This window comes from Agromyces sp. GL_144, assembly GCF_057834305.1.
The window spans coordinates 2,056,299-2,171,016 of record NZ_CM174399.1 but is presented as its reverse complement, the minus strand read 5'-3'; the positions used below and the strand labels follow the sequence as shown (position 1 = coordinate 2,171,016).

102 protein-coding genes and 2 tRNA genes (2 of these 104 only partly in view) are annotated in these 114,718 nt (G+C 70.3%); 32 read left to right on the top strand and 72 right to left on the bottom strand.

The genetic code is table 11. The annotated features are described in order from the left end of the window. Both AC3IPY_RS09795 and serB read left to right on the top strand, forming a co-directional pair. On the top strand, positions 1-319 hold the 3' portion of the coding sequence (locus AC3IPY_RS09795; protein WP_489184108.1) for a glucose-1-phosphate adenylyltransferase. 932 nt of this gene lie to the left of the window's left edge; only the last 319 of its 1,251 coding nucleotides appear in the window; its start codon lies off the left edge, out of view; it ends in the stop codon at positions 317-319. Further along, positions 316-978: a phosphoserine phosphatase SerB gene (gene serB, locus AC3IPY_RS09790; RefSeq protein ID WP_489184107.1), complete on the top strand. Its 663-nt coding sequence runs from the start codon at positions 316-318 to the stop codon at positions 976-978. Before AC3IPY_RS09795 ends, serB begins: the two co-directional genes overlap by 4 nt. A 15-nt stretch (positions 979-993) precedes the next feature. Here serB and AC3IPY_RS09785 read toward each other — a convergent pair whose 3' ends face one another. Beyond that, positions 994-1,704 (bottom strand): beta-ketoacyl-ACP reductase, encoded by a 711-nt coding sequence (locus tag AC3IPY_RS09785; protein WP_489184106.1) that lies wholly within the window; start codon positions 1,702-1,704, stop codon positions 994-996. A gap of 158 nt (positions 1,705-1,862) precedes the next feature. Here AC3IPY_RS09785 and AC3IPY_RS09780 point away from each other — a divergent pair, with 158 nt between their 5' ends. From AC3IPY_RS09780 to AC3IPY_RS09770, 3 genes are read left to right on the top strand one after another with little or no spacing between them, the layout of a single operon-like run. Beyond that, positions 1,863-2,270 (top strand): DUF3099 domain-containing protein, encoded by a 408-nt coding sequence (locus AC3IPY_RS09780; protein ID WP_489184105.1) that lies wholly within the window; start codon positions 1,863-1,865, stop codon positions 2,268-2,270. Then, positions 2,267-2,509, top strand: coding sequence for a hypothetical protein (locus AC3IPY_RS09775; RefSeq protein WP_489184104.1), 243 nt, complete (start codon positions 2,267-2,269; stop codon positions 2,507-2,509). The genes AC3IPY_RS09780 and AC3IPY_RS09775 overlap by 4 nt, the downstream gene beginning before the upstream one ends. Next, positions 2,506-3,366, top strand: coding sequence for an SURF1 family cytochrome oxidase biogenesis protein (locus AC3IPY_RS09770; RefSeq protein WP_489184103.1), 861 nt, complete (start codon positions 2,506-2,508; stop codon positions 3,364-3,366). Before AC3IPY_RS09775 ends, AC3IPY_RS09770 begins: the two co-directional genes overlap by 4 nt. A 17-nt stretch (positions 3,367-3,383) precedes the next feature. Here AC3IPY_RS09770 and AC3IPY_RS09765 read toward each other — a convergent pair whose 3' ends face one another. Beyond that, positions 3,384-4,982 (bottom strand): ABC-F family ATP-binding cassette domain-containing protein, encoded by a 1,599-nt coding sequence (locus tag AC3IPY_RS09765; RefSeq protein WP_489184102.1) that lies wholly within the window; start codon positions 4,980-4,982, stop codon positions 3,384-3,386. Positions 4,983-5,161: 179 nt separating this feature from the next. Between AC3IPY_RS09765 and AC3IPY_RS09760 the strand changes: the two genes are divergently transcribed. Further along, positions 5,162-6,274, top strand: coding sequence for a winged helix DNA-binding domain-containing protein (locus tag AC3IPY_RS09760; protein WP_489184101.1), 1,113 nt, complete (start codon positions 5,162-5,164; stop codon positions 6,272-6,274). 76 nt (positions 6,275-6,350) lie between these two features. On the opposite strand, the gene AC3IPY_RS09755 is transcribed toward AC3IPY_RS09760, so the two are convergent. Beyond that, on the bottom strand, positions 6,351-6,914 hold the full coding sequence (locus AC3IPY_RS09755) for a YceI family protein (RefSeq protein ID WP_489184100.1): 564 nt from the start codon (positions 6,912-6,914) through the stop codon (positions 6,351-6,353). 108 nt (positions 6,915-7,022) lie between these two features. Next, positions 7,023-8,198, bottom strand: coding sequence for a glycoside hydrolase family 3 N-terminal domain-containing protein (locus AC3IPY_RS09750; RefSeq protein ID WP_489184099.1), 1,176 nt, complete (start codon positions 8,196-8,198; stop codon positions 7,023-7,025). A 79-nt stretch (positions 8,199-8,277) separates the two neighbouring features. Between AC3IPY_RS09750 and AC3IPY_RS09745 the strand changes: the two genes are divergently transcribed. From AC3IPY_RS09745 to AC3IPY_RS09720, 6 genes are all read left to right on the top strand, one after another. After that, positions 8,278-9,435: an aggregation-promoting factor C-terminal-like domain-containing protein gene (locus tag AC3IPY_RS09745; protein WP_489184098.1), complete on the top strand. Its 1,158-nt coding sequence runs from the start codon at positions 8,278-8,280 to the stop codon at positions 9,433-9,435. A gap of 7 nt (positions 9,436-9,442) precedes the next feature. Beyond that, positions 9,443-10,324 (top strand): oxygenase MpaB family protein, encoded by an 882-nt coding sequence (locus AC3IPY_RS09740; protein ID WP_489184097.1) that lies wholly within the window; start codon positions 9,443-9,445, stop codon positions 10,322-10,324. Further along, positions 10,324-10,818: an Lrp/AsnC family transcriptional regulator gene (locus AC3IPY_RS09735; RefSeq protein WP_489184096.1), complete on the top strand. Its 495-nt coding sequence runs from the start codon at positions 10,324-10,326 to the stop codon at positions 10,816-10,818. The genes AC3IPY_RS09740 and AC3IPY_RS09735 overlap by 1 nt, the downstream gene beginning before the upstream one ends. Positions 10,819-10,925: 107 nt before the next feature. Beyond that, entirely contained in the window at positions 10,926-12,083 is a 1,158-nt protein-coding gene (gene pdhA, locus AC3IPY_RS09730) for a pyruvate dehydrogenase (acetyl-transferring) E1 component subunit alpha (RefSeq protein ID WP_489184095.1), read from the top strand. Then, the gene (locus tag AC3IPY_RS09725; RefSeq protein ID WP_489184094.1) at positions 12,080-13,108 is read left to right on the top strand and encodes an alpha-ketoacid dehydrogenase subunit beta; all 1,029 of its coding nucleotides are present in this window, start codon (positions 12,080-12,082) and stop codon (positions 13,106-13,108) included. The genes pdhA and AC3IPY_RS09725 overlap by 4 nt, the downstream gene beginning before the upstream one ends. Next, positions 13,105-14,580, top strand: a complete 1,476-nt coding sequence (locus tag AC3IPY_RS09720) for a dihydrolipoamide acetyltransferase family protein (protein ID WP_489184093.1) — start codon at positions 13,105-13,107, stop codon at positions 14,578-14,580. The genes AC3IPY_RS09725 and AC3IPY_RS09720 overlap by 4 nt, the downstream gene beginning before the upstream one ends. 110 nt (positions 14,581-14,690) lie before the next feature. Here the strand turns inward: AC3IPY_RS09720 and AC3IPY_RS09715 are convergent, their stop codons facing one another. From AC3IPY_RS09715 to AC3IPY_RS09705, 3 genes are all read right to left on the bottom strand, one after another. After that, positions 14,691-15,230: a hypothetical protein gene (locus AC3IPY_RS09715; RefSeq protein WP_489184092.1), complete on the bottom strand. Its 540-nt coding sequence runs from the start codon at positions 15,228-15,230 to the stop codon at positions 14,691-14,693. 99 nt (positions 15,231-15,329) lie between these two features. Then, a complete protein-coding gene (locus AC3IPY_RS09710; RefSeq protein WP_489184091.1) occupies positions 15,330-15,950 on the bottom strand; it encodes a TMEM175 family protein in 621 nt (206 codons plus the stop codon). 178 nt (positions 15,951-16,128) lie between these two features. Beyond that, positions 16,129-17,037, bottom strand: a complete 909-nt coding sequence (locus AC3IPY_RS09705) for an alpha/beta fold hydrolase (protein WP_489184090.1) — start codon at positions 17,035-17,037, stop codon at positions 16,129-16,131. 68 nt (positions 17,038-17,105) lie between these two features. On the opposite strand from AC3IPY_RS09705, the gene AC3IPY_RS09700 reads away from it, so the two are divergent. Then, positions 17,106-17,582, top strand: a complete 477-nt coding sequence (locus AC3IPY_RS09700; RefSeq protein ID WP_489184089.1) for a MarR family winged helix-turn-helix transcriptional regulator — start codon at positions 17,106-17,108, stop codon at positions 17,580-17,582. A gap of 234 nt (positions 17,583-17,816) precedes the next feature. Here AC3IPY_RS09700 and AC3IPY_RS09695 read toward each other — a convergent pair. The 10 genes from AC3IPY_RS09695 to rplU form a co-directional block, all read right to left on the bottom strand. After that, positions 17,817-17,889: transfer RNA gene (locus AC3IPY_RS09695), tRNA-Ala, on the bottom strand. 90 nt (positions 17,890-17,979) lie between these two features. After that, positions 17,980-18,348: a ribosome silencing factor gene (rsfS, locus tag AC3IPY_RS09690; protein ID WP_489184088.1), complete on the bottom strand. Its 369-nt coding sequence runs from the start codon at positions 18,346-18,348 to the stop codon at positions 17,980-17,982. Positions 18,349-18,392: 44 nt separating this feature from the next. After that, complete coding sequence (locus AC3IPY_RS09685) at positions 18,393-19,643, bottom strand: hypothetical protein (protein ID WP_489184087.1); 1,251 nt, start codon at positions 19,641-19,643, stop codon at positions 18,393-18,395. Beyond that, positions 19,640-20,203, bottom strand: a complete 564-nt coding sequence (gene nadD / locus AC3IPY_RS09680) for a nicotinate-nucleotide adenylyltransferase (protein ID WP_232057466.1) — start codon at positions 20,201-20,203, stop codon at positions 19,640-19,642. The genes AC3IPY_RS09685 and nadD overlap by 4 nt, the downstream gene beginning before the upstream one ends. A gap of 53 nt (positions 20,204-20,256) precedes the next feature. Then, positions 20,257-20,484: a hypothetical protein gene (locus AC3IPY_RS09675; protein ID WP_489184086.1), complete on the bottom strand. Its 228-nt coding sequence runs from the start codon at positions 20,482-20,484 to the stop codon at positions 20,257-20,259. A gap of 51 nt (positions 20,485-20,535) precedes the next feature. After that, a complete protein-coding gene (locus AC3IPY_RS09670; protein ID WP_489184085.1) occupies positions 20,536-21,804 on the bottom strand; it encodes a glutamate-5-semialdehyde dehydrogenase in 1,269 nt (422 codons plus the stop codon). A 9-nt stretch (positions 21,805-21,813) separates the two neighbouring features. Continuing rightward, positions 21,814-22,632 carry a glutamate 5-kinase gene (proB, locus tag AC3IPY_RS09665; RefSeq protein WP_489184084.1) on the bottom strand — a complete coding sequence of 273 codons (819 nt, stop codon included), beginning with the start codon at positions 22,630-22,632 and terminating at the stop codon, positions 21,814-21,816. Beyond that, complete coding sequence (gene obgE / locus AC3IPY_RS09660; protein WP_489184083.1) at positions 22,629-24,191, bottom strand: GTPase ObgE; 1,563 nt, start codon at positions 24,189-24,191, stop codon at positions 22,629-22,631. Before obgE ends, proB begins: the two co-directional genes overlap by 4 nt. Positions 24,192-24,263: 72 nt before the next feature. Further along, on the bottom strand, positions 24,264-24,521 hold the full coding sequence (gene rpmA, locus AC3IPY_RS09655) for a 50S ribosomal protein L27 (RefSeq protein ID WP_156997855.1): 258 nt from the start codon (positions 24,519-24,521) through the stop codon (positions 24,264-24,266). Between the two features lie 28 nt (positions 24,522-24,549). Beyond that, positions 24,550-24,858 (bottom strand): 50S ribosomal protein L21, encoded by a 309-nt coding sequence (gene rplU / locus AC3IPY_RS09650; protein ID WP_156997854.1) that lies wholly within the window; start codon positions 24,856-24,858, stop codon positions 24,550-24,552. Positions 24,859-25,109: 251 nt separating this feature from the next. Between rplU and AC3IPY_RS09645 the strand changes: the two genes are divergently transcribed. After that, positions 25,110-25,400, top strand: coding sequence for a DUF4031 domain-containing protein (locus tag AC3IPY_RS09645; protein WP_489184082.1), 291 nt, complete (start codon positions 25,110-25,112; stop codon positions 25,398-25,400). A 28-nt stretch (positions 25,401-25,428) separates the two neighbouring features. Here AC3IPY_RS09645 and AC3IPY_RS09640 read toward each other — a convergent pair whose 3' ends face one another. Then, positions 25,429-28,203 carry an Rne/Rng family ribonuclease gene (locus AC3IPY_RS09640; RefSeq protein ID WP_489184081.1) on the bottom strand — a complete coding sequence of 925 codons (2,775 nt, stop codon included), beginning with the start codon at positions 28,201-28,203 and terminating at the stop codon, positions 25,429-25,431. A gap of 275 nt (positions 28,204-28,478) precedes the next feature. On the opposite strand from AC3IPY_RS09640, the gene AC3IPY_RS09635 reads away from it, so the two are divergent. Further along, a complete protein-coding gene (locus tag AC3IPY_RS09635; RefSeq protein ID WP_489184080.1) occupies positions 28,479-29,105 on the top strand; it encodes a vitamin K epoxide reductase family protein in 627 nt (208 codons plus the stop codon). 98 nt (positions 29,106-29,203) lie between these two features. On the opposite strand, the gene ndk is transcribed toward AC3IPY_RS09635, so the two are convergent. The 5 genes from ndk to AC3IPY_RS09610 form a co-directional block, all read right to left on the bottom strand. Then, a complete protein-coding gene (ndk, locus tag AC3IPY_RS09630) occupies positions 29,204-29,626 on the bottom strand; it encodes a nucleoside-diphosphate kinase (protein ID WP_157413817.1) in 423 nt (140 codons plus the stop codon). Continuing rightward, positions 29,623-30,060, bottom strand: coding sequence for a DUF4233 domain-containing protein (locus AC3IPY_RS09625; RefSeq protein ID WP_489184079.1), 438 nt, complete (start codon positions 30,058-30,060; stop codon positions 29,623-29,625). The genes ndk and AC3IPY_RS09625 overlap by 4 nt, the downstream gene beginning before the upstream one ends. Further along, positions 30,057-31,454, bottom strand: coding sequence for a bifunctional folylpolyglutamate synthase/dihydrofolate synthase (locus AC3IPY_RS09620; protein WP_489184078.1), 1,398 nt, complete (start codon positions 31,452-31,454; stop codon positions 30,057-30,059). The genes AC3IPY_RS09625 and AC3IPY_RS09620 overlap by 4 nt, the downstream gene beginning before the upstream one ends. Next, on the bottom strand, positions 31,451-34,759 hold the full coding sequence (gene ileS / locus AC3IPY_RS09615; protein ID WP_489184077.1) for an isoleucine--tRNA ligase: 3,309 nt from the start codon (positions 34,757-34,759) through the stop codon (positions 31,451-31,453). The genes AC3IPY_RS09620 and ileS overlap by 4 nt, the downstream gene beginning before the upstream one ends. A gap of 255 nt (positions 34,760-35,014) precedes the next feature. Then, the gene (locus tag AC3IPY_RS09610; RefSeq protein WP_489184076.1) at positions 35,015-35,671 is read right to left on the bottom strand and encodes a TetR/AcrR family transcriptional regulator; all 657 of its coding nucleotides are present in this window, start codon (positions 35,669-35,671) and stop codon (positions 35,015-35,017) included. Between the two features lie 73 nt (positions 35,672-35,744). Here AC3IPY_RS09610 and AC3IPY_RS09605 point away from each other — a divergent pair, with 73 nt between their 5' ends. The 7 genes from AC3IPY_RS09605 (at position 35,745) to AC3IPY_RS09575 (ending at position 44,252) form a co-directional block, all read left to right on the top strand. Then, entirely contained in the window at positions 35,745-37,394 is a 1,650-nt protein-coding gene (locus AC3IPY_RS09605; RefSeq protein WP_489188246.1) for an ABC transporter substrate-binding protein, read from the top strand. A 4-nt stretch (positions 37,395-37,398) separates the two neighbouring features. Next, positions 37,399-38,352 carry an ABC transporter permease gene (locus AC3IPY_RS09600; RefSeq protein WP_489188244.1) on the top strand — a complete coding sequence of 318 codons (954 nt, stop codon included), beginning with the start codon at positions 37,399-37,401 and terminating at the stop codon, positions 38,350-38,352. Next, entirely contained in the window at positions 38,349-39,203 is an 855-nt protein-coding gene (locus AC3IPY_RS09595; protein ID WP_489188242.1) for an ABC transporter permease, read from the top strand. The genes AC3IPY_RS09600 and AC3IPY_RS09595 overlap by 4 nt, the downstream gene beginning before the upstream one ends. Continuing rightward, on the top strand, positions 39,200-40,918 hold the full coding sequence (locus AC3IPY_RS09590) for a dipeptide ABC transporter ATP-binding protein (protein ID WP_489188241.1): 1,719 nt from the start codon (positions 39,200-39,202) through the stop codon (positions 40,916-40,918). Before AC3IPY_RS09595 ends, AC3IPY_RS09590 begins: the two co-directional genes overlap by 4 nt. A 66-nt stretch (positions 40,919-40,984) precedes the next feature. Beyond that, positions 40,985-43,567 carry a valine--tRNA ligase gene (valS, locus tag AC3IPY_RS09585; RefSeq protein WP_489188239.1) on the top strand — a complete coding sequence of 861 codons (2,583 nt, stop codon included), beginning with the start codon at positions 40,985-40,987 and terminating at the stop codon, positions 43,565-43,567. 8 nt (positions 43,568-43,575) lie between these two features. Next, the gene (locus AC3IPY_RS09580) at positions 43,576-44,022 is read left to right on the top strand and encodes a GNAT family N-acetyltransferase (RefSeq protein ID WP_489188238.1); all 447 of its coding nucleotides are present in this window, start codon (positions 43,576-43,578) and stop codon (positions 44,020-44,022) included. Then, complete coding sequence (locus tag AC3IPY_RS09575; RefSeq protein WP_489188236.1) at positions 44,022-44,252, top strand: hypothetical protein; 231 nt, start codon at positions 44,022-44,024, stop codon at positions 44,250-44,252. The genes AC3IPY_RS09580 and AC3IPY_RS09575 overlap by 1 nt, the downstream gene beginning before the upstream one ends. 18 nt (positions 44,253-44,270) lie before the next feature. Here the strand turns inward: AC3IPY_RS09575 and AC3IPY_RS09570 are convergent, their stop codons facing one another. Beyond that, positions 44,271-45,101, bottom strand: coding sequence for a methyltransferase domain-containing protein (locus AC3IPY_RS09570; RefSeq protein WP_489188234.1), 831 nt, complete (start codon positions 45,099-45,101; stop codon positions 44,271-44,273). A gap of 30 nt (positions 45,102-45,131) precedes the next feature. On the opposite strand from AC3IPY_RS09570, the gene AC3IPY_RS09565 reads away from it, so the two are divergent. Beyond that, positions 45,132-47,171 (top strand): M3 family metallopeptidase, encoded by a 2,040-nt coding sequence (locus AC3IPY_RS09565; protein ID WP_489188232.1) that lies wholly within the window; start codon positions 45,132-45,134, stop codon positions 47,169-47,171. A gap of 73 nt (positions 47,172-47,244) precedes the next feature. Here the strand turns inward: AC3IPY_RS09565 and AC3IPY_RS09560 are convergent, their stop codons facing one another. Genes AC3IPY_RS09560 through sufB form a run of 5 tightly spaced genes read right to left on the bottom strand, consistent with a single transcriptional unit; the run spans position 47,245 to position 51,341 of the window. Beyond that, positions 47,245-47,574, bottom strand: a complete 330-nt coding sequence (locus AC3IPY_RS09560; RefSeq protein WP_055857683.1) for a metal-sulfur cluster assembly factor — start codon at positions 47,572-47,574, stop codon at positions 47,245-47,247. 18 nt (positions 47,575-47,592) lie between these two features. Beyond that, positions 47,593-48,360: a Fe-S cluster assembly ATPase SufC gene (gene sufC / locus AC3IPY_RS09555; protein WP_489188230.1), complete on the bottom strand. Its 768-nt coding sequence runs from the start codon at positions 48,358-48,360 to the stop codon at positions 47,593-47,595. A 50-nt stretch (positions 48,361-48,410) separates the two neighbouring features. After that, a complete protein-coding gene (locus AC3IPY_RS09550) occupies positions 48,411-48,737 on the bottom strand; it encodes a non-heme iron oxygenase ferredoxin subunit (RefSeq protein ID WP_489188228.1) in 327 nt (108 codons plus the stop codon). A 1-nt stretch (position 48,738) separates the two neighbouring features. Then, positions 48,739-49,908, bottom strand: a complete 1,170-nt coding sequence (locus AC3IPY_RS09545; RefSeq protein WP_489188226.1) for a SufB/SufD family protein — start codon at positions 49,906-49,908, stop codon at positions 48,739-48,741. Between the two features lie 14 nt (positions 49,909-49,922). Continuing rightward, positions 49,923-51,341, bottom strand: a complete 1,419-nt coding sequence (gene sufB / locus AC3IPY_RS09540) for a Fe-S cluster assembly protein SufB (RefSeq protein ID WP_489188224.1) — start codon at positions 51,339-51,341, stop codon at positions 49,923-49,925. 250 nt (positions 51,342-51,591) lie between these two features. On the opposite strand from sufB, the gene AC3IPY_RS09535 reads away from it, so the two are divergent. Then, positions 51,592-52,533, top strand: a complete 942-nt coding sequence (locus AC3IPY_RS09535; RefSeq protein ID WP_489188222.1) for a COX15/CtaA family protein — start codon at positions 51,592-51,594, stop codon at positions 52,531-52,533. Then, complete coding sequence (locus AC3IPY_RS09530; RefSeq protein WP_489188220.1) at positions 52,533-53,126, top strand: gamma carbonic anhydrase family protein; 594 nt, start codon at positions 52,533-52,535, stop codon at positions 53,124-53,126. The genes AC3IPY_RS09535 and AC3IPY_RS09530 overlap by 1 nt, the downstream gene beginning before the upstream one ends. A gap of 97 nt (positions 53,127-53,223) precedes the next feature. Here the strand turns inward: AC3IPY_RS09530 and AC3IPY_RS09525 are convergent, their stop codons facing one another. Together AC3IPY_RS09525 and AC3IPY_RS09520 are read right to left on the bottom strand one after the other, a co-directional pair. Next, on the bottom strand, positions 53,224-54,144 hold the full coding sequence (locus AC3IPY_RS09525; RefSeq protein ID WP_489188219.1) for a heme o synthase: 921 nt from the start codon (positions 54,142-54,144) through the stop codon (positions 53,224-53,226). Beyond that, the gene (locus AC3IPY_RS09520) at positions 54,128-54,439 is read right to left on the bottom strand and encodes a hypothetical protein (RefSeq protein ID WP_489188218.1); all 312 of its coding nucleotides are present in this window, start codon (positions 54,437-54,439) and stop codon (positions 54,128-54,130) included. The genes AC3IPY_RS09525 and AC3IPY_RS09520 overlap by 17 nt, the downstream gene beginning before the upstream one ends. A 32-nt stretch (positions 54,440-54,471) precedes the next feature. Between AC3IPY_RS09520 and tkt the strand changes: the two genes are divergently transcribed. Genes tkt through pgl form a run of 6 tightly spaced genes read left to right on the top strand, consistent with a single transcriptional unit; the run spans position 54,472 to position 62,584 of the window. Further along, positions 54,472-56,565 carry a transketolase gene (gene tkt, locus AC3IPY_RS09515; protein ID WP_489188216.1) on the top strand — a complete coding sequence of 698 codons (2,094 nt, stop codon included), beginning with the start codon at positions 54,472-54,474 and terminating at the stop codon, positions 56,563-56,565. A gap of 27 nt (positions 56,566-56,592) precedes the next feature. After that, complete coding sequence (gene tal, locus AC3IPY_RS09510) at positions 56,593-57,705, top strand: transaldolase (RefSeq protein WP_489188214.1); 1,113 nt, start codon at positions 56,593-56,595, stop codon at positions 57,703-57,705. Next, positions 57,702-59,306 carry a glucose-6-phosphate isomerase gene (locus AC3IPY_RS09505; RefSeq protein ID WP_489188212.1) on the top strand — a complete coding sequence of 535 codons (1,605 nt, stop codon included), beginning with the start codon at positions 57,702-57,704 and terminating at the stop codon, positions 59,304-59,306. Before tal ends, AC3IPY_RS09505 begins: the two co-directional genes overlap by 4 nt. 16 nt (positions 59,307-59,322) lie before the next feature. Further along, positions 59,323-60,864 carry a glucose-6-phosphate dehydrogenase gene (gene zwf, locus AC3IPY_RS09500; RefSeq protein ID WP_489188211.1) on the top strand — a complete coding sequence of 514 codons (1,542 nt, stop codon included), beginning with the start codon at positions 59,323-59,325 and terminating at the stop codon, positions 60,862-60,864. Beyond that, entirely contained in the window at positions 60,861-61,820 is a 960-nt protein-coding gene (locus AC3IPY_RS09495; protein WP_489188210.1) for a glucose-6-phosphate dehydrogenase assembly protein OpcA, read from the top strand. The genes zwf and AC3IPY_RS09495 overlap by 4 nt, the downstream gene beginning before the upstream one ends. Continuing rightward, positions 61,817-62,584: a 6-phosphogluconolactonase gene (gene pgl, locus AC3IPY_RS09490; RefSeq protein WP_489188209.1), complete on the top strand. Its 768-nt coding sequence runs from the start codon at positions 61,817-61,819 to the stop codon at positions 62,582-62,584. Before AC3IPY_RS09495 ends, pgl begins: the two co-directional genes overlap by 4 nt. A gap of 84 nt (positions 62,585-62,668) precedes the next feature. On the opposite strand, the gene AC3IPY_RS09485 is transcribed toward pgl, so the two are convergent. The 16 genes from AC3IPY_RS09485 to AC3IPY_RS09410 all read right to left on the bottom strand — a co-directional run bounded on the left by AC3IPY_RS09485 (position 62,669) and on the right by AC3IPY_RS09410 (position 83,949). Beyond that, entirely contained in the window at positions 62,669-63,034 is a 366-nt protein-coding gene (locus tag AC3IPY_RS09485; RefSeq protein WP_489188208.1) for an RNA polymerase-binding protein RbpA, read from the bottom strand. Between the two features lie 13 nt (positions 63,035-63,047). Then, a complete protein-coding gene (secG, locus tag AC3IPY_RS09480) occupies positions 63,048-63,299 on the bottom strand; it encodes a preprotein translocase subunit SecG (protein ID WP_156997822.1) in 252 nt (83 codons plus the stop codon). A 106-nt stretch (positions 63,300-63,405) separates the two neighbouring features. Continuing rightward, positions 63,406-64,194, bottom strand: coding sequence for a triose-phosphate isomerase (gene tpiA, locus AC3IPY_RS09475; RefSeq protein ID WP_489188207.1), 789 nt, complete (start codon positions 64,192-64,194; stop codon positions 63,406-63,408). Further along, positions 64,185-65,399 (bottom strand): phosphoglycerate kinase, encoded by a 1,215-nt coding sequence (locus AC3IPY_RS09470; RefSeq protein WP_489188205.1) that lies wholly within the window; start codon positions 65,397-65,399, stop codon positions 64,185-64,187. Before AC3IPY_RS09470 ends, tpiA begins: the two co-directional genes overlap by 10 nt. Positions 65,400-65,410: 11 nt before the next feature. Next, positions 65,411-66,415 carry a type I glyceraldehyde-3-phosphate dehydrogenase gene (gene gap / locus AC3IPY_RS09465; protein ID WP_489188204.1) on the bottom strand — a complete coding sequence of 335 codons (1,005 nt, stop codon included), beginning with the start codon at positions 66,413-66,415 and terminating at the stop codon, positions 65,411-65,413. 95 nt (positions 66,416-66,510) lie between these two features. Further along, complete coding sequence (locus tag AC3IPY_RS09460; RefSeq protein ID WP_489188203.1) at positions 66,511-67,137, bottom strand: superoxide dismutase; 627 nt, start codon at positions 67,135-67,137, stop codon at positions 66,511-66,513. 188 nt (positions 67,138-67,325) lie between these two features. Next, positions 67,326-68,306 carry a DNA-binding protein WhiA gene (gene whiA / locus AC3IPY_RS09455; RefSeq protein WP_489188202.1) on the bottom strand — a complete coding sequence of 327 codons (981 nt, stop codon included), beginning with the start codon at positions 68,304-68,306 and terminating at the stop codon, positions 67,326-67,328. A gap of 67 nt (positions 68,307-68,373) precedes the next feature. After that, entirely contained in the window at positions 68,374-69,249 is an 876-nt protein-coding gene (gene rapZ, locus AC3IPY_RS09450) for an RNase adapter RapZ (protein WP_489188201.1), read from the bottom strand. Positions 69,250-69,308: 59 nt separating this feature from the next. Beyond that, positions 69,309-71,183 (bottom strand): excinuclease ABC subunit UvrC, encoded by a 1,875-nt coding sequence (gene uvrC, locus AC3IPY_RS09445; RefSeq protein WP_489188200.1) that lies wholly within the window; start codon positions 71,181-71,183, stop codon positions 69,309-69,311. A gap of 5 nt (positions 71,184-71,188) precedes the next feature. Continuing rightward, complete coding sequence (gene uvrA / locus AC3IPY_RS09440) at positions 71,189-74,080, bottom strand: excinuclease ABC subunit UvrA (RefSeq protein ID WP_489188198.1); 2,892 nt, start codon at positions 74,078-74,080, stop codon at positions 71,189-71,191. 112 nt (positions 74,081-74,192) lie between these two features. Next, positions 74,193-76,259: an excinuclease ABC subunit UvrB gene (uvrB, locus tag AC3IPY_RS09435; protein WP_489188196.1), complete on the bottom strand. Its 2,067-nt coding sequence runs from the start codon at positions 76,257-76,259 to the stop codon at positions 74,193-74,195. A gap of 81 nt (positions 76,260-76,340) precedes the next feature. Further along, positions 76,341-76,970, bottom strand: a complete 630-nt coding sequence (gene coaE / locus AC3IPY_RS09430) for a dephospho-CoA kinase (protein ID WP_489188194.1) — start codon at positions 76,968-76,970, stop codon at positions 76,341-76,343. Positions 76,971-77,131: 161 nt separating this feature from the next. Continuing rightward, the gene (gene rpsA / locus AC3IPY_RS09425) at positions 77,132-78,583 is read right to left on the bottom strand and encodes a 30S ribosomal protein S1 (RefSeq protein ID WP_489188193.1); all 1,452 of its coding nucleotides are present in this window, start codon (positions 78,581-78,583) and stop codon (positions 77,132-77,134) included. Between the two features lie 196 nt (positions 78,584-78,779). Beyond that, positions 78,780-80,444 carry a DUF885 domain-containing protein gene (locus AC3IPY_RS09420; protein ID WP_489188192.1) on the bottom strand — a complete coding sequence of 555 codons (1,665 nt, stop codon included), beginning with the start codon at positions 80,442-80,444 and terminating at the stop codon, positions 78,780-78,782. A gap of 81 nt (positions 80,445-80,525) precedes the next feature. After that, positions 80,526-83,222 (bottom strand): DNA polymerase I, encoded by a 2,697-nt coding sequence (gene polA / locus AC3IPY_RS09415; RefSeq protein ID WP_489188190.1) that lies wholly within the window; start codon positions 83,220-83,222, stop codon positions 80,526-80,528. Between the two features lie 121 nt (positions 83,223-83,343). Beyond that, entirely contained in the window at positions 83,344-83,949 is a 606-nt protein-coding gene (locus tag AC3IPY_RS09410; protein WP_489188189.1) for an ANTAR domain-containing response regulator, read from the bottom strand. Between the two features lie 36 nt (positions 83,950-83,985). Between AC3IPY_RS09410 and AC3IPY_RS09405 the strand changes: the two genes are divergently transcribed. Next, positions 83,986-84,071: transfer RNA gene (locus AC3IPY_RS09405), tRNA-Leu, on the top strand. Between the two features lie 171 nt (positions 84,072-84,242). Here AC3IPY_RS09405 and pyk read toward each other — a convergent pair. The 25 genes from pyk to carA form a co-directional block, all read right to left on the bottom strand. After that, the gene (gene pyk, locus AC3IPY_RS09400) at positions 84,243-85,658 is read right to left on the bottom strand and encodes a pyruvate kinase (RefSeq protein ID WP_489188188.1); all 1,416 of its coding nucleotides are present in this window, start codon (positions 85,656-85,658) and stop codon (positions 84,243-84,245) included. A gap of 76 nt (positions 85,659-85,734) precedes the next feature. Beyond that, positions 85,735-87,192, bottom strand: coding sequence for a glutamate synthase subunit beta (locus tag AC3IPY_RS09395; protein ID WP_489188187.1), 1,458 nt, complete (start codon positions 87,190-87,192; stop codon positions 85,735-85,737). Between the two features lie 53 nt (positions 87,193-87,245). After that, on the bottom strand, positions 87,246-91,826 hold the full coding sequence (gene gltB, locus AC3IPY_RS09390; RefSeq protein ID WP_489188186.1) for a glutamate synthase large subunit: 4,581 nt from the start codon (positions 91,824-91,826) through the stop codon (positions 87,246-87,248). 107 nt (positions 91,827-91,933) lie between these two features. After that, positions 91,934-92,857, bottom strand: coding sequence for a prolipoprotein diacylglyceryl transferase (gene lgt, locus AC3IPY_RS09385; protein WP_489188295.1), 924 nt, complete (start codon positions 92,855-92,857; stop codon positions 91,934-91,936). 131 nt (positions 92,858-92,988) lie between these two features. After that, positions 92,989-93,774 carry a tryptophan synthase subunit alpha gene (trpA, locus tag AC3IPY_RS09380; protein ID WP_489188185.1) on the bottom strand — a complete coding sequence of 262 codons (786 nt, stop codon included), beginning with the start codon at positions 93,772-93,774 and terminating at the stop codon, positions 92,989-92,991. Next, on the bottom strand, positions 93,771-94,979 hold the full coding sequence (gene trpB, locus AC3IPY_RS09375) for a tryptophan synthase subunit beta (RefSeq protein WP_489188184.1): 1,209 nt from the start codon (positions 94,977-94,979) through the stop codon (positions 93,771-93,773). The genes trpA and trpB overlap by 4 nt, the downstream gene beginning before the upstream one ends. Before the next feature lies 1 nt (position 94,980). Beyond that, complete coding sequence (gene trpC / locus AC3IPY_RS09370) at positions 94,981-95,751, bottom strand: indole-3-glycerol phosphate synthase TrpC (protein ID WP_489188182.1); 771 nt, start codon at positions 95,749-95,751, stop codon at positions 94,981-94,983. 3 nt (positions 95,752-95,754) lie between these two features. Beyond that, positions 95,755-95,985, bottom strand: coding sequence for a DUF6704 family protein (locus tag AC3IPY_RS09365; protein ID WP_489188181.1), 231 nt, complete (start codon positions 95,983-95,985; stop codon positions 95,755-95,757). A gap of 34 nt (positions 95,986-96,019) precedes the next feature. Continuing rightward, entirely contained in the window at positions 96,020-96,757 is a 738-nt protein-coding gene (locus tag AC3IPY_RS09360) for a Trp biosynthesis-associated membrane protein (RefSeq protein ID WP_489188180.1), read from the bottom strand. Continuing rightward, entirely contained in the window at positions 96,754-98,274 is a 1,521-nt protein-coding gene (locus tag AC3IPY_RS09355; protein WP_489188178.1) for an anthranilate synthase component I, read from the bottom strand. Before AC3IPY_RS09355 ends, AC3IPY_RS09360 begins: the two co-directional genes overlap by 4 nt. Before the next feature lie 12 nt (positions 98,275-98,286). Continuing rightward, positions 98,287-98,652 (bottom strand): phosphoribosyl-AMP cyclohydrolase, encoded by a 366-nt coding sequence (hisI, locus tag AC3IPY_RS09350; RefSeq protein WP_489188177.1) that lies wholly within the window; start codon positions 98,650-98,652, stop codon positions 98,287-98,289. Beyond that, entirely contained in the window at positions 98,649-99,410 is a 762-nt protein-coding gene (gene hisF / locus AC3IPY_RS09345; RefSeq protein WP_489188176.1) for an imidazole glycerol phosphate synthase subunit HisF, read from the bottom strand. The genes hisI and hisF overlap by 4 nt, the downstream gene beginning before the upstream one ends. 6 nt (positions 99,411-99,416) lie before the next feature. Next, entirely contained in the window at positions 99,417-100,256 is an 840-nt protein-coding gene (gene hisG / locus AC3IPY_RS09340; protein ID WP_489188174.1) for an ATP phosphoribosyltransferase, read from the bottom strand. Between the two features lie 46 nt (positions 100,257-100,302). Continuing rightward, positions 100,303-100,566, bottom strand: coding sequence for a phosphoribosyl-ATP diphosphatase (locus tag AC3IPY_RS09335; protein ID WP_092965518.1), 264 nt, complete (start codon positions 100,564-100,566; stop codon positions 100,303-100,305). Next, entirely contained in the window at positions 100,563-101,258 is a 696-nt protein-coding gene (rpe, locus tag AC3IPY_RS09330; protein WP_489188173.1) for a ribulose-phosphate 3-epimerase, read from the bottom strand. Before rpe ends, AC3IPY_RS09335 begins: the two co-directional genes overlap by 4 nt. 44 nt (positions 101,259-101,302) lie before the next feature. After that, positions 101,303-102,763: an RsmB/NOP family class I SAM-dependent RNA methyltransferase gene (locus tag AC3IPY_RS09325; protein ID WP_489188172.1), complete on the bottom strand. Its 1,461-nt coding sequence runs from the start codon at positions 102,761-102,763 to the stop codon at positions 101,303-101,305. Next, the gene (gene fmt, locus AC3IPY_RS09320) at positions 102,760-103,704 is read right to left on the bottom strand and encodes a methionyl-tRNA formyltransferase (protein WP_489188170.1); all 945 of its coding nucleotides are present in this window, start codon (positions 103,702-103,704) and stop codon (positions 102,760-102,762) included. Before fmt ends, AC3IPY_RS09325 begins: the two co-directional genes overlap by 4 nt. A gap of 38 nt (positions 103,705-103,742) precedes the next feature. Next, positions 103,743-105,698 carry a primosomal protein N' family DNA-binding protein gene (locus AC3IPY_RS09315; protein ID WP_489188169.1) on the bottom strand — a complete coding sequence of 652 codons (1,956 nt, stop codon included), beginning with the start codon at positions 105,696-105,698 and terminating at the stop codon, positions 103,743-103,745. A gap of 1 nt (position 105,699) precedes the next feature. Next, complete coding sequence (metK, locus tag AC3IPY_RS09310) at positions 105,700-106,893, bottom strand: methionine adenosyltransferase (protein ID WP_489188167.1); 1,194 nt, start codon at positions 106,891-106,893, stop codon at positions 105,700-105,702. 51 nt (positions 106,894-106,944) lie between these two features. Beyond that, positions 106,945-108,210: a bifunctional phosphopantothenoylcysteine decarboxylase/phosphopantothenate--cysteine ligase CoaBC gene (coaBC, locus tag AC3IPY_RS09305; protein WP_489188166.1), complete on the bottom strand. Its 1,266-nt coding sequence runs from the start codon at positions 108,208-108,210 to the stop codon at positions 106,945-106,947. Positions 108,211-108,221: 11 nt separating this feature from the next. After that, positions 108,222-108,479 (bottom strand): DNA-directed RNA polymerase subunit omega, encoded by a 258-nt coding sequence (gene rpoZ / locus AC3IPY_RS09300; protein ID WP_092965504.1) that lies wholly within the window; start codon positions 108,477-108,479, stop codon positions 108,222-108,224. A 65-nt stretch (positions 108,480-108,544) separates the two neighbouring features. Next, positions 108,545-109,453, bottom strand: coding sequence for a guanylate kinase (gene gmk, locus AC3IPY_RS09295; protein WP_489188293.1), 909 nt, complete (start codon positions 109,451-109,453; stop codon positions 108,545-108,547). A gap of 1 nt (position 109,454) precedes the next feature. Next, positions 109,455-110,342 (bottom strand): orotidine-5'-phosphate decarboxylase, encoded by an 888-nt coding sequence (gene pyrF / locus AC3IPY_RS09290; protein WP_489188165.1) that lies wholly within the window; start codon positions 110,340-110,342, stop codon positions 109,455-109,457. After that, the gene (gene carB / locus AC3IPY_RS09285) at positions 110,339-113,626 is read right to left on the bottom strand and encodes a carbamoyl-phosphate synthase large subunit (RefSeq protein ID WP_489188164.1); all 3,288 of its coding nucleotides are present in this window, start codon (positions 113,624-113,626) and stop codon (positions 110,339-110,341) included. The genes pyrF and carB overlap by 4 nt, the downstream gene beginning before the upstream one ends. Continuing rightward, on the bottom strand, positions 113,626-114,718 hold the 3' portion of the coding sequence (gene carA, locus AC3IPY_RS09280; RefSeq protein ID WP_489188163.1) for a glutamine-hydrolyzing carbamoyl-phosphate synthase small subunit. It continues 65 nt past the right edge of the window; only the last 1,093 of its 1,158 coding nucleotides appear in the window; the start codon falls outside the window, past its right edge — the gene reads right to left on this strand; it ends in the stop codon at positions 113,626-113,628. Before carA ends, carB begins: the two co-directional genes overlap by 1 nt.

Genomic DNA, 114,718 nt, shown 5'->3' with positions numbered 1-114,718 from the left:
CACGCTCGGCACGGTCATCGATTCGATCGTCTCGCTCGGCTCGGTCATCTCGGGCGCGCATGTCGAGCGCAGTGTGCTCGGCCCGTGGGCGGTCGTCGGTTCGGGCGCACATGTGTCCGACTCGATCCTCTTCGATCGGGCGCGCATCGATGCCGGGGCGACCGTGCAACGGGCGATCCTCGACAAAGAGGTGGTCGTCGAGGCCGGCGCCCGCATCGGCGTCGATCGCGGCGAAGACGTCGCCAGGGGCTTCATCGTCACCGACAGCGGCATCACGGTCGTCGGCAAGGGGTCGCGAGTCCGGGCGTCGCACGCGTGAGCACGGCGTTCACCGGCCGCACGAGCGGGCCTTTGGTCGTGCTCGACGCCGACTCGACGCTCATCCGCGAAGAGGCGATCGAGCTGCTCGCCGAGGCCGCGGGCAGCCTCACCCTCGTGGCCGAGGTCACCGAGCGGGCGATGCGCGGCGAACTCGACTTCGCCGCGAGCCTGCGCGAACGCGTCGCGACGCTCGCCGGGCTGGGCGAGGCCGACCTCGCACACGCTCGTACGCGCATGACGCCGACGCCCGGCATCCACGAACTCGTCGCGGGCGTGCACGCGGCCGGCGGCGTCGTCGGGGTCGTGTCGGGCGGTTTCCACGAGCTGCTCGATCCGCTCGCGGCCTCGCTCGAGCTCGACTTCTGCCGGGCCAATCGCCTCGAGGTCGTCGATGGGCGGCTCACGGGCCGGGTCGACGGGCCGATCATCGACGCCGAGGCCAAGGCGGTGGCGCTCGCCGAGTGGGCGGCCGAGGCATCCGTGCCCCTGCGCTGCACGGTCGCCGTGGGCGACGGGGCCAACGACCTGCGCATGCTCGATCGCGCCGGCCTCGGCGTCGCGTTCTGCGCGAAGCCCGTCGTGCGCGAGCAGGCGGATGTCGCGATCACGACGCCCGACCTGAGCCAGGTGCTCGCCCTGCTCGGCCTTCGCGGCTGAACCGGGAACGCCGGGTCAGTGCCCCATGCCCAGACCGCCGTCGACGGGGATGACGGCGCCCGAGATGTACCCGGCGTCGTCGCCGGCGAGCCAGGCCACGACGCGGGCGACCTCGTCGGGTGAGGCGAAGCGGCCGAGCGGGATGCTCTTCTTGTACTCGGCCTGCTGCGCCTCGGGCAGTTCGTCGGTCATGTCTGTCTCGATGAAGCCGGGGGCGACGACGTTGGCCGTGATGTTGCGGGCGCCGAGCTCGCGCGTCAGCGAACGGGCCATGCCGACGAGGCCGGCCTTCGATGCCGAGTAGTTGATCTGGCCGGGCGACCCGTAGAGCCCGACGACGCTCGAGATCAGCACGACGCGGCCGAAGCGCGCCTTGAGCATGCCCTTCGAGGCGCGCTTGACCACCCGGAAGGCGCCCGTGAGGTTCGTGTCGATGACGCTCGTGAAGTCCTCTTCGGCCATGCGCAGCAGCAGCGTGTCGCGGGTGATGCCGGCGTTCGCGATGAGCACCTCGACCGGGCCGAGCTCGGCCTCGATCTCGGTGAAGGCACGGTCGACGGATGCCGCGTCCGTGACATCCGCTCGAACGGTCAGCGTGCCCTCCGGGCCTTCGCCCGACCGCGCGGTGACGGCGACCCGGTGCCCCTGGGCGACGAATTCGCGCGCGATGGCATAGCCGATGCCGCGGTTGCCGCCGGTGACGAGGACGGTTCGGGGCGTGGTCATGCGTGGACTCCATTCCGGTGGGGTGCTGCGGCCCGAGGCGAGCCTGTCTCAGCATAGTGATCGTGATGCCAGTGGCATCCGTCCCGCCCGGTCCGCCGCGCGAGCCGAGGCGACGTAGGCTTGGAGGGAGGAGCGCCGCACCGGACTGCGACGACGAGATGAAGCAGCAATCGATCACGAGTCTGCCGCCCTCACCCGAGGCCGAGCAGCGTTCGCGCATGATCAAGTACTCCGTGGCCATGGGAGTGCGCATCGTGTGCATCATCGCGATGCTCTTCGTGCGCGACTGGTGGCTCGTGGTGTGCGCGGTCGGCGCCATCGCACTGCCGTACTTCGCGGTCGTGATCGCGAACGTCGGCTCCCCGGTCCGCCGCAGCGAGGTCGAGCGCCCGGGCAGCATCCTTCCCGTGCGGCCCCGAGCGGATGCCTCGGGCGAGCCGGCCGGTAAGGCGTCGGCCGATGCCGATCCGAACGCCGACCCAGGGCACCGCGACGAGACGCCGCCCGACGGCCCGGCGGCATCCGCACCCTCCGGTGAGACCCGTGACGACGAGGACGCCCGATGATCGGCGGCATCGGCGGCGCACCCGACGACATCTGCTCGCGCGCCTCGTGCCGTGAGCCCGCCAGGTGGCGCATCGACTGGCAGAACCCGCGCATCCACACGGGCGACCGGTGGAAGACCTGGCTCGCCTGCGACGAGCACGTCGACTACCTGCGCGGCTTCCTCGAGGCGCGCTCGTTCCCCGTGCGCGTCGTGGAGTTCTCGGGCGCGCTCGACGAGTCGGCCGAGGTCGATTCGTGAACGAGTGGGCCTTCCTGAGGTCGCGCCGGTGGGCGGGGTACCTCGCGCTCGTCGTCGTGTTCGCGATCGTCTGCTGCGCGCTCGGCATGTGGCAGTTCGCGAGGCGCGCCGAGGCGCGTGCCGAGATCGCCCGAATCGACGCGAACTACGACTCGCAGGCGATCCCGGTCGACGAGGCGCTGCCCGATCCGGCCGGTTTCGGCATCGACCAGCGGTGGCAGGTCGTCGCGCTCTCCGGGCAGTACCTCGACGACGAGGAGGTCGTCGTGCGCAACAGGCCCGGCCAGGGCGGGTCCGGGTTCGAGGTGCTCACCCCGTTCCTCCTCGATGACGGCTCCGTGTTCGTGGTCGACCGCGGCTGGGTCGCGCAGGACTCCGAGGGGCGGCCGAGCGGGTACGCGGCTCCCCCGGCCGGTCACGTCGAGGTCGAGGCGCGGCTCAAGGCTGGTGAAGGGCAGATCGACGGGCGCACGTCGGCCGGCGACGAGTTCGCCACGATCGACCTCGAGGAGCTCGCACAGCGCGTCGACGAGCCCGCCTACACCGGTGCATACGGCCTGCTCGTGCAATCGGGCGCCGAAGCCGACGACCCGCCGATCGCTGCGAGCCGGCCGCTCCGCGACGAGGGCCCGCACCTCTCGTACGCCCTGCAGTGGTTCGTCTTCGCCATCATGGGCTTCATCGGCCTCGGCTGGGCGGCCAGCCAGGAGCGCAAGGGCCGTGCCGAGGCATCCGGAATCGACGGCGGCGTCGGTGCCGCCGTGAAGGCGACCCGACCCGAGCCGCGCAAGGTCAACCGCACGCAGCGCAAGGACGCCGACGCCGACCTCGAAGACGGCGTGCTCGACCGGCGGTAGGTCGCTCGGAGCGAGCATCAAGCCAGCTCGATGAGCTCCTGGTAATCGCGGCTCCAGTGGTCTTCGGTGCCGTCGGGCATGATGAGCACGCGCTCGGGGTTCAACGCCTCGACGGCGCCCGGGTCGTGCGAGACGAGCACGACCGAGCCCTCGTAGTGCGCGAGCGCGTCGAGGATCTCGGCGCGGCTCGCGGGGTCGAGGTTGTTCGTGGGCTCGTCGAGGAGCAGCACGTTCGCGCCCGAGACCACGATCATCGCGAGGGCGAGTCGGGTCTTCTCGCCGCCCGAGAGCACGCCCGCGGGCTTGTGCACGTCGTCGCCCGTGAAGAGGAACGAGCCGAGCACCTTGCGCGCCTCGGTCTCGGTGAGGTTCGGCGACGCGCTGACCATGTTCTCGAGCACGCTGCGCTTGACCTCGATGGTCTCGTGCTCCTGCGCGTAGTAGCCGACGCGCAGACCGTGCCCGGCCTCGACGATGCCGGTGTCGGGCGCGTCGACGCCCGCGAGGATGCGGAGCAGCGTGGTCTTGCCCGCGCCGTTCAGGCCGATGATGACGACCTTCGAGCCGCGGTCGATCGCGAGGTCGACGGCGGTGAAGATCTCGAGGGAGCCGTAGCTCTTCGACAGGTCGCTCGCGGTGATGGGCGTGCGACCGCAGGGTGCGGGCGTCGGGAAGCGCAGCTTCGCGACGCGGTCGACGGCGCGCACCTCGTCGAGGCCGGCGAGCAGCTTCTCGGCGCGGGCGACCATCTGGTGCGCAGCGGCGGCCTTGGACGCCTTGGCGCCGAACCTCGCGGCCTGCATCTGCAGCACGCCCGCCTTCTTCTCGGCGTTCGCGCGCTCCTTCTTGCGGCGCTCCTCGTCGGCGGCGCGCTGGCGCTGGTAGTGCTTCCAGCCCATGTTGTAGACGTCGATGCTCGACCGGTTCGCGTCGAGGTAGAACACGCGGTTGACGACCTCGTCGACGAGCACCACGTCGTGCGAGATCACGATGACGCCGCCCTTGTACCCCTTGAGGAACTCGCGGAGCCAGATGACCGAGTCGGCGTCGAGGTGGTTCGTGGGCTCGTCGAGGATCATGGTCTGCGCGTCGGAGAACAGGATGCGCGCGAGCTCGATGCGTCGACGCTGACCGCCCGAGAGCGTCTTCAGCGGCTGGTCGAGGATGCGGTCGGGCAGGTTGAGATTCGACGCGATCGACGCGGCCTCGGCCTCGGCCGAGTATCCGCCGAGCGCCGTGAAGCGGTCGGTGAGGTTGCCGTACTTCTTCATGGCCCGTTCGGCGACCTCGGGGTCGTCGCTGCCCATCTGCATGGACGCCTCGTGCATGCCGAGCACGAGCGTGCCGAGTCCGCGCGCGTCGAGGATGCGCGTGCGCGCGAGCATCTCGGGGTCGCCGGAGCGCGGGTCCTGCGGCAGGTAGCCGATCTCGCCGGAGCGGTCGATGCGCCCGCCCGTGGGCAGGGTCTCGCCGGCGAGGGTCTTCGTGAGCGTGGTCTTGCCCGCGCCGTTGCGGCCCACGAGGCCAACCTTGTCGCCCGCGGAGACGCGGAAGTCGACGTGCTCCATGAGCACGCGTGCGCCGACGCGGATCTCGAGATCGTGTACGGCGAGCACAGGGAGCCTCCGGCAGGTGTGGGGTGGGATCGTGCCGACGTGGCACAGCCGCCCAGTCTATCCCGAGCGGATGCGTCGGAGCTGAGCGTCGCCGGGCGTCGGCGCGTATTCGGGGTCGGCGTCGCATTCCGGGCACGAGAATCTCGCCGTCTGTCGGTGGGTTCCGGCAGACTCGCACCATGACGACGGATGCCGCGACCGACGCCGCGACGACGACGCTGCGGGCTTCGCGGCTGGCCGCCCAAGGGCTGGGCGACGGCTTCGCCTCACCGGCCGCGGCGGTCGATCGGCTCCTGTGCGTGCAGGCGCAAGACCTCGCGGCCGCGAAATGGGTGCTCGGCGCTCGCGTTGCGGGTTCGAGCGAGGCGAGCGTCGACGCCGCGATCGACGCCGGCGAGCTGCTCCGCACCTGGCCGATGCGCGGCACGCTGCACTTCGTCGCTCCGGCCATGCTCCGGCCGATCCTGCGTCTCACGGCCGAGCGGTTGATGCAGCGCGCCGCCAAGACCCACCGTGACGAGGGCATCGACGACGAGGTGCACGCGGCGGCCCGACGTGTCGCCGTGCGCGAGCTCGAGGGCGGGCGCAGCCTTTCGCGCGACGAACTGCAGTCGGCCTGGGCGGCCTCGGGCATCCCGATCGCCGGCCAGCGCGGGTACCACCTCATCTGGCGTCTCGCCAACGAGGGGCTGCTCTGCTGCGGTCCCGTCGACACGCGTGCACGTCAGCGGTTCGTGCTGCTCGACGAGTGGTCGCCGAGCTCGGCCGGAGAACCCGGCGACGACGAGACGCTCGCCCTCCTCTTCACCGGGTACGCCCGCGGCCACGGTCCGATCACGGTTCGCGACTTCGCGTGGTGGACGGGATCGACCCTCACGACCGCGCGCGCGGCCCTCGCGGCGGCCGGTGATGCGGTGGCGCCCTACGACGACGAGCGGTTCGTCGCGGTCGATGCTCCCCCGCACCCCGGTGGGCCCCTGTCGGGGCGCCAGGTGCTGGCCCCGTTCGACGAGTACTTCCTCGGCTACGGTGATCGCACCGCGTTCTGCTCGCCAGACGACGCCCTACGCGTCGTGCCGGGCAAGAACGGCATGTTCCTGCCGATCCTGGTCGCCGACGGCGAGGTGGTCGGCACGTGGCGGCGGTCGCCCGAGCGTCGCGGGGCGACGCCGATCGAGCTCACGTCGTTCCGGGGCGACGACCTCGCCGACGAGTTCCGGCCGGCCCTCGAGCGATGGGCGGCCTTCTGGTCGACGACCCTCGGCGACGTGTCGGCAGCACTTGCGGCATGAACCTCGCCACGACGACGCTCCACATGACGAGGGCCGGATGCCACGCGGCATCCGGCCCTCAGCTTGCGTGCGGTGCCTACTGGTCGAGCGCCGCCTGCAGCTCGATGGTGATGGTCACCTTGTCGCCGAGCAGCACGCCGCCGGTCTCGAGGGCCGCGTTGTAGGTGAGGCCGAAGTCCTCGCGGTTGATCACGGTCTTGGCCGTGGCGCCGGCCTTGTAGTTGCCGTAGGGGTCGCCGCCGAAGCCGCCGAACTCGAAGTCGAAGGTCACGGGCTTCGTGATGCCGCGGATCGTCAGGTCACCGTCGACCTTGAAGTCGCCGTCGTCGACGCGAACGCCGGTCGAGACGAAGTCGATGGTCGGGTAGGTCTCGACCTCGAAGAAGTCGCCGGTGCGCAGGTGCCCGTCGCGGTTGGGCTCGTTCGTGTTGACCGAGGCGACCTCGGCCGAGGCCGTGACGCTCGAGTCGAGCGGGTTCTCGCCGGTCACGAACGTGGCGTTGAAGCGCTCGAACTTGCCCTTGACCTTGCTGATCATGATGTGGCGGATGCTGAAGGCGACCTCGCTGTGCGTGGGGTCGATCGTCCACGTGCCTGCGCGGTAGCCGGGGATCTCGATGCCGGTTGCGGTGTTCGTCATGGGTCGGTGTCTCCGTGTTTCGATGTCGTCGTGACCCGTCTCGGCCACACACATGCAAACGTATCGAAACGCCGCTCGTATTCCCCGGTTCGCGAAATACTTCGTACGTCAGGAGATCGAGGTGCGCCGCAGGGTCAGCACGCGCTCGACCGCGTCGTCGAGCCTCGCTTCTGGAATGCGCCCGTCGGAGACTGCGTCGGCGATGGCCCCGACGAGCCCGTCGACCGAGATGCCGACGTCTGCGGGGTCGGCCGGCAGCACATACAGGAGCAGGTCGGCCCCTGAGGCGATCGCGCGGATCGCGTTCTCGTACGGGTCGGCGTACTCGGCCAGACCGTTGTCCTGCAGCATGAGCATGTCGTCGGTGACGACGACGCCGTCGAAGCCGAGGTCCTCCCGCAGGATGCGGTGCCACTCGGTCGACAGGGACGCCGGGGCGGCGTCGACCGAGGGGTAGGCGAGATGCCCGGTCATCACGAGCTCGGCGCCGGCAGCGATGCCCTGCTCGAACGGGATCGCGGGCCCCGCGCGCCATTCGTCGAGCGTGAGCGGGGCGGTCGGAATGCTCGAATGCGAGTCGCCGGGCGCCTGGCCATGCCCCGGGAAGTGCTTGAGCGTGCTGAAGACCGTGCCGTGCTCGCCGGTCACGGCGGCGGCGACCCGCTCGCCCGCCGAGGCCGGGTCGGTGCCGAGCACGCGCGAGGCGATGAACGAGTCGGGGTCGTCGGTCTCGTCGGCGACGATGCCGAAGTTCACGGTGAGGCCGGATGCCGCGAGCGCGGCCGCCCGGTCGGCGAAGGCGCTCGTCGTGGCCGTTGGGGCCTCGGCGCGAAGCAGGTCGGCGCCGGGTGCGTCGTCCCATGGCAGGCGCTGCACGTCGCCGCCCTCCTCGTCGATGGCGATGAGGGCGGGCGCTTCGGGGTCGGCCTGTGCGGCCACGGTGAGGGCGGCGAGCTCCTCGGGCGTCGCCGGAACGTTGTCGCCCATGAGGATGAGGCCCGAGACGCCCTGCTCGACGTAAGCCCGCAGGGGCGCAGGATCGACGCCGGGCGCGTGCAGCATGAGCACGGCCGCCGCCTTCTGCTCGAGGCTCAGCCGCGACATCCGCTCGTCGACGAACTGCGCGACGGGATCGACGGGCGGCGGTGTCGATGTCGGCGTCGCGGAGGGCGTCGAGGCGGTGCCCGGCGTGGTGCGATCGGCCGTCGACGCGGGGGTGGCGCAACCGCTCAGCACGGCGATCGAGAGCACGGCGGCGGTGGTCAGGGCGAGCCGAATGCGCATCCGACCGAGTCTACGCTGCGTGTCCGCCAGCCGATGGCGAGGGTGCTGGGTAGAGTGGCCGGGCTCGGAGGGGGTGTTCGTGCGGGGTCTCATGCGTGGTTGCCTGACGTTGGCGCTCATCGCCGCCCTCGTCGTGCCCGCGACGGCCGCGCACGCCGAGGACTACCCCACCTGGGACGAGGTCGAGGCGGCGAAGGCGAAGGTCGGCGCGAGCGAGGCCGAGGCGGACCGCATCACCGCGTTCGTCGACCAGCTCGAGAGCGAGGCCGGACGCCTGGGCGACGCCGCGGTCGAGGCGGCAGCCGCATCGGCGATCGCCGAGCAGGCGAAGGCGGATGCCGCGGCTCGCGCCGAGACCCTCCGGACGCAGGCGACGGCCGCCGCGGACGCGGCAACCGAGGCCACCGAAGCGCTCGGTCGCACCGCTGCGGTGCTGGCGCGATCCGGCGGCGCCGATGTGGGCCTCCGGCTGCTGCTGGACTCCGACGCCTCGGGGCGACTGCTCAACGGGCTCTCGCGGGCGGCCCAACTGACGAACGTGATCGGCGGCGTCGCGGCGCGCGCCGAGGCGGCCGAAGCGGATGCCGCGTTGCTGCGCGACCAGGCCGACCTCGCCGAGGCGGAACGCGAGCGACTCGCCGCAGAGGCCGCAGACGCCGCGGCGGCGGCCGAGGCCGCTCATGCCGCAGCCGAGGCCCGGGTCGCCGAGCAGCAGTCCGCGCTCGACACGCTCTACGCCCAGCTGGCGAGCCTTCGCGACCGATCGGTCGAGGTCGAGCGTCGTTATCGCATCGGCGAGCAGGAGGCGCGCGAACGTGCCGAACGCGAAGCGGCGGCGGCCGCCGCCGCAGAGGCCGCTGCCGCCGCGAGCGGTGGCGGTGGCGGTGGTGGCGACGGTGACTTCGAGGCTCCTCCGCCCGGCATCGACGTCGACCCCGGCAGCGCCCAGGCGTACGCGGCATCCGCCGTCGCCCGCTACGGCTGGGATGACGGCCAGTTCCAGTGCCTGTACTCGCTGTGGATGCGCGAGTCGAGCTGGCGGGCCGACGCCTACAACGCCTCGAGCGGGGCGTACGGCATCCCGCAGTCGCTGCCGGGCAGCAAGATGGCCAGCGCGGGCGCCGACTGGCGCACGAACGCGGCGACCCAGATCGAGTGGGGCCTGTCGTACATCTCCTCAAGATACGGTTCGCCGTGTGCGGCGTGGGCCCACTCGGAGGCCGTGAACTGGTACTGATGGGGTCATGGACGACCTCGACGAACGTGCGGTGTTCCGGGCGCACGCGGCGGAAGGCGTGCTGCTGCTCGGCGGCGGTGCGGCGATCCTGCTGCAGCTCGCGGACCCGCGGGTCGCGCACGGCGTCGCCCGACACAGCGACTTCGCCGCACGGCCGTTCGACCGGCTCTTCGGCACGCTCGACTACGTCTACGCGGTCGGATTCGGTGACGAGGCGCTCGCCGCCGAGGCCGTCCGCCGGGTGAACGCGCGGCACGTTCCGGTGCGCGGTGTCGCGGCAGGTGCCGGGCGGCCGGATGCCGCGAGCCGGGCGGCTGCCGTGGGCGAAACGGATTCCGCCGAGACGGATGTCGTCGGCATCGAGTACAGCGCGTTCGACGCCGACGCGCAGCGATGGGTCGCCTCGACGCTGCTCGCGGTCGCGCTGGACGTGCACGAGCGGGTCTGGGGCCCGCTCGCCCCGGAGCGCGCCGACGCGATCGTGCGCGGCTACGCCCCGCTCGGGTTCAACCTGCAGGCGACCCGGCAGGGGTGGCCGACGACGCGCGCCGAGTTCGACGCCTGGTGGGTGGCGAGGCTCGCGACCCTGCGCGTGGGCGATGAGGCCCGAGGGGTCGCGCGCACGCTGTTCGGGGCATCCGCCGCCCTGCCGCCGGGTGCCGGCCTCCTGCTGCCGCCGCTGCGCCTGGTGACCGCGGCGCTGCTGCCGCCCGCGATCCGGGACGGCTACGGCTTCCGGTGGACCCCGCGCGCGGCGCGCGTCGCCGAGGCCTGGCTCGCCACCGTGGCCCGGATCTGGCCGCTGCTCCCCCGGCGACTGCGCGATGCGCCCATGCGGGTCTCGCTGGAGCGCGCCCGTCGCCGGTACGCTGAGCAGCGAGGACGATGATGACCGACCACCACCGCAACGCAGATCCGATCGACGGCATCGACCGCCGCATCGTCGCGGAGCTCAGCCGCGACGGGCGCCTCTCCGTGCGCACGCTCGCCGAGCGCGTGCACATCTCGCGCACGGCGGCGCACAATCGCGTGCAGCACCTCATGCAGCGCGGCGTCATCACCGGCTTCGGCGCCCAGATCGATCGCAAGGCGATCGGCCTGAACATCTCGGCGCTCGTCGTCGTGCGCATCGGCGGCGACGCTTCGTGGGAGGCGATCGCGGCCAAGCTCGCGACCCTGCCCTTCGTCGAGAAGGTGCAGGCCGTCTCGGGCGACATCGACATCATGCTGACCGTGAGCGCGCCCGACCACGAGCAGCTCAGCCAGGCGATCCTCCGCGACATCCACGACCTGCCCGGCGTGGTGTCGACGAGGTCGCATCTCATCCTCGCCGAGATCGACGGCAGGCCCCCCGCGCAATCGCTGGACATCTGGCGCGCCTGAGGGCCGCGCGGCGGACGAACGGCCCGCGTTTCGCGGTGGCGGAGCCGATCGTTCACCCTTTGCGCGAACGCCCGCCACGAGGCATCCGCGCGTTCCACGATGGAGCCATGAGCCTCAGCGTCGAGCGACCCGATACCCGCACCCTGCCGTCCCAGAAGCCGATCCGGCTCCTCGACAACGCCGGTCACGCCGTGCGCGGCTCGGCCACGGGCGGGTTCGAGCTGCCCTCCCCCGCGATGCTGCTCGACCTCTACCGACGCATGGTCGTCGCGCGTCGCTTCGACGTGCAGGTCACGGCCCTCACCAGGCAGGGCCGGCTCGCGACCTACCCTTCGGCCCTCGGCCAGGAGGCCTGCGAGATCGGCGCGATCTCGGCGCTCGAGGCGCGCGACTGGTTCTTCCCGACGTATCGCGACAGCGTCGCGCTGCTCACGCGCGGCATCGCGCCGGGCGACATCCTCGCCTCGTTCCGCGGCGACTGGCACAACGGCTACGACCAGCACGCGCACCGATGCGCCTCGCAGGCGACCCCGCTCGCGACGCAGGCGCTGCACGCCGTGGGCCTCGGGCACGCCGCGCGGCTGCGCAGCGACCCGATCGTGGCGCTCACGATGCTCGGCGACGGCGCGACGAGCGAGGGCGACGCGCATGAGGCGTTCAACTTCGCGGCGGTCTGGCAGACGCCGACCGTCTTCGTCGTGCAGAACAACCAGTTCGCGATCTCCACGCCGATCGCGCGCCAGACCCGCGCCGCGACCCTCGCCGACAAGGCCGTCGGCTACGGCATGCCCGGCTTCCACGTCGACGGCAACGACGTCGCCGCGATGTACGCCGTGACGCAGGCGGCCGTCGAGCGCGCGCGTTCCGGCGGCGGACCGACCCTCATCGAGGGGCTCACCTACCGTGTCGAGGCGCACACGAACTCCGACGACCCCACGAGGTACCGCGCCGCGCGCGACGTCGAGCACTGGAAGCGCCGCGATCCCATCGAGCGGCTCGAGCGATACCTCGTCTCCGAGGGGGCGCTGAGCGAGCAGGTGCGCACCGAGATCGCGGATGCCGCGGAGCAGGTCGCCGCCGACACGCGCGAGGTCATGACCGCGGAGGCCGACCTCGATCCGCTCGAGCTCTTCGACCACGTCTACGCCCGGCCGCGTGCCGCCCTCCGCGAGCAGCGGGATCGCCTCGAGGCCGAGCTCGCCGAGGCATCCGCCCAGTCGTCGGCATCCGCCGCGCCCGCCGCACCCGCAGGGGTCGCCCGATGACCGCGACGACGACCGACGCACGACCGGAGCCCGCGGCATCCGCCCCTTCGACGCTGACGATGGCCGGGGCGCTGAACGCCGCACTGCGCGACGCGATGGCGGCCGACGACCGCGTCGTCGTCTACGGCGAGGACGTGGGCCCGCTCGGCGGCGTCTTCCGCGTGACCGACGGCCTGCAAGCGACGTTCGGCGAGGACCGCATCTGGGACTCGCCGCTCGCCGAGTCGGGCATCGTCGGCACCGCGATCGGCATGGCGATGTACGGCCTGCGGCCGGTCGTCGAGATGCAGTTCGACGCCTTCAGCTATCCCGCATTCGAGCAGATGGTCTCGCACGTCGCGAAGATGCGCAATCGCACCAAGGGGCGGATGCCGCTGCCGATGGTGGTGCGCATCCCCTGCGCTGGGGCGATCGGCGGGGTCGAGCACCATTCGGACTCGTCGGAGGCGTACTGGACCGCGACGCCCGGCCTCACCGTGGTGATGCCCTCGAACCCGGCCGACGCGTACTCGATGCTCCGCGAGGCGATCGAGGGCGACGACCCGGTCGTGTTCATGGAGCCGAAGAGCCGCTACTGGGCCAAGGACTCGCTCGAGCTCCCGGTGCGCACGGCTCCGATGGATCGAGCGGTCGTCGTGCGCGAAGGCTCCGACGTGACCCTGCTCGCGTACGGCCCCACCGTGCGCACGGCCCTCGAGGCCGCGGATGCCGCGACGGCCGAGGGGCTCTCGATCGAGGTCGTCGACCTCCGCAGCCTCTCGCCCTTCGACGATGAGACCGTCTCGGCTTCCGTACGCAAGACGTCCCGCGCCGCAGTGATCCACGAGGCGGCGCAGTTCGGCGGCTACGGCGCCGAGGTCGCCGCACGCGTGACCGAGCGCAACTTCCACCACCTCGCCGCTCCGGTGCTGCGCATCACGGGATTCGACATCCCGTACCCGTCGCCGAAGCTCGAGGAGTTCCACCTGCCCACCGCCGACCGGGTGCTCGCCGCACTCGCGACCTGGGAGTGGGACCTCGCATGACCCGCGACTTCATCCTGCCCGACCTCGGCGAGGGCCTGACCGAGGCCGAGGTCGTCGCCTGGCTCGTGCGGCCCGGCGACGAGGTCGCGATCGACCAGCCCGTCGTCGAGCTCGAGTCGGCCAAGTCCGTCGTGCAGCTGCCGACGCCGTTCGCGGGCGTGGTCGCCTCGCTCGGCGGCGAAGTCGGACAGGTGCTGCACGCCGGCCAGGTGCTGCTGAGCCTCGAGCCGCTGGGGGCGTCCGCACCGGGTGTGCCGACGGCGTCGGGCAGTGCTTCGGATGCCGCGACATCCGACGCTGCGGTCGCGCCGACCGCCGCCGCACCGGCCGAACCGGGCGTCGTCGTCGCCGCTTCCGCGCGGGCCGATGAGTCGGGTGCCGTGCTCATCGGCTACGGAACCCGTGCGAGCGCCCCGACCGTGCGCTCCTCCAGTGCGCCGTCGCGGTTCGGCCGCGGACGCGGCTCCTTCGCCGCGCCTCCCACTCGTTCGGCCTCGACGCCCGCGTCGGCGCCCGCGTCGACCGCGATCCTCGAGCTCGACCCCGCCCGGCGCTCCCCCGTGGTGTCGCCGATCGTGCGCAGGCTCGCCCGCGAGCACGGCTTCGACGCGAGCCGGCTCCAGGGAACGGGCCCGCAGCACCTCGTCGTGCGCCGCGACGTCGAGTCGTTCATCGCCGGCCTCGACACGGCGGGCGCGGCCTCGGTCGCGCCGACGCCGATGGTGGGCCACGAGGCATCCGCCCCTCGCGTCGTGGCCAGCCCCGACTCCGCTGCGGGTGCCGGCGAACGCCGGGTCGCCCTCGACCGCGTGCAGAAGGCGGCCGCCGCGCAGTTCATGCGTTCGCGCCGTGAGATCCCGGATGCCACGGTCTGGATGGACGTCGACGCCACCGGCCTGTTCGCGGCGCGCCGCGACCTGCAGGCCGCGACCGGTGAGGGCTTCGGCGTCACCGCGCTCGTGGCCCGCTTCACGGTCGCGGCCCTGCTGCGGCATCCGTCGCTGAACGCGGCCTTCGACGCCGAACGCGAGGAGATCATCTTCCACGACGATGTGCACCTCGGCATGGCTGCGCAGACCCCGCGCGGACTCGTCGTGCCGGTCGTGCACGCCGCCGGGCGGATGTCGCTCCGCGGCCTGCGCGACGCGATCGCCGAGCGCACCGAGCAGGCCTCGTTTGGGCGGTTCCCACCGTCGGCGCTCACCGGCGGCACCTTCACGCTGAACAACTACGGCACCCTGGGCGTGGACGGATCGGCGGCGATCATCAACCACCCGCAGGCGGCGATGCTCGGCATCGGGCGCATCATCGAGCGGCCGTGGGTCGTCGACGGCGCGCTCGCGGTGCGACGGGTCACCGAACTCACGGTCTCGTTCGACCATCGCGTCTGCGACGGTGCGGAGGCCGCGGCCTTCCTCACCGACGTGGCCCGCGCGATCGAGCACCCGGTGTCGCTGCTGGCCGATCTCTGACGGCGGCCCGAACGGCCGAACGGCCCGGCTCCTCGATCGCTCGAGGAGCCGGGCCGTTCAGTCCTTCGCGTGCGTCGTGCGCCGTGTGCGCCTCGTGCGCCTCGCGCCGATCAGAAGAATTCGTCGGGCGTGCCGGCGGCGCGCTCCACGTCGCGCGTGTCGACGGCCGCACCCTTGAGCTTGGCCACCGCGACCCGGAGGCCCGACTCCATCTGTGCGGCCCATGCGTCGGACTCGCGTGCACTCGTCTCCGCGGCACGGGCGCGGGCCTCGGCAGCCTCGGCGGCGTGACGCGCCTCACTCACCTGACGCAGTGCGAGCGAGATGCCGTAGTAGGCGGCCACCATGGTCGCGATGGGGGCGGCGATGATCGCGAGCGCACTGATCGCCTCACCGGTCGGGCTGAAGGCGATGACCAGCGCGAAGGCGAGGAACAGCACCACGATGGCCACGAGTACGACCAGCATGAACCGCAGGTCGCGGCTCCAGACCCGGGGCTTCGCCGCAGGTTCGGCCGTGACCTCGCGCTCGGTCGTGCCGTCCTGCAGCTCGGGGAAGCCGTCGTCGGGCAGGCCCGACTCGGCCTGCGACACCGCCGGCTCGCTCGAAGCTCCTTGGCTGTAGACCGGACGAGTGCTCGCGTCGCTCATGCTCTCCCTGCTTCCCGTGCGTTGCTGACACCCAATTCTGTGCTCCTCCCCGAAGGGGGTCAAGGAACCGCGCCGCGCTGCCGAAAGCCCCCCACGGAGCTATCTGCGAAGCGCCGGGATGCTGCGGCGGAGCACATTCGTCACCGGCGCCGCGGCGAACAGGAGCAGCACCCACAGCATGCCGGCCGAGGGAACGAGCACGGCCAGCACCCCGCAGACGACGAGGATGACGAGCACGCCGAACGCGCGACCGAGGTCGATCTGCTCCCGTGCGCCCTCGGCCAGCAACTCCGGATGCCGGCGCAGTTCGAACTCCATGAGCAGCATCGCCGTCGTCGTGACGAACATCGTCCCGATGTAGACCGCGTCGAAACTGCCGTCGTCGGCCGAACTCGTCGACACGGCGTTCGCCGCGAACGGCAGGAACACGATGCTCGCGAGCCACAGCATGTTCGCCCACATCAGCCGCAGCGAGTAGTCGCGCACGAGTTCGAACACCTGATGGTGGATGACCCAGAACCGGCCGATCACTGCGAAGGTCACGACGAAGGCGACGAATGCGCCGAAATTCTCGGCGACGAATTCCCCGAAGTGCTCGTCGCCGATCTCGCCCGCCAGATCGACGAGCGGCAGGATCAGGAGCGTGATGGCGATCGCCACGGCGGCGTCGGAGAAGTTCACGAGCCGATCGAGGCCGCGCTCGGTGCGTGCCGGTGCCATGCCCACCCCCTCGCGGGCGCGGTGTGCCCGCCGCGCTCCCGAAGGTCACACTACCGCGTGGGCCGCCGATGGACCGAGCGGCATGCGAGACGACCGAGGTGCCCAACGCTTTCGATCAGCCTGGTGTTGCCGAACCATGCGGGGCTGCGGGGCTCGCCGTGGCCGCTCGCGGGGCACATCAACGCTCGCCAACGGCGTTGCCGATGCCATCCACTCGGCCGAGCGCCGCCAGCACGGCGTTCGCGTACGCCGATGGATGGGTCATGTTGCCGTTGTGCCCGCCGGGGAACTCCAGCAGCTGCACGTCGCGGAGTCGCGCCAGACGCTCGGCGCAGAGCCGATCGAAGACGGCCCGGGGCGTCAGGCCGCCTACTGCGGGCATGATGCGTACAGGCGTCTCGCGCAGCTCCGCCGGATCCAGACGATCCGCGGCGATGGCCGAGAAGTCGACTCCCAGGAAGTGCGAGAAGTTCATCGCCCGCCGGTCATCCAAGGCGGGGAGCATGACATCCGGCTCGGTCTGCTGGTTCGAGGGATCGATGCCGAGGGTCTTCGCCATGGGCGCGAGCGCTGCCCGCCAGCCCTGCTCGTGGAAGACGTTCTGGCAGTGCTGCAGCTCGGCGCGGTGCAGCGCCGCCTCCTGCTCTGGGAGCAGCCACGGCGCAACCGGCTCGTGCGCGATCAGCGCGGCGAGCAGATCCGGACGCTCGACCGCGACGTGCAGGCCGATCACCGCTCCGATGCTGCAGCCGAGCATGACCGCGGGTTCCTCGGTCAGCCCGTCGAGCCCGGAGTCGCGCACCGCATCGATCAGGCGGATGGCGTCGTCGGCATGCGTCTCGATGGTCACAGGCCGGTTCTCCAGCGGCATGCTGCGGGAGAGTCCGCGGCGGTCGTATGTGACGACCGTGTAGTAGCGTGCGAGCCGGTCGGCGAGCTGCGCACTGCGATCTGCGTCGCCCTCGCCGCTCTCCGAGATCAGTAGAAGTGGTCCGCTACCACGGGTCTCGTAGTAAAGGTCCATTCCGGACAGTGCCACAGTTGCGGGACGACGGATGAGCGAGTGTTCCTCGATGGGGAAGGTCATGAAGCTCACGATACTCCATCATTCTTGATGCATCAACACTGATGTATCACCTTTGATAGTATTTGAGCATGGACCCCGTGGAACTCTTTCTTCTCGGCAGGCGTTTGATGAAGATCGCGGAGAGCGCGCTTCCGGACCTCGGTACGGGCTCCGTCGGCAACCGCACGACGCTGCTCGCTGCCAGCGAGATCGCAGGGCACCCTGGCAGCACCGTCGGAGAGATCGCAGCGCGATCGGGACTTCCGCAGAGCGCGATCTCGCAAGCCGTCGCCCGCCTGGTGAAGGCGGGCTCCGTCGTCAGCGAGCCCGATCCGGACGACGGCCGGCGCACACTCCTGCGTCACGCCGACGAGACATCGGAGCGGGTGGCCGAGATCCGCGCCACCAGTATCCGCCCTGCACTGGAGACCGCCACCGGTGGGGCGGACGCGGCGTCGCTCGACGTCATCGAGCGCGCACTTCGACAGCTGTCGACGGCGTTGCGCCCGCGCGAAGCCGCCCGGCTCCACCCGGCGGGACGAACGGCAACTGCTGCAGAGAGTTGATTCGACGATCTCGACGCGGGGCGTGTCGAGGTGCTCGTGTGCGTCGGGCAGCTCGCTGTCGACGGGGTCCAGGAGTGCGGCACAGACCCCTGGTACTCCACCCGTGGTCTCACGCAGGGATGGATACCTGTGGAACCTCGTCCGAATCCACAATCCACACAGGACCAAGAGGCCCTACACGCGCTCATTCCACGCAAAAACCCCTGATGAACTTGCGTTCATCAGGGGTTTCGGTGGATCTGAGGGGACTCGAACCCCTGACCCCCTGCATGCCATGCAGGTGCGCTACCAGCTGCGCCACAGACCCGTTCTGCCTCGCTTGAAGCAACGAATTGAGCTTACACCAGCCTCGCGCCCGGAACGAAATCGAGGGAAGCTCGGCTGGCCGCTCTCCTCGTCAGCCGGCGAGGAGGGGTTCCAGAGGCACGGCCGGGCAGTCGAGCCAGAGGCGCTCGAGGCCGTAGTACATGCGGTCTTCGGGATGGAAGACGTGCACGACGAGGTCGCCGAAGTCGAGCAGGATCCAGCGGCCGGTCGAGTGTCCCTCGCGGCGCAGCGTCTTCGAGCCGGCGTCGCGGAGGACGTCTTCGATCTCGTCGGCGATCGCGATGACGTTGCGCTCGCTCGTTCCGGTCACGAGGAGGAACACGTCGGCGAACGGCAGGGGCTGCGAGACGTCGAGTGCGACGAGATCGTCGCCGCCCTTCGAGTCTGCGGCGCGCGCCGCGATGGCGAGCGAGTCGAGGGCGTGGTCGGATGCGGTCATACGCTCGTTTCCGGTCTGGAATGCATGGCTGATGGATCGCGGACTCAGAAGAGTCCGGTGAGGGCCCCGATGACCAGCGTGGCGACGACGCCGAGCGCCAGGACACCGGCGGTGACGGCGAGCACGAGCGGAACGTTCATGCCCTCCTTCGAGGGCGGGGCCATGACGGCCTTCGCTGCGCTCTGCGTGCTGATGGCACGGGTCGCCGACACCGGTGCGCCGGCGGTCGCGCCGTCTTCGACCTGGTCGAAGAGGCGGTCGACGTCTGACGAGTCGATCTGGCTGGGGTGCACGCCGGTCGCTCCGAAGCTGCGAGGCAGGTCGATGGACCCGGTGACGATGATCTCGCCGTTGTCGGCGAGCGGCGCAGGGATGCCGGCGTGGTCGGGAAGCGTCGGGAGGATGAGCGCGTTCGTGGTGGTCGGCACGCCGCGACCGACGCCGCCCCGCGAGAGCACCTGGTCGTACGGCTGCGCCTCGACGGGTGCGTCGAGCTGCGAGGTCCAGTGGCCGACCGGCTTCGCGGCGGCACTGGGCTGCTCGGCCGCGGATGCCGCGACCTCTTGGTGCGGGATCGGCTGGCGCGGCACGGTGTTCGGCGCCGGCGCCGGCGCCGGCGCCGGCGCCGGCGCTGCGGTCGGTGCGGCGGACGAGCCGGCCGGAGGGACAGGTGACGACGCTGCCGGGAACGACGTGGCCGCCGGTGCACGTGGCGCGTCCATGGCGGTTGCGCCCGCGATCTCGTCATCGACGTCGTCGAGATCGTCGGCTTCTGTTGCGGTGCTGCCGAGCATCGCCCGGAGCTCTCGTCGGGTCAGCGTGCGCTCGGGGGTCGGGGCGCTCGGCGCGGCAGGTGCGGGCGCGGCAGGCACGGACGGCGCCGGCGTGATCGGAGCGACCGGCAGTGCCGAGATCGGAGGAACGGGTGCGGGCGGGACGGGAGCGGACGGGGCCGGCCGCGCAGGGGCCGCAGGCGCGAAACTGCTCGGCGGCTGCGCCGTGACCGGCGGGAGCGGCGTCGCGGGTGCCGCCGTCGGATAGGGCGAGGGATGCTGGCCGTAGGGCGCGGCCTGGGGTGCTCGAGTGGCACCGTTCGACGGCGTGCCGTTCGCGGGCGCCGGGGCGGCGTACACGGGCACGGGCGCGGGCTGCGACGCCGGCTGGGGAGCGGCCGGAACGATCGGCGTCGCCCCGCTCGGAGCGGTATTCGGGGTCGGCGAAGCTGCCTGCTCCTGCAGGCGTTCGCGCTCGCGCATCTCGCGGCGCGTCAGCTGTGGTTCCTGCGACGACGTCATTCGACACTCCGATAGAGGTGGTGCTTCGAGATGTACTGGACGACCCCATCGGGCACCAAGTACCACACCGGGAAACCCCGGCGCACCCTGTCTCGGCAGTCGGTCGATGAAATCGCCAATGCCGGGACCTCCAACAAGCTTACGTCCTGCTCCGGCAAACCGTGAATGGAGAGGTCATGTCCCGGTCGACTCACAGCCACGAAGTGGGCGAGCTCCCACAGCTCGGCGACATCCTTCCACGAGAGGATCTGGGCGATCGCGTCGGCGCCGGTGATGAAGAAGAGGTCGGCATCGGCGCGTTCGCGTCGAAGATCGCGCAGCGTGTCGATCGTGAACGTGGGCTTGGCGCGGTCGACGTCGACGCGGCTGACCGTGAAGCGCGGGTTGGACGCCGTCGCGATGACGGTCATCAGGTAGCGGTGCTCGGCCTCGGTGACGTTCGACTTGTAGCTCGGCTGCCCGGTCGGCACGAACACGACCTCGTCGAGGTCGAGCGACTGCGCGACCTCGCTCGCGGCGACGAGGTGACCGTGGTGGATGGGGTCGAACGTGCCGCCCATGACGCCGACCCGTGGTCGACGCGCCTCACCGATGGTCACGGCGCCGAACCGGCTCAGTGGCCGCCGTGCTCGCCGTGCTCGGCTCCGTGGCGGGCGGCGAACGCCTCGGCCTTGGCCCGGTGACGGTTGGCGACGTCGCGGTAGGACGCGGTGACGAACGCGAGCACCGCGAAGATGCAGATGGTGACGAGCCCGTAGACCCACGACTCCATGGGCAGCTCGCGCGCGTTCACCGACTCGGATGCCAGGATGCCGGTCAGGACCGTGCTGGAGAGGCTCATTCGCCGATTCCTTTCGAAGACTTCAGTGGTGCTCGAGACAGTCTAGCGATGTCAGGCGCGCACGTGACCGGCGCCGCGCACGATCCACTTCGTGCTCGTGAGCTCGGGCAGTCCCATGGGGCCGCGGGCGTGCAGCTTCTGCGTCGAGATACCGACCTCGGCACCGAAGCCGAACTCCGCGCCGTCCGTGAACCTCGTCGAGGCATTGACCATGACCGCGGCCGAATCGACCTCGTTGAGGAAGCGCTCGGCGTTGGCGAGGTCGTTCGTGACGATCGATTCGGTGTGCCTGGTCGAGAAGGTCCGGATGTGCGCCAGCGCGTCGTCGATGGAGTCGACGACCGCGACCGAGAGGTCGAGGCTCATGTGCTCGGTCGCGAAGTCCTCATCGGTCACGGGCAGGGCGTCGGGCCTGATGGCCCGCACCCGCTCGTCGGCGTGGATGGTGACTCCGGATGCCTCGAGCCGGTCGAGTACCGCGGGCAGGACGCGGTCGACGGCGTCACGGTGCACGAGCAGCGTCTCGAGGGCGTTGCAGACACTGGGGCGCTGCACCTTGGCGTTGTGGACGAGGGCGACCGCCCACTGCTCGGGCGCGCTCGCGTCGAGGAACATGTGCACGACCCCGGCACCCGTCTCGATGACGGGCACGCGCGCCTCGTCGACGACGGCGCGGATGAGCCCGGCGCTCCCCCGTGGAATGAGCACGTCGACGTAGTCGCGTGCCTGCATCAGGTGGCGTGCGCCCGCGCGCCCGTAGTCGTCGACCGTCTGCACGGCCCCCGCCGGGAGACCGACGGCGTCGAGCGCGCCGCGAAGCACGTCGACGAGCACGCGATTCGTCTGCTCGGCGGCCGTGCCGCCGCGGAGGACCACGGCGTTGCCGCTCTTCAGGGCGAGCACGGCGATGTCGATCGTGACGTTCGGGCGAGCCTCGTAGATGGCCCCGACCACGCCGAGCGGCACCCGGATCTGGTCGATGCGCACCCCGCTCGGCAGCGTGCGGCCGGTCAGGGTCTCGCCGACGGGGTCGGTGAGCGAGATGACGTCGAGCACGGCGTCGGCGAGGGCGTCGATGCGGCGCTCGTCGAGTGCGAGCCGGTCGAGCAGGCCCGTCGTGAGTCCGGCTTCGCGGCCGGCGTCGAGGTCGAGTCGGTTCGCCGTGATGACCTCGGTCGCCCGGGCGCGGAGGTCGCCGGCGATGCGCTCGAGCGCGGCATCCTTCTCGGCCGTCGTCGCGCGTGCGAGACGGTACGACGCCTCTTTCGCCGCGGCGAGCCGGGCGTCGATCACGGTGGGGTCGAAGTCGGGCTGCTCCATGGCCTCAGCCTAGGCGAGCGCCGCCTCTGCCGGGTTCGTATGACGCTCGGGGGCGGCATCGAACCAGGTGCCGATCGAGGCGCCGCTCAGGGCCTCGGCGACGAGCGGCGTCGCCGTGATGAGCACGGCTGCGCCGGCCGCGGCGGCGATGCGCGCCGCGGACACCTTCGTCTCCGCTCCCCCGGTGCCGACGCCCGCGCGACCGACCGAACCGATCTCGACGCCGGTCAGCTCGTCGCCGAAGGGCACATGGGCGATGCGCTCCGCGCCCTCGAGGTGGGGCGGCTTCGTGTAGAGCGCGTCGACGTCGGAGAGCAGCACGAGCAGGTCGGCACCGATCAACTCGGCGACGAGCGCCGCGAGCCGGTCGTTGTCGCCGAACCGGATCTCGTGCGTGGCGACGGTGTCGTTCTCGTTGACGATGGGCAGGATGCGCAGCGAGAGCAGTCGGTCCATCGCGCGCTGCGCGTTCGAACGCGGCGTCGCGTTCTCGAGGTCACCGGCCGTCAGCAGCACCTGGCCTGCAATGATCGAGAACCGGTCGAGGCTCGTCTGGTAGCGCCACATCAGCACGTTCTGCCCCACCGCGGCGGCGGCCTGCTGGGTCGCGAGGTCGTCGGGGCGTCCGTCGAGGTCGAGGAACGGAATGGCGGTCGCGATTGCCCCCGATGAGACGAGCACGAGCTCGGTGCCGCGGCCGTGAACGGCGGCGAGGGCGTCGACGAGCGGGCCGATCTGCGCGGCGTTGTCGCCGCTGATCGAGGAGGATCCGACCTTCACGACGATGCGCTTCGCGGCGACGATGTCATCGCGGCTGCGCACGGTCATCGCTCGCCCTCGGCCTCCGCCGGCGCGTCGGCCGGTGCCGGCTCTTCGCCGGATTCGTCATCGGACCACATGCCGGCCTCGCGCTCGCGATCGAGTTCGGCGCGGGCCTCGGCCTTCGCGTCCATGCGATCGTGGTACTCGCTGCGGCGCTCGGCACGCGTCTGGCGACGATTCTCGTCGAGGCGCACGTCGGTGCCGCGCGGCGCGGTGATGAGCTCGGCCGTGGAGGTGAGCGTGGGCTCCCAGTCGAACACGACGCCGGTTCCGGGGCCGATGACCACGGTGGAGCCGGCGACGGCGCCGGCGCGCACGAGGGCGTCTTCCACCCCGAGGCGCGCGAGGCGGTCGGCGAGGAAGCCGACGGCCTCGTCGTTGGCGAAGTCGGTCTGCTGCACCCAGCGCTCGGGCTTGCCGCCCAGGATGCGATAGATGGTGCCGTAGCTGCCGCCCTCGGCCTTGACGACGTAGTCGGCCTCGTTGACGGCCTTCGGGCGGATGACGATGCGGGGGCCCGCCTCGATCGCCGCGGCGGCGGCGGCCTTGCGCTCCTCGTCGACGAGCGAGCCGAGGGCGAAGCCGAGCTGTCGGAGGCCTTCGTGGCTGACGGTGGAGATCTCGAAGACCCGGAACCCGCGCGCCTCGAGCTCGGGCTTGACGAGCTCGGCGAGGTCGCGTGCCTCTGGCACGTCGATCTTGTTGAGCGCGATGAGCTGCGGGCGCTCGAGCAGCGGCGTCTGCCCATCGGGCACGGGGTACGCGGCGAGTTCGCCGAGGATGACGTCGAGGTCGCTCAGCGGGTCGCGGCCGGGCTCGAGCGTCGCGCAGTCGAGCACGTGCAGCAGCGCCGAGCAGCGCTCGACGTGCCGGAGGAACTCGAGCCCGAGGCCCTTGCCCTCGCTCGCGCCCTCGATGAGGCCGGGCACGTCGGCGACGGTGAAGCGGTGGTCGCCCGCCTCGACGACCCCGAGATTCGGGTGCAGCGTGGTGAACGGGTAGTCGGCGATCTTCGGCCGCGCCGCGGACATGGCCGCGATCAGGCTCGACTTGCCGGCGGACGGGTAGCCCACGAGCGCGACGTCGGCGATGGACTTCAGCTCGAGCTTGACCTCGCCCTCGTAGCCGAGGGTGCCGAGCAGCGCGAAGCCGGGGGCCTTGCGCTTGGTGGAGGCGAGCGCGGCGTTGCCGAGGCCCCCCTGACCGCCGGGCGCGACGACGTAGCGCATGCCCGGTTCGGTGAGGTCGATGAGCTCGGTGCCGTCGGCGTCCTTGACGACCGTGCCGACCGGCACCGGCAGCTCGAGCGGCTCGCCGGCGGCGCCTGAGCGGTTGTCGCCCATGCCGGGCTGCCCGTTGCCGGAGCTGCGGTGCGGGCGGCCGTGGTACGCGAGCAGCGTGGTGACCTGCGGATCGGCGACGAGCGTGATGTCGCCGCCGCTCCCTCCGTTGCCGCCATCGGGGCCTGCGAGCGGCTTGAACTTCTCGCGGCGCACCGAGACGCACCCGTTGCCCCCGTGCCCGGCGCGCACGAACAGCGTCACCTCGTCGACGAAGCTGACCATGCGCCCTGCCCTTCTCTTCTGAAAACACGTGAGGGCGAGCCGAAGCCCGCCCTCACGAAACCTGTCGGTCGGCTATTCGCCGGCCGCCACGATGTTGACCACCTTGCGGCCGCCCTTGGTGCCGAACTGCACCGAGCCGGCCTCGAGCGCGAACAGCGTGTCGTCGCCACCGCGACCGACACCCGCACCCGGGTGGAAGTGGGTGCCGCGCTGGCGGACGATGATCTCGCCCGCGCTGACGACCTGGCCGCCGAAGCGCTTCACGCCGAGGCGCTGCGCGTTCGAGTCACGACCGTTGCGAGTGGAGCTCGCTCCCTTTTTGTGTGCCATGTCTGATTCTCCTTGCGAGCCGCTGCTGCTACTTGATGCCGGTGACCTTGACGCGCGTGAGCTCCTGACGGTGGCCCTGGCGCTTCTTGTAGCCGGTCTTGTTCTTGAACTTCTGGATCACGATCTTGGGACCGCGGAGGTCGTTGAGGACCTCGGCCGTGACCGTGACCTTCGCGAGCGACTTGGCGTCGGAGGTGATGTTCTCGCCGTCGACGAGGAGGACCGGGACCAGCTGGACGTTGCCGTCCTTGTCGGCCTTGATGCGGTCCATCGTCACGATGGTGCCGACTTCGACCTTCTCCTGCCGACCGCCGGCGCGCACTACTGCGTAAACCACTACTCGTACCTATCTCTGGGGAACCACGGGGATTCCGACTGTCTGATGGGGTGTCACTGCGCGGGACCCCAGCGGGAAGGAGGGTCGTCACTGCCAGAAAACGATGGTGCAGGCGATTCTCGACATGAGGAGCCTGCAGTGGGCACACCGGGATAAGCGGCGGCACCAACGGTCGAGTTTACCGGATGGACCTGAGTGGGTCAAACGCGGGCCGTCGGCGCGTCGCGAACCGCGCGGCCTAGGATCGTGCCATGACCGTGCTCATCGACACGCCGCTCTGGCCGAAGCACGGCACGGTGTGGTCGCACCTCGTGAGCGACGAGTCGATCGCCGAGCTCCGGGCGTTCGCCGATCGTGCCGGCCTGCCGGTCAGGGCGTTCGACCTCGACCACTACGACGTGCCCGTCGAACGCTACGACGAACTCGTCTCCGCGGGCGCCGTTGCGGTCTCCCCGCGCGAACTCGTGCGCCGGCTCGCCGCGAGCGGCCTGCGCATCACGCCGCGCGAGCGACGCGAACGCAGAGGGGGCTCGACCGACTGACGTCGGGCGAGCCCCTCCGCCGTCGAACTCAGTCGACGGATGCCTCGTGATCGGCGTCGTTCGCATCGCCTTCGCCGGCGCGGGTGATCACGGGCGCCCCGCTCGTGGGCGACAGCGCCGCGGTCGACACGCGACGGCTGCGCGAGCGGCCCTCTCCGGCCTTCTTCGGCGCCGGGAGCGCATCGAGCACCGAGTCGAGCAGGTCCGCGGTCGCGGCCGGCTCGGGTCGGTTGCGCGGCGTGGTCACGATCGGGAGGTCGAGGATCGCGGCGACCTCGGGCAGCGTCTCGACCGGCTCCTCGTCAACGGTGTCCGTCGCTTCGGTCGCGTCGGCCGTGGCGGCAGGGCCGTCGGATGCCTCGACCACGGCGGCCTCCGCTGCGACGGCCTGCGCCGACGAGGACTCGTCGGTCGCGGCATCCGTCGTCGGCTCCTCGGCCTGGGACGACTCGGACACGACGGCCGTGACCTCGGCGCCGGGCGCGGTCGCCTGCTCGCGCGAGGCGCGTCGGCCGCGGCCGCGGCGACGACCGGGGCGCGTGCCCTGCTCCTCGGCGGGCTTCTCGCCCGGCTCGGGTGCCGTCACCGCGGTCGCGTCGGCGGATGCCGGGTCGTCGCGGTGCTCGGTGTGCGGAATCGTCGAGGCGGCGATCTGCGCGAGCGCGTGCTTGACGTCTTCGGTGATCGCGTGAGTGCCGGTGTGCGTGCTCGGTTCGGCGACCGCCCGCTGCTGCTGCGTCGCACCGGACGGGTTGCCGCCGCGCCCGCTGCGGCGACGCTCGGGCTGCTGCTGCGGCGCTCGGTGCTTCAGCACGGGCTCGTGGTGCACGATGATGCCGCGGCCGGCGCAGACCTCGCACGGCTCGCTGAAGGTCTCGAGCAGGCCGAGTCCGAGCTTCTTGCGGGTCATCTGCACGAGGCCGAGCGAGGTGACCTCGGCGACCTGGTGCTTCGTGCGGTCGCGTGAGAGGCACTCGATGAGCCGGCGCAGCACGAGGTCGCGGTTGGACTCGAGCACCATGTCGATGAAGTCGACCACGATGATGCCGCCGATGTCGCGCAGGCGCAGCTGGCGCACGATCTCCTCGGCCGCCTCGAGGTTGTTCTTCGTGACGGTCTCTTCGAGGTTGCCGCCGGATCCGACGAACTTGCCGGTGTTGACGTCGACGACGGTCATCGCCTCGGTGCGGTCGATGACGAGCGAACCGCCTGAGGGCAGGAAGACCTTGCGGTCGAGCGCCTTCTCGATCTGTTCGCTGATGCGGAACTCGTCGAAGGAGTCGCGCTCGCCCGTGTAGGCCTCGATGCGCTCGAGCAGGTCGGGCGCGACGGCGCGGAGGTAGCGCTCGATCGTGCCGCGCGCCTCGTCGCCCTCGATGATCATCTTCTGGAAGTCTTCATTGAAGACGTCGCGCACGATCTTGATGAGCAGGTCGGGCTCGGAGTGCAGCAGCGCAGGCGCCTGCACCTTCTCGAGCTGGGTCGAGATGTCGGCCCACTGCGCGATGAGGCGGTTCACGTCGAGCGTGAGCTGTTCCTCGGTCGCGCCCTCGGCCGCGGTGCGCACGATGACGCCCTGATTCTCGGGCAGCACCTCTTTGAGGATCTTCTTCAGGCGCGCGCGCTCGGTGTCTGGGAGCTTGCGGCTGATGCCGTTCATCGAGCCGTTCGGCACGTACACGAGGTAGCGGCCGGGCAGCGAGACCTGGCTGGTCAGGCGTGCGCCCTTGTGGCCCACGGGGTCTTTCGTGACCTGCACGAGCACCCGGTCGCCGGGCTTGAGCGCGAGCTCGATGCGGCGCGGCTGGTTCTTCTCGCCGTTCTCGGCGGCGGCGTCCCAGTCGACCTCGCCCGAGTAGAGCACGGCGTTGCGGCCGCGGCCGATGTCGACGAACGCGGCCTCCATGCTCGGCAGCACGTTCTGCACGCGGCCGAGGTAGACGTTGCCGATGAGCGACGCGTCTTGATTGCGCGCGACGTAGTGCTCGACGAGCACGCCGTCTTCGAGCACGCCGATCTGGATGCGGCCGCCCTTCTCGCGCACGATCATCGAGCGGTCGACGGACTCGCGCCTGGCGAGGAACTCCGACTCGGTGATGATGGTGCGGCGACGGCCGGCGTCGCGGCCGTCGCGTCGACGCTGCTTCTTGGCCTCGAGGCGCGTGGAGCCCTTGACCCGCTGCGGCTCGGTGATGAGCTCGGGCTCGCGCGGCGTGCGCACCTTGACGACGGTGTTCGCGGGCTGGTCGCCGCTCGTGCGCGGCTCCTCGCCGCTGCGGCGACGCGTGCGCCGGCGGATGCTCGAGGCCTCATCGTCGCCCCGGCCGCCGCGGTCGCCGTCGCGCTCACGGTCGCCCCGGTCGCCGCGCTCCTGGTGCGCCGGCTCGTCGGGCACCACGAGCACGGGCGGCGCGTGGAAGATCAGCGACGTCGTCGTGAGGTTCGACGGGATCGGCGAGACGGGTGCCTCGTCGGTCTCTTCGGCGACGTCGGCACCGCCGTCGGATGCCGCGACGTGGCGCCCGTGGTGGGCGTCATCGGTCGCCGGCTCGGCCGGGGCGGTGGCCTCCGTCGCGGCCGACGCCTGCGGTTGCGCCGTCTCATCGGCTGGACTCGTGCCGAAGGGCGCGGCATCCGTCACCGGATCGGCGGGAGCCGCCTCGACGGCCTCCTCGACCTGGGTCGGAGGCGACTGCTGCGCACCTCGACCGCGCCCACGGCGACCGCCGAAGAGGCCGCCACGCCGCTTGGGCGCGCCTTTCGAATCGGGTCGGTTGTTCTGGTTCTCGTTGCCTTCCACCATCTCTGGTGCACTCCTACGCCGGTCGGGATGGCCGCGCCACCCTCTCCGTACTCTCTCGAGCGATTCTGCGTGGTACGCAGGACCGCCAATTCTCACCTACTGCGACCGGCAGGTTTGCCTTGTCGCCACGTCTTGCGGTGTGCTCACCGCCCATTCGGGTGCGGTGCACCCGTGAAGCCTTCGTTGGCGTCGTATCCGGGCGCGGCCCGGTCGACTTCCTCGATTATCGCACGACCGGCGAGGAACCCGCCGATTCCCCATGCCAGAATCGAGACATGTCGGATGCCCCAGCACGTCCGAGGCCCATCGGCCTCGCCATCTCGCTCATCGTCCTCGGCGCGCTCGGCCTGCTGGCCGCATGGGATCTGTCGCTCGAGAAGGTGCTCACGCTGCAGGATTCGACGCATGTGCCGAGCTGCAACGTCGGCGTGCTCGTGGGCTGCAGCACGAACCTCGCGTCCTGGCAGGGTGCGGTCTTCGGGTTCCCGAACCCGTTCCTCGGCCTGATGGCGTGGCCCATCGTGATCACCATCGGCGTGGCGCTGCTCGCCGGCGCGACGTTCGCACGCTGGTTCTGGGCCGGCTTCAACATCGGCGTCGCCGGGGCGCTCGTGTTCGTCGGTTGGCTGATCTACCAGAGCATCTACGTGCTCGACGTGCTCTGCCCCTGGTGCATGCTCACCTGGGCCGTGACCATTCCGCTGTTCTGGATCGTCACCCTGCACGACCTGCGATCCGGACATATTCCCGCGTCGGCACGTGTCCGCCGGCTCGCGGCGGCCTGGTACGGCTGGATCCCGCTCATCACGGTCGTCTGCTACGCCGTGGTCATCCTGCTCGCGCAGGCCCAGATGAACGCGATCCCCCGCGTCATGCTCGACCTCCAGAACCTCTGGCGCTGACGCCTTCGTCGGTCGAGTGGCGAAGCGTATCGAGACCCGATCGAACGGGTCTCGCTACGCGCGCTCCTGCGTCGCTCGCTACTCGACCGACGGGAGCGTCAGGCGAACCAGAGCGCCAGCTCGCGGTCGGCCGACTCGACCGAGTCGGAGCCGTGCACCAGGTTCTGCTGCACCTTGAGACCCCAGTCGCGGCCGAAGTCGCCGCGGATGGTGCCGGGTGCCGCCGTCGTGGGATCGGTCGTGCCGGCGAGCGAGCGGAAGCCCTCGATCACGCGGTTGCCGGCGACGCGGATCGCGACGACCGGGCCCGACTCCATGAACTCCACGAGCGGCTCGTAGAATGGCTTTCCCTCGTGCTCGGCGTAGTGCTTCGCGAGGAGCTCGCGGTCGGCCTGCACCAGGCGGATGTCGACCAGCGAGTACCCCTTGGCCTCGATGCGGCGCAGGATCTCGCCCGTGAGGTTGCGGGCGACGCCGTCGGGCTTGACGAGCACGAGGGTCTCTTCGATTGCGGTGGTCATTCCTGTTCCTTTCGGTAGGCGGCGAGGGCAGCCGCCTTCTCTCGGTCGATGCGTTCGCCCACGATCATGCAGTAGGCCCAGATGCCCCCGAAGAGGGCACCGATGAAGAACATCGCGGGGTTGATGAAGCCGGCGGCGACGATCAGCACCTGCACCGCCCAGCCGAGCGCGTACGCCCAGCGGAAGCGGAGCAGGCCGATGGTCGCGATCATGAGCACGATGACGATGCCGCCCGCGACGAGTGCGGACCACCTCGGCAGTCCGAACGCCCCGCCGTCTTCGGGAGTGAGGCCCCAGATCATGAGCGCCCCGAGGAAGACCACGATGAGCTCGAAGCCGAGCAGGATCGACGCGAGGCTCGCCCGCACCGATCGGGGCGGCGGGGCGGCGGCGGGAGTGCCGGATGCGGCGGCGGCGTCGGGTGCGTCGGTCATCGTGCGCTCCAGCCGCGATCGGCGGCGATGCGCATGGCCTCGCCCGCGAGCAGCACCGAGCCCGTGACGATGACGGCGCGCTTCTCGCCCTCGCCGGCCCACGCCCGCGCCTCGTCGAGCGCGTCGTCGAGGCGCGGTGCGATCGAGACCAGGTCGGCGCCGACCTTGCCCGCGACGAGTTCGGCGAGCTCAGAGGCATCCGTCGCCCGGTCGGACTCGGGAACGGTCACCACGTAGCGCGCGTCGAGGTCGAGCAGGGCGTCGAGGATGCCGGCGGCGTCCTTGTCTCCGAGCACGCCGATGACGATCGCGACCTCGTCGAAGTCGAACGCCTCGCCGAGCGCGACGACCAGCGACCGGGCGCCGTGCGGGTTGTGCGCGGCATCGACGAGCACCGTGGGTTCGGCGCCGATGATCTGCAGGCGCCCGGGCGAGGTGACGGAGCCGAGTCCCTGCTCGACGACCTCGTCGGCCAGTCGCACGCTGCCCGCGCCGATGAACGCCTCGACGGCGGCGACCGCGACGGCGGCGTTCTGCGCCTGGTGGCTGCCGAACAGCGGCAGCGCGACGTCGTGGTACTCCCCCGCCAGCCCGCGGATCGAGACGAGCTGACCGCCGACCGCGACCTTCGTGCTCAGCACGGCGAACGCGTCGTCCTCGACGGCGAGCGTCGACTCGGTGAGGTCCGCGGCGTTCTCGAGCACCTGCAGGACCTCGTCGTGCTGGCGCGCCGAGACGACGGATGCCGCGGGCTTGATGATGCCCGACTTCGTGCGGGCGATCGTGACGATGTCGTCGCCCAGCCGGCTCTGGTGGTCGAGATCCACGGGGGTGATCACGGCGACCTGGCCGTCGGCGACGTTCGTGGAATCCCACTCGCCGCCCATGCCGACCTCGAGCACCATGACGTCGACCGGGGCATCGGCGAAGCACGCGAACGCCAGGGCCGTGAAGGCCTCGAAGAAGGTCAGCGGCGCCTCGCCCGCGCCCTCGAGTTCGGCGTCGACGATCGCGATGAACGGCTCGATCTCGAACCAGTTGCGGGCGACCGCCTCGTCGCTGATCGACGCGCCGTCGATGCGGATGCGCTCGGTGAAGCGTTCGAGGTGCGGGCTCGTGAGCAGGCCGGTGCGCAGGCCGGACGCCCGGAGCAGGCTCTCGATCATGCGGCTCGTCGACGTCTTGCCGTTCGTGCCCGTGAGGTGGATCACGGGCGCCGAGTGGTGCGGGTCGCCGAGCAGTTCGACGGCGCGCCGGGTGGGCGCGAGCCGCGGACGCGGGGAGCCCTCGCCCACGCGCGCCACGAGGGTCGCGTAGACCTCGTCGGCGGCGTCGCGGGCCTCGGCCTCGGCCGCGTCGAAGTCGTCGGGGGTTGCGTCGGGGGCGTCGGTCATGCCTGCTCCAATCCGATGTGCACGCGGGTGCCGCCGGCGAGCGGCTGGGTCGCCTTCGCCGTCTCGGCGTCGAGCTCGCGGACCTCGAGCGAGGTCGCCAGCGTCTCGCCGGTGATGAGGTCGCGGTGCCGCTCTGCGGCCGCAAGGGAGTCGGCGTCGAGCGCGAGCGTCAGGGCGATGCGGTCGCCGACCTCGAGCCCCGCGCCCTTGCGCGCCTCCTGCACGGCCCGCACGAGGTCGCGGGCGACGCCCTCGGCCTCGAGCTCGGGCGTGGTCTCGGTGTCGAGGATGGCGAAGCCGCCGTCGGCCAGCAGCGCGAGCGCGCGCGAACCACCGCCGGCCCCCCCGGCCTCGAGCACGAGGTCGTACTCGCCGGGCTCGAGGGCGATGCCGCCCGCGACGACCGTGTCGCCGTCGAGGCTCCACTCGCCCGATCGTGCGGCCTGGATCGCCTGCTGCACGGTCTTGCCGAGACGGGGACCGGCAGCGCGGGCGTTGACGCTCAGCCGCTTGGTGACGCCGTAGGTCTCGGCACTCGCGGCGTCGAGCTCGACCAGGTCGACGGACTTGACGTTGAGCTCGTCGCGGAGGATGCCCTCGAACGGGGCGAGCGCCGCGGAATCGGTCGTCACGACCGTGAGCGACGCGAGCGGCAGTCGCACGCGACGCCCCGCCTGCTTGCGGAGCGCGAGCACGGAGCCGCTGATCTCGCGCACGGCGTCCATGGCGGCGACGAGCGGCTCGTCGGCCGGGAACTGCGAGGCGTCGGGCCAGTCGGTCAGGTGCACGCTGCGCCCGCCGGTGAGCCCGCGCCAGACCTGCTCGGTCGTGAGCGGGAGAAGCGGCGCCGCGAGCCTGGTGAAGGTCTCGAGCACGGTGTAGAGCGTGTCGAAGGCCTCGCCGCCGGCGCCGTCTTCGGCGACGCCCGCCCAGAACCGGTCGCGCGATCGCCGCACGTACCAGTTGGTGAGCACGTCGGCGAAGTCGCGCAGCTTGGCCGCGGCCAACGTCGAGTCGAGGTGCTCGAGGTCGTCGGTCACGTCATCGACGAGGTCGCGGAGCTTGGCGAAGAGGTAGCGGTCGAGCACGTCGGTCGAATCGGTGCGAGCGGATGCCTCGTACCCGCTCGCGCGCGCCGTGTTGGCGTAGAGCGAGAAGAAGTACCAGGTGCTCCAGAGCGGCAGCATGACCTGCCGAACGCCCTCGCGGATGCCCTCCTCGGTGACGATGAGGTTGCCGCCCCGCAGCACCGGGCTCGCCATGAGGAACCAGCGCATGGCGTCGGCGCCGTCGCGGTCGAAGACCTCGGACACGTCGGGGTAGTTGCGCAGCGACTTCGACATCTTCTGGCCGTCGTTGCCGAGCACGATGCCGTGGCTGATGACGTTCTTGTACGCGGGCCGGTCGAAGAGCGCGGTCGAGAGCACGTGCATCACGTAGAACCATCCGCGGGTCTGCCCGATGTACTCGACGATGAAGTCGGCCGGGTGATGCGTGTCGAACCACTCGCGGTTCTCGAACGGGTAGTGCACCTGCGCGAACGGCATCGAGCCGGAGTCGAACCAGACGTCGAGCACGTCGGGGATGCGGCGCATGGTCGACCGGCCGGTGGGGTCGTCGGGGTTCGGGCGCGTGAGGTCGTCGATGTACGGACGGTGCAGGTCGGGCTCGCCCGCGCCGTTCAGTGGCAGGCGGCCGAAGTCGCGCTCGAGCTCCTCGAGCGAGCCGTAGACGTCGACGCGCGGGTACTCGGGGTCGTCGCTCTTCCAGACCGGGATCGGCGAGCCGAAGTAGCGATTGCGGCTGACCGACCAGTCGCGCGCGCCGGCCACCCACTTGCCGAACTGCCCGTCCTTCACGTTCTCGGGCACCCAGGAGATCTCTTGATTCAACTCGCCCATGCGATCGCGGAACTCGGGCACGCGGATGAACCAGCTCGAGACGGCCTTGTAGATGAGCGGGTTGCGGCAGCGCCAGCAGTGCGGATACGAGTGCTCGTAGCTCGCCTGGCGGAGCAGGCGCCCCTCGGCCTTCAGCAGTTGGGTGAGCGGCTTGTTCGCGTCGCTCCAGAGCAGCCCCGCGACATCCGTCACCTCGGGCTTGAACTTTCCGCCCTCGTCGAGCGAGAGGATCACGGGGATGCCCGCGGCCTCGCCGATCTTCTGGTCTTCTTCACCGTAGGCGGGTGCCTGGTGCACGATGCCGGTGCCGTCTTCGGTCGTGACGTAGTCGGCCACGAGGATCTGCCAGGCGTTCGCCACGTCGTAGGCCTCGACGTCGGCGTAGTAGTCGAACAGGCGGTCGTACGTGACGCCCTCGAGGTCGGCACCGCGCACGGTGCGGGAGACCGCGGCGCGCGCGTCGTCGGCCGACTCGTACCCGAGGTCTTTCGCGTAGCCGCCCAGCAGGTCGATCGCGATGAGGTACTCGCCGCCGAGGACCTCGGTGTCGGATGCCGCGCCGCCGGCCCTCTCGCGGAGCACCGTCGCGTCGGGCGTGCCGTTCGGGCCAGCCGGCACGACCGCGTACTCGATGTCGGGGCCGACCGCGAGGGCGAAGTTCGTGGGCAGGGTCCAGGGCGTCGTCGTCCAGGCGAGCGCGCGCACGGCGGTCAGTCCGAGCGACTCGGCCTTCGCGCCCGTGAGCGGGAAGGTCACCGTGACGGTCTGGTCCTGACGCATCTTGTAGACGTCGTCGTCCATGCGCAGCTCGTGGTTGGACAGGGGCGTCTGGTCGCGCCAGCAGTACGGCAGCACGCGGTGGCCCTCGTAGGCCAGCCCCTTCTCGTGCAGCTGCCTGAAGGCCCAGATGACCGACTCCATGTAGGTGGTGTCGAGCGTCTTGTAGTCGTTCTCGAAGTCGACCCAGCGCGCCATGCGCGTGACGTACTCCTGCCACTCCTTCGTGTACCGCAGCACCGACGAGCGTGCGGCCTCGTTGAAGGCGGCGATGCCCATCTGCTCGATCTGCACCTTGTCGGTGATGCCGAGCTGGCGCTCGGCCTCGAGCTCGGCGGGCAGGCCGTGGGTGTCCCACCCGAAGCGGCGGTGTACCTGCTTGCCGCGCATCGTCTGGAACCGCGGGAAGACGTCTTTCGCGTACCCCGTGAGGAGGTGCCCGTAGTGCGGGAGGCCGTTCGCGAACGGCGGGCCGTCGTAGAACACCCACTCGGGCGAGCCCTCGCGCTGGTCGATCGACGCCTGGAAGGTGCCGTCGGCGTTCCAGTAGGCGAGCACCTGCTCTTCGCCTGCGGGGAAGTCGGGCGACGGCGCGACGCCGTGCTCGTCGGGGGTGCGCGGGTACACGCGGGCTCCTTCGATCAACGGATGCTTCCGCGAGGACGCCGGGGCTCTTCGAGCCGCCGCCGCGGTACCACCTCGCTTGCCGCGCCCGAACGCGCGACCTCTCTTGCACGGCTGTGACGGGCCGGCCCGTTCGGTTCTACTGGCGGACGCCGCCGCGAAGCCTGCACCCGTGTTCTTCCGAAGACTCCCCGGTGATGGCCGGATCGACGTCGTTGCATCGATTGTACGCGTCGAAGGTCCCTCGTCGCGCCTCGGTCAGGCGTGGCTCGCGTCGAGGAGCGGTGCGAACCCGTGGCAGACGGGTGAGACCGCGCGTCGTACGTCGTCGGCGAGGTCGCCGCGCTCGACGCCCGCGAGCGCCCAGGCGCTGGCGCCCGTCACGGCGGCCGCCGTCGCGGCGTTCGCGGCGGCCCGCACGGTCGTGCCGTCGACGCGGCCGCCCGTGCGGCGAGCGAGGAACCCGTCGAGTTGCTCGGCGACCCGCAGGAACCTTCCGAGCCCGGCGGCCAGGAACTCGTCCTGCGTCGCCATCGGCTCGCGCTGGCTGAGCGCGATCGGCACGGCCCGGTGCGGATGCCGCGCCGCGAGCGCGGCGATGACGTCTTCGAGCGCGGCGGAGGGCGCGAGCTCGTCGGGGGCGTCGTCGAGGATCGACGGCAGCGCGGCGAGGGTCTCGTCGACGTCGAGCCAGAGCAGGTCGGACTTCGCGGCGAAGTAGTTGAAGAAGGTGTTGCGGCCGACGCCGGCGCGCTGCGCGATGTGGTCGATCGTGGTCTGCGCGTAGCCCTGCTCGAGGAAGAGCTCGGTCGCGGCATCCTCGAGCGTGCGCCGCGAGGACGCACGGGGCCGCCCGCCGCGCGGTCGTGCCACCTCGCTCGCGGCCGCAGTGCCGCGGGCTTCGGAATCCGTCATAGACTCATTATGGACTGAGTACGAAAACCCGTCCGACTCCCCCACTTCGAACTCAAGAGGAGCACGCCCGCACATGTCGCGTCGCAACTTCCGTTCCCTGCCCATCGCCGCGCTCGCGGCGGCGGGTGCACTCGTGCTCGCGGGCTGCACGCCCGCCGCCGACGCGCCCGAGGCATCCGGCGATCCTGTGACGGGCGGCACGCTCGTCTATGCGTCGGGCGACGCCGAACCCAGCTGCCTCGATCCGCACGTGGGCGGCAACTACCCGCAGGCGCTCATCGCCGGGCAGTTCCTCGAGTCGCTCGTGTCGCTCGACGAGTCGGGTGAGGTCATCCCCTGGCTCGCCACCGAGTGGACTGCGAGCGACGACGGTCTCACCTGGGACTTCACGCTGCGCGACGACGTGAGCTTCACCGACGGCACCCCGTTCGACGCCGAGGCCGTCAAGGTCAACGTCGAGCACGTGAAGGACCCCGAGACGCAGTCCTCGACGGGCTACCTCGCCTTCGGCAAGGTCGACTCCGTCGAGGTCGTGAGCGACACGGTCGCCCGCTTCCATCTCAGCGTGCCCGACAGTGCGCTCCTCGAGTCGCTCTCGCAGCCGTGGAACGCCATGGAGTCGCCCGCCGGCATCGCCCGCGGCATGGACGAGAACTGCCTGGCGCCCATCGGCACGGGTCCGTTCATCGTCGACGAGTGGGTGCCCCAAGACCACGTGTCGCTCGTGCGCAATGACGACTACGTCTCGGGCCCCGCCGACCGGGCGCACGACGGCGCCGCCTACCTCGACGGCATCGAGTGGCGCTTCATCCCCGACTCCGCGTCGCGGTACGCGGCACTGCAGGCGGGCGAGGTCGACATCATCGACAACGCCCAGCCCGACACGCTCGACCAGGCCAAGAAGACCGGCACCCTCGTCGAGATCGATGCCCCGCGGCCCGGTGCCTCCAATCGCATCGAGCTGAACTCGGGGCAGGCGCCGTTCGACGACGTGCACGTGCGCGAGGCGTTCATCCGCGCGGCCGACGTGAACGACGGCATCGACTCGCTCTTCTTCGGCACGGCCGAGCGGTCGCACTCGGTGCTCTCCAGCGTCGAGCCCCTCGCGTACTCCGACGACTCGCTCTTCGGCACCGACCTCGACGCGGCGAACGCCCTGCTCGATGAAGCCGGCTGGACCCAGCGCGACGACCGAGGCATCCGCTCGAAGGACGGCGTGCCGCTCACGCTGCGCTTCCCGGTGTCGACGAACCAGTCGATCCCCGCCGAGCAGTCGCTCTTCGAGCAGGTGCAGGCCACGGCGCTCGAGGCCGGGTTCGACGTACAGCTCGAGCCGGTCGACCTCTCCAGTTGGTACGGCGCCCTGGCCGCGCACGAGTACGAGCTCGTGAGCGCCCCGTACACGAAGGTCGGGCCCGACGTGCTGCGCATCCTCTACCACTCCGACAGCATCACGCCGGCGCCGAGCGGGTACTTCGCGAACCTCGCGCAGCTCGACGACCCCGCCCTCGACGAGTTGCTCACGACCGCCGCATCGGAGTCCGACCCCGACCAACGGGCCTCGCTCTACGAGCAGGCCCAGCAGATCATCCTCGGCGGGTTCTACGCCCTGCCGCTCTACGACCAGCAGAACCACTTCCTGCACTCGCCGAAGCTCCAGGGCGCCCGCGCCATGCCGACGGTGTCGACGCCGACCTTCGCCGACGCCTGGCTGGCAGACTGAGCGGATGCCACGAAGCCGCGTCCTCCGGCGGGTCGCCCTGCGACTCGCCGGAGCGGTGTTCGTGCTGTGGGCGGTCGCCACGCTGACGTTCTTCGCCATCCACCTCGTGCCCGGCGATCCGGCGCAGGCGATCCTCGGCGGACCCGGCTCGCAGGCCTCGCAGCAGGCCCTCGACCAGGTGCGCGCCGACTACGGTCTCGACCAGCCGCTGATCGTGCAGTACGGTGCGATGCTCGGCCGGCTGCTGAGCGGCGACCTGGGTGACTCCTATGCGCTGAAGACGCCCGTGGCTGCGTTGATCGGCGGGCAGATCCTCGGCACCGTCGCGCTCGCCGCGCTGGCCCTGGTCGTCGCCTGGATCCTGGCCGTGGGCCTCGCACTGTGGTCGACCTCGGCGGGCCGGGTCGGCCGCGCGATCGCCGGAGCACTCGAGCTCACCGCGGCCGCGCTCCCCCACTTCTGGCTCGCGACGGTGCTCATCGCGGTGTTCTCGACCTCGCTCGGCTGGCTGCCGCCCGTCTCGAACGACGCCGCGTCGGGCCTCGTGCTGCCGGTGATCACGCTCGCGATCCCGCTGGCGGGCTTCCTCGCGCAGCTCATGCGCGAGCAGATGCTGCAGGCGCTCGAGCAGCCGTTCGCCGTCTCGGCCGCGGCGCGTGGCGAATCCGTGGCGGGCGTGAGACTGCGGCACGCGCTGCGGCACGCGGCACTGCCCGCGATCAACCTGTCGGGCTGGGCGGTCGGATACCTCATCTCGGGCGCCGTCGTCGTCGAGACGATCTTCGCGAGGCCGGGTCTCGGTCGCACCCTGCTGCGCGCGACCGAACTGCGCGATGTGCCCGTCGTCGTGGGCGTCGTGCTCGTCGTCGCGCTCGTCTACGTGCTCATGACCATCGTCACCGACGTGGTCTCGCGGCTCGCGGACCCGAGGCTGCAGCGTGAGGAGGCGGCCGCATGAGCGACCTCGAACTCTCCAACCGCGCCGTCTCGGGGCGTGCGCTGCCCAGGCCGCCGCGGTTCGGCACGATCGTCGCGCTCGTGTTCGTCGGGTTCCTGCTCGTCGCGGCCTTCGCCCCCGGCGTGCTCCAGCCGGTCGATCCGAACGCCATCGCACCGCGTGACGCATTCGAACCGCCCTCATGGGCGCACTGGTTCGGCACCGACGAATCGGGGCGCGATGTGTACAGTCGCGTCGTCGAAGGCACCGCGGCCTCGCTCCTCATCGGCGTGAGCGCGACGGCGATCGGACTCGCACTCGGGCTCCTGCTCGGTGCGCTCGCCGGGCTCGGCGGTCGCGTGCTCGACTTCGCGGTCGGGCGGGTCAACGAGGTGCTCTTCGCATTCCCCGGCATCCTGCTCGCGCTGCTCATCATCGTGCTGTGGGGCCCTGGACCGGTCACCGCGACGATCGCCGTGGGGCTCTCGACCGCGCCCGGGTACGCGCGCATCATCCGCGGCGAGCTCGTGCGCGTGCGCACCTCGTCGTACGTCGAGGCGGCACGGGTGCTCGGGCACGGGCGGGCCCGCGTGCTCGTGCGGCACATCCTGCCGAATGCGCTGGCACCCCTGGTGGTGCTCGCCACGCTCGGCATCGGCCAGGCCGTCGTCTGGGCCTCCGCGCTCAGCTACCTCGGCCTCGGCGCCCAGCCGCCGGCGGCCGAATGGGGTGCGATGCTCTCGGCCGGGCGCATCTACATCACGACCGCGTGGTGGCTGACGGTGTTCCCGGGCCTCATGATCGTGCTGACGACCATCACGACGACGGTGCTCGGCCGTACGCTCGCCGCTCGCGACGGGGCACGGCGATGAGCGTCCGCGAGCCCGTGCGGCCCCTCACCGACGCCGCCGGGCACGAGCCGGTCCTCGACGTGTCCGGCCTGAGCGTCTCATTCCGCGACGGACGGGCCTGGCGCGAGGTCGTGCACGGCATCGACCTCACCGTCGATGCCGGCCGGTGCGTCGCCGTCGTCGGCGAATCCGGATCCGGCAAGTCCGTCACCGCCCGCGCCCTGCTCGGCCTCGCGGGCCGCGACGCGCGAGTGCGCGCCGAACGGCTCACTGTGGCCGGCGCCGACCTGCGCGACGCGAGCGAACGCGAGTGGCGGCGCATCCGCGGCGCGCGCGCCGGGCTCGTGCTCCAGGACGCCCTCGTCTCGCTCGACCCGCTGCGCACCATCGGCCGGGAGATCGCCGACCCGTTCCGCCTGCACCTGCGGATGCCGCCGGCCGAGGCCCGCGCGCGGGCGCTCGAACTCCTCGAACTCGTCGGCATGCCCCACCCCGCGCTGACCATCGACCGTCGCTCGGGCGAGCTGTCGGGCGGCATGCGCCAGCGCGCCCTCATCGCCGCCGCGCTCGCCCTCGATCCGCCGCTGCTCATCGCCGACGAACCCACGACGGCGCTCGACGTCGGGGTGCAGGCCCGCGTGCTCGGCCTCCTCGAGGCCGCACGCGACCGCGGCACGGGCGTGCTCCTCATCAGCCACGACCTGGCCGTCGTCTCGCGTGTCGCCGACCAGGTCGTGGTGCTGCACGACGGGCGCGTCGTCGAGCAGGGGCCGACGGCCGAGATCCTCGGCGAGCCGCGGCATCCGATCACGAGGGCCCTCATCGCCGCCGTGCCGACCGAGGTTCCGCGCGGCACGCCGCTCTCCGCGGCCGACGCCCCTTCGCCAGCCGTCACCGAGCGCCGAGCGGATGCCGCGGGCGCGACCCCTTCCGCGCCGCAGGGTGGGCCGGTGTCGACGCCGATCCTCGAGGGTGTAGGGATCACGAAGACGTTCGGCACCGGCGAGACGGCGGTACTGGCAGTCGACGACGCGTCGTTCCGCGTCGACCGCGGCCGCACGCTCGGGCTCGTCGGCGAATCCGGCTCGGGCAAGAGCACGCTCGCGCGCATGGTGCTCGCGCTCACGACCCCCGACGCCGGCGAGGTGCGCCTCGACGGTGATGCCTGGTCGACGCTCGGGGAGCGCGAGCGGCGCCCGCTCCGCCCGCGCCTCGGCGCCGTCTACCAGGACGCGTTCGGGTCGTTCGATCCGCGGTGGAACGTGCGCCGCATACTCCGCGATGCGCTCGCGGTGGCCCGGGTCGACACGTCGGATGCCGCGGTCGGGGCGCTGCTCGAACAGGTGCACCTCGGGCCCGAGGTCGCGTCGCGGCATCCGCTCGCCCTCTCCGGAGGCCAGCGCCAGCGCGTCGCGATCGCCCGTGCCCTGGCGGGATCCCCCGAAGCGCTGGTCTGCGACGAGCCCGTGTCGGCGCTCGACGCCACAGTGCAGGCACGCGTGCTCGACCTGCTCGACGAGATCCAGCGCGAGCGCGGGCTCGCCCTGCTCCTGATCTCGCATGATCTCGGCGTGATCCGGCACATGAGCGACACGATCGCGGTCATGCGCAGCGGCCGCATCATCGAGCAGGGCGACGCCGAACGGGTATTCCGTGCGCCCGAGCACGAGATCACCGCGGCGCTCATCAGGGACTCCCCTCGCCTCGTCACCCGTGGCCCAGGATCGAACCGCTAGGCTTGAGCGTCAACATTCAGGCACCTCACCACTGACTCGGTGCCGCCGATATCGAACCGGAGCATCATGACCGACACGTCGCGCATCCCCGACAAGCCCGCCCTCGAAGGGCTCGAGACGGTCTGGTCCGAAGCCTGGGAGCGAGACGGCGTCTACACCTTCCCGCGTGAGGCGGCCACGCGCGAGACGATCTACTCGATCGACACTCCCCCGCCCACCGCATCGGGTTCGCTGCACATCGGCCACGTGTTCTCGTACACGCACACCGACGTCATGGCGCGGTTCCAGCGCATGCGCGGGCGCCACGTGTTCTACCCCATGGGCTGGGACGACAACGGCCTGCCCACCGAGCGTCGCGTGCAGAACTACTACGGCGTGCGCTGCGACCCGACCCTGCGCTACGAGCCCGACTTCGTGCCGCCGTTCGAGGGCGGCGACGGCAAGTCGACCAAGGCCGCAGACCAGAAGCCCATCAGCCGCCGCAACTTCATCGAGCTCTGCGAACGCCTCACCGTCGAAGACGAGAAGCAGTTCGAGGCACTCTGGCGCACGCTCGGCCTTTCGGTCGACTGGAAGCAGAGCTACCGCACCATCGCCGACGAGGCCATCTTCACCTCGCAGCTCGCCTTCGTGCGCAACGTCGAGCGCGGCGAGGCCTACCAGGCGCTCGCGCCGACCCTGTGGGACGTGACGTTCCGCACCGCGGTCGCGCAGGCCGAGCTGGAGGACCGCGAGCAGCCCGGACACTACCACCGCGTCTCGTTCCACCGCCCCGACGGCGGCACGATCGAGATCGAGACGAGCCGGCCCGAGCTCATCGCCGCATGCGTCGCGTTGGTGGCGCACCCCGACGACGAGCGGTACCAGCCGCTCTTCGGCACCACGGTCACGAGCCCGGTCTTCGGCGTCGAGGTGCCCGTGCTCGCGCACCATCTCGCCCAGAAGGACAAAGGCACCGGCATCGCGATGGTCTGCACGTTCGGCGACGTGACCGACGTCGTCTGGTGGCGCGAGCTCGACCTGCCCAACCGCGCGATCATCGGCTTCGACGGCCGCATCATCGCCGAGGCGCCAGAGGCGATCACCACCGAGGCCGGCCGCGCCGCGTTCGCGCAGCTCGCGGGCAAGACGACCTTCTCGGCCAAGCAGGCCGTCGTCGACCTGCTGCGCGCCTCCGGCGACCTGCTCGCCGAGCCCAAGGCCATCACGCACCCGGTGAAGTTCTTCGAGAAGGGCGACCGCCCGCTCGAGATCGTCTCGACCCGCCAGTGGTACATCTCGAACGGCGCACGCGACGCCGGCCTGAAAGAGCGCCTGCTCGAGCACGGCCGCTCCATCGACTGGCACCCCGACTTCATGCGCGTGCGCTACGAGAACTGGGTCGGCGGCCTCTCGGGCGACTGGCTCGTCTCGCGTCAGCGCTTCTTCGGCGTGCCCATCCCGGTCTGGTACCCGCTCGACGAGGCCGGCGATCCGAGGTTCGACGAGCCCATCGTCGCCACGCGCGACCTCCTGCCCATCGACCCCTCCTCGGCGCCCGCCCCCGGCTACGACGAGGCCCAGCGCGGCGCGCCGGGCGGCTTCATCGGCGAGCACGACGTCATGGACACCTGGGCGACCTCCTCGCTCACCCCGCAGCTCGCGGGCGGCTGGGAGCGCGACCCCGAGCTCTTCGATCTCGTCTTCCCCTACTCGCTGCGCCCGCAGGGCCAGGACATCATCCGCACCTGGCTCTTCTCCTCGACGCTCCGCGCCGAGCTCGAGCACGGCACCGCACCGTGGAGCGACGCCTCGATCTCGGGCTTCATCGTCGACCCCGACCGCAAGAAGATGTCCAAGTCCAAGGGCAATGTCGTCACGCCCGCTGGCCTGCTCGAGCAGCACGGTTCCGATGCGGTGCGCTACTGGGCGGCATCCTCGCGGCTCGGCACCGACGCGTCGTTCGACCCGCAGAACCCGACCCAGGTCAAGATCGGCCGACGCCTGGCCATCAAGGTGCTGAACGCGGCGAAGTTCATCCTCGGCTTCGAGGGCGCTGCCGACGCCGCGGTCACGGTGGCCGTCGATCGCAGCATGCTCGCCGAACTCGCCGAGGTCGTCGCCAAGGCCACCAAGGCGCTCGAGTCCTACGACCACGCCAGGGCGCTCGAGCTGTCCGAAACATTCTTCTGGACCTTCTGCGACGACTACCTCGAGCTCGTGAAGGAGCGTGCATACGGTGCGCCGAGCTCCGAGCAGGCCTCGGCCGTCGCGGCGCTGAAGACCGCGCTCAGCGTGCTGCTGCGCCTCTTCGCACCGGTCATCCCGTTCGCGACCGAAGAGGTCTGGAGCTGGTCGAACGCCGATTCGGTGCACCACGCGGCCTGGCCGACGCTCGACGAGCTCGCCGCGCGCGGCGAGGCCGGGCCCGAGCTGCTCGAGCTCTCGAGCCTCGCGCTGACCGGCATCCGTCGTGCGAAGACCGGGGCGAAGGCTTCGCAGAAGACGCCGGTGACCCGTGCGGTCATCGCCGCACCTGCCGCGACCATCGCACTGCTCGAGGCCGTGGCATCCGACCTGCGTGCGGTGGGGCGCATCGCCGAGCTCGAATTCGTCGAGGCCGACGACTTCGAGGTCCGTGACATCGAACTGGAAACACCAGAGGCTTAGGGGGGCCCATGACCTACGAGATCCGACGTGCGACCGAAGACGACTTCTTCGGCTGGCTGCCGCTGTTCGCGGCGTACTGCCGCTTCTACGAGACCGAGCTCGACGACGCCAAGGCGCTCATCGTCTGGAACTGGATCAGCGACGAGCACGATCCGCTGCAGGCCGCGCTCGCGGTCGACGAAGATGGCCGGCCCGTCGGGCTCGCCCACTACCGGGTCGTGCCCGACAGCCTGACCGCCGCTCGGGGCATGCACCTCGACGACCTCTACGTCGACGAGGACGTGCGCGGTGGCGGCATCGGCTCGGCGCTCATCGCCTACGTGCACGAGCGGGCGAGCGAGGTCGGCACGGCGGGCGTGTCCTGGATCACGGCCGCCGACAACGAGTCCGCCCAGCGTCTCTACGACTCGCTCGCGACCCGCACGAGCTGGGTCACCTACGAGATGAGCGCCTGATGCAGCTCGGCACGCGCTGGGCGTTCGGCGGTACTCCGCCGGCGTCCGTTCCCGCGGAGTTGGCGGCCCGCCTCGCCGAGGTCGAGGCGGCCCGCGCCGATGGCGCCGGTCACTGGACCCTCACGTGGCTCGAGGGCCGGCCCATCGCCGAGCTCGACGACGGCACACGGGTCACCCTCGAGGGCGCGACGCTCCCGTCGAACGAGCAGGCTCACGACGACGAGTGGTAAGCCTGCCCGCGGTCTGCTTCAGGGCCGCGCGACGATCTCGCCGTGCGGCATGAGCATCCAGCCGTCGGCGGCACGAACCCAGGCGAGCCAGCCGTCGGAGATGCGCTGGAGCTCATCGGGATCGGAGTGACCCGACTCGATCGCGTGCACCGCGAACTGGGACTCCAGGGCCCGCTGCGCCCACGAGGTTCCCCACCACTCGCGCTCGGCGTCGGACGCGAAGACCCAGACCGAGCCGCCGGCCTCGACCTCGCCGAAGCCGGCGGCCAGCACCCAGGCCTTCAGGTGGCGACCGGCGTCGGGCTCGCCCCCGTTCCAGCCGTGCACGTCGTGGTAGAGGTCGAGCCAGCGGGTCAGCTCCGGTGATGCGGGCGCCGTGATGACTCCGCCGTAGTCGACGTCGCGCACCGCGAGCACGCCGCCCGGCTTCAGCACCCGCCGGAACTCGCGGAGGGCGTCGACCGGCCGCTGCAGATGCTGCAGCACCTGGTGGGCGTGCACGATGTCGAACGAGTCGTCGGCGAAGTCGAGCGCGTACGCGTCGCCGACCCGGAACTCGGCATTGTCGACGGCCGAGCTCTGCGCCAGGCCGTTCGCCTCCGCGACGATCTCGGCCGAGGCGTCGATGCCGATGACGCGGCCGGGCCGCACTCGTCGCGCCAGGTCGATCGAGATCGTTCCCGGCCCGCTGCCGACATCGAGGATCCGCAGGCCCGCCGTGAGGTGCGGCTCGAGGTACGCAGCCGAATTGGCGACCGTGCGCCAGGTGTGCGAGGCCAGCACGCTGGGGTGGTGCCCATGCGTGTAGACGTCGCGATCGGGGGTCTGGGACGGGGAGTTCTCGCTCATTCCCCGAGCCTATGCCGATAGGGTCGGCGGATGGACGATGTGACGAACCCGCTGCTCGAGCCGAGTCCGCTCCCCTACGGGTTGCCCCTGTTCGCCCTGGTCCGGCCCGAGCACTACCCCGAGGCCCTCGAGGTCGGCATGCGTCGCCAACGCGAAGCGGTCGAAGCCATCGCGACGGATGACTCGGAGCCGACGTTCGAGAACACAATGCTGGCCCTCGAGCGCTCCGGAGCCCTGCTCGACCGGGTCCTCGCGGTCTTCGAGAATGCGAGTTCGGCCGACCCGAGTCCGCAACTCGACGAGATCGATGCCGCGTTCGCACCGCGGCTGAGCGCCCACGCCGATGCGATCGTGCTCGACCAACGCCTGTTCGCGCGCCTGCACGATCTCTTCGTCCGGCGGGACTCGCTCGGACTCGATCCCGACGCCGTCTACCTCGTCGAACGCGCCCACCACCGCGCCCTGCTCGCCGGCGCCGCGCTCGACGAGCAATCCCGCGAGCGACTCGCCGCGATCAACGGGCGCCTGTCGACCCTGACGACCGGGTTCCAGCAGCACCTGCTGGCCGACACCAACGACCTCGCGCTGCACATGACCGACGAGGGGGCGATCGCCGGACTCGATGACGGAGCACGTTCCGCCGGCCACGAGGCGGCGGCCTCGCGGGGTCTCGACGGGTGGCTGATCACACTCGTGCTGCCGACCATGCAGCCGGCGCTGACGGACCTCGACTCGGCGCAGACGCGCGACGCCCTACTGGCCGCCTCCCGTTCGCGCGGGAGCCGCGGCGGAGCGCACGACACCCGGGCGACGCTCCTCGAGATCGTCCGCCTGCGCGCCGAACGCGCCGCACTCCTGGGGTTCCCGAGCCACGCCGCCGCCGTGACCGCCGGTCAGACCGCGGGCTCGCCCGAGGCCGTGGCCGCCCTCCTCGACGAGCTGAGCGGCGCCGCGATGCGCAATGTGCGGCTCGAGCACGAGGCGCTCGTCGCCGTCGCCGAGTCGGGCGGCGAGCGTGCACCCGTCGCCGCCGACTGGCCACGTCTCGACACGCGCCGACAGGCGGCATCCGGCGCATTCGATGCCGCAGAGGTGCGGCCGTACCTCGAGTTCGAACGCGTACTCGTCGACGGCGTCTTCCACGCCGCCGGGCTGCTCTACGGGCTGACGTTCGTCGCACGGCCCGATCTCGTCGGCTACCACCCCGACGCGCGCGTGTACGAGGTCTTCGAGGACGACGGCGCACCGGTCGGCCTGTACCTGCTCGATCCGTACACCCGCGATTCCAAGCGCGGCGGCGCGTGGATGAACTCCCTCGTCGAACAGTCCGACCTCACCGGTGAGCTGCCCGTCGTGGTGAACAACCTCAACGTCCCGAAGCCCGCGCCCGGCGAGCCGACCCTGCTCACCTTCGACGAGGCCGAGACGCTCTTCCACGAGTTCGGGCATGCACTGCACGGGCTGCTCGCGCGCGTGCGGTTCCCGTCGCAGGCCGGCACGCGGGTGTTCCGCGACTTCGTCGAGCTGCCGAGCCAGGTCAACGAACTGTGGCTCCTCCGGCCCGAGGTGCTCGAGCACTTCGCGGTGCACCACGAGACCGGCGAGCGGATGCCGCGGCAACTCGCCGATCGGCTGATCGCGTCGACCGGCACCGAGACCGGCTTCGCCACGGTGGAGTACCTCGCGGCCGCGGCCCTCGACCTGGCCTGGCACCGCCTCTCCCCCGCCGACGAGGTCGTCGATGCGGCGGCGTTCGAGGCCGCGGCCCTGGTCGCGGCCGGCCTCTCGCACCCGCTCGTGCCCCCTCGCTACGGCAGCGCGTACTTCGCGCACGTGTTCGCGGGCGGATACGACGCCGGCTACTACTCGTACATCTGGAGCGAGGTGCCCGGGGCCGACATCATGTCGTGGTTCGAGCAGCACGACGGCGCGACCCGCGCGAACGGCGAGCGGTTCCGGCGCGAGATCCTCGCGCCCGGCGGCTCACGGGATCCCGGTGACTCGATCCGCGCGTTCCTCGGTCGCGAGCCGTCGATCGACGCCCTGCTCGCACGCCGCGGGCTCGGCTGACCCGCCACGCCGAGACGACGGATGCCCCGTGCAGACGTGCTGCACGGGGCATCCGGTGTTCGTGGTGGGCGTCTCAGATCGCGAAGCCGAGGGCGCGCATCATGTCGCGGCCGTCATCGGTGATGCGCTCTGGGCCCCACGGCGGCATCCACACCCAGTTGATGCGGAACGCCTCGACGACGCCGTCGAGCGCCTCGGCCGTCTGCTCCTCGAGCACGTCGGTGAGCGGGCAGCCGGCGCTCGTGAGCGTCATGTGGATGATGAGCGCGTTGTTCTCGTCATCCCAACCGAGGTCGTAGATGAGTCCGAGGTCGACGACGTTGACGCCGAGCTCGGGGTCGACGACGTCTTTCAGCGCCTCTTCGACCTCGTCGTAGCGCTCAGGAGCGAGTGAGGTGGCCATGTCGAAAGTCTACCCGCGCTACTCGGCTGCCGACTCGGCGACCTGGTAGCGGTCGTAGCCCTCTTCTTCGAGCCGGTCGGCGAGCTCGGGGCCGCCCTGCTCGGCGATGCGGCCGGCGACGAACACGTGCACGAAGTCGGGCTTGATGTAGCGGAGGATGCGCGTGTAGTGCGTGATGAGCAGCACCCCGAGGCCGGTGTTGGCCTTTGCGCGGTTCACGCCCTCGGACACGATCTTCAGCGCGTCGACGTCGAGGCCGGAGTCGGTCTCGTCGAGCACGGCGAACTTCGGCTTGAGCAGCTCGAGCTGGAGGATCTCGTTGCGCTTCTTCTCGCCGCCCGAGAAGCCCTCGTTGACGTTGCGCTCGGCGAAGGCCGAGTCCATCTTGAGGTTCTTCATCGACTCGCGCACGTCCTTGACCCAGGTGCGCACCGAGGGTGCTTCGCCGTCGATCGCGGTCTTCGCGGTGCGGAGGAAGTTGGTGACGGTGACCCCGGGGATCTCGACTGGGTACTGCATGGCGAGGAAGACGCCGGCGCGAGCACGCTCGTCGACGCTCATCTCGAGCACGTTCTCGCCGTCGAGCAGGATCTCGCCCTTGACGACGGTGTACTTCGGGTGACCGGCGATCGTGTAGGCGAGCGTCGACTTGCCGGAGCCGTTGGGGCCCATGATGGCGTGGATCTCGCCCTCGTTGATGACCAGGTCGACACCGCGGAGGATCTCGCGGGTGCCCTGGTCGGTCTCGACGTTGACGTGCAGGTTCTTGATCTCGAGCACGGACATGGTGATGGGGGTTCTCTTTCGATTGTCGGCCGCGAAGGCCGGAAACTGATTCAGACGGCCAGGGTGACCGCGGGGTCGATGTGCACGTCGCCGTCGGTGACCTGCACCTGGTAGGCGGGCACGGGTTCGTAGGCGGGGAGCGTGAGCGGCTTGCCGGTCTTCAGCGAGAACTTCGAGCCGTGAGCCCAGCATTCCAACGTGTCGTCTTCGACGAAGCCCTCGGCGAGCGAGATGTCGCCGTGCGTGCAGGTGTCGCCGATGGCGAACACCTGGCCGGCGGAGTCCTTGACGACCGCGATCGGCACGCCCTCGAGCACGAAGCGCGAGGCCTCGTTCTCGACGAGGTCGGCGACCGAGCAGACACGAACGGATGCCACGTCAGCGACCTTCCAGTTCGGCCTCGATCGCCGCCGTGAGGCGGGCCTCGAGGTCGGCGGAGCCGATCTTCTGCACGATGTCGGTGAGGAAGCCGCGCACGACGAGGCGACGTGCTTCGTCTTCGCGGATGCCGCGGGCCATCAGGTAGAACAACTGCTCGTCGTCGAAGCGACCCGTGGCACTCGCGTGCCCGGCGCCCTCGATGTCGCCGGTCTCGATCTCGAGGTTCGGCACCGAGTCGGCGCGGGTGCCCTCGGTGAGCACGAGGTTGCGGTTCTGCTCGTAGCTGTCGGTGCCGACCGCCTTGTTGCCGATGAGCACGTCGCCGATCCAGACGGTGCGCGCGCCCACGCCCTGCAGCGCGCCCTTGTAGGTCACGCGGCTCTTCGTGTGCGGCGCGTCGTGGTGCACGTAGACCTGCTGCTCGAGGTGCTGGCCGGCGTCGGCGAAGTAGAGGCCGAGCGACTCGATGTCGGCGCCCTGATCGGCGAGGTGGGTCGAGGGGTTCACCCGCACGACCTTGCCGCCGAGCGAGACGACGATGTGCTTGAGGAACGAGTCGCGGCCGAGGCGCGCGAACTGGCTCGAGAGGTGCACGGCCTCGTCGTTCCATTCCTGCAGCGAGACGACCGTGAGCGAGGCTCCGTCGCCGACGAGTATCTCGACGTTCTCGCTGAGACGGGCGGCGCCCGAGCCGGCGAGCACCACGAAGCCGCGGCTGTTCGGTGCGGCCTCGATGACGGTGTGCGCGGCGCGCGGCGCGTCGCCGAGACCCGTGCGGGTCACGAACGCGATCTTCTCGTCTTCGCCGGTGACGGAGACGAGGAGGGCCTCGCCGAACGTCGACCAGGCGTTCGCGCTCGCGCGGTCTTCGGGAGTGCCGGCCGTGCCGATGCGCTCGTCGTCGCGCGGGACGTAGGAGACCGCGACGCCCGCGACATCCGTCGACTCGACCGGAAGTCGCGAACCGTCGAGCTCGCCTGCGGTGAGGTCGGCGAATGCGGCGACCGGGGAGAGCTTCCACTCGTGCTCGCGGCCGTTGACGGGGGCGAAGTCCTCGACGTTCACCGAGCGGAAGCGCTCGGAGCGCGTCTGCACGGGAACGAAGGCGCCGTCGGAATGGGCGACGAGGCCGTGCTGGCCTTCAGTAGGCATGGCGGTGCTGGTCATCTGGGCGGTCACTGCTAGCCCACCGATCCTTCCATGCCCATCTCGATGAGCTTGTTGAGTTCCATCGCGTATTCCATGGGCAGCTCGCGCGCGATCGGCTCGATGAAGCCGCGCACGATCATCGACATGGCCTCGGTCTCGTCGATGCCGCGGCTCATGAGGTAGAAGAGCTGCTCTTCGCTGACCTTGGAGACGGTCGCCTCGTGGCCGAGCTTGACGTCGTCGACGCGGATGTCGATGGCCGGATAGGTGTCGGACCGCGAGATCGTGTCGACGAGCAGGGCGTCGCAGACGACGCTGTTCGCCGAGTGGTGCGCGTTCGCGTCGATGCGGACCTCGCCGCGGTAGCCGGCCCGGCCGCCGCCGCGGGCGATCGACTTCGAGACGATCGAGGACTGCGTGTACGGCGCCATGTGGATCATCTTCGCGCCGGCGTCCTGGTGCTGGCCGGGGCCCGCGAAGGCGACCGAGAGCGTCTCGCCCTTGGCGTGCTCGCCCATGAGGAAGATCGACGGGTACTTCATGGTGACCTTCGAGCCGATGTTGCCGTCGACCCACTCCATGGTGGCGCCCTCGGCTGCGGTGGCCCGCTTGGTGACGAGGTTGTAGACGTTGTTGGACCAGTTCTGGATCGTCGTGTAGCGAACGCGGGCGTTCTTCTTCACGATGATCTCGACGACGGCAGAGTGCAGCGAGTCGCTCTTGTAGATCGGGGCGGTGCAGCCCTCGATGTAGTGCACGTAGCTGTCTTCGTCGGCGATGATCAGCGTGCGCTCGAACTGGCCCATGTTCTCGGTGTTGATGCGGAAGTAGGCCTGCAGCGGGATCTCGACGTGCACGCCGGGCGGCACGTAGACGAAGGAACCGCCCGACCACACCGCCGTGTTCAGGGCGGCGAACTTGTTGTCGCCCGCGGGGATGACGGTGCCGAAGTACTCCTCGAAGAACTCGGGGTGCTCCTTCAGCGCGGTGTCGGTGTCCATGAAGATGACGCCCTGGCGCTCGAGCTCTTCGTTGATCTGGTGGTAGACCACCTCGGACTCGTACTGCGCCGCGACGCCGGCCACGAGGCGCTGGCGCTCGGCCTCGGGGATGCCGAGCTTCTCGTACGTGTTCTTGATGTCGTCGGGCAGGTCCTCCCAGGTCTGGGCCTGCTGCTCGGTCGACCGAACGAAGTACTTGATGTTGTCGAAGTCGATCTCGGAGAGATCGGCGCCCCAGGTCGGCATGGGCTTGCGCTCGAAGAGCTGCAGGGCGCGCTGGCGACGCTGGAGCATCCATTCGGGCTCCGTCTTCAGTGCGGAGATGTCGGCGACGACCTCCGGCGAGATGCCGCGTCGGGCGGAGGCCCCGGCGGCGTCGGAGTCGGCCCAGCCGAACTCGTACGTGCCGAGTCCTTCCAGTTCCGGGCGATCGATCAGTACGTCCGTCATGCTCTCCCTCTTCTCCTCCCGTGCAACCGGCTATCAGGCCGGCCCATCGCCTCCCGTGAGTCGAGGCGCTCTTGGAGATGGTGATGATGTGCGGGTGGCGTCTCTGCGAACCTAAGATGTGTGGGTACCCGCATCGCGCGTTCTCGCGCGCCTCGCGGAATCTCCAACCACACAAGTCTATAGGGTCGCACCGACCACTGGTCCGTACTCCCAGTGCCGTCACAGGCCGACCCGGAGCAGGACCTCCAGCGTGAACCGCTTCACCGCGTGGCTCCCCCAGCACGTCGATCGCCGCATCCGCTTCTTCGCATGGCTCTCGTTCATCGCGCAGACCCTGATCATCGCGACCGGCGGTGCGGTGCGACTGACCGGCTCCGGCCTCGGATGCCCCACCTGGCCGACCTGCACGCCGGGGTCGCTCGTCCCGACCGAAGAGCTCAGCTACCACTCGCTCATCGAGTTCGGCAACCGCCTCATGACGGGCGTGGTCGGCATCGTCGCCCTCATCCTCTTCATCCTCGTCTGGCGCATCCGCGCCGAGCGGCGCGACCTGTTCACGCTCTCGTTCATCGTCGGCGTCGGCATCGTCGCCCAGGCGATCGTCGGCGGCGTGACCGTGTGGACGGGCCTGAACCCGTTCATCGTCGGGTTCCACTACGTGTCGTCGCTGCTGCTCGTCTGCGTGATGGCCGCCTTCCTGGTGCGCATGGACATCGATCCGGGGCCTCGAGAGCGCGCCGTGCCCGGCTGGTACGCCGCGCTCGCGCACGCGACGAGCGCCGTGCTCGCGGTGTCCATCGTCTTCGGCGTGCTCACGACCGGCGCCGGACCCCACTCTGGCGACTCGGCTGCCGGCCGCAACGGCTTCGATGCCCAGCTGCTCGAGCACATCCACGCCTGGCCCGGCTACGCCGTCTTCGCATTCACGATCGTGCTCGTGCTCGGCGCGTGGCGCCTGAGGCTGCCGACCCTGCGATGGACCGTGCTGCTGCTCGCCGTCGAACTCGTGCAGATCGCGGTCGGCCTCTACCAGGCCCGCAACGGTCTGCCGCCGCTCGCCGTCGGCGTGCACATGGTGCTCGCGGCCCTCCTCGCCGCCGCGATGACGGTCGTGATCCTCCACCTCAAGCGCCCGGTGGCGACGGATGCCTCGGAGCGGGCCTCCGCCTCGGTCGAGGCATCCGCCCGCTGATGCTCGTCAGGCACCGCGGTCGTGAGCCGCGCATCTCCCCCGATGCGACGGTCGCGCCCGGCGCCATGATCTCGGGCGACGTGCGCGTCGACGCGGGAGCGCGCATCCTGCACGGCGCCGTGCTCACGGCGGAGGACGGCGAGATCAGAATCGGCGCGGACACGGTCGTCCTCGAGCATGCGCTGGTGCGCGGACGCGCGGGACATCCCGCCCTCATCGGCTCGGGTGTCATGATCGGACCCCATGCGCACGTCAACGGCGCCTCGGTCGCCGACGGGGTCTTCATCGCCACCGGCGCCGCGGTGTTCCCGGGCGCCGTGGTCGGCGCGGGCGCCGAGGTGCGCGTGAACGCGGTCGTCCAGGTGAACACGACGATCGAGCCGGGCGAGGTCGTCCCGATCGGATGGATCGCGGTCGGCACTCCTGCTCGGCTCTTCAGCCCCGATCGGCACGAGGAGATCTGGGCCGTGCAGCGGGAGCTCGACTTCCCGGGCACCGTCTACGGCGTCGACCGGTCGGCGGGCATGGCTGAGACCATGCGGCGGCAGTCGGCGTTCTACGCCGCCCATGACGAGGACGAGATCGTCGGCTGAACGGGATCCGGTCGGACTCGATCCTGTGCCGCCGAGCCGGCAGCCTGCCCATGCGGAGTGACGCCCGGCGGTCGGGCCCGCCTTGCCGGAGTGCCGTCTAGAACGGCAGCAGGGGGTCGACGCCGATCGCGATGAACAGCAGCGACAGGTACGCGATCGAGCCGTGGAACACGCGCATGGGCGAGACGTTCACGTGGCGGATCGCGAGGTTGTAGAGGCGGTGGGTCTCGTAGATGAACCAGACGCCCGTGACGAGCGCGACACTCGAGTACAGCAGTCCCATGTCGGCGATCGGGATGAGCAGCAGCGAGCAGGCCACGGTCGCCCACGCGTAGAGGATGACCTGGAGGCCGACCTGCGCGCGACCGCGCACCACGGCGAGCATCGGCACGCCGGCGGCGGCGTAGTCGTCCTTGTACTTCATCGACAGCGGCCAATAGTGCGGCGGCGTCCAGAGGAAGATGATGAGGAAGAGGATGACCGGCGGCCAGCTGAGGTCGCCGGTGACCGCGGCCCAGCCGATGAGCACGGGCATGCAGCCGGCGACGCCGCCCCAGACGATGTTCTGCGCGGTGCGGCGCTTGAGGATGAGGCTGTAGAAGACGACGTAGAGCAGGATCGCGCCGAGCGAGAGCGCCGCGGCGAGCCAGTTCGTGAAGACGCCGAGCCAGACGATCGAGGCGATGCCGAGTCCGTAGGCGAACACGAGCGCCTCGCGGTCGGTGAGCTCGCCCGTCACGAGCGGTCGGCCCTGGGTGCGCTTCATGAGGCGGTCGATGTCGCGGTCGATGTAGCAGTTGAACGCGCCGGCAGAACCTGCGCTCATCGCGCCGCCGATGAGCGTGGCGATGAGCAGCCACAGGCTCGGGAGCCCGTTCTGCGCGAGGATCATCGTCGGCGCCGTGACGACGAGCAACAGCTCGATCACCCGCGGCTTCGTCAGCGCCAGGTACGCCGCGAGCTTTCGCTTCAGGGTCGACTCCTGGCGGGCCTGCCGCGTCTCAACTGCTGCCTGCATCGCTCCTCTTCCGCGTGGGCGCGCCGAAGAGAACGCAGCCCGTCTGAGATTCTACGTCATGCAACGTCATCGCCTCGGGCGCGACGCCGGCCGCGGTGCCGCGCCGATCCGGCCCCTCACATCGCCGGGAGCTCGCCGTGAACTCGCCGTCACGCCCGTGAAACTGAGCCTTTCCATATACTTTGAGCATGCGGGCCTCCCCGCGTTGTTCGCGATCCACATTCCATGTGATCCGTTCGCGCACGCCGAAGGCAACGTCGCCGCAGTGATTTCCAAGGCCGTCGGACATCGTCACGGCCGCCCTCACCCGGAAGGAACACCCCACTCGTGACTCACCTGAACTGGGAGCCCATCGACGACCGCGCCGTCGACACCGCTCGGATCCTCGCGGCCGACGCCGTCGAGAAGGTCGGCAACGGCCACCCCGGCACCGCCATGAGCCTGGCCCCCGCGGCGTACCTGCTCTTCCAGAAGGTCATGCGCCGCGACCCGGCCGACCACCAGTGGCTCGGCCGCGACCGCTTCATCCTGTCGGCGGGCCACAGCTCGCTCACCCAGTACGTGCAGCTCTTCCTCGCCGGCGACGGCCTCCAGCTCGACGACCTGAAGTCGCTGCGCACCTGGGGCTCGAAGACGCCCGGCCACCCCGAGTACGGCCACACCGACGGCGTCGAGATCACCACCGGGCCCCTCGGCCAGGGCCTCGCATCCGCGGTCGGCTTCGCGTACGCGTCGCGCTTCGAGCGCGGCCTCTTCGATCCGGATGCCGCGGCGGGCACGAGCCCGTTCGACCACTTCGTGTACGTGGTCGCCGGCGACGGCGACCTGCAGGAGGGCGTGACCAGCGAGGCCTCGTCGCTCGCCGGCCACCAGCAGCTCGGCAACCTCGTCGTGATCTACGACTCCAACCAGATCTCGATCGAGGACGACACGAACATCGCCTTCACCGAGAGCGTCGCCGACCGCTACGCGGCCTATGGATGGCACGTGCAGACCGTCGACTGGAAGAAGACCGGCGAGTACGTCGAAGACGTCGCCGAACTGCACCGGGCGATCGAGGCGGCCAAGGGCGAGACGTCGAAGCCCTCGATCATCATCCTGAAGACGATCATCGGATGGCCCAGCCCGAAGAAGCAGAACACGGGCAAGATCCACGGCTCGGCGCTCGGCGCCGAAGAGCTCGCCGGCGTCAAGGAGGTGCTCGGCTTCGACCCCGAGCAGACCTTCGTCGTCGCCGAAGACGTCATCGAGCACACCCGTGGCGCCCTCGAGCGCGGCGCGGCCGCCAAGGCCGAATGGCAGACCTCCTTCGACGCCTGGGCCGCGGCGAACCCCGAGCGCAAGCAGCTGCTCGACCGCCTCGAGGCGGGCGAGCTGCCCGAGGGGCTCGAGTCCGTGCTCCCGGCATTCGACGGCGGCACCGAGGTCTCGACCCGCGCCGCGAGCGGAAAGGTCATCAACGCGCTGGCCGCGCAGCTGCCCGAGTTCTGGGGCGGCTCGGCCGACCTCGCCGAGTCGAACCTGACCACGATCAACGGGGCGGCCTCCTTCATCCCGGCCGAGTGGTCGACGCACGAGTTCTCGGGCAACCCCTACGGGCGCGTGCTGCACTTCGGCATCCGCGAGCACGCGATGGGCGCCATCGTCAACGGCATCGTGCTGCACGGCAAGACGCGCGCGTTCGGCGGCACGTTCCTCATCTTCAGCGACTACATGCGCCCCGCGGTGCGTCTGGCCGCGCTCATGAAGGTGCCCTCGATCTTCGTCTGGACCCACGACTCGGTCGCCCTCGGCGAAGACGGCCCGACGCATCAGCCCATCGAGCAGCTCGCGACGCTCCGCGCCATCCCGGGCTTCACGGTGGTGCGACCCGCCGACGCGAACGAGACCGCGGCCGCGTGGCTCGAGATCCTGAAGCGCCGCGACGCCCCGGTCGGCATCGCGCTCACGCGTCAGAACATCCCGGTGTTCGAGCGCGGCGAAGGCGAGGCATCCGGTGATGCACTCGCCTCGACCGCCGGCGTCGCCAAGGGCGCCTACGTGCTCGCCGACGCCCCGTCGGGCACGCCCGACGTGATCCTCATCGCCACCGGTTCCGAGGTGCAGCTCGCGGTCGCCGCGCGCGAGCAGCTCGCGGCCGAGGGCGTGCAGGCCCGCGTCGTGTCGGCCCCCAGCCTCGAGTGGTTCGAGGAGCAGGATGCCGCGTACCGCGAGTCCGTGCTCCCCGCCGCCGTCACGGCGCGTGTGTCGGTCGAGGCCGGCGTCGCGCTCAGCTGGGGCCGCTACGTCGGCGACCGAGGCCGCAGCGTGTCCATCGAGCACTTCGGCGCATCCGCCGACTACAAGACGCTCTTCCGCGAGTTCGGCATCACGACCGAAGCCGTCGTCGCCGCCGCCAAGGAATCGCTCGCGTCGGCCTGACGCGAACACGAAGGAGATCTGAGAACCATGAGCACCACCACCCCCACCGCCGCGCTCTCCGCTGCCGGCGTCAGCATCTGGCTCGACGACCTGTCGCGCGAGCGCATCGCCTCGGGCGGCCTCGACAAGCTGATCGCCGAGCGCGACGTCGTCGGCGTCACGACCAACCCGACGATCTTCGCCGGGGCCCTCGCGAACGGCGCGGCCTACGCCGACCAGGTCTCGGCCCTCGCCGCGGCCGGCGCCGACGTCGACACCGCGGTCTTCGAGATCACGACCGACGACGTGCGCGCGGCATCCGACATCTTCCGCCCCGTCTACGACGCGAGCAACGGCTACGACGGCCGCGTCTCGATCGAGGTCGCGCCCGACCTCGCGCACGACACCGACGGCACGATCGAGCAGGCCAAGGCGCTGTGGGCCAAGGTCGACCGCCCGAACGCGATGATCAAGATCCCCGCGACCGTCGAGGGCCTTGCCGCCATCACCGCGGCGATCGGCGCCGGCATCAGCGTGAACGTCACCCTGATCTTCAGCCTCGACCGCTACCGCGCGGTCATCGACGCGTACCTCACCGGCCTCGAGCAGGCGAAGGCCGCGGGCATCGACCTCGGCACCATCCACTCGGTCGCCTCGTTCTTCGTCTCGCGCGTCGACACCGAGATCGACAAGCGCCTCACGGCGATCGGCACCGACGAGGCCCTCGCCCTGAAGAGCAAGGCCGGCATCGCCAACGCGCAGCTCGCCTACGAGCTCTTCGAGCAGGAGTTCGGCGGCGCCCGCGCCACGGCGCTCCTCGAGGCGGGGGCCAACCGCCAGCGGCCGCTCTGGGCGTCGACGGGCGTCAAGGATCCGGCCCTGCCCGACACCCTCTACGTGACCGAGCTCGTCGCCCGGGGCGTCGTCAACACGATGCCCGAGAAGACGCTCGAGGCGACCTTCGACCACGGCGACGTCGCCGGCGACACCGTGACCGGGGCGTACGCCTCGGCCGCCGCAGTGCTCGAGGCCCTCGCCGCCGTCGGCGTCGACTACGACGACGTCACCGCGCTCCTCGAGCGCGAGGGCGTCGAGAAGTTCATCGTCTCCTGGAACGAACTGCTCGACACGGTCCGCGCCGCATTGGAGTCCGCACGATGAGCTTCCGCATCGCCGTCAGCGGCGCCGCCGCCGACGCCGTCCGCTCCGCCGTTCCCGCCCTCGTCGCCGACCTCGTCGCCAGCGGCATCACGGCCCAGGACGGCGCCCTGTGGGGTCCCGCCGCCGAAGAGGAGGCGACCAAGCGTCTCGGCTGGACCGAAGCCGTCGCCATCTCCCGTCCGCTCGTGGCCGAGATCGAAGAGCTGCGCGCCGAACTGCAGGCGGCGGGCGTCACGCATATCGCGCTCGCCGGCATGGGCGGCTCGTCTCTCGCGCCCGAGGTCATCACGCGAACCGCCCGTGTGCCCCTGACCGTGCTCGACTCCACCGAGCCCGGCCAGGTGCGTGCGGCCCTTGCCGATCGCCTCACCGAGACCGCGCTCGTCGTCTCGTCGAAGTCGGGGTCGACGGTCGAGACCGACAGCCAGCGCCGCGTCTACGAGCAGGCGTTCCGCGAGGCGGGCATCGACCCCGTGTCGCGCATCGTCATCGTGACCGACCCGGGTTCGCCGCTCGACGAGTCGGCGCGAGCCGCCGGATACCGCGTGTTCAACGCGGATCCGAACGTCGGCGGGCGCTACTCGGCCCTCACCGCGTTCGGACTCGTCCCGTCGGGTCTCGCAGGCGTGGACATCTCCGAGATCCTCGACGAGGCCGAGACCATCGAGCTCTCGCTCGCCGTCGACACCGAACAGAACCCGGGCCTCGTGCTCGGCGCCGCCATCGCCGCGACGAGCCCCCGGCGCGACAAGCTCGCGATCGTCGCCGACGGCACGCACATCGTCGGATTCGCCGACTGGGCCGAGCAGCTCATCGCCGAGTCCACCGGCAAGGAGGGCACCGGCATCCTCCCCGTCGTGCTCGAGAAGGGCGCGCCCGAACTGGGCGCCGACCTGGCCGACCTCCAGGTCGTGCGCGTGGTCGACGACGCGGGCGACGACATCCTCGTCGACGACGGCACCGACGAGATCCGCGTCTCCGGCACGCTCGGCGCGCAGCTGCTCGTGTGGGAGTACGCCACGGCGGTCGCCGGCCGTCTGCTCGGCATCAACCCGTTCGACCAGCCCGACGTGGAATCCGCGAAGATCGCGGCCCGCGGCCTGCTCGACGCCCGCCCCGAGCCGACGCCTGCCGCGTTCGTCGAGGCCGGCATCGAGGTGCGGGGCACGCCGGAGGTCATCGGCGCGTCGAGCGACCTCGCCTCGGCGATCGAGGTGCTCCTCGAGGAACTGCCCGCCGACGGATACCTCTCGGTGCAGGCGTACGTCGATCGCGTCGCCCACCCCGAGGTCGAGCAGATCCGGGCGCGCCTCGCCGAGAAGGCGGGCCGGCCGGTCACCTTCGGTTGGGGCCCCCGGTTCCTCCACTCGACCGGGCAGTTCCACAAGGGCGGGCCGGCGGTCGGCGTGTTCCTGCAGCTCGCGCAGTCCGTTGCAGACGACCTCTCGATCCCCGAGCGGCCGTTCACGTTCGGCGAGCTCATCGCCGCACAGGCCTCCGGCGACTCGAGCGTGCTCGCGGAGCACGGGCGCCCCGTGCTCACGCTCACGCTGACCGACCCCGCGACCGACCTCGCGGCGCTGTTCGACGCCATCGGCTGATCCAGGAAGGGTCCACATGCCTCCGGCACACATCTCCGCAACGGAGAATCCGCTGCGGTCCCCGAAGGACTACCGGCTCAATCGCATCGCCGGCCCTTCGAGCCTCATCATCTTCGGCGTGACGGGCGACCTGTCGCGCAAGAAGCTGATGCCGGCCGTGTACGACCTGGCCAACCGCGGCCTGCTCCCTCCCGGCTTCGCGCTCGTCGGCTTCGCCAGGCGCGCCTGGGACGACGAGGACTTCGAGCGGGTCGTGCACGACTCGGTGCGGCAGTACGCCCGCACCGAGTTCCGTGAAGACGTCTGGAAGCAGCTGGCACGAGGCATCCGCTTCGTGCAGGGCGACTTCGACGACGACGCTGCGTTCGACCGCCTGCGACAGGTCGTCGAGACCCTCGACACCGACCGCGGCACCATGGGCAACCACGCGTTCTACCTCTCGATCCCGCCGAAGTCGTTCCCGCTCGTGACCGAGCAGCTGAAGCGCTCGGGCCTGACCGAGCAGCACGACTCCCAGTGGCGTCGCGTGGTCATCGAGAAGCCGTTCGGCTCCGACCTGCAGACGGCCCGTGAACTCAACGACGTCGTCGCCTCGGTCTTCCCGCCCGACTCGGTGTTCCGCATCGACCACTACCTCGGCAAGGAGACGGTTCAGAACATCCTCGCCCTGCGGTTCGCGAACCAGCTCTACGAGCCGATCTGGAACGCGAACTTCGTCGACCACGTGCAGATCACGATGGCCGAAGACATCGGCGTGGGCGGCCGAGCCGGCTACTACGACGGCATCGGCGCGGCGCGCGACGTCATCCAGAACCACCTGCTCCAGCTCCTCGCGCTCACGGCGATGGAGGAGCCCATCTCCTTCGACGCCGCCGACCTGCGCGCCGAGAAGGAGAAGATCCTGGCTGCCGTCCGCCTGCCCGAGAACCTCGCAGAGGGCACCGCCCGCGGCCAGTACGCGGGCGGATGGCAGGGCGGCGAGGAGGTCGTCGGATTCCTCGACGAAGACGGAATGAACCCCGAATCGCTGACCGAGACCTATGCGGCGATGAAGCTCACCATCGGCACCCGCCGCTGGGCGGGCGTGCCGTTCTACCTTCGAGCAGGCAAGCGGCTCGGCCGTCGCGTCACCGAGATCGCCGTGGTGTTCAAGCGGGCGCCGCAGCAGCTCTTCGCCGACAGCCAGACCTCGCAGCTCGGTGAGAACGCACTCGTGATCCGGGTCCAGCCCGACGAGGGCGTGACGATCCGTTTCGGCTCGAAGGTTCCGGGCGCCGGCATGCAGGTGCGCGACGTCACCATGGACTTCGGCTACGGCCACGCGTTCACCGAGGCGAGCCCCGAGGCCTACGAGCGGCTCATCCTCGACGTGCTCCTCGGCGATCCGCCGCTCTTCCCCCGCCAGGAGGAGGTCGAGCTCTCCTGGAAGATCCTCGACCCGATCGAGGAGTTCTGGTCCACGCAGGGCCAGCCCGAGCAGTACCGACCCGGCACGTGGGGTCCGGCATCCGCCGACGCCCTGCTCGCCCGCGACGGCCGAACCTGGAGGCGCCCGTGATCGTCGACCTTCCCGACACCACGACGAGCAAGGTGTCGAAGTCCCTCGTCAAGATCCGCGAGGAGAACGGCGTCGTCGCGCTCGGTCGCGTGCTGACGCTCGTCATCGCGACGACGCCCGGCATCGAGGAAGAGGCGATCGAGGCCGCGAACGACGCCTCGCGCGAGCACCCGATGCGCGTGATCGTCGTCGCGACCGACCCCGACGAGCCCGCCGACACGGCACCTCGCCTCGATGCGGAGATCCGCGTCGGCGGCGACGCCGGGGCGAGCGAGGTCATCGTGCTCCGTGCGCACGGCGCCGTGGCGCGCGACGAGGAGAGCCTCGTCATGGCGCTTCTCCTGCCCGACGCGCCCGTCGTGACCTGGTGGCCCGGTTCGGCGCCGGCGGTGCCCGGAACCTCGCCGCTCGGGCGCATCGCACAGCGCCGCATCACGGATGCCTCGGCGCAGCCCGATCCGCAGCAGGCCCTGCAGGCCCTCGCCGCCAGTTACACGCCCGGCGATGCGGACTTCGCGTGGACGAGGCTCACGCTGTGGCGTGCGCAGCTCGCCGCCGTGCTCGACCAGCCGCCGTACGAGCCGATCACGAGCGTGAGCGTCACCGGCGCGGTCGACTCCCCCTCGACGACGCTGCTCGCCGCCTGGCTGCGCCTGCAGCTCGACACGGCGACGGCATATGAGCTCACGGGCATCGAACAGGGCTCGCACGGCATCCACGGCGTGCAGCTCGTGCGCCCGAGCGGCATCGTCGAACTCATCCGCGACGTGCCCGGTGTCGCCACCCTGCGTCAGCCGGGCCAGCCGCTGCACGACGTCGCCCTGCCGCGTCGCAACCTCCGCGACTGCCTGGCAGACGAACTGCGCCGCCTCGATCCCGATGAGCTGTACGGTGAGGTGATCAGGAGCGGCCTCGCGCTGCTCGGCACCACCGAGGGCGAAGGAGTCCCCGCATGACCAACGAACGACGCGTCCTCGTCCACCCCGACAAGGGGGCGCTCGCGAGTTCGGTGGCGGCACGGTTCATCACCAAGATGCTCGACATCCTCGACGATCAGCCCGTCGCCCACGTCGTGCTGACCGGCGGCTCGATGGCCGGTGCGGTGCTCGCATCGGTGTCCGCGTCCCCGGCGCGCACCAGCATCGACTGGTCGCGCGTGCATTTCTGGTGGGGCGACGAGCGCTGGCTGCCCGCGGGCGACGCCGAACGCAACGACCGGGTCGCCGACGATGCGCTGCTCGACGACCTCGACCTGCCCGGCGAGAACGTGCACCGCTTCGCGACATCCGATGCCGGCCTGACGCTCGATGAGGCCGCCGAGGCCTATGCGAAGGAGCTCGCCGCCCACGGCGACGGCGCCGACGCACCGGCCTTCGACATCACCTTCCTCGGCGTCGGACCCGACGGGCACATCGCCTCACTGTTCCCGCATCGTTCCGGCATCCAGGTCACCGACCGTCCGGTGATCGCGGTGCGCAACTCCCCCAAGCCGCCGCCCGAGCGGCTGAGCCTCACCCGCCCCGTGATCAACGCGTCCCAGCGCATCTGGCTCGTGCTCGCCGGTGCCGACAAGGCGTCGGCGCTCGGACTCGCCCTGGCCGGCGCGAGCCGTGACGAGGTACCGGTCGCGGGCATCAAGGGCCGCCGGCGCACCGTCTTCTTCGTCGACTCGGATGCCGCAGCCGAGGTTCCCGAAGAGCTCATCGCGCGCGACTACTGAGTCGGCGAGTACGACGAAGGGGGCGAGCCGTCGGCTCGCCCCCTTCGTCACTCCCTCGGCATCCGACATGGATGCCAGGAGGGATCAGTCCTTCGGCGCCTGACCGCGACGCTGGCGCAGCTGCGTGAGCGCGTCGTCGAGCAGTGCTGCGGCCTCTTCGTCGGAGCGACGCTCCTTCACGTATGCGAGGTGCGTCTTGTAGGGCTCGAGCTTCGAGACCGACGGCGGGTTCTCCTTGTCGCGACCGGCGGGCAGGCCGGTGGACGGGCTGTCGATGATCTCGGGAATCTCCTCCTCGGGGAGGTTCGCCGCGAAGTACCGCACCGTCTCATTGCCCTGGGCGTCCCAGTAGCTGATCGCGACGCGATCGGCGTGGAAACCCCGATCCTGCTCGCCCATGGGGCCCGCACCGACGCGCGAGCCACGGATGGCGCTGTTCCCTGAAGCCATGCTGCCGCCCCCGTCAGAGTCCGCTGTCGAACTTGGTGATGAGGCCGAGCACCACGATGCACGTCACCCACACGAGTCCGAGGATCACGGTGATGCGGTTGAGGTTGCGCTCGGCGACCCCCGACGCGCCGAGGCTGGACGTGACGCCGCCGCCGAACATGTCGGACAGACCGCCGCCGCGGCCCTTGTGCAGCAGGATGAGCAGCGTCAGCAGGAGGCTCGTGATACCGAGCAGCACCTGCAGGACGACCTGGAGAATCTCCACGGTGAACCTTTCCGGGCACGACAGAGGGGGTCGGTGCCGACAATCGAGTATAGCCGGACGAACGCGGCGGGGCGGGAAGCACACGCTCCCGGCCCCGCCGTGGTGTTCAGGCGCCGACGTGCTTCTTGAATCGGACGATGCTCGAGAACTCGTCGATGTCGAGGCTCGCACCGCCGACGAGCGCGCCGTCGACGTTCGGCTCGCGCAGGAAGGAGGCGATGTTCGCCGCCTTCACCGAGCCGCCGTAGAGCACGCGCGTCGCTTCGGCGACGTCGTCGCCGAAGAGCTCGCGGAGCACGCCGCGGAGCGCCTCGCAGACCTGTTCGGCCTGTTGCGGCGTCGCGGCCTGACCGGAGCCGATCGCCCAGACCGGCTCGTAGGCGATGACGAGCCCCTTCGAGGCGTCGACGCCGTCGAGGGCGGCCTTCAGCTGGGCGACTGGCACGGCACTCGGGCCGTGGGCCTCGAGGTCCTCGGCCGTCTCGCCCACGCACACGACGGGCACGATGCCGTGCCGGTGCGAGGCGAGGACCTTCGCGTTGATGTCCGCGTCGGTCTCCCCGTGCAGCGTGCGCCGCTCGGAGTGGCCGACGATCACGTACGCGCAGTCGAGCTTCGACAGGAACGCGCCGGAGATCTCACCCGTGTACGCGCCAGAGTCGTGGGCCGAGACATCCTGAGCACCGTAGGCGATCGGCAGCGAGTCGGCCGAGACGAGCGTCTGCACCGAACGGATGTCGGTGAACGGCGGGAACACCGCGACCTCGGCGTCGGCCGGATCGTGCTTCGCGTCGGCCAGCGACCACGCGAGCTTCTGCACGAACGCGATCGACTGCAGGTGGTCGAGGTTCATCTTCCAGTTGCCCGCGATGAACGGGGTACGCTTCACTGCCATCCGAGGACCTCCAGGCCGGGGAGTTTCTTACCCTCGAGGAACTCGAGGCTGGCGCCTCCGCCCGTCGAGATGTGACCGAACTGGTCATCACTGAATCCGAGCTGACGCACGGCTGCGGCGGAATCGCCGCCGCCGACGACGCTGAGGCCGTCGACCTCGGTGAGCGCCTGTGCCACCGCGCGCGTGCCCGCGGCGAACGGCGCGAGCTCGAACACGCCCATGGGCCCGTTCCAGAACACCGTCTTCGAGGAGCGGATGTGCTCGGCGAAGGTCGCTGCGGTCTCGGGTCCGATGTCGAGGCCGAGTCCGGATGCACCGAACGGCGTCTCCTCGATGGCGTCGGCCGCGGCGACCACGTGCTCGGCGTCGGCCGAGAAGGAGGCCGCCACGACGACATCCGTCGGCAGCACGATCGAGACGCCCCGCTCGGCGGCCTCGGCGAGGTAGCCCTTGACCGTCTCGATCTGGTCGGCCTCGAGCAGGCTCGACCCGACCTTGTGGCCCTGGCCCGCGAGGAAGGTGAACAGCATGCCGCCACCGATCAGCAGCGTGTCGACGCGGGGAAGCAGGTGCGCGATGACCCCGAGCTTGTCGGACACCTTCGAACCGCCGAGGACGACCGCGTACGGGCGTTCGGGCGTCTCGGTGAGCCGGTCGAGCACGTCGAGCTCGGAGGCGATGAGCAGGCCCGCGGCGCTCGGACGGAGCTCCTCGAGCTCGAACACGCTCGCCTGCTTGCGGTGCACCACGCCGAAGCCGTCGGAGACGACCTTGTCGGCGAAGGCGGCGAGCTCGCCCGCGAAGGCGGTGCGCTCCGCCTCGTTCTTCGAGGTCTCACCGGGGTTGAACCGCAGGTTCTCGAGCACGAGGAGCTCGCCGTCGCCCAGGGCCTCGACCTTGGCGGTGGCGTCGTCGCCGACGGTGTCGGTCGCGAAGGAGACCGGTACGTCGACGAGCTCGCCGAGGCGGGCGGCGACGGGCGCGAGGCTGTACTTCGCATCGGGTGCGCCGTCGGGGCGGCCGAGGTGCGAGACCACGACCACCCTCGCACCCTGGTCGGTCAGCGCGGTGAGTGTCGGCAGCGACGCCCGAACACGACCGTCGTCCGTGATGATCCCGTCCTTGAGAGGAACGTTGAGGTCACAACGGACGACGATGCGTGTTCCGGCGAGCGAACCGAGGCTTTCGATCGTTCGCAGGGTCACGATTGCTCGATTCAGAGACGTTCGGCGACGTACTCGGTCAGGTCGACGAGGCGGTTGGAGTAGCCCCACTCGTTGTCGTACCAGCTCGAGAGCTTCACCTGGTTGCCGATGACGCGCACGAGGCCGGCGTCGAAGATCGACGAGTGCGGGTCGGTGACGATGTCGCTGGAGACGATGTCGTCTTCGGTGTACTTGAGGATGCCCTTCATGGGGCCCTCGGCGGCAGCCTTGTATGCGGCCTTGATCTCGTCGACGGTGACCGGGTTCTTGGTCGTGACCGTGAGGTCGGTGATCGAGCCGGTGGGAACCGGCACGCGCAGGGCGAAACCGTCGAGCTTGCCGACGAGCTCGGGCAGCACGAGACCGATCGCCTTGGCCGCACCGGTCGAGGTCGGGACGATGTTGATGGCGGCGGCACGCGCGCGACGGAGGTCTTTGTGGGGGCCGTCCTGCAGGTTCTGGTCGGCCGTGTAGGCGTGGACCGTCGTCATGAGGCCGTGCTCGATGCCGAACGTGTCGTTGAACACCTTCGCGAGCGGGGCGAGGCAGTTCGTGGTGCACGACGCGTTCGAGATGATGTGGTGGTTCGCCGGGTCGTACTCGTGTTCGTTGACGCCCATGACGAACGTGGCGTCTTCATCGGTCGCGGGCGCCGAGATGAGGACCTTCTTCGCGCCGGCCTCGATGTGCTTGCGGGCGTCGGCCGCCTTGGTGAAGAAGCCGGTCGACTCGATCACGATGTCGACGCCGAGCTCGCCCCACGGGAGGTTCGCGGGGTCGCGCTCCGCGAACGCCTTGATGGCGGTGCCGTTGACGATGATGTTGTCGTCGTCGTAGTCGACGGTCGCGTCGAGACGGCCCGTGATGGAGTCGTACTTGAGCAGGTGCGCGAGCGTCTTGTTGTCGGTGAGGTCGTTGACCGCGACGATCTCGAGGTCTGCGCCCTGGGCGAGTGCAGCGCGGAAGTAGTTGCGGCCGATGCGGCCGAAGCCGTTGATGCCGATCTTTACAGACACGGATGTCTCCTGAATTGACGGTGCGCACGAGCGCGGTTTTTGGGAATGATCGGACAGCGGTGTCCCCGGGCGGTACCCGAGGACACCGCCGACGACTACGACAGTAGCAGCAGCCCTGAGGTCTTCTCGTTTGCTGCGGCGAAGCGCTTCTGCACGTTGTCCCAGTCGGCGATGGTCCAGAACGCCTTCACGTAATCGGCGCGCACGTTGCGGTAGTCGAGGTAGTACGCGTGCTCCCACACGTCGAGCATGAGCAGCGGCACGATGCCGGCGGGGAGGTTGCCCTGCTGGTCGAAGAACTGCACGATGATCAGGCGCCGCCCGAGCGAGTCCCAGGCGAGCACGGCCCAGCCGGAGCCCTGCACGCCGAGCGCGGTCGCCGTGAAGTGCGCCTGGAACTTCTCGAACGAGCCGAACTCGTCGTCGATGGCCGAGGCGAGCTCGCCCGTGGGCTTGTCGCCGCCGTCGGGCGAGAGGTTCGTCCAGAAGATCGAGTGGTTCACGTGGCCGCCGAGGTTGAACGCGAGGTCCTTCTCGAGCTTGTTCACGTTGGCGAGATTGCCCGTCTCGCGCGCCTCGGCGAGCTGGGCCAGCGCGGTGTTCGCACCCGTCACGTACGCCTGGTGGTGCTTCGAGTGGTGCAGCTCCATGATCGTGCCGCTGATCGCCGGCTCGAGTGCCGCGTAGTCGTAGGCGAGATCGGGGAGGGTGTAGTCAGCCATTGCTTCTCCTTGTCAGATGCCGGGCGTTCCGGGCCTCTGCCCGGTGTTCCGCGGCTGCGCATTCGAGTCTATGCCCGGCACCGATGCTCGCGGCCGGGGGTTGACGCCGGATGACGTCGAGACGAAGGCAGCGCGAAGCGACGGATGCCGCGACATCCGTCGATGCGGTTCGTTCGCCCTTCGGCGACTCAGACGTCGTCGAGGTCCGCCGGAAGGCTCGCCTCGGTGCCCGGCACGCCGAGTGCCGCGGCACGGCTGTCGGCCATGGCCAGCAGCCGGCGGATGCGGCCGGCGACGGCGTCCTTCGTCATGGGGGGCTCGGCGTGGTGGCCGAGCTCGTCGAGGCTCGCGTCACGATGGGCGAGCCGGAGCTCGCCGGCGTACTTCAGGTGCTCGGGGATGTCGTCGCCGAGCAGCTCCATGGCGCGCTGCACGCGCGCGCAGGCCGCGACCGCCGCCTGCGCGGATCGCCGGAGGTTCGCGTCGTCGAAGTTGACGAGTCGGTTGGCCGTGGCCCGGACCTCGCGGCGCTGGCGCAGCTCCTCCCAGTTGCGCACGGTGGACGTGGCGCCCATGAGGGAGAGCATCGCGCTGATCGCCTCGCCGTCGCGGATGACCACCCGATGCACGCCGCGCACCTCCCTCGCCTTGGCGGAGATGCCGAGGCGTCCGGCGGCGCCGACGAGCGCCATCGCGGTCTCGTTGCCGGGGCAGGTGATCTCGAGGGCCGCCGAGCGGCCCGGGTCGGTCAGGCTGCCGTGGGCGAGGAACGCACCGCGCCAGACCGCCGCGACCTCGTCGCGCGAGCCGGTCGTGAGCTTGTTCGGAAGACCCCTCACCGGCCTGCGACGGGCGTCGAGCAGGCCCGTCTGACGCGCGAGCGTCTCGCCGCCGTCGAGCACGCGCAGCAGGAACTGGTTCGTACGCCTCACGCCGGACGGCGCGATGACCGAGACATCCGGTCGCACCCCGTAGAGTTCGCCGAGATCCCTCGTGACGCGCTTCGCGGTCGTCGGGGAGTCGAGCTCGGCCTCGATCGCGATGCGACCCGAGATGATGTGCAGCCCTCCGGCGAAGCGCAGCACCGACGCGAGCTCGGCCGCTCGGACGCTGGTCTTGGACGCCTCGACGCGCGCGAGCTCTTCTTTCACATCCGCGGTCAATGCCACCTCGTGATCCTTCCTGTGGGTGGATGGGGCGTTCGCCCCGGACAACTCTGCTCGGACTCGGCCGAGCTCATTCGCGACCGAGGTCGCGGTGCCGCATGCTCACGGCGATGCCGGGCACGTCGGCGAGACGTTCGGCGAGCTCGCGAACGACGGCGACCGAGCGGTGCTTGCCGCCGGTGCATCCGACCGCGATGGTGGCGTGACCCTTGTTCTCGCGTTGGTATCCGGCGAGCACCGGTTTCAGCGCCGTGACGTACGCGGAGATGAACTCATGAGCCCCCTCCTGCGCCAGGACGAATTCGGACACCGCGGGATCCTCGCCGGTGAGGTTTCGCAGCTCGGTGACCCAGAACGGGTTCGGCAGGAATCGGGCGTCGGCCACCAGGTCGGCGTCGGTGGGCAGCCCGTACTTGAACCCGAAGCTGAGCAGCGTGACCTGCACGCCGGCCCGGCCCGCCTCGGCGAACGTGTCGGTGATGAGGTTCGCGAGCTGGTGGATGTTCAGTTCGGAGGTGTCGACGACGAGATCGGCGGCCTCGCGCAGCTCGGCGAGGCGCGACCGCTCCGCCCCGATGCCGTCGAGGAGCGTGCCCGTGCCCTGCAGCGGATGCGGGCGGCGGACCGCCTCGAAGCGCCGGACGAGCACGGAATCCGTCGCGTCGAGGAACACGACCCGCACGTTCACGCCCGTGCGCAGCGCCTGGATGATCTCGCGCAGTTCGGGGAAGAAGTCGCGACCGCGGATGTCGACGACGGCCGCGATGCGCGGGAGCGAGGCGCCCGCCCGCTCGACGAGCTCGACCAGCGGTCGCAGCATCTGGGGCGGGAGGTTGTCGACCACGTACCAGCCGAGGTCTTCGAGCGCATTGCCGACGGTCGAACGGCCGGCGCCCGACATGCCGGTGACGATCAGCATCTCCTGGTGCTCGAACTCGGTTGCCATCGTCTCGGTTCCCCTTCCGCGCACGTCGACACCCCAGCCTACCCGGCTTGCGACGCCGCTCAGGAGCGGAGATGGCCGTGCACGACCACCGCGAGCGTCGGCCCGAAGCCGTCGACGCCCGAGATCTCGTCGACGGATGCCGCGCGCAGGCGTTTCACGGATCCGAAGTGCCGGAGCAGCACCTTGATGCGTGCCGGCCCGAGGCCCGGGATCTCGGCGAGGACCGAGGAGATGTCGCGCTTGCGGCGTTGACGCTGATGCGTGATCGCGAACCGGTGCGCCTCGTCGCGCACTCGCTGGAAGAGGAACAGCGCATCGCTGTTGCGCGGCAGGATCACGGGGTAGTCGGCGTCAGGGGTCCAGATCTCTTCGAGGCGCTTGGCGATGCCGCACAGGTAGATGCCCTCGACGCCGGACTCCTCGAGCGCACGTGCCGCGGCCTCGACCTGCGGCTGGCCGCCGTCGACGACGAGCAGGTTCGGCCGGTACGAGAACTTCGAGCGCCGCACCGGGCCCTGCTCCGCGGCATCCGCCTCGACCTCATCGGTGGCGGTGCCCGCGAGGTACGCGAGCCGGCGCGTGAGCACCTGGTGGATCGAATCGGTGTCGTCGGTGGACTCCGCGATCGTGAAGCGGCGGTACTCGTCTTTTCGGGGCAGGCCGTCTTCGAACACGACCATGGATGCCACGATGTTGGTGCCGCTCAGGTGCGACACGTCGTAGCACTCGATGCGCAGGGGCGCATCGGCCATGCCGAGCGCCTCCTGGATGTCTTCGAGGGCCCGCGAGCGCGTGGTGAAGTCGGCGCTGCGACGGGTCTTGTAGAGCATGAGCGACTGCTTCGCGTTCTGCGTCGCCGTCGCGAGCAGGGCGGCCTTGTCGCCGCGCTGGGCGGCCTTCAGCCGCACCTTGCGCTCCGCGCGGCCGCTCAGCCAGGCCTGGAGCGCATCGGCGTCGTCTGGCAGTTCGGGCACGACGACCTCGCGGCCCGGGTGCAGGTCTGCACCGTACGCGTTCTGCACGACCGAGTCGACGAGCTCTCCGAGCGGCACGTCGAGCTCCTTGTCGACCGTCCACGAGTGCACGCCGCGCACGCGACCGCCGCGCACGATGAACATCTGCACCGCGGCCGCGAGCTCGTCGTGCTCGATGCCGAACACGTCGACGTCGACGTCGTCGCGCAGCACCACGGCGCTCTTCTCGAAGAACTCCGTCGCGGCCTGCAGTTGGTCGCGACGGCGCGCGGCGGTCTCGAACTCCAGACGAGCGGATGCCTCGAGCATCTGGTGCTGGAGCTCGTCGACGATGCGGCGGTCCTGGTTCGTCATGAACGAGACGAACCGGTCGACGTTCGCGCGGTGCTCCTCGATCGAGACCGTGCCGGAGCAGGGTCCGAAGCAGCGACCGATCTGGCCGGCGAAGCATGGGCGGCCCGAGGCCATCGCCCGCCGGTAGTCGGAATCCTTGCAGGTGCGGATCGGGAACAGCTTCAGCAGCAGCTCGAGCGTCTCGTTGACCGCCCAGACCTTGGGATACGGGCCGAAGTACCGTGCCCCCGGGATGCCGCTGCGGCGCGTGACGATGGCGCGCGGGGCCTCATCGGCGAGGGTGACCGCGAGATACGGGTACGACTTGTCGTCGCGGTACTTGACGTTGAACGGCGGGTCGAACTCCTTGATCCAGGTGTACTCGAGCTGGAGGGCCTCGACGTCGTTGCCCACCACGGTCCACTCGACCGAGGAGGCCGTCGTCACCATGCGCCGGGTGCGTTCGTGGAGCGTGCGCAGCGGGGCGAAGTAGTTCGACAGGCGGGCGCGCAGGTTCTTCGCCTTGCCCACGTAGAGCACGCGGCGATCCGCGTCGCGGAATCGGTAGACCCCCGGCTCGGTCGGGATCTCCCCCGCCTTCGGGCGGTACGGCAGCGCGTCGCTCATCGAGGTCAGCTGGCGACGTCGACTCGTGTCGTCGCCGCGTCGAAGATCTCGCGGAGGAAGGTGCCGGTGTGGCTCTCGCCCACCGCGGCGACGTCTTCGGGCGTGCCCGTGGCGACGATCTGGCCACCGCCGGAACCGCCCTCGGGGCCGAGGTCGATGACCCAGTCGGCGGACTTGATGACGTCGAGGCTGTGCTCGATCACGATGACCGTGTTGCCCTTGTCGACGAGCTTGCCGAGCACCTTCAGGAGCTTGCGCACGTCTTCGAAGTGCAGGCCCGTCGTCGGCTCGTCGAGCACGTAGACGCTGCGGCCGTTCGACCGGCGCTGGAGCTCGGTCGCGAGCTTCACGCGCTGCGCCTCGCCGCCCGAGAGCGTCGTGGCGCTCTGACCGAGCTGGACGTAGCCGAGTCCGACATCGACGAGCGTCTTGAGGTAGCGGTGGATCGCGGAGATCGGCTCGAAGAACTCGGCGGCCTCGCTGATCGGCATCTCGAGCACCTCGGCGATGTTCTTGCCCTTGTAGTGCACCTGGAGCGTCTCGCGGTTGTACCGCTGACCACCGCAGACCTCGCAGGCGACGTACACGTCGGGGAGGAAGTTCATCTCGATCTTGATCGTGCCGTCGCCCGAGCACGCCTCGCAGCGCCCGCCCTTGACGTTGAAGCTGAACCGGCCGGGCAGGTACCCGCGGGCCTTCGCCTCGGTCGTCTCGGAGAACAGCGTGCGGATGCGGTCGAAGACGCCCGTGTAGGTGGCCGGGTTCGAGCGCGGCGTGCGACCGATCGGTGCCTGGTCGACGTGCACGACCTTGTCGAGCTGGTCGAGGCCCGTGACCCGACGGTGCTTGCCGGGCAGCTTGCGCGCGCCGTTGAGCCGGTTCGCGAGCACCCGGTAGACGATGTCGTTCACGAGCGAGGACTTGCCCGAACCGCTGACGCCGGTGACCGCGGTGAACACCCCGAGCGGGAAGTCGACGTCGACGCCGCGGAGGTTGTTGGCTGCGGCGCCGTGCACCGAGATCATGCGTTCGGGGTCGATCGGACGCCGCGTCTCGGGGATCGGGATCTCCTTTCGCCCCGAGAGGTAGTCGCCGGTGAGCGATCGGGTGTTGGCGAGGAGGTCCTCGTAGCTGCCGGAGTGCACGACGGTGCCGCCGTTCACGCCGGCGCCCGGTCCGATGTCGACGATCCAGTCGGCGGTGCGGATGGTGTCTTCGTCGTGCTCGACGACGATCAGCGTGTTGCCGAGATCGCGCAGGGCGACGAGGGTGTCGATGAGCCGGCGGTTGTCGCGCTGGTGGAGGCCGATGCTCGGCTCGTCGAGCACGTAGAGCACGCCGGTGAGCCCGGAGCCGATCTGGGTCGCGAGACGGATGCGCTGCGCCTCGCCGCCCGAGAGGGTGGCCGCGGCCCTCGCGAGGTCGAGATAGCTGAGCCCGACGCGGATGAGGAAGTCGAGCCTGAGCTTGATCTCGCGCAGCACCTGTGCGGCGATGGCCTGTTCGCGATCGGTGAGCTGGAGCCGATCCATGAAGGCGCGGGCGTCGGTGAGGCTCAGGAGGCCCACGTCGGCGATGCTCGCGTCGTGGATGAGCACCGAGAGCACCTCGGGCTTGAGGCGCTTGCCGCCGCAGACCGAGCAGGGCACCTCGCGGAGGTACTCGGACCAGCGCACGCGCTGCGCATCGGTCTCGGCCTGGAGGTACTGCCGCTCGATGTACGGCACGACGCCCTCGAAGCCCGACGTGTAGCTCATCTCGCGGCCGTAACGGTTGCGCCACTTGACCTTGACCTCGAAGTTGTCGCCGCGCAGCACGGCCGCCTGGGCCGAGGCGTCGAGATCTTGCCAGGGTGTGTCGAGCGAGAACCCGAGATCGCGGGCAAGGCCCTTGAGCAGCTTCTCGTAGTAGTTGTAGAGGCTCTTGCCCTGGGAGGTCCAGGGGATGATGACGCCCTCGGCGATGCTGAGCGCCGGGTCGCCGAGCAGCAGGTCTTCGTCGACGGCCATGCGGGTGCCGAGGCCCGAGCACTCGGGGCACGCGCCGAACGGGGCGTTGAACGAGAACGTGCGCGGCTCGATCTCGGTGAGCTGGATCGGGTGCTGGTTCGGGCACGAGAGCTTCTCGGAGAACATCTCCCATGCGTCGTCGCCGGTCTGGTCGACGTAGTTGATCTGCACGAGGCCGTCGGTGAGGCGCAGTGCGGTCTCGAGCGAGTCGGTGAGCCGGCCGAGCACGTCGGGCCCGGCGACGAGCCGGTCGACGACGACGGAGATGTCGTGCTTGACCTGCTTCTTCAGCTTCGGCGGCTCGTCGAGCCGGATGAGCTCGCCGTCGACGACCGCACGAGAGTAGCCGCCTGCTGCGAGCTCTCGGAAGAGGTCGACGAACTCGCCCTTCTTCTGCGACACCACGGGGCTCAGCACCTGGAAACGCGTCGTGGGCTCGAGCTGCATGAGTTGATCGGCGATCTGCTGCACGGTCTGCCGCTGGATGCGCTCACCGCACACCGGGCAGTGCGGCACGCCGATGCGGGCCCAGAGCAGACGCATGTAGTCGTAGATCTCGGTGATCGTGCCGACCGTGGAGCGCGGGTTGCGGTTCGTCGACTTCTGGTCGATCGAGACTGCGGGGCTCAGGCCCTCGATGAAGTCGACGTCTGGGCGATCGACCTGCCCGAGGAACTGGCGGGCGTAGGCCGAGAGGGACTCGACGTAGCGCCGCTGGCCCTCGGCGAAGATCGTGTCGAACGCGAGGGAGGACTTGCCGGAACCGGAGAGCCCCGTGAACACGACCATGGCGTCGCGTGGGATCTCGACGTCGATGTCCCGGAGGTTGTGTACGCGCGCACCGCGGACACTCAGGCGCGAATGGGCATCGAGACGTGAAACTGGCACCCTACGAGTCTAAGGACGACCACCGACACGGATGCCTCGACGGCACGTGCTCTGAGCGAACATACGTTCGATTCGGGGCCGCGCGAGCCATCCGGCCCCGGGCGTCTTCGGTTCAGCCCAGGTGTCCGGCCTTCTCCATCTGCCGCAACTCGCGCTTGAGTTCGGACACCTCGTCGCGGAGCCTGGCCGCGAGCTCGAACTTGAGCTCGCCCGCCGCGATGAGCATCTGATCGTTGAGGTCGCGGATGAGCTCTTCGAGGTCGTTCGCGCCCTCGGCCGCGATGCCCTCGCGCCGGAGGTTCGGCACAGGAGCCTTCTTGCGGGCGTCACGGCCCGCGAGCAGTGCGGCGGTGTCGGCCTCTTCGCGGGCGAGCACATCGGTGATGTCGGCGATGCGCTTGCGCAGCGGTGTCGGATCGATGCCGTTCACGCGGTTGTACTCGAGCTGGCGCTCGCGACGCCGCTCGGTCTCGTCGATGGCGGACTTCATCGAATCGGTCAGCACGTCGGCGTACATGTGCACCTCGCCCGAGACGTTTCGGGCGGCACGGCCGATGGTCTGGATGAGCGAGGTCGACGACCGGAGGAACCCCTCCTTGTCGGCGTCGAGGATCGCCACGAGCGAGACCTCGGGCAGGTCGAGGCCCTCGCGGAGGAGGTTGATGCCGACGAGGACGTCGTAGACCCCGGCCCGGAGTTCGGTCAGCAGTTCGACCCTGCGGAGCGTGTCGACGTCGGAGTGCAGGTAACGCACCCGGACACCGGCTTCGGTGAGGTAGTCGGTGAGCTCTTCGGCCATGCGCTTCGTGAGGGTCGTGACCAGGACGCGCTCGTCGCGCTCGGCCCTGACCCGGATCTCTTCGAGAAGGTCGTCGATCTGACCCTTCGACGGTTTGACGACGATCTGCGGATCGACGAGCCCCGTCGGGCGGATGATCTGCTCGACGACACCGTCGGCGATGCCCATCTCGTATCGGCCGGGCGTGGCCGAGAGGTACACCTTCTGGCCGACGCGGTTCTTGAACTCGTCCCACTTGAGCGGGCGGTTGTCGAGCGCGCTCGGGAGCCGGAACCCGTGCTCGACGAGCGTGCGCTTGCGCGAGGAGTCGCCCTCGTACATCGCCCCGATCTGCGGCACGGTGACATGCGACTCGTCGATGACGACGAGGAAGTCGTCGGCGAAGTAGTCGAGCAGGCAGTGCGGCGCCTCCCCCGGCGCCCGGCCGTCGATGTGCCGCGAGTAGTTCTCGATGCCGGAGCAGAACCCGATCTGCTCCATCATCTCGAGGTCGAACGTGGTGCGCATGCGCAGCCGCTGCGCCTCGAGGAGCTTGCCCTCGCGTTCGAGCTCGGCGAGCCGCTCCTCGAGCTCGATGCGGATGGTGCCGATCGCCCGCTGCATGACATCGGTGCTCGCGACGTAGTGCGAACCCGGGAACACCGGCACGGCATCGAGCTTGGCCACGACCTGACCGGTGAGGGGGTGGAGGCTGTAGAGCGCCTCGATCTCGTCGCCGAACATCTCGATGCGGATCGCCAGCTCCTCGTAGACCGGGATGATCTCGATGGTGTCGCCGCGCACTCGGAAGGTGCCGCGCGAGAACTCGACGTCGTTGCGCTGGTACTGCATCGAGACGAACTTGCGGATGAGCCAGTCACGGTCGACCTGCTGGCCGACCTGCAGCGGCATCATGGCCTTCAGGTACTCTTCTGGCGTGCCGAGGCCGTAGATGCACGAGACCGTGGAGACCACGACGACGTCGCGTCGACTGAGCAGCGAGTTCGTCGTGGAATGCCGGAGCCGTTCGACCTCGGCGTTGACCGAGGAGTCCTTCTCGATGAAGGTGTCGGTCTGGGGCACATAGGCCTCTGGCTGGTAGTAGTCGTAGTACGAGACGAAGTACTCGATCGCGTTGTTCGGCATGAGGTCGCGGAACTCGGTCGCCAGCTGCGCCGCGAGCGTCTTGTTGTGGGCCAGCACCAAGGTCGGGCGCTGGACCTGCTCGATGAGCCATGCGGTCGTGGCCGACTTGCCCGTGCCGGTGGCGCCGAGGAGCACGACATCGGTCTCGCCGGCGTTGATTCGGCCGGCGAGCTCGGCGATCGCCGCCGGCTGATCGCCGCTCGGAACGTATTCGCTGACGACCTCGAACGGTCGGACGGATCGGGTGGCCTGCATGCCATCCAGTCTAGGTTCGACCTCCGACACGACGGCCGGCACCGGCGAATCCACAGACCGGCTCGAGCCCGCCCGGCAGCGTCAGCTCGCGCCCCGGCCGCGTCGCGCGGCGACCTCGTCGACGATTCGGCCCCACAGGGCATCCGCCTGGCTCATGGTGTGCCCGAGCGTGCCGTCGGTGTCGATCACGACATCCGCGATCGCCAGTCGCTGCGTGTTGGCGACCTGCGCGTCGACCCGGGCCTCGGCCTGCACGGGGTCGAGTCCGCGCTCCTCGACCAGGCGCCTGACCTGCGTGCGCCGGGGTGCGCTCGTCACGACGATCAGGTCGAACGGATGGTCGACGGATGCCTCGACGAGCAGCGGCACGTCGTACACGACGACGGCATCGGGGTCGCTCTGCTCGACCTTCGCGAACTGCTTCGCCGCGAGCTCGCGCACCGCGGGGTGCACGATCGCGTTGAGTCGCTCGCGCGCCGGCTCGTCGCTGAAGACGAGCTCGCCGAGCCGCGCGCGGTCGAGGTTGCCGTCGCGTTGCAGCACTCCATCGCCGAATGCGTCGACGATCGCCGCCAGCGCGGGCGTGCCGGGCTCCACCGCGCGACGGGCCAACTGGTCCGCGTCGATGTGCACGGCGCCGTGCTCGTAGAGCCGTCTGGCGACGGTGGACTTTCCGGAGGCGATTCCGCCCGTGAGGCCGATCAGGTACACGCTCTCACTCTAGCGATCCCCCGGCGGGCGCGACGCGTGCCTCTGCGCCGGGATCCGGTTCGAACCGCCCTGGACGCCCAGGGCGAGCAGCGGATGCCTCGGAGACGCCGGAAGGCCGGCCCCCGAGGGGACCGGCCTTCCGTGTGCGGAACGGATCCGAACTAGTTGCTCGAGAGCTTCTCGCGAAGCGCGGCGAGCGATGCGTCGTCTGCGAGCGTGCCGGCACCGGCCGTGTCGCTCGAGTACGAAGCAGCGGCAGCTGCACCGAACGAGTCGTCGGCGGCAGCCGCGACGCTCGCCTGGGCGACCTGCTTCTTGTGGGCTTCCCAACGCTCCTGAGCGGCAGCGTAGTCCTGCTCCCACTTCTCGCGCTGGGCCTCGAAGCCCTCACGCCATTCGTTGGTCTCGGGGTCGAAGCCCTCAGGGTACTTGTAGTTGCCCTGCTCGTCGTACTCGGTGAGCATGCCGTAGAGCGCCGGGTCGAACTCGGTGCCCTCGGGGTCGACGCCCTCGTTCGCCTGCTTCAGCGAGAGGGAGATGCGACGACGCTCCAGGTCGATGTCGATGACCTTGACGAAGACCTCTTCGCCGACCGACACGACCTGCTCTGCGAGCTCGACGTGCTTGCCCGACAGCTCCGAGATGTGCACGAGGCCCTCGATGCCGTCTGCGACGCGAACGAACGCACCGAACGGAACCAGCTTGGTGACCTTGCCCGGAGCGACCTGGCCGATCGCGTGGGTACGGGCGAACACCTGCCACGGGTCTTCCTGCGTCGCCTTGAGCGACAGCGAGACGCGCTCGCGGTCGAGCTCGACGGAGAGCACCTCGACGGTGACCTCCTGGCCGACCTCGACGACCTCGCTGGCGTGCTCGATGTGCTTCCACGAGAGCTCGGAGACGTGGACGAGACCGTCGACGCCGCCGAGGTCGACGAACGCACCGAAGTTGACGATCGACGAGATGACGCCCTTGCGGATCTGGCCCGGGTGCAGGTTGGCGAGGAAGGTCGAACGCGACTCGGACTGCGTCTGCTCGAGGAGCGCGCGGCGCGAGAGCACCACGTTGTTGCGGTTCTTGTCGAGCTCGAGGATCTTCGCCTCGATCTCCTGGCCGAGGTACGGCGTGAGGTCGCGCACGCGGCGGAGCTCGATGAGCGACGCCGGGAGGAAGCCGCGGAGGCCGATGTCGACGATCAGGCCGCCCTTGACGACCTCGATGACCGTACCGGTCACGACGCCGTCGGCTTCCTTGATCTTCTCCACGTCGCCCCACGCGCGCTCGTACTGCGCACGCTTCTTGGACAGGATGAGGCGGCCTTCCTTGTCCTCCTTCTGGAGAACGAGCGCCTCGACGGTGTCGCCGACGCCGACGACCTCGCTGGGGTCGACATCGTGCTTGATGGAAAGCTCACGCGAGGGGATGACGCCCTCGGTCTTGTAGCCGACGTCGAGGAGAACCTCGTCGCGGTCGATCTTCACGACGGTGCCCTCGATGAGGTCGCCGTCGTTGAAGAACTTCAAAGTCTTCTCGACCGCGGCGAGGAAATCGTCAGCAGATCCGATGTCGTTGATCGCGACCTGCTTGGGTGCCTTGGTCGTTGCGGTTGTCATGTAGTGAATGCTCCGTAAAGGACAAAATCGAGCCCATCGCGAGGGAGAGCGATATGTTGGTTCCGCGATGGGCATGCGGACAGGATCGTCACAGAAGTGACATTCAATCCTAGCCGACCGCGGCTCCAGTCGGCAACCCGGGCGTGTCGACGCGATCGAAGGCCTCGTCGCGGCATCCGATGACGGATGTCACGGCTCAGCCGAGCAGGGCCGAACGCAACGTGTCGAGCCCGACGCCGCCGAGATCGAGTGCTCGACGGTGGAACTCCTTGATGTCGAACGCGTCGCCCTCGCGCCGGCGCGCATCGTCGCGGAGCTGCTCCCAGATGCGCTGCCCGACCTTGTACGACGGCGCCTGGCCGGGCCAGCCGAGGTAGCGGTTCACCTCGAAGTCGATGAACCCCTGGTTCATGTTGACGTTCTCGCCGAGGAACTCGAACGCGTACTCCCCCGTCCAGACGCCCTGACCGTCGGGTCGCGGCTTGCCGAGGTGCACGCCGATGTCGAGCACGACGCGGGCCGCTCGCATGCGCTGGCCGTCGAGCATGCCGAGACGGTCGGCGGGGTCGTCGAGGTATCCGAGCTCCTGCATGAGGCGCTCGGCGTACAGCGCCCATCCCTCGGCGTGACCCGACGTGCCGGCCAACTGCCGACGCCACGTGTTGAGGCGGCCCCGGTTCACGACGGCCTGGCCGATCTGCAGGTGATGGCCCGGGACGCCCTCGTGGTAGACGGTCGTGAGCTCGCGCCAGGTGTCGAACTCGGTGACGCCCTCGGGTACCGACCACCACATGCGCCCCGGCCGGCTGAAGTCGTCGGTGGGGCCGGTGTAGTAGATGCCGCCGGACTGCGTCGGCGCGATCATGCACTCGAGCGTGCGGATCTGCTCGGGGATGTCGAACTGCGTGGCGCCGAGCTCGGCGACGGCGCGGTCGCTCACCTCCTGCATCCAGCGCTGCAGCGCGTCGGTGCCGTGGAGCTTGCGTCGCTGGTCGCCGTCGAGGAACGCGATGGCCTCGTGAACGGATGCCCCGGGCAGGATCTCCTGGGCGATGGCCTCCTGTTCGGCGACCATGCGTGCGAGCTCCTCGATGCCCCACTCGTACGTCTCGTCGAGGTCGATCGCGGCGCCGAGGAAGTGACGCGATCGGAGCGCGTAGATCTCGCGGCCGACCGCGTCGGCGCCGCCCGCGGCGGGCAGGAGCTCCTGCTCGAGGAATTCGGCGAGCCGCCCGTAGGCCTCGGCGGCACCGGCGGCGCGGGCGCCGAGGTCTCCGCGCAGCGCGGGCGAGACGGCGTCGGGCGCACCGCCGACGAATTCGCCGAAGAAGCCGTCGGCCTGCTCGAGCTTGCGGGCCTGCTTCGCGACCTCGCGGACCTGTCGCTTCGCGGGCACGGTGCCGCGCTCGATGCCGAGGCGCAGGGTGCTGACGTACCCGTCGAGGGCATCGGGCAGCGCCTTCAGGCGCGTGGAGATGCTCGCCCAGTCGTCTTCGGAATCGGCAGCCATGAGGTCGAACACCTCGCGGATCTCCTGCGCCGGGCTCGCGATCACGTTGAGGTCCCTCAGCGGGAGACCGAGCTGATGCGCCTCGACCTCGAGGGCGAGCTCACTGCGCAGGTCGGCCACCGTCACCGCGTCGACCTCGTCGACCGGTGTGGCGGCGTCGAGCTTCGCGATCACCCGGCGCGCGGCCTCGTCCGCTCGCTCGAGACCCTCGGGCGAGTAGTCGCCGAACCGCGAGTCGGCGTCGGTGCGCCCGATGTACGTGCCGAGCGTCGGTTGGAGCTCGACGAGGGTGTCGACCCACTCCTCTGCGATGCGATCGACGTCGGTCGGGGTGCGTTCACTCGAAGCCATGAGGACGAGCCTACGACAGGCACCGAGTCGGGCGCATGCCGCATCGGGGACGCGACGGGCCTGCTCGGGTGACCGCACTGCTCAGTGCGCGGCGTCCTCCCAGTCGCTGCCGCGGCCGACCGACACGTCGAGCGGCACGAGCAGGTCGGCGGCGTTGGCCATGCGATCGCGGACGACCTCCTCGAGCACCTCCGACTCACCGGGTGCGACCTCGAAGATGAGCTCGTCGTGCACGGTCAGCAGCATTCGGCTCGCCATGCCGCGCGCGGCGATCTCGGTCTCGACCGTGGTCATCGCGAGCTTCATGATGTCGGCGGCAGAGCCTTGGATCGGCGAGTTGAGGGCCGCGCGCTCCGCGTTCTCGCGGTGCACGCGGTTCGGGCTCGTGAGGTCGGGGAATGGTCGACGACGCCCGAAGATCGTCTCGGTGTAGCCGTCGATGCGGGCCTGCTCGACGACGCCGCGGAGGTAGTCGCGCACGGCGCCGAACCGCTCGAAGTACTCCTTCATGAGCTGCGTCGCCTCCGCACGGTCGATGCGCAGCTGCTTCGAGAGGCCGAATGCGCTCAGACCGTAGGCGAGGCCGTAGGACATCGCCTTGACCTTCGTGCGCATGAGCGGCGTCACGTCGGCCGGATCGACCGAGAACACGCGCGCGCCGACGAATCGGTGCAGGTCTTCGCCGGCATTGAAGGCCTCGATGAGTCCGGGGTCGCCCGACAGGTGCGCCATGATGCGCATCTCGATCTGGGAGTAGTCGGCGGTGAGGAGCTCGACGTAGTCGACGCCGTGCCGGAATGCCTTGCGGATGCGCCGGCCGTCTTCGGTGCGGGTCGGGATGTTCTGCAGGTTGGGGTCGTTCGAGGACATGCGGCCCGTCGCCGCGCCGATCTGGCCGTAGGACGTGTGGATGCGCCCGTCGCTCGCGATGGACTTGTCGAGCGACTCGACGATCTGACGGAGCTTCGTGGCGTCGCGGTGCTCGAGCAGGTACCCGAGGAACGGATGCGGGTTCGACTCCTGCAGATCGGCGAGGGCGCTCGCATCGGTCGTGTAGCCGGTCTTCGTCGCCCGCGTCTTCGGCATCGCGAGCTGGTCGAAGAGCACCTCTTGGAGCTGCTTGGGCGACCCGAGGTTCACCTCGCGACCGATCTCGGCGTACGCGGCGGCGGCCAGGGCCGCGGCCCGATCGCCGAGTTCGGAGGACAGGCTCGCCAGTTCGTCGTGATCGACGGTGACGCCGCGCAGCTCCATGGCCGCGAGCACGGGCACGAGCGGCATCTCGACGTCGGCCAGCAGCTGACGCGTGCTCTCGGGCAGCGCGCTCAGCACGACCGGCGCGAGCCGGAGCGTGTACCAGGCGAACTCGGGCGCACCGGCGTCGGAGCCCTCTTCGGGCACGAGCAGGGCGGGGTCGGCCTGCGGGAGCGTCTCGCCGAGGTGCCGGTCGACCAGGTCGGCGAGCGACTTCTCGGTGAGGGTGGGCCGCAGCAGCCACCCGGCCACGAGGGTGTCGAGCACGAGCCCGCCCACCGTGAGCCCCGATCTCGCCGCCGCCTCGAGCTGCGCCTTCGCATCGGTCATGACCTTTGGCGCATCGCTCGCGAGCCACTCGACGAACGGCGCGGACTCGGCGGAACCGGCGCGCCAGCTGTGGCGCAGGGTCGCCGTCGCGGTCGCGAGGCCGGCACCGATCACCCGGCCGTCGAGCACCTCGAGGCTGAGCCCCAGACCGGCGGGCTCCGCCGCCTTCGCCGAGTCGAGCCAGGCCGCGAGCGCATCGCCCGCGAGGTCGACCGGAGCGGGTGCGACGGGTGCGGCCGAGGCAGGCTCCGCGGTGGAGGGGGCGGCACCGACGGCAGGGCCCGCGGTGCCCTCTCCGCCGGCTTCGGCGACGAGTTTGGTCAGGCGCTCGAGGAGCGTGCGGAACTCGAGGCGTTCGAAGATCGGACGCACCTCGTCGAGGTCGATGGCCCGTGCCTCGAGCTGGTCGAGCTCGACGTCGAGCTCGACATCGGTCACGAGGCGGTTGAGCCTGCGGTTGCGGATCGCGTTCTCGCGCTGGTCGCGGAGGTTCTGCCCCACGACGCCCTTGATCTCGTCGGCATGCTCGAGGATGCCGTCGAGATCGCCGTAGAGGCCGAGCCACTTGACGGCGGTCTTCTCGCCGACCTTGGAGATGCCGATGAGGTTGTCGCTCGTCTCGCCGACGAGCGCCGCGATGTCGGGGTACTGCTCGGGGCGGATGCCGTACCGCTCGGTCACGGCGGCGGGGTCGTAGCGCTTGAGCTGCGAGACGCCCTGCGTGTTCGGGTAGAGCAGCGTGACATCGTCGTTGACGAGCTGGATCGTATCGCGGTCACCCGAGACGAGCAGCACCCGGTAGCCGTCTGCGCGCCCGCGTTCGGCGAGGGTGGCGAGGATGTCGTCGGCCTCGAAGTCGTCCTTCTCGAGGGTCACGATGCCCATCGACTTCAGGGCGTCTTGGAGCAGAGGGACCTGGCCCTTGAACTCGACGGGCGTCTCGCCGCGGGTGCCCTTGTACTCGGGGTACTCCCGTGTGCGGAACGAGGCGCGCGACTTGTCGAACGCGACCGCGAGGTGGGACGGCTTCTCGTTGGCGAGCAGCAGGAGCAGCATCGACAGGAAGCCGTGGATGGCGTTCGTGTGCTGCCCGTCGCGGGTCGTGAAGCTGTCGACCGGCAGGGCGTAGAAGGCGCGGAAGGCCAGCGAGTGGCCGTCGATCACGAGAAGGGTGGGCTTGTCAGCGTCTGGCACCCGCCAAGCCTACAAGCGGGCACCGACAGTCGATCACCGCCGGGCGGTCACGACGACTCCGAGGACGACGGATGCCGCGACGAGGGGTCTCGTCGCGGCATCCGTCGTTCGTTCGTGGTGGCTACTTCTTGGCGGCCAGCTGTTCGATGATGGCCTGCGAGACGTCCTTCATGGTGAGGCGACGGTCCATCGAGGCCTTCTGGATCCAGCGGAACGCCTCGGGCTCGGTGAGTCCCATCTTCTCGTTGAGCAGGCCCTTCGCCCGGTCGACGAGCTTGCGCGTCTCGAAGCGCTCGACGAGGTCGCCGACCTCGGCCTCGAGCGCGATGATCTGCGCGTAGCGGGCGAGGGCGATCTCGATCGCCGGGAGAAGGTCGTTGGGCGTGAACGGCTTCACCACGTAGGCGAGCGCACCCGCCTCGCTCGCGCGCTCGACGAGCTCCTTCTGGCTGAAGGCCGTGAGCAGCACCACCGGGGCGATGTGGCCCTTCGAGAGGCGCTCCGCGGCGGAGATGCCGTCGAGCTGCGGCATCTTGACGTCCATGATGACGAGGTCGGGACGCAGCTCGGTGGCCAGCGCGACCGCGGTCTCACCGTCACCCGCCTCTCCGACGACCTCGTAGCCGTTGTCGCGCAGGATCTCGACGATGTCGAGACGGATGAGCGACTCATCCTCCGCCACGACGACGCGGCGCGGTGCCGGCTGGGTAATTTCGGTGTCAGTCACGCTGCAAAGCCTACGGTATTCTGAGCGAGGCCTCTGGCCGGTGTGGCGGAATGGCAGACGCGGAGCACTCAAAATGCTTTGCCCGAGAGGGCGTGTGGGTTCGACCCCCACCACCGGCACCACGATCACGTGGGGTTCGCCGAACCCTGCGTCGCCTCAGTGGCCCACACCGATGCCCTGCCGCGCGACATGACGGCGCTCTTCGCACGGACGCCGAAGGCCCGGTCGATCCCTTGGCGGGATCGACCGGGCCTTCGTCATGCTCGGAGCCGTTCGGCTCGGAGCACCTCGGTTCAGAGCACCTCGCCGACGACGTGCACGCGCACGTCGTTCGTGGTGCCGGGGATCCCAGGAGGGGAACCGGAGATGATGACGACCTTCTCGCCCTTCTCGGCGCGGCCCGTGCGGGCCAGCGCGTCGTCGACCTGGCCGACCATCTGATCGGTGTGGGTGACACGATCGACGACGAACGACTCGACGCCCCAGTTCAGCGCCATGCGGCGACGGATCGCGGGATCGGGCGTGAACGCGAGGATCGGAATGTCGGAACGCAGACGCGACATGCGACGCACGGTCTCACCGGACTCGGTGAACACGCAGAGGTACTTCGCCTCGACGAAGTCCGCGACCTCGACCGCCGCGAGCGTGATGGCGCCGGCCTGGGTGCGCGGCTTCGTGCCGAGCGGCGCGATGCGCTCGAGGCCGTGCTTCTCGGTCGATTCGACGATGCGGGCCATGGTCTGCACCGTGATGACCGGGTACTCCCCCACGCTGGTCTCACCCGAGAGCATGACCGCGTCGGCGCCGTCGAGGATGGCGTTCGCGACGTCCGAGGTCTCGGCGCGCGTGGGAACCGGGCTGTGGATCATCGACTCGAGCATCTGCGTCGCCACGATCACCGGCTTGGCGAGACGACGGGCGATCTCGACCGCGCGCTTCTGCACGATCGGCACGGCTTCGAGCGGCAGTTCGACGCCGAGGTCGCCACGGGCGACCATGATGGCGTCGAAGGCCTCGGCGATCTCCTCGAGCGCGTCGACGGCCTGCGGCTTCTCGACCTTGGCGATGACGGGAACGCGACGACCGACCTCGTCCATGATCTCGTGCACGCGCTCGATGTCGGCCGCATTGCGGACGAACGAGAGCGCGATGAGGTCTGCGCCGAGCTCGAGGCCCCAGCGCAGGTCGGCCTCGTCCTTCTCGGAGAGTGCGGGAACGTTGACCGCGACGCCCGGGAGGTTGATGCCCTTGTTGTTCGAGACCGGGCCGGCGACGATGACCTTCGTGGTGACCACGACGCCGTCGGTCTCGACGACCTCGACACGGACCTTGCCGTCGTCGATGAGGAGGAAGTCACCGGGCTTGACGTCGTGGGGCAGTCCCTTGAACGTCGTGCCGACGAGCTCCTTGGTGCCGACCACGTCTTCGGTCGTGATCTTGAAGATGTCGCCCTCGGCGAGGTCGTGCGGGCCGTCGGCGAACTTGCCGAGGCGGATCTTCGGGCCCTGCAGGTCGACCAGCACGGCGATGGCCTTGCCGCTGTCGTTCGCGGCCTTCCGCACGTTCTGGTACACGCCCTCGTGGACGTCGTAGCTGCCGTGGCTGAGGTTCATCCTCGCCACGTCGACGCCCGCATCGATGATCGCGCGGATCTGTTCGTAGCTCGATGTCGCCGGCCCGAGGGTGGCGACGATCTTCGCTCGTCTCATGTGGTTGTGCTCCAAGCTGTCTCCGCGCGGGAACGCGGGGGTTGTTATCGGGTGGTACGCCGTCGGCGCACCGTGGTCAGATGGCGAACGCGCGTGCCGTCGCCGCCACGGGGCTCGGGAGATCGGTCTCGCCTTCAAGGTACCGGTCGACGGCGGATGCCGCAGCACGGCCCTCTGCGATGGCCCAGACGATGAGCGACTGCCCTCGACCGGCGTCGCCCGCGACGAACACGCCGGGCTGCGAGGTCGCGTAGTCGGCGCCGCGCGCGAAGTTGCCGCGGGCGTCGACCGGGAGGTGGATCTGGTCGTCGACCAGCTCGGTCTCGGGGCCGGTGAATCCGAGGGCCAGGAGCACCAGATCGGCCGGGATCTCCCGCTCGGTTCCGGCCTTGGGCACGCGGCGGCCGTCGAGGAACTCGGTCTCGGCGACGCGGATCGCGCGGAGCTCGCCGTTGTCGTTCGAGAGGAACTCGACCGTCGACACGAGGTACTGGCGCTCGCCCCCCTCTTCGTGGGCGCTCTGCACCTCGAACACGGTGGGGTGCACCGGCCACGGCTGGTGCTCGGGACGCGCCTCGCCGGGCTGCTTGCCGATCGCGAGGTTCGTGACCGAGAGCGCACCCTGGCGGTGCGCCGTGCCGATGCAGTCGGCGCCGGTGTCGCCGCCGCCGAGGACGACGACGTGCTTGCCCTCGGCCGTGATCTGGTCGAAGACCTCGTCGCCCGCCACGTGGTGGTTCGACTGCGTGAGGTACTCCATGGCGAAGTGCACGCCGGGCAGGTCGCGGCCGGGGATCGGCAGGTCGCGGGGCACCATCGCACCCGTCGCGACCACGACGGCGTCGTAGCGCTCCCGCAGCTGATCCCACGTGATGTCCACGCCGATGTCGACGCCCGCCCGGAAGCGGGTGCCCTCGGCGGTCATCTGCGCGATGCGCAGGTCGATGTGCTTCTTCTCCATCTTGAAGTCGGGGATGCCGTAGCGCAGGAGTCCGCCGATGCGGTCGTCGCGCTCGTAGACGGCGACCGTGTGGCCCGCTCGTGTCAGCTGCTGCGCTGCTGCGAGGCCCGCGGGGCCGGAGCCGACGACGGCGACCGTCTTGCCGGTCAGGCGCCCCGGAGGCTGCGGCTGCACCCAACCGCTGCCGAAGGCCTGGTCGATGATCGAGACCTCGACCTGCTTGATGGTGACGGCCGGCTGGTTGATGCCGAGCACGCAGGAGGACTCGCACGGGGCCGGGCAGAGCCGGCCCGTGAACTCCGGGAAGTTGTTCGTCGCGTGGAGGCGGTCGGCGGCGGCGCGGCCCTCGCCTCGGTACATCAGGTCGTTCCACTCGGGGATCAGGTTGCCGAGCGGGCAGCCCTGATGGCAGAACGGGATGCCGCAGTCCATGCAGCGCCCGGCCTGGCGCCGGAGCTGGGCGGGATCGCCCTGCTCGTAGACCTCTTTGAAGTCCATGATGCGCACCGGCACGGGACGCCGCTTCGGCAGCTCGCGCTCGGTGACCTTCAGAAAGCCCTTCGGGTCAGCCACCCGTCACCTCCATGCAGTTCGTGGGAACAGGTCGAGTCGGGACCATCGTCACGTCAGCCACCCGTCACCTCCAGGATTCGGGTCCAGACCACGTCGCCGTCGGGGTCGAGCCCCTCGTCGACCGCGCTCTGGCGGGTGCGGAGCACTGCGGCGTAGTCGCGCGGCAGCACCTTGGTGAAGCGATCGAACGCGGCGTCGCCTGCAGCGAGCAGGTCTGCGGCCACGGTCGAGTCGGTGTTCGCGACGTGCTGTTCGAGCAGGTCGCGCACGATCTCGCGGTCGGCGCTCCCGAGCGGATGCAGCTCGAGCTCTCCCGAGCTCAGCGATTCGCGGTTGACGCGCTCTTCGCGAAGGCCGAGCACATAGGCGGTGCCCCCGGACATGCCGGCTCCGAGGTTGCGGCCGGTCTCGCCGAGGATGAGGGCGAGGCCGCCGGTCATGTACTCGAGCGCGTGGTCGCCGACGCCCTCGACGACTGCCGAGGCACCGGAGTTGCGCACGAGGAACCGCTCGCCGACGATGCCGCGGAGGAACATGCTGCCCCTCGTTGCGCCGTAGCCGATGACGTTGCCGGCGATGACGTTACGCTCGGCGTCGAAGGTGCTGTCGCGCGCCGGGCGCAGCACGATCTGGCCGCCCGAGAGTCCCTTGCCGACGTAGTCGTTGGAGTCGCCCTCGAGCCGGAGCGTGATGCCGCTCGGCAGGAAGGCGCCGAGGCTCTGACCCGCCGACCCGGTGAGGGTGACGTCGATCGAGCCGGCCGGGAGGCCGTGCTCCCCGCGCCGCACGGTCACCTCGTGGCCGAGCATCGTGCCGACGGCGCGCGCGGTGTTCTTGACGGGAAGCTCGATCTCGATCGTGCCGCCCTGCTCGAGCACGACCGCGCTGCGCCGGATGAGCTCGTTGTCGAAGTGCTCCTCCAGCTCGTGGTCCTGCTGGCGCAGGTTGCGGCGGGGCTCGGAGTCGGTGAAGTCGGGTCCGACGAGCACCGGGGTCAGGTCGAGGCCGGACGCCTTCCAGTGGTCGACGGCGCGGGCGATGTCGAGCAGCTCCCGTCGTCCGATGACCTCGTCGAGCGAGCGGTAGCCGAGCTCGGCGAGGTACTCGCGCACCTCCTGCGCGATGAACTCGAAGAAGTTCACGACGAATTCGGGCTTGCCCGTGAACCGCTTGCGCAGCTCGGGGTTCTGGGTGGCGACGCCGACGGGGCAGGTGTCGAGGTGGCAGACGCGCATCATGACGCAGCCCTGCACGACGAGCGGCGCGGTCGCGAAGCCGAACTCCTCGGCACCGAGGAGGGCGCCGATGACGACGTCGCGGCCCGTCTTGAGCTGACCGTCGACCTGCACGACCACACGGTCGCGCATGCCGTTCAGCATGAGCGTCTGCTGCGTCTCGGCCAGGCCGAGCTCCCACGGGGTGCCCGCGTGCTTGAGGGAGTTGAGCGGGCTCGCGCCAGTGCCGCCGTCGTGGCCGGAGACCAGGATGACGTCGGCAAGGGCCTTGGCCGTGCCGGCCGCCACCGCGCCGATGCCCGACTGGCTCACGAGCTTCACGTGCACGCGAGCCTTGGGGTTCGCGCGCTTGAGGTCGAAGATGAGCTGCTTGAGGTCCTCGATCGAGTAGATGTCGTGGTGCGGTGGCGGCGAGATCAGTCCGACGCCGGCCGTCGCATGGCGGGTGCGCGCGACCCACGGGTACACCTTCGTCGGCGGCAGCTGCCCGCCCTCGCCGGGCTTGGCGCCCTGGGCGAGCTTGATCTGGATGTCGTCGGCGTGCGTGAGGTACATGCTCGTCACGCCGAAGCGGCCCGACGCGACCTGCTTGATCGCACTGCGGCGCTCGGGGTCGAGTAGGCGGTCGAGGTCTTCGCCGCCCTCGCCCGTGTTCGACTTGGCGCCGAGGCGGTTCATGGCGATCGCCAGCGACTCGTGCGCCTCCTTCGAGATCGAGCCGTAGCTCATCGCACCGGTCGAGAACCGCTTGACGATCGACTCGACCGATTCGACCTCGTCGAGCGGCACGGCCGGCCGGGTGCCGGTGCGCAGCGTGAAGAGACCTCGCAGCGTCATGAGCTCTTCGGCCTGGGAGTCGACCAGCGACGTGTATTCGCGGAACACGTCGTACCGCCGGTTGCGGGTCGAGTGCTGCAGGCGGAACACCGTCTCGGGGTTGAACAGGTGCGGCGAGCCATCGCGACGCCACTGGTACTCGCCACCCGTCGCGAGTCGTTCGTGCGCGCGCACGGCGACATCCTGCGGGTACGCGAGTCGGTGCCTGCTGACGTTCTCGGCAGCGATCACGTCGATGCCGACGCCGCCGAGCTTCGAGACCGTGCCGGTGAAGTACTCGTCGATGAAGTCCTGCGCGAGGCCGACCGCTTCGAACGCCTGCGCACCGGCGTAGGAGGAGATCGTCGAGATGCCCATCTTGGACATGATCTTCAGCACGCCCTTGCCGAGCGCCTTGATGACGTTGCGCACGGCCTGTTCGGGTGAGATGCCGGTGATGACGCCACTGCGCACGAGGGATTCGCACGTCTCCATGGCGAGGTACGGGTTGACCGCGGAGGCGCCGTAGCCGATGAGGAGCGCCACCTGGTGGACCTCGCGCACGTCGCCGGCCTCGACCACGAGACCGACCTTCATGCGGGTCTCTGAGCGGATCAGGTGGTGGTGCACGGCCGAGAGCATGAGCAGCGACGGGATCGGCGCGAGCTCCGCGGTGGAGTCGCGGTCGCTGAGCACGACGAAGCGCGCCCCCTCCTCGATGGCCTGGTCGACCTCGTCGCACAGCGCGTCGAGCCTGGCGCGCATGGCCTCCGGCCCGTCGTCGACCCGATAGAGGCCCTTGAGCGTCTTCGTCGTGCGGGCGCCGCCGCTGCGCGGATCGATGTGCACGATCTTCGCGAGCTCGTCGTTGTCGATGACCGGGAAGTCGAGTGCGACCTGTCTCGCATGTGCGGGCGACGCTGTGAGCAGGTTGCCCTCTGGGCCGATCGAGGTGCCGAGCGAGGTCACCACGGCTTCGCGGATCGAGTCGAGCGGCGGGTTCGTGACCTGGGCGAACTGCTGCGTGAAGTAGTCGAACAACAGACGCGGGCGCTGCGACAGCACGGCGATCGGGGTGTCGGACCCCATGGCGCCGAGAGGCTCCTGACCCGTGCGCGCCATGGGGGCGAGCAGGATCTTCACCTCTTCCTCGGTGTAGCCGAAGGTGCGCTGGCGCCGGTTGATCGAGGCCGGCGGGTGCACGATGTGCTCGCGCTCGGGCAGTTCGGCGAGGCGGATGCGTCCCTCTTCGAGCCAATCGCCCCATGGCTCGGATGCCGCGAGCTCGGACTTGATCTCGTCATCCTCGATGAGGCGACCCGCTTCGGTGTCGACCAGGAACATGCGACCGGGCTGCAGCCTTCCCTTGCGCACGACGCGCGACGGGGCGACCTCGAGCACGCCGATCTCACTCGCGAGCACGACGAGGCCGTCGTCGGTGATGACGTATCGGCCCGGGCGGAGCCCGTTGCGGTCGAGCGTCGCGCCCACGAGGGAACCGTCGGTGAAGACGATCGCCGCGGGGCCGTCCCACGGCTCCATGATCATCGAGTGGTACTCGTAGAACGCGCGGCGTTCGGGCGTGATCTCGGTCTGGTTCTCCCACGCCTCGGGCACCATCATCATGACGGCATGCGGAAGGCTGCGGCCCGCGAGGGTCAGCAGCTCGACCACCTCGTCGAACGACGCGGAGTCGCTCGCACCCGGGGTGACGATCGGCAGGATCGGGTCGAGGTCGCCGAGCACCTCCGAAGCCAGCTGCGACTGCCGCGCACGCATCCAGTTGCGATTGCCCTGGATCGTGTTGATCTCGCCGTTGTGCGCGATCATGCGGAACGGCTGCGCGAGCGGCCACGACGGGAAGGTGTTCGTCGAGTAGCGGGAATGGACGAGCGCGAGCTTGGAGGCGAACCGCTCGTCGGAGAGGTCGGGGTAGAACGGCTCGAGCTGCAGCGTCGTGACCATGCCCTTGTAGACCATGGTGCGACTGGAGAGCGACATGAAGTACAGCTCGAGTTCACGTTCCGCGCGCTTGCGCAGGCGGAACGTCAGGCGGTCGAGTGCGATGCCCGAGAGGCGTTCGTCGCCGTCGGTCGTGGCGGCCGACTGCACGAAGAGCTGGTGCACCGCCGGCATCGCCGCGCGGGCGAGCGAGCCGAGTTCTTCGGGGCGCACGGGCACCTCGCGCCAGGCGATGACCTCGAGGCCCTCGGAGACCGCGATCTTGCGCAACTGCTGCTTGATCGTGCTGCGCAGGCTCGGGTCGAGCGGGAGGAACGCGTTGCCGACGGCGTACGAGCCTGCGGCGGGGAGTTCGACGTCGACGACCGCGCGCAGGAACTCGTCGGGGATCTGCGTGATGATGCCCGCGCCGTCACCGGTGCCGGCGTCGGAACCGACCGCACCGCGGTGCTCGAGGTGGCGCAGCGCATCGAGCGCGGTGGCGATGATGTCGTGACCGGCGGTGCCTCGAAGGGTCGCGACCATCGCGAGCCCGCAGGCGTCCTTCTCGGCGGCAGGGTCGTAGAGGCCCTGGGCTGCGGGGATCGAACCGAACCTCGCGAAGGGTGGAGTGAGCGACACGTGTGACCGTCCTCATCAACTAGGTGGCAGCGGGGGACGACGTCGGCCCAGCGGAGAGAGTAGCGGTGCGAGGTGCGGCGCCGCGTCGGAGAACGAGGTTGAGGGCCCTATGACGTGGTGGACCCGCGCGAGCTTGTGGCTGCGGTCTCGCCCTCGATGTTCTCACTCCCGACCTCGTTGTCGAGAGAGTCGGAGTCAGACTCATTTTCGTCCGAGTCTAGCGCAGCGTCGGGGCCCTTCCATTCACGCCCGGGGACGTACGGAGTCGGCTCGGCGCCGGTGTGCCGGTGACGCAGGACGAGGAGCATCACGATGCCGACGAGGATGGCGGCGAAGGAGGCCCAGACGTTCACGCGGATGCCCAGGAACATCTCACTCGGGTCGACGCGGATCGACTCGAGGAACGCGCGTCCGGTGCCGTACCAGATGAGGTACACCGCGAAGGCGCGGCCCCAGCGCATGTTGAAGGCGCGCTCGAGCAGCAGGATGGCGACGACGCCCGCGAGGTTCCAGACGATCTCGTAGAGGAACGTCGGGTGGAAGAGCGTGCCGTCGGCCAGCCCCGCAGGGAAGGCGGCGTTGTCGGACGAGATCTCGAGGCCCCACGGAAGGTCGGTCGGGGCGCCGAAGAGCTCGTGGTTGAACCAGTTGCCGAGGCGGCCGGCCGCCTGCGCGAGCAGGAGTCCGGGGGCGAGCGCGTCGGCGAAGGACAGGAAGCGGATGCCGGTGATGCGGCAGCCGATGAGCACACCGACCGCGCCGCCGAGGAGGGCGCCGTAGATGGCGTTGCCACCCTCCCAGATGTTCCAGATGGCGCCGAACTCGAACGGGTTCCAGATGTTGGCGCCCTCGTAGAAGTAGTCGTTCGGGTGCGTGAACACGTGGTAGAACCGGGCGCCGATGATGCCGAGCGGCACCGCCCACAGGGCGATGTCGAGCACGATGCCGGGTTCTGCACCGCGCTTGGTGAGCCGTCGCGACGTGACGATGACCGCCAGGAGGATGCCCACCAGAATGCAGATCGCATACATGTGGATCGTGAACGGTCCCACCTGGAACGACTGCCACTCGGGACTGGGGCTCGGGATGCTCAGCGGTGCGATCACGCGGACTGCTGCCTTTCTTCGGGGGCTTCGGCCACTCGGGCCTCAGTCAGCGTACTTCACTCCGAACGCGTGCCGCGCGCGAGCTCGGCCGCGAGCGACCCCGCTCCGGAGACACCGCCCTCGGCGAGGGCGCGAACGAGCGCCGAGCCGACGATGGCGCCCTGCGCGTACCCGAGCACCTCGGCGACCTGGTCTGCGGTGGAGATGCCGACGCCCACGCAGCTGGCCTCGGCGCCGGCCGCCTGGAGCCGGGCCACCAGCGTGCGGGCCGCCGCATCGACGTCGGCTCGGGCGCCCGTGATGCCCATGGTCGAGACGGCGTAGACGAAGCCGCGGCTCGCCTCGATGGTCTGCACGAGCCGCGGGTCGGTCGAGGTCGGCGCCGCGAGGAAGACGCGGTCCAGACCGGTGCGATCGGATGCCGCGAGCCAGTCGGCCCCCTCGTCGGGGATGAGGTCGGGCGTGATGAGGCCCGCTCCCCCGGCGGCGGCGAGATCGTCCGCGAAGCGCTCGACGCCGTACTGCACGACGGGGTTCCAGTAGGTCATGATCAGCACGGGAGCGTCGACCCGCTCGGTGATGCGGCGCACGGCCTCGAAGCCGTGCGCGAGCCGGAACCCGTTCGCGAGGGCCTGCTGGGTGGCCGCCTGGATGACGGGGCCGTCCATGACGGGGTCGGAGTACGGCAGGCCGAGTTCGAGGACGTCGACGCCGTTCTCGACGAGCGCGACCGCGGCCTCGACGCTCTCATCGAGCGTCGGGAACCCCACGGGGAGGTAGCCGATGAGGGCGCCCTTCGCCTCCTCGTTGCGGCGGGCGATGACGGGCGCGACCGTTCTCACTTGGGGTTCTCCTGGTCGTAGAGCTCGAAGTAGGTCGCGGCGGTGTCCATGTCCTTGTCACCGCGGCCGGACAGGTTGACGAGGATCGTGGCCTCGGGGCCGAGTTCGCGTCCGAGCTCGAGGGCGCCGGCGAGGGCGTGGGCGGACTCGATCGCGGGGATGATGCCCTCGGTGCGGGTGAGCAGGCGCAGGGCCTGCATGGCCGCGTCATCGGTGACCGGACGGTACTCGGCGCGGCCGATGGCGGAGAGCCACGAATGCTCAGGGCCGACGCCCGGGTAGTCGAGACCGGCGGAGATCGAGTGCGACTCGATGGTCTGGCCGTCGTCGTCCTGGAGCATGTAGCTGCGCGCGCCGTGGAGCACGCCGGGGCGCCCCTTGGTGATCGTGGCCGCGTGGCGCGGCGTCTCGACGCCCTCGCCGCCGGCCTCGAAGCCGTAGATCTTGACCTCGGGGTCGTCGAGGAAGGCGTGGAAGAGCCCGATCGCGTTGGAACCGCCGCCGACGCAGGCCGCGATGGCGGTCGGCAGCGCGCCCGTCAGGTCGAGCACCTGCTGGCGTGCCTCCTCGCCGATGATCTTCTGGAAGTCGCGCACCATCTCGGGGAACGGGTGCGGCCCGGCCACGGTGCCGAAGATGTAGTTGGTGGTCTCGACGTTGGTGACCCAGTCGCGCATCGCGTCGTTGATCGCGTCCTTGAGGGTGCGCGATCCGCTCCTGACCGCGATGACCTCGGCGCCCAGCAACCGCATGCGGGCCACGTTCAGGGCCTGACGCTCGGTGTCGACCTCGCCCATGTAGATCGTGCAGTCGAGGTCGAACAGCGCCGCCGCCGTCGCCGTGGCGACGCCGTGCTGGCCCGCACCCGTCTCGGCGATCACGCGCGTCTTGCCGATGCGCTTGGTGAGCAGCGCCTGGCCGAGCACGTTGTTGATCTTGTGCGAGCCGGTGTGGTTCAGGTCTTCCCGCTTGAGGATGATGCGGGCGCCGCCGGCGTGTTTCGCGAACCGCGGCACCTCGGTGATGATCGAGGGCCGGCCGGTGTAGCTGCGGCCGAGCTCGGCGAGCTCCTCGCCGAATGCGGGATCGAGCTTGGCGAGGTCGTAGGCCTCGCCGAGCTCGTCGAGGGCTGCGATCAGGGATTCGGGCACGAAGCGCCCGCCGAAGTCGCCGAAGTACGGACCGGTCTGCGCTCTGAGCGCCATGTCACACCGCCAGGAAAGCTGAGAGGTTGGCCATCGGATCGCCCGTGACGAGCGCTTCGCCGACGAGTACGGCGTCCGCTCCTGCGGCGCGGTAGTGCGCGACGTCAGCAGCGGAGAGCACTGCGGACTCGGCGACGCGGATGGCGTCTGAGGGGAATCGGTCGGCGAGCCGGCCGAAGAGGTCTCGATCGAGTTCGAAGGTCGAGAGGTCGCGGGCGTTCACGCCGATCAGGCGTGCGCCGACGGCGACGGCGCGCTCGAGCTCTTCTGCGGAGTGCGTCTCGACGAGCGGCGTCATGCCGAGCGAGGTGATGAGCTCGAACAGCTCCCGCAGCGTGCGGTCGTCGAGGGCGGCCACGATGAGCAGCACGAGGTCGGCGCCGGCCGCACGGGCTTCGAACACCTGGTACGGCGTCGCGATGAAGTCCTTGCGCAGCACCGGGATCGCCACGGCTGCGCGCACCGCCTCGAGGTCTTCGAGACTGCCCTTGAACCTGCGCGACTCGGTGAGCACGCTGATGGTGCTGGCGCCGCCGAGCTCGTAGAGGCGGGCGAGCGCGGCGGGGTCGTCGATGCTCGCGAGCGGGCCGCGCGAGGGACTCGCCCGCTTGATCTCGGCGATCACCTTGACGTGTCCGGCGGGGCGCAGCGCGAGGAGCGCGTCGAGCGCCGGTGCGCGATCGAGCGCCGCCCGTTCGACCACGTCGAGCGGGCGGACCTCACGGCGCGCGAGAGCGTCGGCGACCGAGTTGGCCGTCAGGTCGGCGAGCACGCGTCAGTGCGCCTTCGCGGCGACCTTGTCGCCGCCGACGCCGTACCCGGCCCGGCCGAGGAGCCAGCCGACCACGAGCCCGATGACGACGATGCCCACCGAGGCCCAGACGAGCCAGGCCAGCTCGAACCAGAAGGCGAACGTGCCCACGGTGAAGCCGACGAGCATGATGATGACGGCCGTCCATGCCGCGGGCGAGTGTCCGTGGCCGGGGTCTGCGGTCTCAGTGCTCATGTTGCTCCTTCGTTGCTTGGGGGTCGCCGCAAGTCTAGCGGCTGGGGTCGTCGTGGCCTTCGCGCGCGGCGCGGGGCTCGTCATCGCCCGATGCGGGCGGCGGGTCGGCAGCAGGCGTCACGCCGTCGCCGTCGGTCGGGTCGTCGCCGCGACTGAGTTCGTCCCATGCGTCGACGGCGCGGTCGGAGGCCTTGCGGCGCGCGTCCGTGAGCGGGAGGGCGACCTCGTCGGGGCTCACCGCGGCGCCGGTCTCGGCGTCGACCAGGCGAGCCGTGGAGTAGCGCCGCGACGACCCGGGCCAGCGACGAGCGGTGACGAGCGCGCCGATTCCGGCGAGCACCACGAGCACGCCGCCGACGACGGCCATCGTCGGCCAGAGCGTGGGGTCTGCGGATGCCACGAGCTCGGCCGTGGGCGCGGAACCGGCCACGCCCGTGGCATCCGTCACGGCCGGCCCGACCGCGCCGACCGGATCGCCGAGCGCGAGCGTGCTCGCCAGGATGATCGACGCGCCGAGCAGGACCTGGATGATCGCGAGCACGACCCGCAGGAGCGGACCGGCGATCGCGAGGGCGGCGACGAGCGCGAGTCCGGCGAGCCCGAGCGCCGACAGTGCGGGCGAGGCCACCGCCCCGCCGACGGCGATGGCGTCGGCATCGGCCTGCGCCGTGAGGTGCAGCTCGAACCAGGTCTGGCTCCAGGCCAGCAGCGCGAGACCGGCGCCGAGGAGGCCGACGACGAGCGCATACGACTTGACCCTCGCGCCGCTCACGGAACCCTCCGCATCGCGTTGGCGATGGCCACGGCGCGCAGCGGCGCAGCGGCCTTGTTCTGGGACTCCTCGAACTCGGACTCGGCGACTGAGTCCGCGACGAGGCCGGCGCCGGCCTGGACCCGGGCGACGCCGCCCGAGATCGTCGCCGTGCGGATCGCGATCGCGAGGTCGGCGTCGCCGCCGAAGCCGAAGTAGCCCACGACGCCGCCGTAGACGCCGCGCTGGGCGGGCTCGAGCTCGTCGATGATCTCGAGTGCCCGCGGCTTCGGCGCCCCCGACAGCGTGCCCGCCGGGAAGGTTGCCCGGAACACGTCGACGGCGTTCGCGCCCGCGGCGAGGTCGCCCTCGACCGAGGAGACGAGGTGCATGATGTGGCTGAACCGCTCGACCCGCATGAACTCGGTCACCTCGACGGAGCCCGCCACGCAGACCTTCGCGAGGTCGTTGCGCGCGAGGTCGACGAGCATGAGGTGCTCGGCCTGCTCCTTCGGGTCGGCGACGAGCTCGGCCTCGAAGTCGGCATCGGCCTCCGGCGTGTCGCCACGCGGCTTCGATCCGGCGATCGGGTGCGTGAACACCCGCCCGTGCTGCACCTTCACGAGCGCCTCGGGAGAGGATCCGACGATGTGGAACGGCTCCCCCGCCGAGTCCGTGAGATGCAGGAAGTACATGTACGGGCTCGGGTTGAGCGTGCGGAGCACCCGGTACACGTCGACGGGATCGGCCGTCGCCTCCTGGTCGAATCGCTGGGACACCACGACCTGGAACACGTCGCCCTCGCGCACGTACTCGCGCGAGCGCTCGACGGCGGCCAGGAAGTCGGCCTTCTCGGTGCGATGCGACGGCGTCGTGGCGGCCTGCAGGTCGATGTCGGCGAGCCACGCCTCGGCCGGGCGTGCGAGGTCGCGCTGCATGCGGTCGAGTCGCTCCTGCGCGGCCACCCACATGGCGTCGGGTTCGTCGACGCCGTCGTTCAGCACGGATGCCACGAGCTGCACGGTTCCGGTGCGGTGGTCGATGACCGCCAATTCGGAGACGAAGCAGAACGCCTGACCCGGCACGTCGAAGTCGGCCGGCGGACGGTTCGGCAGGTACTCGATCTGGCGGATGGCCTCCCACCCGATGAAGCCGACGAGCCCGCCCATGAGAGGCGCGGCCCCCGGCACGTCGTCGGAGCGCCACCGCTCGTACAGCGCCTCGAGGGCGGCGAGCGGTTCGAGCGAGGCGCCTTCGCCGAGCGCCCTCGCCTCATCGAGCCCGTGGTCCTGCCACTGCACGTGCCCGTCACGCTCGGTGAGCACGCCGTAGGAGCCGACGCCGACGAACGAGTACCGCGACCAGATGCCGCCCTGCTCGGCCGACTCGAGGAGGAACGTGCCTGGCTTGCCGTGGGCGAGCTTGCGGTAGATGCCGACCGGCGTCTCGCCGTCGGCGAAGAGTTCCCGCACGACGGGCACGACACGTCGCCCCGGCAGCAGGGCGGTGAAGTCGTCGAAGGTGGTGGTGGCGGGCACGCGCGCTCCTCGTCAGTCGGCGGGCGGGAAGCCCTGGACGACCTCGAGCGGGTCGCCGATGAAACACGTGCGCGTGCCCGTGTGGCAGGCCACGCCGATCTGCTCGACGGTCACGAGCAGCGTGTCGGCGTCGCAGTCGAGCGCCGCCTGCCGCACATACTGCGCGTGGCCAGACGTGTCGCCCTTGCGCCAGTACTCCTGCCGTGAACGCGACCAGAACGTCACGCGTCCCTCGGTGAGCGTGCGACGCATGGCCTCGCGGTCCATCCAGCCGAGCATGAGCACTTCACCGGTGCCCTCCTGCTGGATGATCGCGGGCAGCAGCCCGTCGGCGTTGAACGCGGCGCGATCGAGGGCCGACTCGAGTGCGGCGCTCACCGCACGATCCGTCCGTCGGCGGCCAGCGCGGCCTTCACTTCGGCGATGGTCATCTCCCCATTGTGGAACACGGATGCCGCGAGCACGGCGTCTGCCCCGGCGGCGACGGCCGGCGCGAAGTGCTCGACGGCGCCGGCACCGCCGGAGGCGATGACGGGCACGCTCGAGAGCTCGCGCATGCGCGCGGTGAGCTCGAGGTCGAAGCCGCGCTTGGTGCCGTCGGCGTCGATGGAGTTCACGAGCAGCTCGCCTGCGCCGAGCTCGATCGCCTGCGCCGCCCAGGCGAGGGCGTCGAGGTCGGTCTCGGTGCGACCCCCGTGCGTCGTCACGACGAAGCCCGACGGCATGCGCGGCGATCGCTTGACGTCGAGCGAGAGCACGAGCACCTGGGCGCCGAAGCGGTCGGCGATCTCGCCGATGAGGGCGGGGCGCGCGATGGCGGCGCTGTTCACGCCGACCTTGTCGGCGCCGTGGCCGAGCAGCCGGGCGACGTCGTCGTTCGAACGGACGCCGCCGCCGACCGTCAACGGGATGAACACCTGCTCGGCGACGCGCTGCACCATGTCGTAGGTGGTCGAGCGATCGTCGACGGTCGCAGTGACGTCGAGGAAGGTGAGCTCGTCGGCCCCCTGCTCGCCGTATCGTGCGGCGAGTTCGACGGGGTCGCCTGCGTCACGCAGGTTCTCGAAGTTGACGCCCTTGACGACGCGCCCCGAGGCGACGTCGAGGCACGGGATGACCCGGATCGCGACGGACATGGGCGCCTACAGCCGCGCAGCGTGGATCGCGCTCACGAGGATCGCGCGCGCGCCCAGCGAGTACAGCTCGTCCATGACCTGGTTCATGTCGGAGCGCGGGATCATCACGCGCACCGCGACCCACTCGGGATCGTGCAACGGCGACACCGTCGGCGACTCGAAGCCGGGCGCGGCCGAGGTCGCGGCCTCGAGGTGCGCGACCGGCACGTCGTAGTCGAGCAGCACGTACTGGCGCGCGACGAGCACGCCCTGCAGGCGGCGGAGCAGCGTGTCGGCGCCGGCCCGCTCGACGCCCGAGCCGATGAGCACGGCCTCGGAGTCGAGGATGACGGGGCCGAAGATCTCGAGGCCGGCCTGACGGAGCGTGGCGCCCGTCGAGACGACATCGGCGACCGCGTCGGCCACGCCCAGCCGCACCGCCGATTCGACGGCGCCGTCGAGCTTCACGAGCGAGGTCGTCACGCCGTGGCCGGCGAGGAACGCGCCCACGAGGCCGGGGTAGCTCGTCGCGACGCGCACCCCCTGCAGGTCGGCCAGCTCGGCGAACCGACCGGCGGGCCCGGCGAACCGGAAGGTCGAGTCGCCGAAGCCGAGCGGCGCGATCTCGACCGCGTCGGAGCCGGAGTCGAGCAGGAGGTCACGACCGGTGATGCCGACATCGAGCGCGCCGGAGCCGACATAGGTCGCGATGTCACGCGGACGGAGGTAGAAGAACTCGACCCCGTTGCGGGGGTCGGCGGTGTGCAGGTCGCGCGGATCGCGGCGACCCGTGTACCCGGCCTCCCAGAGCATCTGGGCGGCGGTCTCTGACAGCGAACCCTTGTTGGGCACGGCGATTCGAAGCATTTCGTGACTTTCGTGTGGTCGACGGGTCTGACGGGCGGGAGCGCGATCAGAGATGTCGGTACACGTCGGCCGGGGCGAGCCCCTTTGCCAGCATCAGCACCTGGAGGTGGTAGAGCAGCTGCGAGATCTCTTCGGCAGCCTCGTCGTCGGTCTGGTACTCGGCGGCCATCCACACCTCGGCCGCCTCCTCGACGATCTTCTTTCCGATGGCGTGCACGCCCGCATCGAGCTCGCGCACGGTGCCGGAACCCTCTGGACGGGTGCGGGCCTTCTCGCTGAGCTCGACGAAGAGTTCGTCGAATGTCTTCACGGTTTCAGACTACCGGTGCCGTGCGCGCCGTCGTGCCGGTGCGACGCCGCGAGGTCACGCAGGGCCGCAATGCGCTCGGCCGGCACCTCGGCGCCGAACACCGCCGAACCCGCGACGAACGTGTCGGCCCCGGCCTCGGCCGCGATGCCGATGGTGTCGAGCGAGACGCCGCCGTCGACCTGCAGCCAGACGTCGAGCCCCGCCACTCGCACGGCGTCGGACACGCGGCGCAGCTTCGGCATCGTCTCGTGCATGAACGACTGACCGCCGAATCCGGGCTCGACGGTCATGACGAGCACCTGGTCGAACTCGGCGAGCAGATCGAGGTAGGGCGCGACATCCGTGCCGGGTTTGAGCGCGATGCCGGCACGCGCACCGATCGCGCGCAGCCGCCTCGCGAGGGCCACGGGCTCGTCGGTCGCCTCGGCGTGGAAGGTCACCGAGTACGCACCGAGCTCGGCGTACCCGGGAGCCCAGCGGTCGACGTCGGAGATCATGAGATGCACGTCGAGCGGGATCGGGCTGACGTCCTGGATGCGCCCGACCATCTGCGGCCCGAACGTCAGGTTGGGCACGAAGTGGTTGTCCATGACATCGACGTGCACGAGGTCCGCGGTCGCGATGCGCGCGAGCTCGGACTCGAGGTTCACGAAGTCGGCAGCGAGGATGCTCGGGTTGATCCGCGTCGTCATGGACCCACCCTATCGATCGGCGGTCGGTGGCTGCCGCCGGCCTCTCAGGAGCGCGCGACCCGACGCACGAGCGCGATGAACATCGCATCGGTGCCGTGCCGGTGCGGCCACAGCTGCACGGTCGAGGCATCGGGCCCCAGATCGAGCGGATGCCGCGACACGGCCTGCACGACCGCGGCGGTGTCGAGCGACTCGGCGGCCGACCCCCAGCGACCGAGCGCCGCGCCCAAGGAGCCGTGCGTCTCGGCGGTGTGCGGCGAGCAGGTGATGTACGCCAGGACGCCGCCGGGGGCGAGGGCCGCGAACGCCGCGTCGAGGAGTTCGCCCTGCAGCCGCGTGAGCTCGGCGACGTCTTCGGGGCGCTTGCGCCAGCGCGCCTCCGGCCTGCGGCGGAGCGCTCCGAGACCCGTGCACGGCGCATCGAGGAGGATGCGGTCGAAGCCGCCCGGTGCGCCGAACGCCGCCGGGTCGAGCTCGCGGCCGTCGCCGACGCGCACGTCGACCTCGAGCGGCACGCCCGCGATCGCGGCTCGCACGAGCTCTGCCCTGGCCGGCACCACCTCGTTCGCGGCGAGCACGGCCCCGCCCGCGAGCGCCTCGGCGGCGAGCACGGCGGTCTTGCCGCCCGGCCCCGAGCAGAGGTCGAGCCATCGTTCGCCCGGCCGCACCGGCGTCGCACGGCTGAGTGCGAGGGCGGCGAGCTGCGAGCCCTCGTCCTGCACGCGGATGCGTCCGCCCGCCGCCTCGACGACGGCGATCGGGTTCTCGGCCGTTCCGCCGATCGGCGAGTACCGGTCGGGCGCGAAGCCCTCGATGCCGCTGAGTTCGTCGGGGCCGTCGCCGACACCGGGCAGCACCGCGAGGTTGACGCGCGGCGAGGCGTTGTCGGCCTCGAGCAGCGCCTCGAGCTCGTCGGCCCTGCCCTCGCGGGCGAGGGCGGAGCGCAGGGCGCGCACGACCCACGCCGGGTGGCTCTCGAGTCGCGCGAGCCGATCGTCGTCGCCGGATGCGCCCTCGGCGACGAGATCGCGCCAGGCCGCGGCATCCGTGCGCGAGACGGTGCGGAGCACCGCGTTGACGAAGCCCGCCGCCTTCGGGGCGACCCGGCGCACGAGGTCGACCTGTTCGTTCACCGCGGCGTGGGTCGGCACCCTCGTCGCCAGCAATTGGTGCGCGCCCAGACGCAGCACGTCGAGCACGGCCGGGTCGATCGCCTCGGCCGAGCGCCCGGCCGCGAGCTCGATCACGTGATCGTAGTAGCCCTGGCGGCGAAGGGTTCCGTAGGTCAGTTCGGTCGCGAACGCGGCGTCCGCGGTGCTGAGCCGCGCCCGACGGATGCGCGCGGGCAGCAGCAGGTTGGCATAGGCCTCGTCGCGGCGAACCGCCTCGAGCACGTCGAACGCGACCGTGCGCGCCGGCGAGACCTTCGGCTGGTGTGCTGAGGAAGGGCGGCGAGGTGCGCCGCTGCGGCCTGCGCCGGTACCGCCTCCGCGCTGCGCGTTCATTCGGCCACCGCCCCGCTGCGGCCTGAGCCGCGCCACCAGTCGGGCGCGGACATCGCCGTCTTGCCGGCCGGCTGCACCCGCACCACCTCGACCGGCACGTCGGCCGTGCCGACGACGAGCCGTCGACCGATGGTCGCGAACTCGCCTGGGGCGAGCTCCGGTGCGTCGGCGAGGTCATCGCGATCGACGGTGCCCGCGAGTTCGAGCAGCTTCAGCCTCGCCCCGTCGAGCGTCGTCCACGCGCCGGGCTCGGGCGTGACACCGCGATAGCGCGCGAGCACCCGACGTGCCGGCGCGGTCCAGTCGATGCGGGCGTCGTCGATGCCGAGCTTCGGCGCGAACGAGGGCTCCCCCACCTGCGGGATGGCCTGGGCGGTGCCCTCGGCGATGCCGTCGACGACGTCGGCGAGCAGGGCCGCGCCGCTGACCGCGAGCGCGTCGAGCAGGGTGCCGGCCGTGTCGTGCTCGACGATCGGATGCACGAGGGCGGCGAGGACGTCGCCCGCGTCGAGCTCGGGCACGAGCCGGAACACGGCCGCTCCGGTCTCGGCGTCGTCGGCGATGAGCGCGTGCTGCACGGGCGCCGCGCCACGCCAGGCCGGGAGCAGCGAGAAGTGCAGGTTGATCCACCCGTGCACGGGCGTCGACAGCAGCGGTTCCCGCACGAGCCCGCCGTAGGCCACGATGACCCCGAGATCGGGTTCGGATGCCGCGATGCGGGCCGTGACCGCCTCGTCGAGCCTCGCCGCCTCGATGATCTCGAGGCCGAGGCGCTCGGCCGCCTGGGCGACCGGCGACGGCGTCAGCACGCGCTTGCGGCCGAGCGGAGCCGACGGGCGCGTGACGACCGCGACGATCTCGTGGCCGCTGCCGGCGAGTCGTTCGAGCGAGGGAACGGCGGCGGCCGGCGTACCGGCGAACACGAGACGGAGCTTCTGCACACTCCATTGTCGCCGACGCGACGGCGAGCACCGACGGCTCAGGGCACCTCGGGGTCGTCGAAGCGCACGCGGAGCACGGCCGGGCGGCGCACCGGGCGGCCGCTCACCGGACGCCGGCGTTCGGTCGCCACGCGGATCATCTCGGAACGCAGCTCGCGCGCGACGCGGGCGCCGGCCGCGTAGTCGAAGCGCACGAGCGCCCGCGAGAGGTCGTCGTCGACCGGCGTGGGTCCGAGTACGTCGACCCCCGGAACCGTCTTCGCGGCGGCGACGGCTTTCGCCACGTTCGCAGCCGAAGCGGTGACGCTCGCGACGCGCACCGCGGGCGGGAACCGCAGCGCCCGACGCGACGCCAGCTCGGTCGCCGCCCAGTCTGCCTGGCGCCACGTCGTGAGCGCCGTGGCGAGGGCTCCCCCGACGCCGACGAGGAACACCGGCGATCCGGGAGCCACGAGCGCTGCGGCGTTCGACCACCAGCGCAAGCAGTCTTCAGCGACGCGTAGGGACTCGCGCAGCAGCATCCGCTCGCCGTCGAGCAACAGCACGGCGCGGTAGCCGCCGTCGGCGATGGGCTCCGCACCACGCGTGGCGACGACGAGCGCGGGCTCAGCGCCGACGCGCAGCACCGGCTTCTCGCCGTCGGAGAGCACGACCCGCGTGTTCGGGAACGCGCGGCCGAGTTCATCGGCCGTGCGGCTGGCCCCGATGGTGACCGCCCTGAGCCGGGTGCCCTCGCAGGTCGGGCACGCCCAGCCGGTCGCGGTCGTGCCGCAGAGCACGCAGCGCGCGACCCCGCCCTCGCGGGGAATCGCCAGCCCGCCCCCGCACGCCGCGCACCGCGCCGGCTCACGGCAGCGGTCGCAGGCGAGCAGCGGCGCGTTGCCGGGCCTCGCCACCTGCACGAGCAACGGGCCCTCGCGAGCGGCCTCCTGCGCCTGACGCCAGGCAGCGGACGGGATGCGGGCGGAGCCTGGCTCCTGCGAGGCCTGGTTCTCGGTCGGGATGACCCGGGGTCGCGCCTGCCTGGCACCCGGCACCTCGGCGACCCAGCCGATCTCGACGAGCCTGACGAGCTCGACGCTCGGGGCATGGCCGACGAACAGGAGGGCTGCACCCGACTGCTCTTTGCGAATGAGCGCGGCGTCGCGCGGATGCACGCCGGGCGAAAGCTGCTCGTTCATGAGCGAGTCGCCGTCGTCCCACATGGCGATCAGCCCGAGGCGCGCGGCCGGCGCGTAAACCGTCGACCGGTTGCCGATGACGACGCGGGCGGCGTCGCCGGTGGCGTCGAGGAACGAACGGAACCGGGCTCCCCCGCTCTGACGCGCGTCGGTGCGGACGATGCGCCGGGCGTCGACGGCGGACTCGAGCGCGGCCTGCAACTGCTCCTGATCGCGGTAGTCGGGCACGACCAGCAGGCTCGACCGATCGTCGGTGAGCGTGTGCGCCGCCGCCTGTGCGAGCGTCAACGCCCATGCGCCGACCCAGACGCCGGATGCGAGCTGCACGGGCCTCGGGTCGGCGGCGAACCACATGCGCTCGCCCGCCCGAATCCCCTGCTCGAGTCTGGCGTCGGCCGCGCCGTGGATCGGCGGAGGCGACTCGGGCAACGGGCCGGGGTCTGGCTCCGCCGCCGACCAGGATCGTTCGACGCGCACGTACCGTGACGGCACGGCGAGCCGGAGCACGTCGCTCGCGTTGCCCGCGGCGCGGTCGGCCACGGCGCGAGCCAGCGCCCACACCTCTGGCGTGAGCAGCGGAACCTCGGACACGACGTCTTCGAGGTCGCTCAGTCGGCCCTCGAACTCGCTGGACTCGACGAGCTCGACGAGCCATCCGTTCGCGATGCGCCCTCCGGAGCGCAACGGCACCCGGACCCGAACGCCCGGCTTCGCCTGCTCGCGCAGGCGCTCGGGGACGCGATAGTCGAAGAGCTGATCGAGCTGCGGGAGGGGCGAGTCGACGAGCACCCTGGCGACGGAGCCGCCCGTCACGTCAGAGTCCGGCGGTGGCGCGCAGGTCGTCGACCCGGTCGAGCCGCTCCCACGTGAAGTCGGGAAGTTCTCGGCCGAAGTGCCCGTACGCCGCCGTCTGCGCGTAGATGGGCCGAAGCAGGTCGAGGTCGCGGATGATCGCCGCGGGGCGCAGGTCGAACACCTCGCGGATGGCCCCGATGATGCGGTCTTCAGCCACATGCGCGGTGCCGAACGTCTCGACGTAGAGCCCGACGGGAGCGGCCTTGCCGATGGCGTAGGCGACCTGCACCTCGAGCCGGTCGGCGAGGCCCGCCGCGACCGCGTTCTTCGCGACCCAGCGCATGGCGTAGGCCGCCGAACGGTCGACCTTCGACGGGTCCTTTCCGCTGAAGGCGCCGCCGCCGTGACGGCTCGCGCCGCCGTAGGTGTCGATGATGATCTTGCGGCCGGTGAGGCCGGCGTCGCCCTGAGGGCCGCCGATCTCGAAGCGCCCGGTCGGGTTGATGAGCACCGAGAGCTCGGGCCGCGAGAGCTCGACCAGATCGAGCACGGGGGTGATCACGAGCTCTTCGACCTCGGCGCGCAGCTGGTCGGTCGAGACCTTCGGCGAGTGCTGGGTCGAGAGCACGACGGTCTCGATCGTGCGCGGAACCTGGCCGTCGTAGCCGATCGTGACCTGCGTCTTGCCGTCGGGGCGCAGGTAGTCGAGTTCGCCGGCCTTGCGCACCTCGGTGAGGCGTTCTGCGAGCCGATGCGCGATCCAGATGGGAACGGGCATCAGCTGCGGAGTTTCGCGCGTGGCGTAGCCGAACATGATGCCCTGGTCGCCGGCACCCTGCTTGTCGAGTGCGTCTTCGCTGAAGCTCTCGCGCGACTCGAACGCGTCGTCGACGCCCTGCGCGATGTCGGGCGACTGCCCGCCGATCGAGACCGAGACTCCGCAGGAGCGCCCGTCGAACCACACGTCGGAGGAGTCGTAGCCGATGGAGGTGATGCGTTCGCGCACGATCGCCGGGATCTCGACGTACCCCGACGTGCTGACCTCGCCGGCGACGTGCACGAGACCCGTCGTCACGAGCGTCTCGACCGCGACGCGACTCTTCGGATCTTCGCGGAGCAGGGCGTCGAGGATCGAGTCGGAGACCTGGTCGCAGATCTTGTCGGGGTGGCCCTCGGTCACGGACTCGGAGGTGAAGAGTCGGAGCTGGCTCATGGGCGCGGTCTTCTTTCGTCGGGAGCGTGAACGGATGCGGGCACGAACCGCCTAGGCGGTGGTGACCGGACCCGACGCGCTCAGCGTATCGGCCGTGCCACCCGGTTCGCCGCCCAGATGACGTGTCACGACATCGAGGATGCCCTCTGCCACCGACATCTTGCTGCCGGATCGGCGATCGGCGATGACGCCGCCTCGTTCGAGGATCACGACGCTGTTCTCCTCGCGGGCGAAGCCCTCGGTCCAGCCGACGCGATTGACGACCAGCAGGTCGGCGCCCTTGGCCTCGAGCTTCGCGGTGCCGAGCTCGAGCAACCGGTCGTCCTCCGGCTCGGTCTCGGCCGCGAATCCGACGAGGAGGGTGCCGTCGTGCGGGGCGTGCCCCAACCCGGCGAGGATGTCGGGATTGCGGACGAGCTCCAGCGTGAGTCCGTCGTCGCCCGGTTGCTTCTTGATCTTGGACTCGCTCACCGAGGCCGGGCGGTAGTCGGCCACGGCCGCGGCCATCACGACGACATCGGCGCCGCGCGCGGCCTCGACGACGGCGGCCTGCAGTTCTGCGGCCGTGGAGACCGAGCGGATGTCGCAGCCTGCGGGGTTCGCGACCTCGAGGTTCGCGGCGATGAGCGTGACCTCGGCTCCGCGAGCCCTGGCGGCCTCGGCGATGGCGGCGCCCTGCTTTCCGCTGGACCGGTTGCCGAGGAAGCGCACCGGATCGAGCGGCTCGCGCGTGCCGCCCGCGGTCACCACGACCCGGCGACCGGCGAGATCGCGTCGGGCGGATGCCTCGACCCGGCGGAGTGCGGCCTCGACGATGACGTCGGGCTCCTCCATGCGACCGGGGCCGCTGTCGGCCCCCGTGAGCTGGCCCACCGCGGGACCGACGACCGTTACGCCGCGGTCGCGCAGCGTCTGGATGTTCTGCCGCGTCGCGGCGTTCGACCACATCTCGGTGTGCATCGCCGGGGCGATGACCACCGGAGCCTCGCTCGCGAGGATCGTGTTGCCGAGCAGGTCGTCGGCGAGCCCGGCCGCCAGCTTCGCGATCGAGTTGGCGGTCGCCGGTGCGATCACGATGAGGTCGGCGGCCTGCCCGATCGCGACATGGCGCACCTCGGACACGCCCTCGTAGAGGTCGACGTGCACGGGATTGCGGGAGATCGCCTCCCATGTCGGTCGACCGACGAAGCGCAGCGCGCCCTCGGTCGGCACGACGTGGACGTCATGCCCCGCGAGCACCAGCGCACGTACGACGCCGACGGCCTTGTACGCCGCGATGCCGCCCGTGATGCCGACGACGATGTTGAGCCGCGACATCCGCTTCGTGCTTACTCGCCGATCGGGCGGAGCACCAGCTTGTCTTCGTTGATCTCGTGCATCGCCACCGAAAGCGGCTTGTCGTCGATCGAGGAGTCGACCAGCGGTCCGACGTTGTCGAAGAGGCTGCCCTCGTGCAGGTCGGCGTAGTAGTCGTTGATCTGACGCGCGCGCTTGGAGGCGAAGATCACGAGCTGGTACTTCGAGTCGACCTTGGAAAGCAGGTCGTCGATGGGCGGGTCGATGATGCCGGACAGCTTCTCAGCCATGGAGATACTCCTTCGATACGAACATGCGCACCTCGCGTGCGCCGGAAAACCGTGGCCCGGGCAGCTCAACGCCGCCCTGAACGGGGCCTCATTAAGTCTACGACCTTTTGGGCGGCCTCGGGCACGTCGTGGTTCACGACCTGGTGATCGAACTCGTCGACGGCCGCCAGCTCGACCTTCGCGGTCTCGAGGCGGCGCTGCTGCTCGGCAGGGCTCTCGGTGCCTCGGCCCACGAGTCGGCGCACCAGTTCGTCCCACGACGGCGGCAGCAGGAAGACGAGCGTCGCCTCGGGCATGGCCCGTCGAACGGCGCGTGCGCCCTGGATGTCGATCTCGAGGAGCACGCTGTCGCCCGCGGCGATCGCCTCCTCGACGGGGCCGCGCGGCGTGCCGTAGCGGCTCGCGTTGTGCACGGTGGCCCACTCGAGCAACTCGTCGGCCTCGATGAGGCGATCGAACTCGGCGTCGTCGACGAAGAAGTAGCTCTCCCCCTCGACCTCGCCCGGGCGCGGTGCTCGCGTCGTCGCCGAGACCGAGAGCCGCACCTCGGGATGATGGCGGCGGATGTAGGACGCGACCGTGCCCTTGCCGACCGCGGTCGGACCGGCCAGCACGACGAGCCGGTCGCCGGTGCCGCCGTGCGACGCGATCCACGCGGCGACGAACTCGCGGAGCCGTCGCCGTTGGAGCCGGCCGAGCCCGCCGAGCCGCTTCGCGGTGGAGATCTCGAGGTCCTCGAGGATGCGGGCCGTCTTCGTCACGCCGATGGCCGGGATCGACGTCAGGTACTCGGTCACGCGCAGGCGGCCCTCGGCCGATTCGGCGTCCTCGAACGCGACGCGCAGCACGTCGAGCGGGCTGCGCTCCCCCGCGGCGATGGAGGCCTTGACGGCCGCGCGAGCACGGCGTGCGGCGACGGCCGCTCGGGATGCCGCGACGCGGTCGACCTCTGGCGGTGTCGATCTGCTGACCACCTCAGGCACCGACCGCTCCGTACTCGTCGGCACGGCGCGCGATGGCGTCGGCGATGCCGTCGGGGCCGGCGGAGAGCAGCGAACGGGACTCGTTGGCGATCACGCCCGCCGAGTACGCGCCGAATCGCACGCGCAGGTCGCCGGGCTCGGCGCCCTGGTGCCCGAAGCCCGGTGCGAGCACGGGCAGGCCGGGACGCGGGGGCTCGACGTCGGTGGGAATGCCGGCGGCGCGCAGATCGGTCGTGGCGCCGAAGACGACGCCGATCGACCCCAACGCCCGCCCCGCGGCATCCGCTCGGCCCTGGTTCCAACCGATGACGCCCTGCGTGATCGCACCCGCGACCGTGTGACCGGCGCGGCTCGACTGCTGCAGCACGGCGCGCTGGATGGCGGATGCCTCGGGGTTGGACGTGGCGGCGAGCACGAACAGTCCCTTGCCCGCCGCCTCGGCGGCGAGCATGACCTGCTCGATCGAGCCGAGTCCCTGGTACGCGCTGATCGTCATCGCGTCGGCCTCGAGGCTCGAACCGGGCCGGAGCCAAGCCTCGCCGTAGGCGTCGACCGTCGACCCGATGTCACCGCGCTTGACGTCGGCGATCACGAGAAGTCCCGCGTCGCGCGCCTCGCGGAGGAGGCGCTCGAGCGCGGCGTAGCCGGCCGCGCCGTGACGCTCGAAGAACGCGATCTGCGGCTTCAGGATGCCCACCCTGCCGGCCGCGGCCTCGACGACGCGCAGTCCGAACTCGCGGAGGCCCTCGGCGGAATCGGGCTGACCCCAGACCTCGAGGAGTGCGGCATGCGGGTCGAGCCCGACGCAGAGTCGCCCATAGGAGGCGAGTGCCGCGTCGAGCCGCTCACCGAACGGGATCACGGTGCTCGCCGCGCTCATGCCGTGGCCCCGCGGCGGATCGCGTACTCCTGGAGGCTCGTCACCTCGAACGGTTCGCCGCTCGCGTCGATCGAGGCGACGGCCGCGGCCAGCTCGGCGATCGTCGTGAACAGCGGGATGTCGGCGGAGACAGCCGCAGCACGGATCTCGTAGCCGTCGGCCCGAGCCGAGCGGCCGCTCGGCGTGTTCACGACGAGGGCGACCTCGCCGCGGTGGATGAGTTCGACGACCGAGGTCGCGTCGTCACTGGCCTTCTCGCTGTACTTCGTCACCTCGCGCGCCGCGATGCCGTTGCGGCGGAGCACCTCGGCGGTGCCCTCGGTCGCGGCGATCTCGAACCCGAGCTGGTGCAGGCGCAGGATCGGCAGGATGATCGCGCGCTTGTCGCCGTCGGAGACCGATACGAAGACCGTGCCGCTCGTGGGCATGCCTCCGTAGGCGGCGAGCTGGCTCTTCGCGAACGCGCGCGGGAAGTCGCGGTCGATGCCCATGACCTCGCCGGTGGAGCGCATCTCGGGGCCGAGCACCGAGTCCACGACGAGCCCCTCCTTGGTGCGGAACCGGTGGAAGGGCAGCACGGCCTCCTTGACCGCGACGGGGGCGTCGAGCGGCACGCGGGAGCCGTCGGATGCCGGGAGCAGCCCCTCGGCGATGAGCTCGGCGACACTCGCGCCGACCATGATGCGCGAGGCGGCCTTGGCGAGCGGAATGCCGAGCGCCTTCGAGACGAAGGGCACGGTGCGGCTCGCGCGCGGGTTCGCCTCGAGCACGTAGAGCACCCCTGCGCCGATCGCGAACTGCACGTTCAGCAGGCCCTTGACGCCGATGCCCTCGGCGATGGCCCGCGTCGCCTCGCGCACCCGGTCGATCTCGGCACGGCCGAGCGTGACGGGCGGCAGCGTGCAGCTCGAGTCGCCGGAGTGGATGCCGGCCTCCTCGATGTGCTCCATGACGCCGCCGATGTAGAGGTCGGTGCCGTCGTAGAGCGCGTCGACGTCGATCTCGATCGCGTCGTCGAGGAAGCGATCCACGAGCAGCGGATGCGTCGGGCCGACGATGCCCTGGCCCTCGATGCGCGAGAAGTAGTCGGCGAGCGACGGCGTGTCGTAGACGATCTCCATGCCTCGGCCGCCGAGCACGTAGCTCGGCCGCACGAGCACCGGATAGCCGATGCCCTCGGCGACCTGCACGGCGCCCGCGAGGTCGATCGCGGTGCCGTTGCGGGGTGCGAGCAGCCCAGCGGCGTCGAGGATGCCCGAGAACAGGCCGCGCTCCTCGGCGAGGTCGATGGCGTCGGGGGTCGTGCCGAGGATCGGAACGCCTGCGGCCTCGAGGCCCTTGGCCAGGCCGAGCGCGGTCTGCCCGCCCAGCTGCACGACGACGCCGACGAGCTCGCCCGACTGCGACTCGGCGTGGATGACCTCGAGGACGTCTTCGAGGGTGAGCGGCTCGAAGTAGAGTCGGTCGCTCGTGTCGTAGTCGGTGGACACCGTCTCGGGGTTGCAGTTGATCATGATCGTCTCGAACCCCGCCGCCGACAGCGCGAACGACGCGTGCACGCAGGAGTAGTCGAACTCGACGCCCTGGCCGATGCGGTTCGGGCCGGAGCCGAGGATGACGACCTTGCGGCGATCCGACGGCACGACCTCGGTCTCGAAGTCGTAGCTGGAGTAGTGGTACGGCGTGAGTGCCGGGAACTCCCCCGCGCAGGTGTCGACGGTCTTGAAGACCGGGCGGATGCCGAGGATGTGGCGCACCTCGCGGGCGTCGGCTTCGCCGAAGCCGCGGAGCTGACCGATCTGCGCATCGGAGAAGCCGTGGTCCTTCGCGAGCAGGAGCAGGTCGGTGTCGAGGTTCTCGGCGGCGGCGACCTGCTCGGCCACCTCGTTGATGAGCACGATCTGGTCGAGGAACCACGGGTCGATCTTCGTCGCCTCGAAGGCCTGCTCGATCGACGCGCCCTTGCGCAGCGCCTGCTGCACGAGCACGATACGGCCGTCGGTGGGGGTGCGCGAGGCTTCGAGCAGCTCGTCGACCGTGCGCGCCTCCTCGCCCCAGTGGAACGAGGATCCGCGCTTCTCGAGCGAGCGGAGGGCCTTCTGCAGCGCCGTCGCGTAGTTGCGGCCGATGGCCATCGCCTCGCCGACCGACTTCATGGTGGTCGTGAGCGTCGGGTCGGCGGCCGGGAACTTCTCGAACGCGAACCGCGGCACCTTGACGACGACGTAGTCGAGCGTGGGCTCGAAGCTCGCGGGGGTGACGCGCGTGATGTCGTTCGGGATCTCGTCGAGCCGGTAGCCGATGGCCAGCTTCGCGGCGATCTTCGCGATCGGGAAGCCGGTGGCCTTGGAGGCGAGCGCGCTCGAACGCGAGACGCGCGGGTTCATCTCGATCACGATGATGCGGCCGTCGGTCGGGTCGATCGCGAACTGGATGTTGCAGCCACCCGTGTCGACGCCGACGCGACGGATGATGTCGATGCCGATGTCGCGGAGGTTCTGGTACTCGCGGTCGGTCAGCGTGAGCGCCGGGGCGACCGTGATCGAGTCGCCGGTGTGGACGCCGACGGGGTCGACGTTCTCGATCGAGCAGACGACGACCGTGTTGTCGGCCGTGTCGCGCATGAGCTCGAGCTCGTACTCCTTCCAGCCGAGGATCGACTCCTCGAGGAGGACCTCGGTCGTCGGCGAGTTCTGCAGGCCCTGCGTCACGATGCGCACGAGGTCCTCCTCGGTGTAGGCGAAGCCCGAACCGAGGCCGCCCATCGTGAACGAGGGGCGCACCACCAGCGGGTAGCCGAGGTCGAGGGCGAACTCCTTCGCCTGCTCGAGCGTCTTCGCGACGTGCGAGCGCGCCACGCCGGCACCGGCCTCGATCACGAGGTCCTTGAAGAGCTGACGGTCTTCACCCTTGCGGATGGCCTCGACCTTGGCGCCGATGAGCTCGACGCCGTGCTTCTGCAGGATGCCGGCGTCGTGGAGCGAGATCGCGGCGTTCAGCGCGGTCTGGCCGCCGAGCGTGGGCAGCACCGCGTCGGGCCGCTCCTTGATGATGATGGACTCGATGATCTCGGGCGTGATCGGCTCGATGTAGGTCGCGTCGGCGAAGTCGGGGTCGGTCATGATCGTGGCCGGGTTCGGGTTCACGAGGATGACGCGCACCCCCTCGGCGCGCAGGACGCGGCAGGCCTGGGTGCCGGAGTAGTCGAACTCCGCCGCCTGGCCGATGACGATCGGACCGGATCCGATGACGAGGACGCTGTTGATATCGTCGCGCTTGGGCATCAGGCGTGGTTCTCCTTGCTCGCGATGACCATCTCGCGGAACCGGTCGAAGAGGTAGTTGGCGTCGCGCGGCCCGGCCGCCGACTCCGGGTGGTACTGCACCGAGAAGGCGGGGATGTCGAGGCAGTTGAGGCCCTCGACGACGTTGTCGTTGAGGTCGACATGGCTGACCTCGACGCGGCCGAAGCCCTCGCTCGACTCGCTCACGCGATCGATGGGGGCGTCCACGGCGAAGCCGTGGTTGTGGGCGGTGATCTCCACCCGGCCCGTCGCGCGGTCGACGACGGGCTGGTTGATGCCGCGATGGCCGAACGGCAGCTTGTAGGTTCCGAACCCGAGGGCCCGGCCGAGCAGCTGGTTGCCGAAGCAGATGCCGAAGTAGGGCACGCCGGCACGCAGCGCGCTGCGGAGGATCTCGACATGGCGGTCGGATGCCGCGGGGTCGCCGGGTCCGTTCGAGAAGAACAGGGCGTCTGGCCGGTCGGCGAGCACCTCCTCGGCCGTGATCGACTGCGGCAGGACCTTGACGTCGAACCCGCGTTCGGCGAGGAAGTTCAGCGTCGAGGTCTTCACGCCCAGGTCGAGCACGGCGACCGAGCCGACGCGGTCGCCCTTCGCCGCGAGTTCGTAGGGCTCGCTCGTCGAGACCGAGTCCGAGAGGTTGCGACCCGTCATCTCGGTCGTCCCCTGCACGAGCTCGAGCTGCTCGCCGTGCGTGAGCGTCGCCGCCTCGCCCGAGAAGATGCCGGAGCGCATGGCGCCGGCGGAGCGCAGGTGGCGCGTGAGCGCCCTCGTGTCGATGCCGCTGATGCCGACGACGCCGGCGGACTCGAGGTCGTCGTCGAGGCTGCGCTGCGAGCGGAAGTTCGACACGACGCGCGATGGGTCGCGCACGACGAAGCCGGCGACCCAGATGCGCGCCGACTCCATGTCCTCGTCGTTCATGCCGGTGTTGCCGATGTGCGGCGCCGTCATCATGACGATCTGCCCGGCGTACGACGGGTCGGTCAGCGTCTCCTGATACCCGGTCATGCCGGTCGCGAAGACGGCCTCGCCGAGCGTGCGTCCGCGGGCGCCGTATGCGCGGCCCTCG

Excerpts from the sequence above, each read along its gene's own strand:
- AC3IPY_RS09785 (WP_489184106.1), bottom strand. The coding sequence starts at position 1,704 with ATGACCACGCCCCGAACCGTCCTCGTCACCGGCGGCAACCGCGGCATC.
- AC3IPY_RS09780 (WP_489184105.1), top strand. The coding sequence starts at position 1,863 with ATGAAGCAGCAATCGATCACGAGTCTGCCGCCCTCACCCGAGGCCGAG.
- AC3IPY_RS09775 (WP_489184104.1), top strand. The coding sequence starts at position 2,267 with ATGATCGGCGGCATCGGCGGCGCACCCGACGACATCTGCTCGCGCGCC.
- AC3IPY_RS09760 (WP_489184101.1), top strand. The coding sequence starts at position 5,162 with ATGACGACGGATGCCGCGACCGACGCCGCGACGACGACGCTGCGGGCT.
- AC3IPY_RS09755 (WP_489184100.1), bottom strand. The coding sequence starts at position 6,914 with ATGACGAACACCGCAACCGGCATCGAGATCCCCGGCTACCGCGCAGGC.
- AC3IPY_RS09750 (WP_489184099.1), bottom strand. The coding sequence starts at position 8,198 with ATGCGCATTCGGCTCGCCCTGACCACCGCCGCCGTGCTCTCGATCGCC.
- AC3IPY_RS09740 (WP_489184097.1), top strand. The coding sequence starts at position 9,443 with ATGGACGACCTCGACGAACGTGCGGTGTTCCGGGCGCACGCGGCGGAA.
- AC3IPY_RS09735 (WP_489184096.1), top strand. The coding sequence starts at position 10,324 with ATGACCGACCACCACCGCAACGCAGATCCGATCGACGGCATCGACCGC.
- pdhA (WP_489184095.1), top strand. The coding sequence starts at position 10,926 with ATGAGCCTCAGCGTCGAGCGACCCGATACCCGCACCCTGCCGTCCCAG.
- AC3IPY_RS09725 (WP_489184094.1), top strand. The coding sequence starts at position 12,080 with ATGACCGCGACGACGACCGACGCACGACCGGAGCCCGCGGCATCCGCC.
- AC3IPY_RS09720 (WP_489184093.1), top strand. The coding sequence starts at position 13,105 with ATGACCCGCGACTTCATCCTGCCCGACCTCGGCGAGGGCCTGACCGAG.
- AC3IPY_RS09715 (WP_489184092.1), bottom strand. The coding sequence starts at position 15,230 with ATGAGCGACGCGAGCACTCGTCCGGTCTACAGCCAAGGAGCTTCGAGC.
- AC3IPY_RS09710 (WP_489184091.1), bottom strand. The coding sequence starts at position 15,950 with ATGGCACCGGCACGCACCGAGCGCGGCCTCGATCGGCTCGTGAACTTC.
- AC3IPY_RS09705 (WP_489184090.1), bottom strand. The coding sequence starts at position 17,037 with ATGACCTTCCCCATCGAGGAACACTCGCTCATCCGTCGTCCCGCAACT.
- AC3IPY_RS09700 (WP_489184089.1), top strand. The coding sequence starts at position 17,106 with ATGGACCCCGTGGAACTCTTTCTTCTCGGCAGGCGTTTGATGAAGATC.
- rsfS (WP_489184088.1), bottom strand. The coding sequence starts at position 18,348 with ATGACCGCATCCGACCACGCCCTCGACTCGCTCGCCATCGCGGCGCGC.
- AC3IPY_RS09685 (WP_489184087.1), bottom strand. The coding sequence starts at position 19,643 with ATGACGTCGTCGCAGGAACCACAGCTGACGCGCCGCGAGATGCGCGAG.
- nadD (WP_232057466.1), bottom strand. The coding sequence starts at position 20,203 with ATGGGCGGCACGTTCGACCCCATCCACCACGGTCACCTCGTCGCCGCG.
- AC3IPY_RS09675 (WP_489184086.1), bottom strand. The coding sequence starts at position 20,484 with ATGAGCCTCTCCAGCACGGTCCTGACCGGCATCCTGGCATCCGAGTCG.
- AC3IPY_RS09670 (WP_489184085.1), bottom strand. The coding sequence starts at position 21,804 with ATGGAGCAGCCCGACTTCGACCCCACCGTGATCGACGCCCGGCTCGCC.
- proB (WP_489184084.1), bottom strand. The coding sequence starts at position 22,632 with ATGACCGTGCGCAGCCGCGATGACATCGTCGCCGCGAAGCGCATCGTC.
- obgE (WP_489184083.1), bottom strand. The coding sequence starts at position 24,191 with ATGGTCAGCTTCGTCGACGAGGTGACGCTGTTCGTGCGCGCCGGGCAC.
- rpmA (WP_156997855.1), bottom strand. The coding sequence starts at position 24,521 with ATGGCACACAAAAAGGGAGCGAGCTCCACTCGCAACGGTCGTGACTCG.
- AC3IPY_RS09645 (WP_489184082.1), top strand. The coding sequence starts at position 25,110 with ATGACCGTGCTCATCGACACGCCGCTCTGGCCGAAGCACGGCACGGTG.
- AC3IPY_RS09640 (WP_489184081.1), bottom strand. The coding sequence starts at position 28,203 with ATGGTGGAAGGCAACGAGAACCAGAACAACCGACCCGATTCGAAAGGC.
- AC3IPY_RS09635 (WP_489184080.1), top strand. The coding sequence starts at position 28,479 with ATGTCGGATGCCCCAGCACGTCCGAGGCCCATCGGCCTCGCCATCTCG.
- ndk (WP_157413817.1), bottom strand. The coding sequence starts at position 29,626 with ATGACCACCGCAATCGAAGAGACCCTCGTGCTCGTCAAGCCCGACGGC.
- AC3IPY_RS09625 (WP_489184079.1), bottom strand. The coding sequence starts at position 30,060 with ATGACCGACGCACCCGACGCCGCCGCCGCATCCGGCACTCCCGCCGCC.
- AC3IPY_RS09620 (WP_489184078.1), bottom strand. The coding sequence starts at position 31,454 with ATGACCGACGCCCCCGACGCAACCCCCGACGACTTCGACGCGGCCGAG.
- AC3IPY_RS09610 (WP_489184076.1), bottom strand. The coding sequence starts at position 35,671 with ATGACGGATTCCGAAGCCCGCGGCACTGCGGCCGCGAGCGAGGTGGCA.
- AC3IPY_RS09605 (WP_489188246.1), top strand. The coding sequence starts at position 35,745 with ATGTCGCGTCGCAACTTCCGTTCCCTGCCCATCGCCGCGCTCGCGGCG.
- AC3IPY_RS09600 (WP_489188244.1), top strand. The coding sequence starts at position 37,399 with ATGCCACGAAGCCGCGTCCTCCGGCGGGTCGCCCTGCGACTCGCCGGA.
- AC3IPY_RS09595 (WP_489188242.1), top strand. The coding sequence starts at position 38,349 with ATGAGCGACCTCGAACTCTCCAACCGCGCCGTCTCGGGGCGTGCGCTG.
- AC3IPY_RS09590 (WP_489188241.1), top strand. The coding sequence starts at position 39,200 with ATGAGCGTCCGCGAGCCCGTGCGGCCCCTCACCGACGCCGCCGGGCAC.
- valS (WP_489188239.1), top strand. The coding sequence starts at position 40,985 with ATGACCGACACGTCGCGCATCCCCGACAAGCCCGCCCTCGAAGGGCTC.
- AC3IPY_RS09580 (WP_489188238.1), top strand. The coding sequence starts at position 43,576 with ATGACCTACGAGATCCGACGTGCGACCGAAGACGACTTCTTCGGCTGG.
- AC3IPY_RS09575 (WP_489188236.1), top strand. The coding sequence starts at position 44,022 with ATGCAGCTCGGCACGCGCTGGGCGTTCGGCGGTACTCCGCCGGCGTCC.
- AC3IPY_RS09570 (WP_489188234.1), bottom strand. The coding sequence starts at position 45,101 with ATGAGCGAGAACTCCCCGTCCCAGACCCCCGATCGCGACGTCTACACG.
- AC3IPY_RS09565 (WP_489188232.1), top strand. The coding sequence starts at position 45,132 with ATGGACGATGTGACGAACCCGCTGCTCGAGCCGAGTCCGCTCCCCTAC.
- AC3IPY_RS09560 (WP_055857683.1), bottom strand. The coding sequence starts at position 47,574 with ATGGCCACCTCACTCGCTCCTGAGCGCTACGACGAGGTCGAAGAGGCG.
- sufC (WP_489188230.1), bottom strand. The coding sequence starts at position 48,360 with ATGTCCGTGCTCGAGATCAAGAACCTGCACGTCAACGTCGAGACCGAC.
- AC3IPY_RS09545 (WP_489188226.1), bottom strand. The coding sequence starts at position 49,908 with ATGACCAGCACCGCCATGCCTACTGAAGGCCAGCACGGCCTCGTCGCC.
- sufB (WP_489188224.1), bottom strand. The coding sequence starts at position 51,341 with ATGACGGACGTACTGATCGATCGCCCGGAACTGGAAGGACTCGGCACG.
- AC3IPY_RS09530 (WP_489188220.1), top strand. The coding sequence starts at position 52,533 with ATGCTCGTCAGGCACCGCGGTCGTGAGCCGCGCATCTCCCCCGATGCG.
- AC3IPY_RS09525 (WP_489188219.1), bottom strand. The coding sequence starts at position 54,144 with ATGCAGGCAGCAGTTGAGACGCGGCAGGCCCGCCAGGAGTCGACCCTG.
- tal (WP_489188214.1), top strand. The coding sequence starts at position 56,593 with ATGAGCACCACCACCCCCACCGCCGCGCTCTCCGCTGCCGGCGTCAGC.
- AC3IPY_RS09505 (WP_489188212.1), top strand. The coding sequence starts at position 57,702 with ATGAGCTTCCGCATCGCCGTCAGCGGCGCCGCCGCCGACGCCGTCCGC.
- zwf (WP_489188211.1), top strand. The coding sequence starts at position 59,323 with ATGCCTCCGGCACACATCTCCGCAACGGAGAATCCGCTGCGGTCCCCG.
- pgl (WP_489188209.1), top strand. The coding sequence starts at position 61,817 with ATGACCAACGAACGACGCGTCCTCGTCCACCCCGACAAGGGGGCGCTC.
- AC3IPY_RS09485 (WP_489188208.1), bottom strand. The coding sequence starts at position 63,034 with ATGGCTTCAGGGAACAGCGCCATCCGTGGCTCGCGCGTCGGTGCGGGC.
- tpiA (WP_489188207.1), bottom strand. The coding sequence starts at position 64,194 with ATGGCAGTGAAGCGTACCCCGTTCATCGCGGGCAACTGGAAGATGAAC.
- AC3IPY_RS09460 (WP_489188203.1), bottom strand. The coding sequence starts at position 67,137 with ATGGCTGACTACACCCTCCCCGATCTCGCCTACGACTACGCGGCACTC.
- rapZ (WP_489188201.1), bottom strand. The coding sequence starts at position 69,249 with ATGGCAACCGAGTTCGAGCACCAGGAGATGCTGATCGTCACCGGCATG.
- uvrC (WP_489188200.1), bottom strand. The coding sequence starts at position 71,183 with ATGAGCGACGCGCTGCCGTACCGCCCGAAGGCGGGGGAGATCCCGACC.
- uvrB (WP_489188196.1), bottom strand. The coding sequence starts at position 76,259 with ATGCAGGCCACCCGATCCGTCCGACCGTTCGAGGTCGTCAGCGAATAC.
- rpsA (WP_489188193.1), bottom strand. The coding sequence starts at position 78,583 with ATGACAACCGCAACGACCAAGGCACCCAAGCAGGTCGCGATCAACGAC.
- AC3IPY_RS09420 (WP_489188192.1), bottom strand. The coding sequence starts at position 80,444 with ATGGCTTCGAGTGAACGCACCCCGACCGACGTCGATCGCATCGCAGAG.
- pyk (WP_489188188.1), bottom strand. The coding sequence starts at position 85,658 with ATGAGACGAGCGAAGATCGTCGCCACCCTCGGGCCGGCGACATCGAGC.
- lgt (WP_489188295.1), bottom strand. The coding sequence starts at position 92,857 with ATGTATGCGATCTGCATTCTGGTGGGCATCCTCCTGGCGGTCATCGTC.
- trpB (WP_489188184.1), bottom strand. The coding sequence starts at position 94,979 with ATGGCGCTCAGAGCGCAGACCGGTCCGTACTTCGGCGACTTCGGCGGG.
- AC3IPY_RS09365 (WP_489188181.1), bottom strand. The coding sequence starts at position 95,985 with ATGAGCACTGAGACCGCAGACCCCGGCCACGGACACTCGCCCGCGGCA.
- hisF (WP_489188176.1), bottom strand. The coding sequence starts at position 99,410 with ATGTCCGTCGCGATCCGGGTCATCCCGTGCCTCGACGTCGCCTCGGGG.
- hisG (WP_489188174.1), bottom strand. The coding sequence starts at position 100,256 with ATGCTTCGAATCGCCGTGCCCAACAAGGGTTCGCTGTCAGAGACCGCC.
- rpe (WP_489188173.1), bottom strand. The coding sequence starts at position 101,258 with ATGACGACGCGGATCAACCCGAGCATCCTCGCTGCCGACTTCGTGAAC.
- AC3IPY_RS09325 (WP_489188172.1), bottom strand. The coding sequence starts at position 102,763 with ATGAACGCGCAGCGCGGAGGCGGTACCGGCGCAGGCCGCAGCGGCGCA.
- metK (WP_489188167.1), bottom strand. The coding sequence starts at position 106,893 with ATGAGCCAGCTCCGACTCTTCACCTCCGAGTCCGTGACCGAGGGCCAC.
- coaBC (WP_489188166.1), bottom strand. The coding sequence starts at position 108,210 with ATGTCGCGGCTCAACATCGTCGTCGGCATCACGGGCGGCATCGCGGCG.
- rpoZ (WP_092965504.1), bottom strand. The coding sequence starts at position 108,479 with ATGGCTGAGAAGCTGTCCGGCATCATCGACCCGCCCATCGACGACCTG.
- pyrF (WP_489188165.1), bottom strand. The coding sequence starts at position 110,342 with ATGAGCGCGGCGAGCACCGTGATCCCGTTCGGTGAGCGGCTCGACGCG.
- carB (WP_489188164.1), bottom strand. The coding sequence starts at position 113,626 with ATGCCCAAGCGCGACGATATCAACAGCGTCCTCGTCATCGGATCCGGT.